Source organism: Pseudomonas sp. Tof1 (assembly GCF_055390395.1).
The window spans coordinates 3308683-3424025 of the sequence record NZ_AP024344.1 but is presented as its reverse complement, the minus strand read 5'-3'; the positions used below and the strand labels follow the sequence as shown (position 1 = coordinate 3424025).

Sequence of the window (115343 nt, the reverse complement as noted above, 5' to 3'; positions counted from 1 at the left end):
CAGCCCATCAGGCACAGGTGGAACACCAGCACGACCGAGGCGTTGGTCACGCTCAGGCTGGCGATCACCGCGTTGATGTCCTCGACCTTGAGTGCCAGCAGGTAGAAGGTCAGCGACTCGTCGACCTGGGCGTAGACCAGCACCAGGAAGAAGTTGGCGACGATGATGGTCAGGAACAGTCGATTGCCGAGCATCGCCCGCAGCACCTCACGCAGGGGCGGCGAGGTCGGCTCGGTACCGGCCAGGTGCGGCGCCTGCAGCCGATAGCGCGCGGCGCCGAAGATACTCAGGGCCAGCAGTGCGTAGGTGAAGGCGGCGATCGGAAACACCGCGTCGCTCTCGCGGTTGGCGAACCACATGCCGAGCAACGGCCCGCTGGCAGCGGCGCAATTGACCACGTAGTAGCGGATGTGGAAGAGAAAGGTGCGTTCGTTGTCGGTGGCGACGGTGTCGCTGAGCAGCACCCGCAACAGCGGTTCGAGGATGCTGTGGGCGACCGCCATGCCGATGATCGCGACGAAGTAGCTGGTCTGCCCGGGTGCCAGCCCCATCAGCAGGAAGCAGCCGGCGCCCAGGGCGCAGCCGAAGCCCATCAGGTTGCGGGCATTGAAGGTGTCACCGAGAAAGCCGCTGAGCGGTGAGAGGGCGATGCTGATCAGCGCACCCAGGGCCAGTTGCGCGCCGATATCGGTGATCGGCGTGCCGAAGCGTCGGTTCATCGCCACCACGATGAACGGCCAGACCATGAACGAGGCGACCCGCGACAGGCCGATGCCCAGCAGCAGCCAGCGGGTGGCCGCAGGCAGGGCCCACAAGGTCTTCCATAGGGCGGGTTTCTGGCGCAGATCCATCTGGCTCGTCTCGACAGGGAAACAGGGCCCCGCCTGGAGGCGGGGCCTGCTCATTGAAGAGGGCAATGCGCCGATATGCAAGCCCCGCGAAGCCGGTCGACGACTTTATTTGCGGGGCGGGCGAAAGCGGCCGTCAAGGCCGCTCACTTCAGTGTGGCGCGCGGGGAATGGTCTTGAGCAGATCGGCCGGGCTGATATGGCCGACCACCGCACTGCCCGGTTGCGGCAGGTCGAGGATGTGACCCTTGATCTTGCCGATGATGTGCATCTCGCAAGGCTTGCAGTCGAACTTCAGGGTCAGCACCTCGTCACCCTGGATCAGTTGCATCGGCGCGACCTTGGTCCGCACGCCGGTCACGCCCTTGGCCTGTTTCGGGCACAGATTGAAGGAGAACCGCAGGCAGTGCTTGGTGATCATCACCGGCACTTCACCGGTTTCCTCGTGGGCCTCGAACGCCGCGTCGATCAGCTTGACCCCATGACGGTGATAGAAGTCACGGGCCTTCTGGTTGTAGACGTTGGCCAGGAACGACAGGTGCGACTCCGGGTACACCGGCGGCGGGCTGGTCTCGGCCTTGCGGCCACCGCGCGGATGGGCGGCGACGCGGGCTGCGGTCAGCGCCTCGATCACTTCGCGGCGCAGGCTCTTGAGCTGCGAGTTGGGGATGAAGTAGGCCTGTGGTGCATCGAGCTCGATGGCGGTGGCGTGGTACTGGGTGGTGCCCAACTGGCCGAGCAGGTCGCGCAGTTGCTCCAGGGCCTGCTCCGGCTTGTTGGCCAGGCCGAACGGGCCGTCCAGGGCCACGCTGGCGCTGACGCCTTCCTCGCTGGTGGCGGTCAGTTCCAGACGCTCCTCGCGCAGGCGCGCGCTCCAGCTGACACCGACACGGCGCTCGGCGGAGGTCTTGAGCAATGCCTGTTGCCAGTTGTGATCCAGGTTGCGGTTCAGCGGGTGGTTCGGACGCAGGCGGTGCATGCCCTCCGGCATCTCGTTGGGTTCGACGCGGTAGCGGTAGCGTTTTTCACCGTCCTCCTCGAACTCGCCGCGCGGTTCGGCGACGTTGGCACGGAAGCCGACCACTTCGCGCTTGATCAGCACGTTGAGGCCATCGCCGTTGGACAAGGGCTCGGTGGTCACCACCTGCAGGTCGCGCTTGCCGGCTTTTTCCACCACGCCCACCGGCAGGCCGGTGAAGGTCGGAGTGTCGAAGGCGCCGATATCGATCTTGCGCTCGCTGACGAAGTAGTCGGTGCTGCCGCGGTGGAAAGTCTTCTCCGGGTCCGGCACGAAGAAGTGCGCGGTGCGGCCGCTGGAAGCGCGGGCCAGGTCCGGGCGGCCTTCGAGAATGTCGTCCAGGCGCTGGCGGTAGTAGGCGGTGATGTTCTTCACATAGCCCATGTCCTTGTAGCGGCCCTCGATCTTGAACGAGCGCACGCCGGCTTCCACCAGGGCGCGCAGGTTGGCGCTCTGGTTGTTGTCCTTCATCGACAGCAGGTGTTTCTCGTAGGCGACCACGCGGCCCTGGTCATCCTTGAGGGTATAGGGCAGGCGGCAGGCCTGGGAGCAGTCACCACGGTTGGCGCTGCGGCCGGTCTGCGCATGAGAGATGTTGCACTGGCCGGAAAAGGCCACGCACAGCGCACCGTGAATGAAGAACTCGATCGCCGCGTCGGTTTCGTCGGCGATGGCGCGGATTTCCTGGAGGTTCAGTTCGCGGGCCAGCACCAACTGGGAGAAGCCGGCCTGGTCGAGGAACCTGGCCCGTTCCAGGGTGCGGATGTCGGTCTGGGTGCTGGCGTGCAGTTCGATCGGCGGGATATCCAGTTCCATTACGCCCAGGTCCTGGACGATCAGCGCGTCGACCCCGGCATCGTAGAGTTCATGGATCAGCTTGCGCGCCGGCTCCAGCTCGTTGTCGTGCAGGATGGTGTTGATGGTCGTGAAGACCCGCGCGTGGTAGCGGCGGGCGAACTCCACCAACTGGGCGATATCGCTCACTTCGTTGCAGGCATTGTGGCGGGCGCCGAAGCTCGGGCCGCCGATATACACGGCATCGGCCCCGTGCAGGATGGCTTCGCGGGCGATGGCCACGTCGCGGGCGGGGCTGAGCAATTCCAGGTGATGCTTGGGTAGGGACATGTTTTTCTAGTCAGGCTGCACGGTCAAGGCGTGCATTGTACCGGCGAAACGCCGCGCCGGCACCCGTTGCGGCTGACCGGTCAGGCCTTGGCCGCCATCGCCGTGACTTCCACCTTCATGCCTTCGACCCCCAGGGCTGCCACGCCAATGGCTGCACGTACCGGCCAGGGTTTGACGAAGAACCGCCTGTAGACCTCGTTGAACGCCGGACGGTCGGCGATATCGGTCAGGTAGATGGTCAGGTGCAGGACGCGGTCCAGCGAGCTGCCGGCCTTCTCCAGCGCCACCTTGAGCGCCTGCAGGGTGCATTCGCTCTGCCGGGTGATATCGCCCAGTTCCAGGCTGCCGTCGGCACGGGTGGGGATCTGGGTGGACACCAGCAGGCCGCCGAAGCCGGCCACGTCGGAGGAAATCGAGTCCGCGTCGGGATCCGGCAGGAAGGTCAGGTCATGATTGGCCATGGGGTTCTCTTGTTGAAAGTTGCGCAGGGAAGGGCGCGTACCTGGCACGCCCGTTGATGAATCAGCCCGGCAGTATAGGCGTGACGCGCCGGTACCGGTACCGCATTGCCCCGACGAGTGGATTCGCTGTCGGAAAATAGAGACTTGCATGATAAAAGCCGCCATGAATATTATGATCATAATTTTTCGTTGCCAGCGATAGAGGTCAGTCCGCCATGGGCACTCAAGTCCACATTGCCCCCGAAAGTACATCCGCTGTGGCCCCGGCGCGGCGCAAGCCACTGGTGCGCCTGGCGGTGCTCGCGGCAGCGGTGGCCGCGGCCGTCGTTTACGGCAGCCACTGGTGGCAGACCGGACGGTTCGTCGAGGACACCGAGGATGCCTATGTCGGCGCCGAAGTCACGGTGATCAGCGCCAAGGTCCCGGGCTATATCAGCGAAGTGGCGGTGAGCGACAACCAGTTTGTCAGGGCCGGGGACCTGCTGGCCCGCATCGATGTCCGTGACTACCGCATCGCCCTGGCCAAGGCCGAAGGTGCCGTGGCCGCCCAGCGGGCGAGCCTGGCCAACCTCGATGCCACCGAACAGTTGCAGCAGGCGCTGATCAGCCAGGCCCGTTCGCAGATCGATGCCAGCGATGCCGAGGCCCGCCGCGCCCACGACGACCACGCCCGCTACCAGACGCTGGTGCGCAGCCTGGCGGTCTCCGTCGAAAGTGCCCAGCGTGCCGATGCCACCTGGAAAACCGCCCAGGCCGAACGGGCCCGGGCCGAGGCGGGACTGCTGGCGGCGCAACGCCAATTGGCGGTGATCGAAACCCAGCGGCAACAGGCCCGGGCCATGCTGGAACAGGCCCAGGCCGAGCGCGACCAGGCACAGTTGAACCTCGGCTACACCGAACTGCGCGCACCGCTGGACGGCTATGTCGGCAACCGCCGGGCCAAGGTCGGCGCCTATGCGGCAGCCGGCAGTCAGCTGATTTCGGTGGTACCGGCCCATGGCCTGTGGGTGGACGCCAACTTCAAGGAAGATCAGCTCGCGCGGATGCAGGTCGGCCAAGCGGTCAATATCAAGGCCGATATCCTGCCGGGTCGTGAGTTCCATGGGCACATCGAAAGCCTGGCACCCGCCACGGGCGCCCAGTTCAGCGTGCTGCCGCCGGAAAACGCCACCGGCAACTTCACCAAGATCGTCCAGCGTGTTCCGGTGCGGATCCGCCTGGACGGCAGCGACGCCGACTTCGGTGCCTTGCGCCCGGGGCTCTCGGTTCAGACCGAAGTGAACACCCGCGAACAACCGGCTATCGAACCGGCGGTTGCCCAGGCCAGCCGGCCATGAGTGACGGGCTGCCCACACTGAGCACCCGGCAGAAGGTCGCCGCCTTTGCCTGCATGTGCCTGGGCATGTTCATCGCCCTGATCGACATCCAGATCGTGTCCGCCTCGCTGCGCGATATCGGCGGCGGCCTGTCGGCGGGCGCCGATGACACCGCCTGGGTGCAGACCGCCTACCTGATCGCCGAGATCATCGTCATCCCGCTGTCCGGCTGGCTGTCGCGGGTGATGAGCACCCGCTGGCTGTTCGCCGCCTCCGCCGCCGGCTTCACCCTGACCAGCCTGCTGTGCGCGGTGGCCTGGAACATCCAGAGCATGATCGCCTTTCGCGCGTTGCAGGGTTTCCTCGGCGGTTCGATGATTCCGCTGGTGTTCACCACCGCCTTCATCTATTTCAACGGCAAGCAGCGCATCATCGCCGCCTCGACCATCGGTGCCATCGCCTCGCTCGCGCCGACCCTCGGCCCGGCGGTCGGTGGCTGGATCACCGACATTTCCTCCTGGCACTGGCTGTTCTACATCAACCTGCTGCCGGGCCTGTTCGTGACCCTCAGCGTGCCGCTGCTGGTCCGGGTCGACCAGCCGAACCTGGCGTTGCTCAAGGGCGCCGACTACCTGGGCATCGTGCTGATGGCGGTGTTCCTCGGTTGCCTGGAATATACCCTCGAGGAAGGTCCGCGCTGGAACTGGTTCAGTGACAGCACCATCACCCTGACGGCCTGGGTGGCGTTGGCCAGCGGGGTGCTGTTCATCTGGCGCTGCCTGGAAATCGACGAGCCGATCGTCGACCTGCGTGCCCTGGGCGAGCGCAACTTTGCCCTCGGCTGCCTGTTTTCCTTCATCACCGGCATCGGCATCTTCGCCACCATCTACCTGACACCGCTGTTCCTCGGCCGGGTGCGCGGCTACGGGGCACTGGATATCGGTATCGCGGTGTTTTCCACGGGGATCTTCCAGTTGCTGGCGATTCCGGTGTATGCGTTCCTTGCCAGCCGTATCGACCTGCGCTGGATCCTCATGCTCGGCCTGGCGTTGTTCGGCCTGTCGATGTGGAATTTTGCGCCGATCACCCATGACTGGGGTAGCAAGGAACTGCTGCTGCCCCAGGCGATACGCGGGTTTGCCCAGCAACTGACCGTCGCGCCGACGGTGACGCTGACCCTCGGCTCCCTGGCACCGGCCCGGCTCAAGCTTGCCTCGGGGCTGTTCAACCTGATGCGCAACCTCGGCGGCGCGATCGGTATCGCTGCCTGCGCCACGGTGCTCAACGACCGCAGCAACCTGCATTTCCTGCGTCTGGCGGAGCACCTGAGCAGCCGTAACGAAGAGATGAATCTCTGGCTCGAACACTTGAGCAGCAGTGCCCAGGCGCTTGGCCAGAACAGTCTGGATGCCAGTCAGATCGCGTTGCGCCAGCTCTGGGCCCTGACTTGGCGAGAGGCCCAGACGCTGACTTATGCCGATGCGTTTCTGGTGATCATGGTCTGCTTTATTCTGGCGACGGTGTTGGTGCCGTTGATGCACAAGGTTCAGCCACCGCAGCAGCCTTCTGCGGATGGGCATTGATCAGGTGCGGGAGCTGCTGTCTGTTCGGCTTTTTCCGGGGGAGGTGGGAGGTGGGGTACATATCCGTTTGCGCGTTTAGCTGATGTTACGGTTTCGCCCCTTACGGGCGAGTTACTTTTTTTCAGACGCCAAAAAAAGTAACCAAAAAACGCTTGCCCCTCCATTGGCCCTCGCTGCGCGAGGGTTCCTTCGCTCCGGTTCTGTTTCGAGAGCACGCCGTGACGGGCCATCCATGGCCCAACACGGCTCGCCCGGCATCCCTGCCGGGCAACTCTCGAAACAGAACCTCCACTCAGCCTGCTGGGAACGGGGCGGGTGGATCAAGAGCAAGATCAAAAGCAAAAGCAAAAGCAAAAGCTTCGCGGCGGTGCGGCGTTCAGCAAAAAAACTGAAGGGCCCGTGCGTATGCCATCGCCAGCAAGCCGGCTCTCACATTTTTGCGTGTAGACTTCCAGATTTTCCGTGATCGGTAACGGTAAGGCGTGCGTATGGATCTGCGTCAGTTGGAAGCTTTTGCTGCGGTGATGTCGGCGGGGAGTGTCACCGCCGCGGGGAAGATGCTCGGCCGTTCGCAGCCCTCGGTCACCCGGGTGATCCAGGAACTGGAGCAGGAGCTGGGTTTCGCCCTGTTCGAACGCAGCGGGCCGAAGGTCACGCCGACGCACAAGGCCTTCATGATGTATGGCGAAGTCGAGAGCGCGCTGTTGGGGATACGCAATATCCGCCAGCGCGCGCAGCATATCGCCCAGGAGGAGAATCACCAGATCAAGCTGGTGGCGATTTCGGCCCTGGCCGCCGGCCTGCTGCCGGCGGCGTTGGCTCGCCTGCCCGAGACTCTGCGGCCGCAGCAGGTCCAACTGCAGAGCATGTCGCCGGAAAACGTGGTGCAGGCGGTACTGTCCAAGACCATGGACCTCGGCGCGGTCAGCCTGCCGCTCGAACATCGCGGGCTGGATATCCACTGGATCGGCGAAGCCTCCTGTGTCGCGGTACTGCCGCAGCATTCGCCCCTGGCGGCCCATGAAGTGCTGCCCATGGATCTGCTGGCCCGCCAGACACTGGTCACCATGGCCAACCCCTACCGCTTTCGGCGGCGCATCGACAAGGCTTTCCGCGACGCGGGCTGCGGCACGCCCCGCATGCTCGATACCAACACCTCGCTGATCGCCATGCAGATGGCCCGCGCCGGCCTGGGCGTCGCCCTGGTCGATCCGTTTACGGCCAGGGGCGTGCCGGTGGAAGGCGTGTTGGTGCGTCCGCTCGGTTGCCATATCCCATTCTTCTTCGGCCTGATCTCGGCCTTCGCCAGCCCGCTGTCGGACGTGGCCCGGGCACTGATCGATGAAATCGCCCATTCGGCAAGATTGCTCTTGCCGCAAATGCTCATGCACGAAGCGGCAGCCCATGACGCGCTGCTGCAAAGTATCTATGCCGAGTAAGCCACGGGCACGTGGCGGCTTCTCGACAGGCACGACCGCCTGAAAATCATATTGGTTATATAAATATGCCTTTTTGTGCTTTGCGAGAATAAAAACCGCCTCTTAGTATTCGGATTACGAATTGAAGGCCGCCAAGAATTCATATTTGAATGTTAGCGGCCTTTGCAGAAATGCGATTCAAGGGACGGGGGCCGATCTCCCGACCTCATGCCGAGTACCCCATACATGTCCGATGCAACTGCCGCCACCGGCCTGGCGAAACTGGAAGCACGCCTGCGCCAGGATCTCGACTGGCTCGATCTGCCCGCCAAACCCTGGGTCAAGCCACGCCTGCACGACGGTCAAGCCGTGCTGGACGTGGCGATCATCGGCGGCGGCATGGCCGGCCTGACGCTGGCTGCCGAGTTGCGCCACCAGGGGGTGGCGGCAGTGATCTTCGATCAGGCGCCCGCGGGCTTCGAGGGGCCATGGGCGACCACCGCGCGCATGGAAACCCTGCGCTCGCCAAAACAGCTGACCGGGCCGGCCCTGGGCTTGCCGGCGCTGACCTTCCGCGCCTGGTTCGAGGCGCAATTCGGCCTGGAGGCCTGGGAGCGCCTGGACAAGATTCCGCGCCTGCAGTGGGCCGATTACCTGCGCTGGTATCGCAAGGCCCTGGCGCTGGAGGTGCGCAACGAACACCGGGTGAGCCGGGTGGCGCCACGCGCCGACGGCCTGGTGGAACTGCAGGTGCAGGCTGGCGCCCAGACGCAGCAGCTGCTCGCCCGCCATGTGGTGCTCGCCACCGGCCGCGATGGGCTGGGCGGGCCGTGGGTTCCGGACCTGGCGCGGGCACTGCCCTATGAGCTGTGGGCGCACTCGGCGGACGGACTGCGCAACGAGTGGTTCGAAGGCAAGCGGGTTGCGGTCATCGGTGGCGGCGCTTCGGCCATGGACAGTGCGGCGACCGCACTGGAGGCCGGCGCCAGCCGGGTCGACCTGCTGATCCGTCGCGCCGAGCTGCCGCGCATCAACAAGGGCAAGGGCGCCGGCAACCCGGGGATGACCCATGGTTACTGGCGGCTGCCGGCGGCCTGGAAATGGCGCCTGCGCAACTATCTCAACACCCAGCAGGTGCCACCGCCACGGGGCAGTACCTTGCGGGTCTCGCAGTCGGGCCGCGCGCGTTTTCTGCTGAACAGCCCGCTGCTGGCCGTGCAGGCAAACCCGGCCGGCGGCGTCTGGCTGGACACGCCGACCGCGCGTCTGGAAGCCGACTTCGTGGTGTTCGCCACCGGCTTTCGCACCGACTTCCGTCTGCGCCCGGAGTTCTCGCCGTTTTGCGCGCAGGTACGGACCTGGCGCGATCGTTTCGAGGCCCCGGCCGACGAGGCGGACGCGGAGCTGGCGGAACTGCCGGACCTGGGCAGCAACTTCGAGTTCCAGGAAAAAATCCCCGGAAGCTGTCCCGGCCTGAATCACATCCACTGTTTCAGCTATCCCGCCGCCCTCAGCTTCGGTGCGGTATCGGGCGACATTCCGGCGATCAGCGAGGGCGCCAAGCGATTGGCCCAGGCGCTGATCGGCGAGTTGTTCAACGCCGATATCGAGCAGCACTACGCGGCCATGCGCGACTACGCCGAACCGGAACTGCTGGGTGACGAGTGGGTTGCCAGCCAGCCGGACGCCCACGAGATGCGGCAATGATCGGCTGGACCCTGCGCCGGCTGGGCCAGTCGCTGCTGGTCATCTGGCTGATGACACTGGTGGTGTTCATCGGCCTCAATGCGATCGGCAACCCGATGGACATCCTGGTCGGCGAAGACCTCAACCAGGCCGAGCGCCTGCAGGCCATCGCCCACCTGGGGCTGGACAAGCCGCTGTGGGAGCAGTACCTGATCTTCCTCAAGGGCGCCGTGCACGGCAACCTCGGGCAGAGTTTCGTCTATCACGAAGACGCCATGCGCCTGATCCTGCAACGCCTGCCGGCCACCTTCGAACTGGCGTTCAGCGCGCTGTGCCTGGCGGTGCTGATCGGCGTACCGCTGGGCCTGTTCGCCGGGACATACCCCGAGCACCCGCTGTCGCGACTGATGATGGCCGGCAGCATCATCGGTTTCTCGCTGCCGGCATTCTGGGTCGCGCTGATGATGATCCTGCTGTTCTCGATCACCCTCGGCTGGCTGCCGGCCAGCGGCCGTGGCGCCACCCGTGAGCTGTTCGGCGTGCAATGGTCGTGGCTGACCCTCGACGGCTTGCAGCACCTGTTGCTGCCGGCGCTGAACCTGGCGCTGTTCAAGATTTCCCTGGTGCTGCGCCTGACCCGCGCCGGCGTGCGAGAGGTGCTGCCCCAGGAGTTCGTCAGGTTCGCCCGGGCCAAGGGCCTGTCACCGCTGCGGGTGATGGTCATGCACGTGCTGCGCAACACCATGATCCCGGTGGTGACGGTGCTGGCGATGGAACTGGGTTCGACCATCGCCTATGCGGTGGTGACCGAAAGCATCTTCTCCTGGCCGGGCGCCGGCAAGCTGATCCTGGACAGTATCAACACCCTGGATCGTCCGGTGGTGGTGGCCTATCTGATGGTGGTCGTGGTGATTTTCGTCGTGCTCAACCTGGTGGTCGACGGTTTGTATTACCTGCTCGACCCACGTGTTCGTATCGAGGCTGGCCGATGACCGCCGTGCTCGCCCATCGTTTGTCAGCGCAATCGCCGTGGCGGCGGGTGCTGGTGGAGTTCCTCGGCTCCCCCTCGGCCGTGACCGGCCTGGTGCTGTTGCTCGCGGTGATGCTGCTGGCGCTGCTGGCCCCCTGGATCGTGGTGCAGAACCCCTATGACCTGATGCAGCTCAACGTGCTGGATGCGCGCCTGCCACCGGGCAGCGCCAATATGGACAGCGGCTACACCTACTGGCTGGGCACGGACGGGCAGGGCCGCGACCTGGTGTCGGCGATCCTCTACGGGCTGCGCATCAGTCTGTGGGTGGGCATCGGCTCGGCGCTGATCGCCGCGCTGATCGGCACGCTGCTCGGGTTGCTGTCGGCCTACGTCGGCGGCTGGGTCGACGCCTTGCTGATGCGCCTGGTCGACCTGCTGCTGTCGTTCCCGGTGATTCTCATGGCGCTGATGATCCTCGCCTGGCTGGGCAAGGGCGTGGGCAACGTGATGCTCACCTTGGTACTGCTCGAATGGGCCTACTACGCCCGCACGGCCCGTGGCCAGGCGCTGACCGAGAGTCGTCGCGAATATGTCGACGCCGCGCGGGGGCAGGGCATCGGTTCGTGGCGGATCGTCATCGGCCACATCCTGCCCAACTGCCTGCCGCCGCTGATCGTCATCGGCGCGCTGCAGATCGCCCGGGCGATCACCCTGGAGGCGACCCTGTCGTTCCTGGGCCTGGGGGTGCCGGTGACCGAACCCTCGCTGGGCCTGCTGATCGCCAACGGCTTCCAGTACATGCTCGGCAACGAATACTGGATCAGCCTGTTTCCGGGCCTTGCGCTGCTGATCACCATCGTCGCGATCAACCTGGTGGGCGACCGCCTGCGCGATGTCCTGAACCCGAGGCTGCAACGATGAACCTGCCTGAATCGGCGATTGTCGCCGCAACGGACAAGACCGGCGTGCCGACGCTCGAAGTGCGCAACCTCTGCACCTCGTTCCACACCCGTGCCGGCGTGTTGCCGGCGGTGCGTGACGTGTCGTTGCGGGTGCAGCCGGGGCGCATTCTCGGCCTGGTGGGCGAATCCGGCTCCGGCAAGTCGGTCACCGGTTTCTCCATCCTCGGCCTGGTCGATGCACCCGGGCGGATCAGCGGCGGCCAGGTGCTGTTCCAGGGGCGCGACCTGACCCGGCTCTCGCCATCGCAACGGCGCGAGTTGCAGGGCAACCGCATCGCGATGATCTTCCAGGACCCGATGATGACCCTCAACCCGGTGCTGCGCATCGATACACAGATGATCGAGGCGGTGCGTGCCCATCGACCGCTGGGCAAGCGCGAGGCCCGTGAGCACGCCGCGCGCACCCTGGCGCGAATGGGCATCGCCAGCCCCGAGGAGCGCCTGCGCGCCTATCCCCATCAACTGTCCGGCGGCATGCGTCAGCGCGTGGCGATTGCCATTGCCCTGTTGCATGCGCCGGACCTGATCATCGCCGACGAGCCGACCACCGCCCTCGATGTGACGATCCAGGCGCAGATCCTCAGCCAGGTGCAGCAACTGGTGCGCGAGCAGGGGACCTCGTTGATCTGGATCACCCACGACCTGTCGGTGGTGGCCGGCCTGGCCGACGACGTGGCGGTGATGTACGCCGGGCGTATCGTCGAGCAGGGCACGGTCGGCGATGTCCTCGACCAGCCGCAGCACCCCTATACCCAGGGCCTGATCGACAGCCTGCCCAGCCGCAACAGCCGAGGCCAGCGCCTGCGGCAGATCCCCGGCATGGCGCCGGATCTGCTGTCGATGCCCGTCGGCTGTGCCTTCGCCGCCCGTTGCGCGCGGGCTTCGCCGTTGTGCGCGGCAGAACCTCAGCCCCTGCAGATGCCACGTGGACGGATCGTCCGCTGTTTTCACCCGGGAGCCGCCGATGCGCAGTGAGCAGATACCTCTCATCGAGCTGAACCAGGTCAGCAAGACCTTTGGCAAGGCGCCTGGCGAGCGTACCCTTCAGCACCTGCTGCAACGCCTGTGCCTGACCCGCCCGCAACTGCGGACCCACGCCGTCGACCGGGTCGACCTGCGCATCGCCCGCGGCGAAGTGGTCGGGCTGGTGGGCGAGTCGGGCTGCGGCAAGTCGACCCTCGGGCGGATGGTCGCCGGGTTGCTGCCGGTGTCCTCGGGCAGCGTCCGGGTCGACGGCCTCGACCTCGACAGCCTGACGGCCGGGCAGCGCCAGGCCGTGCGCCTGAAGGTGCAGATGATCTTCCAGGACCCGTCGGCCAGCCTCAATCCGCGCCTGCGGGTCGATCGTATCGTCGGCGAGGGCGCGCTGTTGCACGGTCTCACCGACCGGCGCGGTTTCGACGACTACGTCTGTGCCCAGCTCGAACGTGCCGGGCTCGACCCGCAGTTGCGCCAGCGCTATCCGCACCAGTTCAGCGGCGGCCAGCGCCAGCGCATCGGCATTGCCCGGGCCCTGGCGGTGCAGCCGCAACTGCTGGTGTGCGACGAGTCGGTGGCGGCCCTGGATGTGTCGATCCAGGCGCAGATCCTCAATCTGTTCATGGACCTGCGCGACCAGCTCGGCCTGACCTACCTGTTCATCAGCCACGACCTTGGCGTGGTCGAGCACCTGTGCGACCGCGTGGTGGTGATGTACCTCGGCCGGGTGGTGGAGAGCGCGTCGGTGGACGAGCTGTTCGCCCGCGCCAACCACCCGTACACCCAGGCCCTGCTGGCGCAGATTCCGCGCTTCGATGTCCGCAATTCCCGTTATGACGCGATCCAAGGGGAAATCCCCAGTCCGCTGAGCCCGCCCGGCGGGTGTCATTTCCATCCTCGCTGCCCGCGCGCCACGGCGCGTTGCCGCGAGGAAGTTCCAGCCCTCAGGGAGGTTTCGCCGAACCACCTGAGTGCGTGTCACCTCAACGAGCATCCCTGAACGGGCGCGCTGATGCCCGGCATGCTTTTCGCCATTGCGTACAAGGAATCACCCATGCAACCACGTGTTCGCTCACTGATCGCCTCGGCGCTGCTCCTGGCCGCCGGCGGCGTCTCGGCCCAGGACCTGCGCATCGGCTACGCCGACCCGGTTTCCTCCCTCGACCCGCAACTGAACAACTATGCCGGCGACCGCTCGGTGGCGCTGCACGCCTTCGAGTCACTGGTCAATCGCCACGATGACAAGACCCTGCCGGGCCTGGCCAGGAGCTGGAAGGTGCTCGACCCGACCACCTGGCAGTTCGAGCTGCGCGACGACGTCAAGTGGCAGGACGGTACGCCGCTGACCGCCGACGACTTCGTCTTCTCCTTCGAGCGGGCGCGCAACGTGCCGGGCAGTGTCGCTTCCTACGCCGGGGCCACGCGCACCGTGGAGTCGGTGCAGGCCAAGGATGCCCATACGCTGCTGATCAAGACCCGCACACCGAACGCCAACCTGCTGCCCGATGTCGACTCGATCTACATCGTCAGCCGCCATGCCGGTGCCACCGCCAGCAGCGCCGACTACAACTCGGGCAAGGCCCTGATCGGCACCGGGCCGTATCGCTTCGTGTCCTACGTGCCGGGCGATCGCACGATCTTCGCGCGCAACGACAGCTACTGGGGCCCCAGGCCGACCTGGGACAAGGTCGACTTCCGCTTCATCGCCAACGCCGCCAACCGCACGGCGGCGCTGCTGGCCGGCGATGTCGACGTGATCGACAAGGTCTCGCCGACCGATGTCGAGCGCCTGCGCAAGACCCCGGGGATCAACGTCTTCGCCTACCAGGGCCTGCGCGCGCTGATCATCCAGCCGAGCTTCCGCGAGGGGCCGAACGAGTTCGTTCGCGACAACAGCGGCAAGCCACTGGCGCAGAACCCGTTGCGAGACGTGCGGGTGCGCAAGGCGCTGTCGCTGGCGATCAATCGCCAGGCCATCGACCAGCGCATCATGCAGGGTACGGTCACCGAGGCCAACCAGTGGATGCCGGCCAACACCTTCGGCTACAACCCGCAGGTGAAGAACATTCCCTACGACCCGAAACAGGCCAAGGCGTTGCTGGCCGAGGCCGGCTTCCCGGACGGCTTCCAGCTGACCGTGCACGTTCCCGGCGACCGCTACCCGCAGGCACCGGAAACCTTGCAGGCGGTGGCCCAGTTCTGGACCCGCATCGGTCTCAAGGTGCAGTTGGAAGTGCTGCCCTGGGCGGTCTACGCCGGCAAGGCGAACAAGAACGAGCTGGCGGTCAGCGTGATCGCCTGGGGCAATGGCACCGGCGAGGCGGCCTATGCGCTGACCAACATCCTCACCACCGTCGACAGCAGCAAGGGGCAGGGCGCCTCCAACTGGGGGCGCTACAGCAACCCGCTGGTGGACAAGGCGCTGATCGATTCCACCGCCGAATTCGATGAGGCCAGGCGGCGCAAGATCCTCCAGGATGCGGTGAAAGTGGTCAGCGACGATGTCGGCATCATTCCGCTGTTCCACTACCAGAATATCTGGGCTGCGCGCAAAGGCCTTAAGGTCGAGCCGCTGGTCAGCGACCGTACCGCGGCGCTGATGGTCACCGAGCAACCTTGAACCCAATGCCTTCCTGCCTGGGCGGGAAGGCTGTCATCGATCCGCAGGAAACCTCATGTCTTCCATCACCGCCAACGCTGTCGTGCCCGATCTGCTCGACAGCCTGCTGAACCTCCAGCCCGGCACGGCCTTGCACGACGTACGCCATGCCCGGGAGAAAGTCGTCTCGGCGACCCAGGGCAGCCAGGAGCTGTTTTTCGCTGCCGAACTGGGCAACAACCTGTCGCTGTGCGAGCGCCTGTGGGTGGCCTACTACGCGGCGCGACTGACTCCGCAGGCGGCGCTCGCCGCGCACTACCTGGCGCAACTGCATGAACAGGGTATCGACAACACCACCCTGGCCAGCATCGACGCGGGAAACCTCGAAGCGCTGGGCGATAGCCGCCTGGCAGCGATACTGGGTTTTACCCGTACGCTGATCGAGTCCCCGGTACATGGCGACAAGGCTGCACTGCGAACGCTGCAACAGCAGGGGCTGAGTACCGAAGAGATCGTCGTCCTGGCGCAGTTGATCGCCTTTGTGTCCTACCAGGTCCGCCTGGCCGCCGGCCTCACGGCCTTGTCCCGCGCAGGAGCCGCCTGATGAGCGAACCGATCCGCAGCAATGGTTTCACCAACGAAGTGCTGGGCTGGAAAGCCTGGCTGCCGACCATCGACCTGCAAAGCGCCACGCCGGAGCAGATCGCGGTGCTCGAAGAGAGTCACCCGCAGGCCAAGACCTCGGACTATTACCTGACCCTGGGCCATCACCCGGACATCCTGCGCCAGCGCTCCCAGGCGTTCAACGCGATCATGTACGCCCCGGGCGGCCTGTCCCGCGCCGAGCGCGAACTGGCCAGCACCGTGGTCTCGCGGATCAACCGCTGTGTCTATTGCGCCTCGGTCCACGCGCAACGCTTCGAGCAGTTGGCCAAGCGCAACGACGTGATCCGCGAGATCTTCGCCGACCCGGCCATGGCCGGCACGACGCCCCGCGAGCGGGCCATCGTGCAGTTCTCCATCGACCTGACGCTGGCTCCGGCGAACCTGGGCGCCGGTCACATCCTGGCACTGCGCGAGCATGGGCTGGACGATGGCCAGGTGCTGGACCTGATCCATGCCATTTCGATCTTCGCCTGGGCCAACCGGCTGATGCTCAACCTGGGCGAGCCGGTGTTCCCCCGGCAGGCGTGACGCCCGGAGGGGAGGCAGGGCGGGGCGAAGCCTGCGGGCGCAGGCCTCAATCGACGAGAATGATCTTCGACACCAGCTCGACGCTGTTCCTGGCCTGGAGTTTCTTCATCAGCCTGGCGCGGTGGACTTCCACGGTACGATGGGAAATCTGCAGCTGCTTCGCCACTTCCTTGCAGGTCAGGCCCTTGACGATGTGCATCGACACCTCACGTTCGCGGGGCGTGAGGTCCACGGCGATGCGCTGCATCCGGCCCAGGCGCTCCAGGTGCCAGACGATCAGCTTGAACGGGTCGCTCGGGGTCAGGGTATAGCCCTGCGACCTGGCCCAGAACACCTCGCCGTCCTTGCGCTGCAGCAGGCGCTCATCGGAGTAGGAACCGCTCTTGCTGCGCCGCAGCCCGTTGCGACTGCGAGTGCCGAAGGCCCGGTAGTCATCCGGGGAAGGATGGATCAGCAGGGTCAGTTGTCCCAGCAGCTCTTCGCGCGAGTAACCGAACAGTTCCAGGAAGGCGGCGTTGCAGTCGAGTATCACACGGTCGCCGGTGATCAACTGGGGGCGGGTGACGCCATGAATGCCAGGCGCTGCAGATCCTGTTGTTGCACGATAGCGCTCATTGACATCCTGATTCGGTGGGGGCGTTGTTATTGATGAGCCCAAGGCTGGCTTACGTACCCCATGTACGTAGTTGTACCAACTGGCGAGCGATCCCGTTGGTATTCCATTGTAATCGATGCTTCAGCCAATCCAAGAAGGAAATCGCCATGATCCATGACCGTGTCCCCATTGTCGCGGCCAGCTGTTTGCCTTTCGCGTGTCCCGGCGATTGTGCCGCCAACAGGGAAAAGGCCCGCACCTCGCTCCTTCAGGCACGCAGGAGCTGAGCAATGAATATCGCCAACTGGCTGGATGACGCCGGCCGGCGTTGTCCGCAGCGGCCCGCCTTGTTCGAGGGAACGCGGGAGGTGGCCGACTATGGCACTTTTGCCGCACTGGTCCGCCACCGTGCCGCCTATCTGACCGGCGAGCACGGCATCGTTCCCGGCGACCGCATCGCGTTGTTCATGCCCAACTGCTGTGAATACCTCGAACTGCTCCATGCCATCTGGTGGGTCGGTGCCGTGGCGGTGCCGATCAACTGCAAGCTGCACCCCAGCGAAGCCAGCTGCATCATCGGCGACGCCCAGGCCCGGCTGATCTTTACCGATAACGGCGGACTGTTCCCGCGCGAGGCCTTGCCCCGCGGATGTCGTGAGCTGGAACGGGAGGACATGGGCGCGCTCGCTCCGATGGATGCGGTACTGCCGGACACGCCCTGCCCACGGCATGCCGACGACCTGGCGTGGCTGTTCTATACCTCGGGCACGACCGGGCGTCCCAAGGGGGTGATGCTCAGTCATGGCAATCTGGTTGCCATGTCGCTGTGCTATCAGTTGGATGTCGACCCGGTCAGCGCCGAGGATGCCGTGCTCTATGCCGGGCCGATGTCCCATGGTTCCGGCCTGTTGAGCTGCATCCACGTGCGCTGCGGCGCCCGTCACGTAGTCCCGGATTCCCGCGGTTTCAACGCCGATGAGTTGTTCGAGCTGGCCGCACGACTGGAGCGTGTCTGTGTCTTCGTGGCACCGGCCACGCTGCGGCAGATGGTCGAGCAGGCCCGCCGCCAGGGCTATGGCGGCGAGGGCATCAAGACCATTGTCTATGGCGCCGCGCCCATGTACCTGGCGGATCTGGAAGAAGCGCTCGACACGTTCGGTCCGCGGCTGGTGCAGATCTACGGTCAAGGCGAAAGCCCGTTGATCAGCAGCCTGTCCCGTGAGGTGGTCGCGGCTCGAAGCCACCCCGACTGGACCAGGCTGGCCGCGTCCGTGGGGCGGGCCCTGGCGTGCCTGGAACTGCGTGTGCTGGACGCCGGACATGAGCCGCTGCCGTGCGGGCAGTTGGGGGAAATCGCCGTGCGTGGGCCCACGGTCATGCGCGGCTACTGGGGGACCGACCTGGCAACACGGCGTACCCTGGTGGATGGCTGGTTGCTGACCGGCGACGTGGGCTTTATCGACGATGCCGGCTACCTGACGCTCACTGACCGGGCCAGGGACGTGATCATCAGCGGTGAAGTCAACGTGTATCCAAGGGAGGTCGAGGAAGTGCTGGCGCAGCATCCGCAGGTCTTCGATGTCTGCGTGGTGGGGCAACCCGATGCCGAGCTGGGCGAGTCGGTGGTGGCGTTCGTCGTGCCACGTAGTGCCGGGACGCTCGATGAATCCTCGCTCGACGCCTGGTTCATCCAGCGCATGGCGACATTCAAGAAACCGAACAGGTACATCCTCTGCAGCACCTTGCCCAGGAACAACGTCGGCAAGATCCTCAAGACCGAATTGCGCCAGTGGCTCAAGCGCCATGCCGGCGAGGCCTGCATTCCCTGAGGGTGGTAGCGGCGGTGCGAGCGATGGCGATGCGGGCCCAGGCGCGATGATCGCCGCGAGCGCCCGCATCAGCCCATCGTCTGCTCCTCAGAGGTTCTTGCCGCCGCGCTCCATCCAGCCTCCGCCCAGGGCCTTGTACAGATTGACCTCGGCGCTCAGTTGCGCCAGCCGGTCGGTGATCAGGGTCTGTCGGGAACTGAACAGCGAGCGCTGGGCATCGAGAAAGGTCAGGCTGTTGTCGACGCCGACGCGATAGCGACGCTCGGCCAGGCGGTAATACGCCTGGTTGGCCTGTACCAGAGCGTCCTGCGCCTGCAGTTGGTCCTTGTAGGTCTGGCGGGCGGCCAGGCCATCGGAGACCTCCTGGAAGGCGGTCTGGATCGATTTCTCGTACTGCGAAACGCGGATGTCCTTCTGGATCTTCGCGTAGTCCAGGCTCGCCCGCAGGCTGCCGGCGTTGAAAATCGGCAGGTTGATCTGCGGCTGGAACAGCCAGCTTCCCGAGCCGCCCTTGAACAGCCCCGACAATTCATTGCTGGAGGTGCCCGCGTTGGCGGTGAGGGTGATGCTCGGGAAGAACGCCGCGCGGGCGGCCCCGATGCTGGCATTGGCCGACTGCAGCTGGTATTCGGCCTGGAGAATGTCCGGACGTCGCTGCAGCAGGTCCGAAGGCAGCCCCGCCGGCAGTTCGGCGATCCAGTCGGCGGCCAGCGGCTGGCTGGACGGGCTGTCCGCCACCGGTGCTCCCACCAGCAGGGTCAGGTTGTTGAGGTCCTGGGCGACCTGGCGCTGGAAGGTCGCCAGGCTGGCCCTGGCGCTCTCCACCGAAGTGCGCGACTGGCTAAGGGCCAGGGCCGAGGCCGTACCGACCTGGTTGCTGTGTTCGGTCAGGCGCAGGCTCTGCTCGTAGGAGGCGAGGGTGTCCCGGGTCAGGGCCAGCAGTTCCTGGTCGGCGCGCCAGGTCAGGTAGGCATTGGCGACACTGGCGATCAGGCTCAGCTGGGTACTGCGGCGGGCCTGCTCGGTGGACAGGTAGGTCAGCAGGGCCTGGTCGCTCAGGCTGCGGACACGCCCGAACAGGTCCAGCTCGTAGGCGCTGATGCCCAGCGTCACCGAGTTGCTGTGACTGATGGCCGCCTTGCCGGTCTGAGTGATGCTGGCCGGCACGCGCTGGTGCGTGCCGCTGCCAGTGGCGCTGATCGCCGGGAACAGGTCGGCGCGCTGGATCCGGTATTGCGCCTGGAAGGCCTCGACGTTGAGGGCCGCCACGCGCAAGTCGCGATTGTTGCGCAAGGCGCTTTCGATCAGTTGTTGCAGTGTCGGGTCGCGAAACAGCTCTCGCCAGCCGACGTCCGCCGCCAGCGTCGCCGGGGCCGTGGCCTGATCGGGTGTGCCGGGGTATTGGGCGGCGACCGGCGCCGCCGGGCGCTGGTAGTCCGGAATCAGCGAGCAACCGCCCAGGGCCAGCGCGGCCAGCAACCAGGGACTGAGGGATCTGTTCATTCTGCTCCTATCATCCACTTGGCCAATCCATGTCGCCCGCTGACACCCAGTTTGGCGGCGGAGCGCTTGAGGTAGGTTTCAATGGAACTGTTCTTGACGCAGAGTTTCTCCGCGATCTCGGGTACGGTACCGCCGGCCAGCAATCCCAGGCAGACCTCCTTTTCCCGTGCCGACAACGTGATCTCGCAGGCACTTAAGCGCTCACCGAACTCCTGTTGCAGTTGTGTCTGTTCCAGGCTCGAGGCATGGGCTGTCTTGCCCTGCGGGTTTCTGGCGCTGGCCTGTCGACAGGCACGGGCGTGTCTTTGCGCCAGCGGCAGCAACGTCTCGGAGAGGCATTTGAGGAAGGACAGCTCCTGCAGGGAGTAATCGCGTTCCACCCGCGGGCGGTGCAGCGAGATCACGCAGCAACGGTTGGCCTTGCGTGAAATGAGACTGCATTGATGGGACGTGCCGAGGCAATTGTTGTCTTTCTCGTCTTTCATCCGGGCGTTCAGATGAATCAGCAGTGCGTCCTGCACCTCCAGCACCCGTTTGACCAGAGGGTGGTCGTTGCGGTGCATGGCGTTGGTCGGACAGACCGCCTGCATTTGCGGGCTCAATTCGAGGCCCGCATGCCCCAGCAGTTGGACATCGACAACCGACGACTGGCTGTCGTCGACGGTCCATTCGCTGAGTTCGATCCGGCTGACAGCCACCGAGGCGTTGACCAACTGATGCATGTTGCTCAGAAACGTCTCGTCCCCGATGCTGGAAATCAGTCTCCCCAGTTCTTGATAGATATGGGCGTTCTTTGCTTCTTTGACATTCGTTCGTGGGCTCATATGCTGATCCTGCATATCAGTAATAGCTTGCAATTCTGTCGGCAGGGCAGAGGCGATCCGTCCATTACCCTTCGACGCTCAAACCATTTCTTGCCTGATACCTGGCAGCCCAGGCATGACGTGTGAATCCATCCACAAAAACGATTCAGTACTGAATCATTAGACCCAGCTACGTAGGATAAGTCTGTAGTAGAAAACAGGGACATCCTACACGGCTGAGCCGGCGCCAGTTTAGCTGGCGCCGACTTTCCCAGAGTGAAGCGCTTCTCCATCAGGATGATTGAACGGCACTCTCCCTCAACGCCCGGGAGATCGCCTGGCCCAGGGCCCCGACATGGGGTGGCTGGACCAGCGTGTTGTGCGTTCCGGGAAGTGCCGTGACGACTGGCGCGGCTTCCAGCAACGCCCCCAACCCAACAGCGGATCGTTGCGTTCCTGCCCGCTGGCGGTGAACAGCGAGACCTTGAGCGAGCTGGCCGGGCTCACATAGGCGCCAATGGCCAGGCGTATCGCATAGGCCACCGCGAGATGGCTCCGCAGCAGGTCGGCATCGACGTCCTGGGGCAGCTCTTGCGGAAGCAGGCGATGAGTCATGCACAACGCCAGCATCGCCTCGATGGCATTCTCCTGCGCCAGTGCGGCCAGTTGCTGCCGCACCTGGGGTTCGACCTGCGTAGGCAGCCAGGCCATCAGGAACTGCGCTTCGCTCAAGGACTGCGCCGGGGCCGGCTCGGGACGTGCCGAAGCGTCGATGATGCCGACGAACTCCAGGGACTCACCCGCGGCCTGCAACTGCCTGGCCATTTCATAGGCGATCAGGCCACCGGCCGACCAGCCGGCGATCCGGTAAGGGCCTTGCGGCTGGACCTGGCGAATGGCTGCCAGGTAGCGCGCGGCCATGGCCGGCACCTCGAACAGCGGCGTTTCCCCGGCGACCAGGCCACTGGCGGCGAGGCCGTAGACCGGTACCTGCGGGTCCAGTGCCGGAGCCAGATCGCGGGCATACTGCACTTCACCGCCCAGGGGGTGGACCAGGAACAACGGTCGTTGCGAGCCCGTGCGGCGCACAGCCACCAGGTTGCCGTGCTGACCGGGACGCGCCTGGCCGTCCAGGGTCCGGGCGAAGCCGGCGATGGTCGGCTCGACGAACAGGTCACGCACCGCGATCGGCTTGCCGAGCACCTTGCGCAGGCGCGAGGCCATCTGCACGGCCATCAGCGAAATACCGCCGAGGCTGAAGAAATCGTCATGCCGGCTGACCTGCTCCAGTTTGAACAGCTCCTTCCAGAGTTGGGCGATGGCGATTTCGGTATCGCCCAGCGGCGCCTCGTAAGGCCGCGGCTCGGGCCGCGGCTCCTCGACCGGTGCCGCGATCGCCACGGCATCGGCCGAACGCGGCAATGCCGGCGTGTTCTCCAGCAACTGGCCGATGGACTGCTGTGCATCGCCCAGCAGATTTTCCAGGACCTTGGCAAACAGCTCGGCAATGGCCTGCACGGTGCTGACGTCGAACAGGTCGCTGGCGTATTGCAGGCTGCCGCGGATACGTTCGCCGGTGTCCACCAGCGACAACGACAGGTCGAACTGCGTGGTGCGGTGGGCGCTGTCCAGGGACGCCACCTGCAGCCCGGGCAGTTGCAGCGGAGCCGGTGGGGTGTTGTCCAGGCTCAGCATCACCTGGAACAACGGACTGTGGCTCATGCTGCGGGTCGGTTGCAGGGCGCTGACCACCTGCTCGAAGGGCAGGTCCTGATGGCTGTAGGCCGCCAGGGTCAGGTCCTTGATCCTGCCGAGCAGGTCGCTCACCCGCAGCTCGCGGTCGGTACCGATACGCAGCGCCAGGGTGTTGGCGAAGAAACCGATCAACGACTCCAGTTCCGGCCGCTGGCGGTTGGCCACGGGGGTGCCGACCACCACATCGTGCTGGCCGCTGAGGTGGTGCATCAATACCGACCAGCCGGCCAGCAGCACCATGAACAGCGTGCTGCCCTGGGCCTGGCTGAAGGCGCGCAGGTCGGCGCTCAGGCTTGGCGAGAAGGCGCACTCGACGATGCCGCCGGCATAACTCTGGATCGCCGGACGTGGCCGATCCAGCGGCAGGCTCAGCAGAGTGGGCGCACCCTCCAGGTGTTTGCGCCAGAAGTCGACCTGGGCCTGCAGCGCCGGGCCGTCCAGGGCCTGACGCTGCCACGCGGCATAATCCACGTACTGCAGCGCCAGGGCCGGCAGCGGATCCTTCTGCCCCTGGCTGAAGGCGTTGTACAGCACGCTCACTTCATGGGCCAGGACACTGTTGGACCAGCCGTCGGAAACGATGTGGTGCAGGGTGATCAGCAACACATGCTCGTCGTCCGCCACTTGCAGCAGTTGGCCGCGCACCAGCGGCCCCTGGCTCAGGTCGAACAGTTGTGTGGCATTGTCCTGGCCGAGACGGGCCAGCGTGGCCTCGCGGGACTCGGCCGACAGCGCACGCAGGTCCTGTTCCGTCAGCGGGAAGCGGGTATCGGCCGGAGCGATTTTCTGCAGCGGCTCGCCATCCACCAGTTCGAAACGGGTGCGCAGGGTTTCGTGGCGCATGACCAGGCGATCCAGGGTCGCCTGCAAGGCCACCTTGTCCAGCCGGCCGCTCAGGCGCAGGGCCATCGGCAGGTGGTAGGCGGCACCGGCGGCGTGATCGAGGTGATCGAGGAACCACAGGCGTTGCTGGGCGAACGACAGCGGCAGCCGACCCGAGCGGTTGGCCCGGGGAATCGATTGTGCCTCGCTCGGTGCGCTGGCGTTGACCAGCGCGGCCAGGCCCCGCACGGTGGGGTCGTCGAACAGCTCGCGCAGGCTGATCCGGGCGCCGAGCTTGCGGCGCAGCCGCGAGAGCAACTGCACGGCCAGCAGCGAGTGTCCGCCCAGTTCGAGGAAACCGTCATGCCGGCCGACCTGGTCCAGGTGCAGCAGGCCTTTCCAGATCTCGGCGATGGCCTCCTCGGTCTCGCCTTGCGGCGCCTCGTAGGCCTTGCTGGCCAGGGCGTCCTGGCCAGGAGCGGGCAGGGCGCGACGGTCGAGCTTGCCGTTGGCGGTCAATGGCAGCTTGTCCAGATGCACAAAGGCGCTGGGCACCATGTATTCCGGCAGACCGCCCAGCAAGGCACTGCGCAACTGCTCGGCCGGCACCGGCTCGCCGCAGACATAGGCGACCAGCCGCTGGTTATCCGAGTCACCCTGGCTGTCATCGCGGGCGATGACCACCGCTTCGCGAACACCCGGAACCGCCAGCAGGGCATTCTCGATTTCCCCCAGTTCGATGCGGAAACCGCGGATCTTCACCTGGAAGTCGTTGCGACCCAGGTATTCCAGGGTGCCGTCGGCCAGCCAGCGACCCAGGTCGCCGGTCTTGTACAGGCGGGCCCCGGGCACCTTGCTGAAGCGGTCGGCGATAAAGCGTTCGGCACTCAGCGCGTCGCGGTTGAGGTAGCCACGGGCCACACCGACGCCGCCGATATGGATTTCCCCGGCCACGCCCAGCGGCGCGGGCTCGCCCCGGGCATCGAGGACATGCACCTGGACGTTGGCGAACGGCCGGCCGATGCTCGGTTTCTCTCCGAGGTCGCGGATCAGGTCGAGGGTCGCGTCCACCGTGCACTCGGTCGGGCCGTACATGTTGTAGAAGCGGATACTCTGGCAGTTGCGCAGCTTCTCCCAGGTACTGGCGTTGATTGCCTCGCCACCGAGCAGCACGCTGACCGGCTGGTAGCTGCGACGCTCCAGCAGGCCGGCGGCGAGCAGGGTGTCGAGCTGCGACGGGGTCGAGTCGAAGGCGTGCACCTGGTGCTGTTCGAGGAAGTCGAGCAGCTCGCTGCCGCTGGCGCGGATCAGTTGCGGGATAATCACCAGCTTGTGCCCGGAGAACAGCTGCGAGATGCCCTTGATCGACATGTCGAAGAAGAAGCCGGCATTGAGCGCCACGGTGGCGGGTGTCGGGCAGTGCTGGTGGGTGGTGCGGGTCAGCACGTGCCAGAAGTTGAACACCGAGCGGTGCTCGACCATCACGCCCTTGGATTGGCCGGTGGAGCCGGAGGTGTAGATCACATAGGCCAGGTGCTCAGGCGTCAGGTCCGCAACGACCGGGTTGGCGTCGAAGGCCTCATCCTGTACGGCCTGCAGCGATTCGGCGGTGTCCAGCAGCAACAGCGGCAGGTCGCCGGCCGGCAGCGATAGCGCGGCCTGGGTCAGCACTGCCCGTGGCTGGCTGTCCTGGAGCATGAAGGCCATGCGCTCGGCCGGGTGGGCCGGGTCGATGGGGACATAGGCGGCCCCGGCCTTGAGCACGCCGAGCAGGCCGACGATCATGTCGAGGCTGCGTTCGGCGCAGATGGCCACGCGTTCGTCCGGTTGTACGCCGAGTGCCAGCAGTTGCCGGGCCAGATGGTTGGCGCGGCGGTTGAGCTGGCGATAGCTCAACTGGCGGTCTTCGCAGACCAGGGCCACGGCGTCGGGGTTGGCACGGACCTGGGCCTCGAACAGGGCATGGATCGGCTGGGCCGGTCCGAAGTCGGTGGCGGTGTCGTTGAAGTCGTTGAGCAACCGTTGCCGTTCGGCTTCGGGCACGACCTTCAGGTCGGCGGCCGGGCGTGCGGGGTCCTGTTCAAGGGCATCGACCAGTTCGGCAACGGCCTGGCCCAGGTAGGCCGCGATGCAGTGCGGGTCGATGCCGCTGATCGATTGTGCGGTGAGGGAGAACACCTCGCCGACGTTGGCCACGGCAATCTCGATCGGATAGTTGGTACGGGTTTCCGAGGCGAGGAAGTGGATGCCGTCATGGTCCGCCATGTCCTCGACGTCCTCCCCGGAGGCGTTGACCAGATCGCCGTGGCGGCAGTTGAGGATCACCGTGAACAACGGCAGCGCGGCATCCACCGCACTGCATCGCTGGGCCAGGGCCAGCGGCGCCTGTTCGTGGGTCAGCAGTTCGCTGAGCTGCTGGTAGGCATCCTGGACGATATCGCGCACGCTGGTGTGTTGCAGGCGAATGCGCATCGGCAGGGTGTTGATGAACATCCCCAATGCCTGGTCGGCGCCGGTGGTGCCCTGGGAACGGCCCGACAGCACGGTGCCGAAGATCCCGTCGTCGCGTCCGCTGGTGGCCGCGACCACCAGGCCCCAGGCCGCATGGAACAGTACCGAGGTCGGTACGCCCTGGGCCCGTGCACTGCGGTGCACGCGCTGGCTGAGGTCTTCGCTCAGGTGCTGCACCGAACGCTGGATCCCGGCACCGTTGCCATGCACATCCAGCACGCCGTAGGGCGCAGTGGTGGCGTCGACATCCGCCAGCAGGCGGCGGAAGTAGGCTTCATGCTCGGCCTGGGAGATGCTGGCGGCCTGGGCGATAAAATTGCGGTACGGCTGGGACGGTGGCAGTTGGTCGGCCTGCCCGGCCAGGACCGCCTGGATCTCGCGCATGATCAGGCGCAAGGTCACGTTGTCGCTGACCAGGTGATGGTCGAGCAACGCCAGCAGCCACTGTTCGCGCGGGGCATCGTAGGTGACGTACGCGGCGATCAGCGGCGCCTGTTGCAGGTCCAGGCGCAAATGGTGGGTGTCGGTTCGTTCACGCAGCATCTGCAAGGCGTCCACGCCGGGCGCGCAGTCGAGTGTGACCACCGGCAGCCGGGCGCGACGATGGACCACCTGCACCGGTTGCGGCAGGCCTTGCCAGCGCAGGGCGGTACGCAGGATGTCATGGCGGTCGATCACCACCTGCACCGCGCCGAGGAAGTCATCGAGCAGGGTGCGGCTGGTGAAGGTCACCACGGTGCGCATCAGGTAGGCATCGCCTTCGGACTGCAACAGGTGGTGGAACAGGATGCCTTCCTGCAAGGACGACAGCGGGTAGATATCCTGCACGTTGGCCGCGCCACCGGGCACATCGGCGACGATCTGCTCGATCTCCTGCTGGCTCAGGGTCACCAGCGGCAGCATGTCCGGCGTCAGGGCCGTGCAATCGGCCGGGATCAGGTTGGCCGGCACCTGCCGTTCGGCATTGTCGCCACCGGCCAGCACGGTGGCCATGGCTTGCAGGGTCGGTGCCGAGAACACCGTGCGCACGTCCAGTTGCAGGCCGGCCTGGCGCAGGCGCTCGATCAGGCTGATGACCAGGAAGGAGTGACCGCCGAGTTCGAAGAAGTGATCCTGGCGCCCCACACGCTCGATACCGAGCAGTTCCTGCCAGGCCTGGGCCAGGGTGAGTTCGATCTCGCCCAACGGCGCCTCGTAGTCGCGGCTCACCGCGGCATCGCGGTCCGGTGCCGGCAGCGCCGCACGGTCCAGCTTGCCATTGGTGGTCAGCGGCCAGGCGGCGAGGGTCACGAAGGCACTCGGCAGCATATGTTCGGCCAGGACGCTGGCCAGATGGCTGCGCAGGGCCGAGGCATCGAGGCTGCTGCCGTCCTCGGCGATCAGGTAGGCCACCAGGCGTTTGTCGCCGGGTTGGTCCTCGCGCACGATCACCATGGCTTCGCGCACACCGGTGCAGGCCTGCAGTTGCGCTTCGATTTCACCCAGTTCGATACGGAAACCACGGATCTTGATCTGCGAGTCGTTGCGACCGACGTAGACCACGCCACCATCGGCACGGTAGCGGGCGACGTCACCGGTGCGGTAGAGCCGCGCACCGGGGAGGTCGGAGTAGGGGTCGGCGATGAACCGTTCGGCATTCAACGCGTCGCGGTTCAGGTAATGCCGGGCGACCCCGGCACCCCGATGTAGATCTCGCCATTGACGCCCACCGGTACCGGCTGCTGGTAGTCGTCGAGGATGCGCAGGCACAGGTCCGGCAGCGCCGGGCCGATCAGGCTGGGCGCGGCGGCGTCGATCTCGGCCTGGCTGACCGGGTAGTAGGTGGCGTGCACGGTGATCTCGGTGATCCCGTACATGTTCACCAGGCGGGTACGCGACAGCGGGGTGGTCGCCGTCCACGGCCGCAGGCTGCGGAAGTCCAGGGCCTCGCCACCGAAGATCACTTCCCGCAGCGCATGCTCCTGCGCGCTGCGGCCGCGGGCTTCGATGAACTGGCGGAAGGCGCTCGGCGTCTGGTTCAGCACCGTGACCTGCTGCTGGCAGACCAGCGCGTAGAAGTCGTCCGGCGAACGGGCGACGTCACTCGGCACGATCACCAGCTTGCCGCCGTAACTCAGGGCGCCCCAGATTTCCCAGACCGAGAAGTCGAAGGCGAAGGAGTGGAACAGCGTCCAGGTGTCGTTGTGATCGAAGTCGAACAGCTCGGCGGTGGCGTCGAACAGGCGGGCGACGTTGCCGTGTTCCACCAGCACCCCTTGGGCAGGCCGGTGGAACCCGAGGTGTAGATGACATACGCCAGGTGCCGTGGTGTCAGGCCCAGCTCATCGGCCTGTGGGTTGCGGTCGAGGCTGCTGTCACTGGCGGCGTCCGCGCGGTTGAGCTCATCGAGTGTCAACACCGGTACGGCATGCGGCGGCAGGGCGTCGAGGCAGTCGGCCTGGGCCAGCAGCGCCACTGGCGCGCTGTCGTCCAGCAGGTAGCCGAGGCGTTCGGCCGGGTAGGCCGGGTCCAGCGGCACATAGGCCGCGCCGGCCTTGAGCACCGCCAGCACCGCGCAGAGCAGGTCGACACCGCGCAACGACAGGATTGCCACCCGGTCATCGGGGCGCACACCCTGGGCGAGCAGGGCACGGGCGATGCCGTTGGCGCGGCGGTTGAGCGCCTGGTAGCTCAGTGTCTGTTCGCCGAAGACCAGGGCGGTGCGTTGTGGGTGCGCTTGCGCCTGGGCTTCGAAACGCTGGTGAATCAACTGCTCGACCGGGAACACCGCCTTGGGCGGCCGCAGGGCCGGCGAGGCCTGGCGTTGCGCCGGGGTCAGCAAGGGCAGGCCGAGCACCGGCTGCTCGACATCCGCCACCAGCGCCTCGAGCAGAGTCTGGAAGTGCTGGGCGAAGCGTTCGACAGTGCCGCGGTCGAACAGGTCGCTGGCATATTCGATCACCCCGCTCAGGTTGCCGCCTTCGCTGCCCAGGGTCAGCATCAGGTCGAATTGTGCGGTTTCATGGGCCTGGGCCACGGGGATCACGTTCAGCCCGGGCAGGCTTTGCTCGGCACCGACCGGCGTGTTGTCCAGCGACAGGGCGACCTGGCACAGCGGGTTGTGGCTCAGCGAGCGCGGTGGCTGCAACGCCTCGATCACCTGCTCGAACGGAATGTCCTGATGCTCCTGGGCCGCCAGGAGGGTCTGACGGACCTGTGCCAGCAACTGCCCGACGCTCGGGTTCTGCCCCAGGTCCACGCGCAGGGCCAGGGTATTGACGAAGAAACCGATCAGGTTTTCGGTTTCGGTGCGGCCACGGTTGGCCGTCGGCACACCGATCACCACGTCGCGTTCATTGCCCAGGCGGGCCATCAGCACCGACCAGGCACTGAGCAGCGCCATGAACAGGGTGACGTTGTTGGCCTGGCAGAAGCGTTCCAGGCGCTGGTACAGCGCCGGAGCGATCTGTACCGGCACGTCGCCGCCGCGGTAGCTCTGCACCGCCGGACGTGGCCGATCGGTGGGCAGCGACAGCAGCGCCGGCGCTCCGCCGAGGTGGCCGCGCCAGAACTCGGCCTGTTCGGCCAGGTACTCGCCGGTGAAGGTGCGACGCTGCCAGGCGGCATAGTCGGCATACTGGATCGACAGCTCCGGCAGCGGGTCCGGTTGGCCCTGGCTGAAGGCCCGGTAAAGCTCGGTGAATTCCTTGACCAGTACGCCCACCGACCAGCCATCGGAGATGATGTGGTGCTGGGTGATGAGCAGGATGTGCTCGTCATCGGCCAGGCGCAACAGGCGTCCGCGAATCAGCGGGCCGCGTTGCAGGTCGAAGGGCTCCGTCGCTTCATTGTTGCCGATGCGCGAGGCACTGAGGCTGGCCTGCTCGTAGGACAGCGCGCGCAGGTCCTGTTCGGCCAGGCTGAAACCGCAATCGGCCGGGGCGATGATCTGCACCGGCTGCTCGCCCTGGCGCTGGAAGGTGGTGCGCAGGCTTTCGTGGCGCGCCACCAGGCGGTCGAGCGCGGCTTTCAGCGCGCTGCGGTCGAGATCGCCACGCAACAGCAGCGACATCGGCATATGGTAGGCACTGCTGGCACCGGGATCGAGCTGGTCGAGGAACCACAGGCGCTGCTGGGCGAACGACAGCGCCAGTGGCACGTCGCGCTCGACGACGGTGATGCTGTCGCTGGCGGCCGTTTGCAGGCCACTGACCACGCGCGCCAGCTCCGCCACCGTCGGATGGCTGAACAGCTGGCGCAGCATCATCTCGCCGCCCAGTTGCTGGCGTACGCGGGACACCAGTTGCGCGGCCAGCAGGGAGTGGCCGCCGAGTTCGAAGAAACTGTCGTGGCGACCGACGCGCTCCAGCCCCAGCAGTTCCTGGAAGATCTGCGCCAGGGCCTGTTCGGTGGGACCTTCGGGCGCGGTGTAGCCGCGCTCGGACATGGCGTCCAGATCCGGCGCCGGCAGCGCGTCCTGGTCCAGCTTGCCGTTGCCGGTGAGCGGGTAGGCGGCCACACTGACGAAGGCCGTGGGAATCATGTAGTCGGGCAGGGTGGCGCCCAGTTGCTTGCGCAGCGCTGCCACGTCCAGGCGGTTCGAGGATTGCGGGATCAGGTAGGCGATCAGGCGCTTGCCCTGGGCCGCATCATCGCGGGCCAGCACCCGCGCCTCACGCACGCCGTCGCAGGCCAGCAGTTTGGCCTCGATTTCCCCCAGTTCGATACGGAAGCCGCGAATCTTCACCTGGGCGTCCATCCGGCCCAGGTGAATGATTTCGCCGTTGTCCAGCAGCTTGCCGAGGTCACCGGAGCGGTACAGGCGTTCGCCGGGGCGCATTGGGTCGGCGATGAACCGTTCGGCGGTCAGCGCCTCGCGGTTCAGGTAGCCGCGGCCGACCCCCAGCCCGCCCACGCAGATTTCCCCGGCCACGCCGATCGGCAGCAGCCGTTGCTGGGCGTCGAGGATGTAGGCCACGGTGGTCGGGATCGGCCGCCCGACATTGGAAATGCCGGCGGCGATGTCCGCCGCGCCGATCGCCTTGTAGGTCACGTGCACGCAGGTTTCGGTGATGCCGTACATGTTCACCAGCGCCACCTGGGGGAAGGCACGATGGAAGGCATCGAGCTTGCCCAGTTCCAGGCTTTCACCGCCGAAAATCACATAGCGCAGGCGTTCCAGGCGTACATCGTGGCCGGCCAGTGCGGCCGCGCTCAGTTGCAGGAAGGCCGACGGCGTCTGGTTGAGCACACTCACCTGTTCACGTTCGAGGAACGCCAGCAGTTCCCCGGATCGCGACGCAGGGCCTCGGGCACCAGGGTCAGGCGGCCGCCGAAAAGCAGGGCACCGTACATTTCCCAGACCGAGAAGTCGAAGGCGTTGGAATGGAACAGCGACCAGACATCCTCGGCACTGAAATCGAAGGCCGAGCGATTGTTGTGCAGCAGGCGTACCACGTTGCGGTGTTCGAGCAACGCGCCCTTGGGTTCGCCGGTGGAGCCCGAGGTATAGATCACATAGCACAGATGGTCCGGGGCGTTGAGGTTGGGCAGGTTGGCCAGATCCCGGGGACTGCCCCCGGTGTCCGCGTGGGCGTCACTGGAGAAGACTTCGATCCCGAGCGCCAGCAGCGCCGGGCTGGTTTCCCGGCCGGCGACGGCCTTGCGTGCGCCGCTGTCGCGCAATACGTAGGCGATACGCTCGGCCGGCGAAGCGGGATCGATCGGTACGTAGGCGGCGCCGGCCTTGAGCACCGCCAGCGTGGCAACGATCATGGCCAGCGAGCGTTCGAGGACGATGGCCACCAGTTCCTGCGGCTGGACGCCGGCATCGCGCAGGCTGTGCGCCAGGCGGTTGGCCTGTTCGTTGAGCTGGCGATAGCTCAGGCGTTCCTCGCCCAGGTTGACGGCGATACGGTCCGGCGTCTGGCGGGCCTGCTCCTCGAAGATCTGGTGCAGGGTCAGGGTGTCGGGCCAGGCGGCCTCGGTGTCATTGAAATAGAGAATCTGCCGCTGGCGCTCGACCGCGTCCAGCAGGGCGACATCATCGACCCGCAACTGCGGGGTGTCGACGAGCGCCTGCAACAGGCGCACGTAGTGCCGCATCAGTTGGTGGATGAACTCGGGGTCGAAGAAGTCGGCGTTGTAGGCCAGGTGCCCGCGCCATTGCTGTTCGCCGGCATCGATCAACAGGTGCAGGTCGTTCTTGCCATAACCCAGGTTGGTTTCCAGGGTATTGACCTCGAGCCCGGCCACCAGGGTGCGCTGGTTACTGGCCTGCTGGAAGTTGAACAGCACGTCGAACAGTGCGGTGCGGCTCATGTCCTTGGCCGGATTGAGCGCCAGCACCAGTTGGTCGAACTGCATGTGCCGATGCCGCCGGGCGTCGGAAAGGGTGCCGGCGGTCTGCTCCAGCAGCGCCAGCAGGGTGGTGTCGCTGTCGCAGTGGCTGCGGATCACCACCAGGTTGTCCAGCGGCCCCACCACGTCCTGCAGGGCCGGTTCGCGGCATGCCGCGCTGGTGCCGACGACCAGTTCGTCGTGCCCGGCATAACGCCGCAGCAGGGCGGTGAAGGCACTCAGGGCCAGGCTGTCGGTACCGACGCCGACCTCGCGGGCCAGATCGCCGAGGCGCTTGACCAGCGCCGCCTCGATGACGAACTCATGGGTGGCTTCGGTGAAGACATGGACCGCCGCCCGTGGGCGGTTGAGTGGCAGTTCCAGGGCCTGCAGCTTGCCACGCAGCTGGTAGGACCAGTAGGCACGCAGGTTTTCCAGCACGGCGGCGGGCAACTGGCGTTGCCAGGCGGCGAAGTCGGCGTAGCTCAGGGCCAGCGGCGGCAGCAGGGCCTCGCGCCCGGCGCAGGCGGCTTCATAGAGCGCCAGCAGGTCGCGCTTGAGCAACTGCAGGGAGGTGCGGTCGGCCAGCAGGTGATGCACGGCCAGGGCCAACACGGCGTCGTTCCCGTCGGCGCGCACCAGGCTGGCACGCACCAGGCTGCCGCCGTTCATTTGCAGTGGGCGGCGGGTCTGCGCCAGCGCCAGGGCACTCAGCTCGCCCGGGGCCGCCTGGAACTGTTCCAGCGTCAGGCTGGCCGCTGCGTCGAAGCTCTGCCAGGCGGTGGCACCGTCGGAATGCACCCGGCAACGCAGGATGGCGTGACGGGCCAGCAGCCCGTCGAGGGCCGCTTGCAGGGCCGCGACATTCAACTCGCCGGACAGCTCCAGCAACAGGGCGACGTTGTGGTAGACCGGGTTGGCTTCATACAGGTAACCGGTTTCGAAGGTATCGACGAACCAGACGCGCTCCTGGTGATAGGACAGCGGCGTGCGCTGCGCGACCGGCGCCTGCCGGGTGACTTCGGGCAGGCTCGGGGCCGGGTCCAGTTCCAGGGCGCCGATGCGGGTCTGCGGGGCTTCGGTGAAGCAACGCAGCAGGCGCTCGAAGCGCGCCGCCAGGCGTTCGATGGTGCCGGCGTCGAACAGCGCGGTGGAGTACGACAGGCTGCAGGACAGGCTCGGACCGCCTTCATCGATGTGCAGCGACAGGTCGTGCTGGGTGTTGTCCTTGTGCGACGGCAGGAACTGCAGGTTCAGCCCCGGCAACTGCAACTGCCCGCCGGCACCGCCGGCATTGGTGTAGAGCATGGTCTGGAACACCGGGCTGTAGCTGGCGCTGCGCGGTGGCTTGAGGGCTTCGACGATCTGCTCGAACGGCGTGTCCTGGCGGCTGGCGGACTCCAGCATCAGTTCCCTGACCTGTTGCAGCACCTGATCGAGGGTCGGGTTGGCGTCCAGGCGCACGCGCAGGGCCAGGGTGTTGACGAAGAAGCCGATCAGCGCCTGCACCTCCGGGCGGTCGCGGTTGGCGGTCACGGTGCCGATCACCACGTCCTGCTGGCCACTGATTCGGCCCAGCAGGACCGCCCAGGCGGCCATCAGGGTCATGAACGGAGTTGCGGCGCGGGACTGGGCGAACTTGCCGATGGCCTCGGACAGCGCCACCGGCAGGTCGAAGCCCAGGGTCTCGCCCTTGTAGCTCTGCACGGCCGGGCGCGGCCGGTCGGTGGGCAGGGTCAGCAGGGCCGGGGCACCGGCCAGTTGGCTGCGCCAGTACTCGACATGCCGGTTCAGGCGTTCGCCCTCCAGCTGCTGGCGTTGCCAGGCCGCATAGTCGACATATTGCAGGGTCAGGGCGGGCAGCGGGTCGGGCTGACCGGTACTGAAGGCCTGGTACAGCGCGGCGAATTCCTTGACCAGCACGCCGATGGACCAGCCATCGGAGATAATGTGGTGCTGGGTGATCAGCAGGCGATGTTCATCCTCGGCTAGGCGCAGCAGGCTGCCGCGGATCAGCGGGCCGTGGAGCAGGTCGAAGGGCGCCGCCGCTTCCTGCTCGCTCAGTTGCACGGCCTGTTGTTCGGCCTGGTCCCGGGGCAGGTGGCGCAGGTCGTGCTCCACCAGGTTGAAGCCGCAGTCTGCCGCGGCAATGACCTGCACCGGCTGCTCGCCCTCGCGGCGGAAGGTGGTGCGCAGGCTTTCATGGCGGGCAACCAGGCGATCGAGGGCGGCCTTGAGGGCGTTGCGGTCCAGCGGGCCCTGCAGCACCAGTGCGGCCGGCATGTGATAGGCGGCACTGGCCGTCGGGTCCAGCTGGTCGAGGAACCAGAGGCGTTGCTGGGCGAACGACAAGGCCAGCGGGCCGTTGCGGTCCACCGCAGGCATGGCGTCAGGGACGGTATCGATGACCCGTGTCGCACCGCGTTGCTTGAGCAGACGAAGCAGTGCGGCACGTTTCAACTGGTCGAGACTATCGTTATGTGAATTCAATTTATCAAGCATCCTTGGAGACGATAGCGAGCAGTTCGCTTTCAGACAGCGAAGCCATTTCTTGTTGCAGGTCCAGCAGTTCGTCGGACTCGTACTGAGCCAGTTGCAAGGTGGTGACCAGGTCGGCCAACGCCTGCAGCGACGGGTGTTCGAACAGGCCGCGCAGGGGCACTTCGACGCCGAAGGTCTCGCGGGCCCGCAAGGTCAGTTGCACCGCCAGCAGCGAGTGACCGCCGAGTTCGAAGAAGTCGTCGTGGCGACCGATCCGCTCCAGGCCCAGCAGCTCGGCCCAGATCGCGGCCAGCAGCTCCTCGGTCTCACCGTTGGGCGCTTCGTATTCGCGGTGGGCGAAATCCTCGGCTCCCGGGGCGGGCAGGGCCTGGCGGTCGAGCTTGCCGTTGGGGCTCAACGGCAGCTGTTCGAGCACCACGAAGGCCGACGGCACCATGTAGTCCGGCAACTGCGAGCTGAGGTACGGCCTCAGTGTCTGACTGGCGTTGCCGGCGGACAGGTGCGGTTCGACGCTGAGGTAGGCCACCAGGCGCCGGGCTCCCGGCACGTCCTCGCGGGCGATCACCGCGGCCTCGCGCACACCCGGCAGGGTCAGCATCAGCGCTTCGATCTCCCCCGGTTCGATACGGAAGCCGCGGATCTTCACCTGCTGGTCGTTGCGCCCGAGGAACTCGAGCACCCCGTCGGCCCGCAGGCGCACCAGATCGCCGGTGCGATACATCCGGGCGTCGTCGCCGGCCGCGAACGGGTCGGCGAGGAAGTGCTCGGCGTTCAACTGCGGCCGGTTCAGATAGCCGCGAGCCACCCCGTCGCCGCCAATGTAGAGTTCGCCCGAGACGCCCAGCGGAACCGGCTGGCCCTGTGGGTCGAGCAGGTACAGGCGGGTGTTGGGGATCGGCCGGCCGACAGGCACCGTGCCCTGGTCGTCCGGCGTGCAGCGATGCACCGTGGCCCAGACCGTGGCCTCGGTCGGCCCGTATTCGTTGTACAGGGTGATGGCCGGCTCGAATTCGGCACACTCGCGCACCAGCAACGGTGGGCAGGTTTCGCCGGCGACGATCATCTCCCGCAGGGTGCGGCGGCCCCTGGTGGCCGCCAGGCTGCCCAGCACCAGGCGACCCAGGGACGGGACGCAGAGCAGGGTGGTGACCGCCTGCGCATCGATGAACCGGGCAATGGCCTCGGGGTCGCGGGCCGTGTCGGCATCCGGGATGCACAAGGTGCCGCCGCTGAGCAGGGTGCCGAAGATCCCCGCCACGGAGCTGTCGAAGGCGATCGACGACAGCAGCAGGAAGCGCCGTTCGCTGTCCGAGGCGTACACCGCACAGCGGGCCAGGGTCGAGGCCACCAGGCTGCGGTGCTCGATCGTCACGCCCTTGGGCTTGCCGGTGGAGCCCGAGGTGTAGATCACGTAGGCCAGGTGCGCCGAGGTCAGCTCGGAGGCGGCGAACGTCAGGTTCGCCGCCTCCGCGGGCGGCACCGGTGCCGTGGTGTCCGCCTGTTCGATGGCCAGGCAGCGGGTTTCGCCAACCGGCTCGCCGAGCGCCGCACGTCCGGGCGGATCGGCCAGCAGCAGGCGTGGCAGGGCGTCCCCGACGATGGCGGCCAGGCGTTCGGCCGGGTAGGTCGGGTCCAGTGGTACATAGGCGGCACCGGCCTTGAGGATGCCGAGCAGGCCGATGATCATCGCCGTACCGCGCTCGACGCAGATCGCCACCAGGTCACCCGGCCGCGTACCAGCCTCGACCAGGCGCCGGGCCAGGCGGTTGGCGCGGGCGTTGAGCGTGGCGTAGTCGAGCTGCCCATGGGCATCGACCAGGGCGATGGCGGTCGGCGTCCTGCCCACCTGCTCTTCGAACAGCTGCTGGATGCAGACGTCCTTCGGATAGTCCAGATGATTCTGGTTGAAGGTGTCCAGCAGCAGGGTACGTTCGGCGGGCGGCAGCACATCCAGTTCCGTGAGCGCGATCTTCGGCGTGTACATCAGCGCCTGGGTCAGTTGCTCCAATGCCCGTTGCATCAGTGCGCACAGGCGCTGTGGGTCCACCGGCCGCACGCCTTGCACCTGCAGGCCCAGGGCATCGCCGTAATCGTTGACCGACAGGGTCAGCGGGTAGTTGGTCCGTTCGGCACTGCCAAGCAGGCGCATGCCCGGCCACTGCAACTGGCTGTCGTCGCTCTGGTGCCGGTAGTTGAGCAGGCTGGTGAACAGCGGCAAGGCTGTCGCCACACCGCTGCAACGCTGGGCCAGGGCCAGGGAGGCCTGCTCGTGGATCAGCAGTTCGCCAAGGTCGCGGTGGGTGGCCAGCAGCAGTTCATGAGCACCCTGGCTGGCCAGTTGCACGCGAACCGGCAGGGTGTTGATGAACACCCCCAGGGCCCGTTCGGCACCGACCGAACCTTGCAGGCGGCCGGCGACCACGGTGCCGAACACCACGTCATCGCGTCCGGTGCAGCGCGCCAGGACCTGGGCCCAGGCCACATGGAACAGCACCGCCGGGGTCATCCCGCGCTCACGGGCCTGGGCGCGGATCCGCCGGGTCAGGTCGTCGCCCAGTTGCAGTTCGGCCTCTTCGATGTGGTTGCCATCGCCCTGTACTTCCAGCAGGTCGAACGGTGCGGTCGGTGCATCGACATCCGCCAGGCGACGGCTGAAGTAGGCTTCATGGACCTCGGCCGGGGTGGCCTGGGTCTGGGCGATGAAGTCACGATACGGCTGCGGGGCCGGCAACTGGTCGCCCTGGCCATGGAGGATCGCATGGATTTCCTCCAGGACGATTTCCAGGGTCACGTGGTCGCTGGCCATGTGGTGGTTGAGCAGGGCCAGCAGCCAGCGCTCGGAGTGCGGGTCGCGGGCGATGCAGGCGCGCATCAGCGGCCCCTGGCGCAGGTCCAGGCGCAGCTGCCGCGGGTCGTTGAGGGTACGCAACTGCTCCAGCGGGTCGCGGTCGCTGTCGAGGGTGACGCTGTGCACCGGCAGGTGCGCTTGGCGTTGCACCACCTGCACTGGCTGCGGCAGGCCGTCCCAATGCACCGCCGTGCGCAGGATGTCATGGCGGTCGATGACCGTTTGCAGGGCCGCGATGAATGCATCGAGGCGCTGGCGGTCGTCGAATTCGATCATCGAGCGCACCAGGTAGGCATCGCCCTCGTGGCCCAGCAGGTGGTGGAAGAGAATCCCTTCCTGCAGCGGCGCCAGCGGGTAGATGTCCTGGATATTGGCGGCCCCGCCGGGGACGGCGCTGACGATCCGCTCCAGTTGCGTGGCATTCAGGTTCACCAGCGGCAGCATGTCCGGGGTCAGCTCGGTACAGCCGGCCGGGATACGGTTGGCCGGGGCCTGGAAGCGGATTGCCGGCTCATGGCTGATGGCAAGGGCCATCTCCCGCAGATTGGGAGAAGTGAATACGCTGCGTACGCTGGCATTCATGCCCTGTTGGCGCAAACGCTCGATCAGGCTGACCGCCAGCAGCGAATGACCGCCCAGCTCGAAGAAACCGTCGTGCCGTCCGACCCGCTCCACGCCGAGCAATTGCTGCCAGATCTGCGCGATGGCGTGTTCGACCGGCCCCTGGGGCGCCTCGTAGGTACGGCTGGCGAACGCCTCCTGGCCCGGTTCCGGCAGGGCGCGGCGGTCGAGCTTGCCGTTGGGGGTCAATGGCAACCGGTCCAGCACCACGAAGGCGCTGGGCACCATATGGCCGGGCAGGCGCTGCAGCAGATCGGCACGCAGTTGCTCGGCGGACGCCGGTTCGCCGCACAGGTAGGCGACCAGGCGCTTGTTATCGGGGGCGCTTTGGTGCGCGCGGGCAATCACCGCCGCCTCGCGAACACCCGGCAGCGCGGCGATCGCGGCCTCGATTTCGCCCAGCTCGACGCGCAGGCCACGAATTTTCACCTGGTCATCGTTGCGACCCAGGTATTCCAGCGTGCCATCGGGCAGCCAGCGACCGATATCACCGGTCTTGTACAGCCGGGCCTCGGCCCGATCGGCGAACGGATCGGCGATAAAGCGTTCGGCGCTCAGTTCCGGCCGGTTCAGGTAGCCACGGGCGACGCCGACGCCACCGATATGGATTTCGCCGCGTACGCCCACTGGCAACAACTGGCCGTGGCTGTCCAGCACATGCAGTTGCATATTGCGGATCGGCTTGCCGATGGGCATCGAACGGTCCCGGTAGGTCGCCAGGTCGGTGTCCGCCCGGTGCCAGGCCACCACGTCGCTGCACTCGGTCGGGCCGTAGCTGTTGATCACGGCCGGTCGCGGCTGAGGGAGTTTTTCCAGCATGGCGATCTGAATCGGCTCGCCCCCCAGTACCACCCGCTTCAGACAGGCCAGGGCCTGGTGGATGTCGGCGTCCACCAGCGCATGGAATGCGCTCGGCGACATGTTCAGGTGCGTCACACCGGCTTCGGCGATCTGCGTGACGATGGCCTCGGGGTTGAACGGCTCTTCGGCCAGGTGCAACACCGCACCGACCATCAGTGGCGCGAGAATGTTCTTCTGGGTCAGGTCGAAGTTATAGGAGGAGGCCAGCAGCACCGCGTCCCCGGCGTGGAACTCGAGGTCGTCGAGGTACCAGTCCAGCAGGTTGCGCAGGCCGCGATGCTCGACCATCACGCCTTTGGGCAGGCCGGTGGAGCCCGAGGTGTAGATCACATAGGCCAGGTGGTTGAAGCCCAGCGCCGGCACCTCGGGGTTGTGCTGTGCAGCCTGTTGCAGCGATGGGTCGTCCAGTTCCAGCGTGGCCAGGCCTTCGGGGACCGGCAACTGCAGCCCGTGCTGAATCACCAGGGCTTGTGGCGCGCTGTCGGCCAGCATATGGGCCAGGCGTTGCGCCGGGTATTGCGGATCCAGCGGTACGTAGGCGGCGCCGGCCTTGAGGATGCCCAGCAGGCCGATCACCATCTCCGGGCTGCGGCGGGCGCAGAGGCCAACGGTATGGTCGGGACGTACCCCCAGGGCGATCAGGCGATGGGCGATGCGGTTGGCCCGGGCATTCAGTTCGGCATAACCCAGGGACTGTCCGGCGCAGACCACTGCCACGGCGTTCGGGGTGCGCGCGGCCTGTTCTTCGAAGACCCGGTGGGGCAGGCGTTGCGGCGATTCGTCCAGTGCCGAGAGCGGTGGATTGAACGATGACAGCAACTGCAGGCGCTGTTGTGCGTCGAGCAGCGGCAGGGTTGCCAGCGGTTGCGTGACATCGCCGAGCAGGGCGTCGAGCAGGTGCAGCAGGTGGCGGCTCCAGCGTTCGATGGTGCTGGCATCGAACAGATCGGTGGCGTACTCGAACTGACCACGGATGGTTGCGCCGTCGTCATTGAGCGACAGGCTCAGGTCGAACTGGGTAGTGCCGCTGGCCTGGGGCAGTGGCGTCAGTTCCAGGCCGGGCAGCGACAGCGCCTGGTCCTGCGGGGTGTTACCCAGCACCAGCATGGCCTGGAACAGCGGGCTGTGGCCGAGGCTGCGCTCCGGCTGCAGGGCTTCGACCACCTGTTCGAACGGCAGGTCCTGATGGTCGTAGGCCTCCAGGGTGATGGCCTTGACCCGCGCCAGCAATTGCTCGACGCGTTCGTGGGCCTGGACATCGACCCGCAGGGCCAGGGTGTTGACGAAGAAGCCGATCAGCGCCTCGGTTTCCTGGCGCGGCCGGTTGGCCACCGGAGTACCGACCACCACTTCGGCCTGGTTGCTCAGGCGCGAGAGCAGGATCGACCAGGCGGCCAGCAGGGTCATGAACGGCGTCAGGCCCTGTTGCTGGCTGAACTGGCGCAGCCGGTTGCTGAGGGTGGCCGGCAGTTCCAGGGGCAGGGTGGCGCCCCGGTAGCTCTGTACCTGGGGCCGCGGACGATCGGCCGGCAGTTCCAGCAGGCCTGGCGCACCGCTCAGGTGCTCGCGCCAGAAACGGGTCTGGGCCTGCAGGCGTTCGCCTTGCAGGTACTGTTGCTGCCAGGCGGCGTAGTCGGCGTATTGCAGGGTCAGCGCCGGCAGCGGATCGTCCAGGCCCTGGCTGAAGGCGCTGTAGAGGCGATTGAACTCGCCGATCAGCACGGCCACGGACCAGCCATCGGAGACGATATGGTGCTGGGTGACCAGCAGCACATGTTCGTCCTCGGCCAGTTGCAGCAGGCGTCCGCGAATCAGCGGGCCCTGGCCCAGGTCGAACGGTGCGCCGGCTTCCTCACGGCCCAGTCGCTCGACGGCCTGTTGCCGGGCCTGCTCGTCCAGGTCCCGCAGGTCATGCTCGAGCAGACTGAAGCCGATGTCCTCTGGGGCGAAGCGCTGGCGGACGTGATCGCCCTGGCGTTCGAAGGTGGTGCGCAGGCTTTCGTGCCGCGCGACGATACGGTCCAGGGCCCGTTGCAGGGCCTGGCGGTCGAGCTGGCCGCGCAGGCGCAGGGCCGCGGGCATGTGATAGGCGATGCTGGCGGCGTGGTCGAGCTGGTCGAGGAACCACAGGCGTTGCTGGGCCAGGGACAGTGGCAGGTCCTGGTCGCGGGCCACGGCTTCGATGGTCTGCACGGAGGAACGGCCGGCCTGGTCCACGCACTGGGCGAGGGCTTGCAGGGAGCCGATGCCGAACAGGGTGCGCAGGTCGATCTCGGCCCCCAGTTCCTGGTGCAGGCGGGCCTGCAGTTGCACGGTGAGCAGCGAATGGCCGCCCAGTTCGAGGAAGCCGTCGTGACGACCGACCTGGTCGAGACCGAGCAGGGTTTTCCAGATTTCGGCGATGGCCACTTCGGTCTCGCCGACAGGGGCCTCGTAGGCCTTGCTGGCCAGGGATTCGACGCCCGGGGCGGGCAGGGCACGGCGGTCGAGCTTGCCGTTGGCGGTCAGCGGCAGCTTGTCCAGGTGCACGAAGGCGCTGGGGACCATGTACTCGGGCAGGTGCTTGAGCAGTTCGTTGCGCAGTTGTTCGGCAGGCGCCGGTTCGCCGCAGACATAGGCCACCAGGCGCTGTTCCTCACGGGCGATGACCACCGCTTCGGTGACACCCGAGATCGCCAGCAACGCGTTCTCGATTTCCCCCAGTTCGATGCGGAAACCGCGGATCTTCACCTGGAAGTCGTTGCGGCCCAGGTATTCCAGGGTGCCGTCGGCCAGCCAGCGACCCAGGTCGCCGGTCTTGTACAGGCGGGCCCCGGGCACCTTGCTGAAGCGGTCGGCGATAAAGCGTTCGGCACTCAGCGCGTCGCGGTTGAGGTAGCCACGGGCCACACCGACGCCGCCGATATGGATTTCCCCGGCCACGCCCAGCGGCGCGGGCTCGCCCCGGGCATCGAGGACATGCACCTGGACGTTGGCGAACGGCCGGCCGATGCTCGGTTTCTCTCCGAGGTCGCGGATCAGGTCGAGGGTCGCGTCCACCGTGCACTCGGTCGGGCCGTACATGTTGTAGAAGCGGATACTCTGGCAGTTGCGCAGCTTCTCCCAGGTACTGGCGTTGATTGCCTCGCCACCCAGCAGCACGCTGACCGGCTGGTAGCTGCGACGCTCCAGCAGGCCGGCGGCGAGCAGGGTGTCGAGCTGCGACGGGGTCGAGTCGAAGGCGTGCACCTGGTGCTGTTCGAGGAAGTCCAGCAGCTCGTTGCCGCTGGCGCGGATCAGTTGCGGGATGATCACCAGCTTGTGTCCGGAGAACAGCTGCGAGATGCCCTTGATCGACATGTCGAAGAAGAAGCCGGCATTGAGCGCCACGGTGGCGGGTGTCGGGCAGTGCTGGTGGGTGGTGCGGGTCAGCACGTGCCAGAAGTTGAACACCGAGCGGTGCTCGACCATCACGCCCTTGGATTGGCCGGTGGAGCCGGAGGTGTAGATGACATAGGCCAGGTGCTGCGGGGTCAGGCCGGCAACCACCGGGTTGGCGTCGAAGGCCTCATCCTGTACGGCCTGCAGCGATTCGGCGGTGTCCAGCAGCAACACCGGCAGGTCGCCGGCCGGCAGCGATAGCGCGGCCTGGGTCAACAATGCCCGTGGCTGGCTGTCCTGGAGCATGAAGGCCATGCGCTCGGCCGGGTGGGCCGGGTCGATGGGGACATAGGCGGCCCCGGCCTTGAGCACGCCGAGCAGGCCGACGATCATGTCGAGGCTGCGTTCGGCGCAGATGGCCACGCGTTCGTCCGGTTGCACACCGAGTGCCAGCAGTTGCCGGGCCAGATGGTTGGCGCGGCGGTTGAGCTGGCGATAGCTCAACTGGCGGTCTTCGCAGAGCAGGGCCACGGCATCCGGGTTGGCACGGACCTGGGCCTCGAACAGGGCATGGATCGGCTGGGCCGGTCCGAAGTCGGTGGCGGTGTCGTTGAAGTCGTTGAGCAACTGTTGCCGTTCGGCTTCGGGCACGACCTTCAGGTCGGCGGCCGGGCGCGCGGGGTCCTGCTCAAGGGCAGCGACCAGTTCGCTCACGGCGTGGACGAGGTAGTCGGCGATACGCCGTGGGTCGATACTGTCGATGGCCTGGGTGGTCAGGGAGAAACCGCCCCCTTCATCGGCCACGGCCACTTCGATCGGGTAGTTGGTACGCGCTTCGTTGCTCAGGAAACGCACGCCATCCCAGGCCAGCACGTGCTCCTGGTTGGCCAGGGAGCCGCCGTCGGTGGAATGGCGATAGTTGAACAGCGTGGTGAACAACGGCAGGCCCGCCGCGACGCCGCTGCAACGCTGGGCCAGGGCCAGGGAGGCCTGCTCGTGGGCCAGCATTTCGCTGAGGTCGCGATAGGTCTCGTCCACCAGTGAGCCGACCCCGGAGCGGGCCAGTTGCACGCGCACCGGCAGGGTATTGATGAACACCCCAAGGGCGCGGTCCGCCCCCGCCGAGCCTTGCAGACGGCCGGCGACCACGGTGCCGAACACCACGTCATCACGGTCGGTGCAGCGCCCGAGCACCTGGGCCCAGGCGATATGGAACAGCACGGCCGGAGTGACCCCGGCGGCCTGGGCACGGGCCCGGATCCGCAGACTCAGGGCCGGGTCCAGATGCTGGCTGGTCTCGCTGACCCGGGCACCGTCGCCCTGGACATCGAGGATGCCGAACGGTGCGGTGGGCTCGTCGACATCGGCCAGGCGACGTCTGAAGTAGCCCTCGTGCACTTCGGCCGGGGTGGCGAGGACCTGTGCGACAAACTCCCGGTAAGGCTGCGGAGCCGGCAGTTCGGCGCCCTGGCCCTGCATCAGGGCACGGATTTCCTCGAGCACGATGCCCAGGGACACGTGGTCGCTGATCATGTGGTGGTCGAGCAGGGCCAGCAGCCAGCGCTCGGCGTGTGGATCACGGGCGATGCAGGCGCGCATCAGCGGCGCCTGTTGCAGATCCAGGCGCAGCCGTCGTGGGTCGCTCAGTTGCTCCAGCTGGCTGCGCGGGTCCTGGTCCGGGCTCAGGGTGAGTGTTTCCAGCGGCAGTCGCACCTGGCGATGGACCACCTGCACGGCCTGCGGCAGGCCGACCCAGTGCACCGAGCTGCGCAGGATGTCGTGGCGGTCGATGACCGTCTGCAGGGCTTCGACAAAGGCATCGAGGCGCTGGCGGTCGTCGAACTCGATCAGCGAACGCACCAGGTAGGCGTCGCCTTCGTGGCCCAGCAGGTGATGGAAGAGGATACCTTGCTGCAGTGGCGCCAGCGGGTAGATGTCCTGGATATTGGCGGCCCCGCCGGGGACGGCGCTGACGATCCGCTCCAGTTGCGTGGCATTCAGGTTCACCAGCGGCAGCATGTCCGGGGTCAGTTCGGTACAGCCGGCCGGAATGCGGTTGGCCGGTGCCTGGAACAGGGCCTGGCTGTCGCGCCCGATGGCCTGGGCCATCTCCCACACGCTGGGCGCGGTGAACACGGTGCGGACACTGGCATGCAGGCCGCGCTGGCGCAGCCGGTCGATCAGGCTGACGGCCAGCAGCGAGTGGCCGCCGAGTTCGAAGAAGCGGTCATGACGACCGACCTGCTCGATACCCAGCAGGTCCTGCCAGACCCCGGCGACGATCTGCTCGACCTCGCCGCGCGGGGCTTCATAGGCGCGGCTGGCAAAGGCTTCCTGGCCCGGAGCGGGCAGGGCGCGGCGGTCCAGTTTGCCGTTGGGGGTCAGTGGCATGGCCTCCAGGTGTACGTAGGCGCTCGGCACCATATAGTCCGGCAAGGCCTCCAGCAGGGCCGCGCGCAGTTGCTCGACGGGCACGGCGTCGCCACACAGGTAGGCCACCAGGCGCTTGCTTTCGGATTGGCCGGGTTGGCTTTCCCGGGCCACGACCACGGCTTCGCTGACGCCTTCGCAGGCGGCCAGCACGGCCTCGATTTCCCCCAGTTCGACCCGGAAGCCGCGGATCTTCACCTGGTCGTCGTTGCGGCCCAGGTATTCGAGGGTGCCGTCGGCGCGCCAGCGGGCCAGGTCGCCGGTCTTGTACAGCCGGGCGTCCGAGGCGGTGCTGAACGGATCGGTGATGAAGCGTTCGGCGCTCAGTTCGGCCCGGTTGAGGTAGCCGCGGGCCACGCCGACGCCACCGATATGCAACTCACCGGCCACGCCCAGGGGCGCGAGGTTACCGGCGGCATCCAGCACATGCAGCTGGGTATTGCGCACCGGCGTGCCGATGGAGCGGAAGTCTTCGTTGTCGCGTTCCATCAGGCGGATCGAGGCGTTGACCGTGGCTTCGGTCGGACCGTAGGCGTTGAACAGCGCCGGACGATGGGTTTCCCGCTCGAACCACTGGGCCACCGCCTGTTTGCCCACGGCTTCGCCGCCGATCATGAACTGGCGCAGGGAGGTCGGCAGGGGGACATGGGCATCGCGGGCGACCTGTTGCCAGAACACGGTGGGCAGGTTGGCGACGGTGATCGCGTACTGCTCGCACAGCGCGGCGAAGGCGGCGGTGCCGGCGATCCAGGCATCCGAGCGCAGCACCAGGGTGGCGCCGGAGAGCAGGGCACCGAAGATCTCCTCGACGGACATGTCGAAGGTCATGGTGGCGAATTGCAGGACGCGGTCCTTTGGATTGAGGCCGTAGCGTTCCTGCAGGGCGCCGATCTGGTTGCACACGGAACGGTGCTCGAGCATCACGCCTTTCGGCTTGCCGGTGGAGCCGGAGGTGTACATCACGTAGCACAGGTGCCGCGAGGTCAGATGGGCGACTTGGGGATTGGCGTCGTTACCGGGGCTGTCGGTCAGCGACAGGTTGGGAATCGACAGTGGCGGCAGTTGCCGGGCCAGATCGCCCTGGCTCAGCAGCACCCGTGGCGCGCTGTCGTCGAGCATGTGTTGCAGGCGGTCCTGCGGATAGTTCGGGTCGAGCGGCACATAGGCGCCACCGGCCTTGAGGATGGCGAGGATGCCGACGATCATTTCCGGGCTGCGCTCCACCAGCAGGGCCACCCGCTCATCCGGCTGCAGGCCCGCGGCGATCAGGCGATGGGCGATGCGGTTGGCCCGGGTGTTGAGTTCGGCATAGCTCAGGGCGATGCCTTCGGCCTGCACCGCGATGGCCTCGGGGCGTGCCTGCACCTGCTGTTCGAAGAGGTCCTGCAAGCGCAGGCCTTCGGCGAACGGGACGTAGGTCCGGTTGAAACCGGTGAGCAGTTCGCGACGCTGCTGGTGATCGAGCAGCGGCAGGGTTGCCAGCGGCTGCGTGATATCGCCGAGCAGGGCGTCGAGCAGGCGCAGCAGGTGGCGGCTCCAGCGTTCGATGGTGCTGGCGTCGAACAGATCGGTGGCGTACTCGAACTGGCCACGGATGGTTGCGCCGTCGTCATTGAGCGACAGGCTCAGGTCGAACTGGGTGGTGCCGCTGGCCTGGGGCAGTGGCGTCAGTTCCAGGCCGGGCAGCGACAGCGCCTGGTCCTGCGGAGTGTTACCCAGCACCAGCATGGCCTGGAACAGCGGGCTGTGGCCGAGGCTGCGCTCCGGCTGCAGGGCTTCGACCACCTGTTCGAACGGCAGGTCCTGATGGTCGTAGGCCTCCAGGGTGATGGCCTTGACCCGCGCCAGCAACTGCTCGACGCGTTCGTGGGCCTGGACATCGACCCGCAGGGCCAGGGTGTTGACGAAGAAGCCGATCAGCGCCTCGGTTTCCTGGCGCGGCCGGTTGGCCACCGGAGTACCGACCACCACTTCGGCCTGGTTGCTCAGGCGCGAGAGCAGGATCGACCAGGCGGCCAGCAGGGTCATGAACGGCGTCAGGCCCTGTTGCTGGCTGAACTGGCGCAGCCGGTTGCTGAGGGTGGCCGGCAGTTCCAGGGGCAGGGTGGCGCCCCGGTAGCTCTGTACCTGGGGCCGCGGACGATCGGCCGGCAGTTCCAGCAGGCCTGGCGCACCGCTCAGGTGCTCGCGCCAGAAACGGGTCTGGGCCTGCAGGCGTTCGCCTTGCAGGTACTGTTGCTGCCAGGCGGCGTAGTCGGCGTATTGCAGGGTCAGCGCCGGCAGCGGATCGTCCAGGCCATGGCTGAAGGCGCTGTAGAGGCGGTTGAACTCGCCGATCAGCACGGCCACGGACCAGCCATCGGAGACGATATGGTGCTGGGTGACCAGCAGCACATGTTCGTCCTCGGCCAGTTGCAGCAGGCGTCCGCGAATCAGCGGGCCCTGGCTCAGGTCGAACGGTGCGCCGGCTTCCTCACGGCCCAGTCGCTCGACGGCCTGTTGCCGGGCCTGCTCGTCCAGGTCCCGCAGGTCATGCTCGAGCAGACTGAAGCCGATGTCCTCTGGGGCGAAGCGCTGGCGGACGTGATCGCCCTGGCGTTCGAAGGTGGTGCGCAGGCTTTCGTGCCGCGCGACGATACGGTCCAGGGCCCGGTGCAGGGCCTGGCGGTCGAGCTGGCCGCGCAGGCGCAGGGCCGCGGGCATGTGATAGGCGATGCTGGCGGCGTGGTCGAGCTGGTCGAGGAACCACAGGCGTTGCTGGGCCAGGGACAGCGGCAGGTCCTGGTCGCGGGCCACGGCTTCGATGCTCTGCACCGAGGAACGGCCGGCCTGGTCCACGCACTGGGCGAGGGCTTGCAGGGAGCCGATGCCGAACAGGGTGCGCAGGTCGATCTCGGCCCCCAGTTCCTGGTGCAGGCGGGCCTGCAGTTGCACGGTGAGCAGCGAATGGCCGCCCAGTTCGAGGAAGCCGTCGTGACGACCGACCTGGTCGAGACCGAGCAGGGTTTTCCAGATTTCGGCGATGGCCACTTCGGTCTCGCCGACAGGGGCCTCGTAGGCCTTGCTGGCCAGGGATTCGACGCCCGGGGCGGGCAGGGCACGGCGGTCGAGCTTGCCGTTGGCGGTCAGTGGCAGCTTGTCCAGGTGCACGAAGGCGCTGGGCACCATGTATTCGGGCAGGTGCTTGAGCAGTTCGTTGCGCAGTTGTTCGGCGGGTGCCGGTTCGCCGCAGACATAGGCCACCAGGCGCTTGCTTTCCGCCTGGCCGGGCTCGTCTTCACGGGCGATCACCACCACCTCGCGAACCCCGGCGCACAGGGCCAGGGCAGCCTCGACTTCGCCGATCTCGATGCGCAGGCCGCGGATCTTCACCTGGAAGTCGTTGCGCCCCAGGTACTCCAGGGCACCGTTGGCCAGCCAGCGGCCCAGGTCGCCGGTCTTGTACAGGCGCGCCTGGGGATCGCTGGAGAACGGGTCGGCGACGAAGCGCTCGGCCGTCAGTTGAGGCTGGTTCAGATAGCCCCGGGCAACGCCGATACCGCCGATGTGCAACTCACCGGCCACGCCCAGCGGTTGTACCTGGCCCAGGGCATCGAGCACGTGCATCTGGATATTGGCAATGGGGCGACCGATCGGCACGCTTTCGCCCGGATCGCCGGGACGGCACTGCCAGGCGGTGACGTCGATGGCCGCTTCGGTCGGGCCATAGAGGTTGTGCAGCTCGACACCGGCCAGTTGTTGTTCGAAGCGTCGTTGCAGGCCACGGGGCAGGGCTTCGCCGCTGCACAGCACCCGGCGCAGGTCGGGGAAGTCGCGACTGGCACGATGTTCCAGGAACAGATCGAGCATCGATGGCACGAAGTGCAGCAGGGTGATACCGGCCTCGCGGATCACCCGGGCCAGGTAGTCCGGTTCCTGATGGCCACCCGGACGGGCCATGACCAGTTCGGCACCGGCGAGCAACGGCAGGAAGAACTCCCAGACCGACACGTCGAAACCGAACGGGGTCTTCTGCAGCACCCGGTCGGTAGCGTCGACGGCGTATTCATCACGGGCCCAGAGCAGGCGGTTGACCACGCCCAGGTGTTCGTTCATCACCCCCTTCGGTGTCCCGGTGGAACCCGAGGTGTAGAGCACGTAGGCCAGGTGCCCGGGCAGCAGGCCGAGGACCCGGGGATCCGGGTTGAAGGTCGGCTGTGCCGCCAGTTGTGCGCTGTCGTCGGGGTCGTCGAGCAGCAGCACCGGCACGTTCAGGGCCGGCAGCCCGTCCCGTAGCGCCTGGACGGTGAGGACCGCACGTGGCGCGCTGTCGTCGAGCATGTAGGCCTGGCGGGCACTCGGCAGGTCCGGGTCGACCGGCACATAGGCACCGCCGGCCTTGAGAATGCCCAGCAGGGCGATGACCATCTCCGGGCCGCGGCGCAGGCTGACGGCAACCCGGGCATCGGGTTCCACCCCCAGTTCTATCAGCCGGTGGGCGAGCTGGTTGGCCTGGCGGTTGAGTTGTTCGTAGCTGAGCAGCGGCCCGCTGTCGCCGCGTACGGCACAGGCGTTCGGCCGCTGGGCGACCTGCTGTTCGACCAACTGGTGGATCAGCACGTCGCGCGGATAGACGCGGGCGGTATCGTTGAATCCGACCTGCAGCTGCCGGCGTTCCTCCTCGCCCATCAGCGGGAAGTGCGCCACGGGGGTGTCATGCTGTTCCAGCACCGCTTCGAGCATGGCGAACATGCGCTGTTGCAGGCGCTGGGCCTCTTCGAGGCTGTAGTAGGCGGTGTTGAAGTTGAAGTCCAGGTGCACGTCTTCGAACGGATGGTAGTCGCGCACGAAAATCGCCATCGGCGTCTGCTCGTAGCCGTTGTCCATGGTGATCACCCGCGACGAGGTGCCACCAAACTGATCGTCGCCGTCGAGGCTTTCGAACGACAGCGAAACGTCGAACAGCTGCCGACGCCCGGTCTGGGCCAGGCGCAGGGTGCGGTTGAGCTCGGCGATGGGGAAACGCTGGTGGCGGTAGCAGCGACGCAGTTGCGCACCGGCGGCGTTCATCAGGTCCAGCAGCGAACCTTGCGGGTCGACCGCCAGGCGAATCGGGCTGACCGAGGAGAACATGCCGGCGGTGGCTTTCTGGCGGGCGGTGGTGCGGTTGTGCACCGGCATGCCGATGACGATTTCATCGACTCCCACGGTGCGGCAGAAATAGGTGCCGACCACGCTGATCAGCACATGGGCCACCGACAGGCTGCGTTCGCTGGCGAACTGCGTCAGGGCGTTGTACAGCGACCGCGGCAGCATCGCCTGGACCTGGGCGCTGGGCGCCAGTTCGTTGGCCTTGCCGGCCTTGAAGTCGGCGCGGCGCTGCAACAGCGGCGGTGGCAGTTGCGCGTAGACTTCCTGCCAGAACTGACGGTCGCGCTCGTAGCGCGAGGACTGCAGGTAGGCACGGTCTTCCTCGAGAAACGACAGGTAGGAGTGGCCCTCGGCGACTTCCTCGTTGCCGGCCAGCAGGCTGTTGTAGGCGGCGCCCACCGCATGCCCGATCAGCGCCACGCCGATGCCGTCGGTGACCAGGTGATGGTAGCGGTTGAGCCAGTAATGGCGCTTTGGTCCGCAACGCACCATGCGCGCCTCCCAGAGCTGGCCGGTCAAGGACTCGAACGGTTTGCGAAAGGCTTCGCGCAGATACTCCATGGCCAGGCCGGCGTCGTCGTCGGCCTCGGAAAACTCCACCACTTCGAGCTTGACCTTGACCTCGGGCAAGACCCGCTGGCGACCGGTGCCGCCTTCATGGCTGAAACTCAGGCGCAGCGTGTCGTTGCGGTTGGCGACCATTTCGATCGCTTTCTCGAACAGCGGGATGTCGATCTCGCCGCGGATCTCCAGGGACATGCCGATGTTGTAGTAGGGCAGATCAGGGTGGGCGATCTGATCGAGCCAGATACCCTGCTGGACCGAAGCCAGTTCGTGGGACACGCTGGTTTGCGCGGACAGCTTTTCGGTCGACGAATCCATTTCGGAGCACCTGTTTGCAGAAATCAGTGGGCTCGTCTCCGAGCGAGGGACAGCACGGCGCGAAGGCTCGATTGTCGGTCGGCGGGACGAGGGAAAGCGTGCGAAAAAAGCTAGAGCATCCACCCGTTGATGTCTGTCATGGGAAGCAGGGACAACCGCGCGGTGCGGGCATCGGTGCGTTTGGGCGCGTGCGTGTGACTCTGTTATATCAACGGCCCTGAGTGTTCTTGCGAGGGTCGCACCATGTCATCGATTGCCGAAGTGAACCGCCCTGAGTCGAAGTTCTGGAGTCTGTCGCGTTTTCCCAACCATCCTCAGGCAGGCCCTGTCGAAGTGATCGATGCGTTGACGATTACCCGGGAGGCATTCATCCGTCGCTACGTCAACCGCAACCGTCCGTGCCTGGTGAAGAATGCCGTGCGCCACTGGCCGGCGTTCCAGAAATGGCAGCAGTTGGACTACTTCAAGGCGAACTCGCGCAACAAGCCGGTGGTGGTGCGTTCGAAGATCGTCTCGGAAGTCATCGGCTGGTCGAAACCCGAGGTCAAGGCGACGCTGACCGCGTATGCCGACACGGTTTACCGGGAGATGCCGTTTCACGAGTTTCTCGACGGCCTGGGCGAGGGGCATGATCCCCTGGTGGCGGACAGCTGCCGTTTTTCCGAGGGCTCGGCCATCGAGCAGATGAAGGATGACGTCGGCGGCCTGCCGTTCATGCCGCAATTGTCCAAATCCCGGCATTACCCGCCCCATCGCAGTTTCCTCTACCGCAATTCCTATACCGACTGGCATTTCCATGTGGTCGACGAGACTTTCATGGCCCAGGTGGTCGGTGCCAAGGAAGTGCTCCTGCTGCCACCGGACGAGGCCAGTTGGCGGGCGCTGCGGCCGGTGATCGAAGAGGCGGGCTACCTGTATGACATCGATACCCGGCGCTTCCCCGGAACGCGCGACCTGAAGGCGCTGCGCACGGTGGTGGAACCGGGCGATGCGCTGTACATCCCGGTGTACTGGTGGCACGCCGTGCAATCGATGGACGACGCGTTCGGTGCCACCGTTGCGGCAACCTTCCCGACGCCCCTGCATGTCAGTGGCGATATCCGCTCGCCGATCGCCAGGCGGGTGCTGCGTACCTATCTGTTTTCCCGGCTGGCGCCGCTGGTGCTGGGCGCGGTGGCCTACTCCCTGGCCTGGCAGCTGGCGCAGAAGGTGAGTGATCTCTTCAGCCCTCGCGATGTGCGCCCATGAGCCTCTCGCGCCGTCGGCCATCCTTCGACCTGGGACGAAGTTTCTATTTTCTGTGGTGCGGCGAGTCCCTGGCGATCGTCGGCACCGCCCTGATGGAGTTCGCCCTCGGGGTCTGGGTCTACTCCCATACCGGCTCGGCAGTGGCCTTCGCCAACGTGGTGTTGGCGGCGACGCTGCCCGCGGTGGTGTTCCTGCCGTTGGCCGGTGGGCTGGCCGACCGGGTCAGCCATCGACTGATCATCATCTGTTGCGACGTCAGCCTGGCGCTGCTGCTCTTCGCCGTCATGGGGCTGCTCTGGTTCGATCGCCTGGAGCCGCTGCACCTGTATATCTTCAACTGCCTGGCCTCGATCGTCTCGGCCTTCCGCAAGCCGGCCTACCAGGCAGCCGTCAACTCGATCGTCGCCCCCGACAAGTTCACCCGTGCCTCGGGCCTCATGGGGATCAGCAAGAACGCCTCGGCGCTGGTTGCGCCGTTGCTGGCGGGTGCGATCATGGCCCACGCGGGGTTGGTGACCATCCTGGCGGTGGACCTGATCACCTTCTGCTCCGGCACCTTGCTGGTGATCAAGGCCTTTTCCCATCTGCGGCAGTCCTGCGAACGACCTGACAGCCCTGCCAAGGGCACGGTGCTGCACGGAGCGATGGGGAACGTCGCGGCCGCCCTGAGGTTTTTTGCCGGCACTCGGCTGATGGCCGGCCTGTTGGTCTACACCATGCTGCGCAATGCCATGCTGTCGCTGGCCACCCTGATGATGACGCCGTTGCTGCTGTCCACCCTGGGCAGCCAGACCCTGGGCATGGCCTACACCTGGGCGGCCCTGGGCGGGCTCGCCGGTGCCGGGCTGCTGATATCCATGGGCAACCCGCGACGGTTGATGGCCCTGGTGGCCGCGGCTGATCTGTTGCTGGCGCTGTGTGTGATTGCCCTGGGTGTGGTCTCCCACGCCTTTGCCTACTGCTCGCTGGCCTTTGTCGCCATTACCGCGGCGAGCGTGGCCGACGCCAGTGTCAACTCGCTCTGGATGCGCAGGATCCCCGCAGGCAACCGGGCGAGTGTCTTTGCCCTGATCAGCATGCTGACCATTGCCACCACCAGCCTGACGATCTTCGTCGGTGGCCTGCTGGTCGACCACTGGTTTCAACCGGCGCTGGTGCCTGGCGGGGCCTATGCCGAATCGATCGGACGCTGGCTGGGGGTCGGCCCGGGGCGCGGGGTGGCAATGCTGTTCGTGGCGGCCGGGGCCTGCTTTGCGCTGTTGGCCCTGAGTGTCCTGTGCCATGGGCCGATGCGCCGCCTGGAGGGCGCGCAGCCCGAGGCGGCACCGCGGCACACGGCTGATCCGGTACAGGCCGACGCCCTGTGAAAAAGCCCTGAAGGCCGCGTGGCGGGCCTGTTGTACCAGATTCCCGTGACAGACAGGCCAGGGGCGCTGGGTCAACCTTTGCAGGCTCTCGCGCAGTCGTCAGGACTGCGCCCGCATCGCCATCCGAGCCGACAACAATCGATAGAGGAGGACCTATGCGTCCGTCATTTTATGATCCCAGTCACTTCCCCAAGCTTCAGCACCTGGCCAACAACTGGGAGGTGATTCGCAAGGAGTTTCTCGCCCTGAATGCGCCGACCCTGACCATCAACCGGGTCGGCAAGCAGATCACCGATATCGTCAACGAAGTCGATGAACACATGGCTGCCGGTGGTCAGTACGGCTGGATCTGGGGCTGGGGCGACAACATGGAAGTGATGCCCGAGTGGACCCAGTATGGCCTGATGGCCTACGACACACCGATTCCCTATGCCCGTGAGGCGATGCCGGAAACCATCGAGCTGCTGACCCAGATCCCCGGGGTCAAGCTCTGTGCCCTGCTGCGCATGGAACCCAACGTGTTCCTGGGCACCCATGCCCATACCGGCACCTGGGAGGAGGGGCTGCTGCACATGCAACTGACCATCGATGCTCCCGTCACCGGCAACTACGCCTACCTCAACGTCAACGGCAACTTCAACCAGAGCACCAATGGCAACCTGGTGATCTTCGATGGCTCGCTCGATCACTTCGCGGTCAATGCCTCGCGGGATTTCCGTACCGTTCTGTACCTCGAGTTCTATCGCGAAAAGAACATGATCGCCGCCTGATAGCGGACGCAGCGGTCCGCGCAAACGGGCCGCTTTGGCCGTCGCCGGCGGCAGGAACGAAGAAGGGGGCGCAAGCCCCCTTTTGTTGTCTGTCCGCAACCGTCAGGCGAAAGTCGGCTGCAGGACTTCTTCCAGGAAGTTGAAGGCGGTCTGCTTGGCCAGCTGGGTGGACTCGAAGAACGCCAGGTGGCTGCCATCGCGTTCCACATGCAGGGTGGCCTCCTCGATCGAGGCGGCGATGTGGCGCGATCCGCCGATATGCGTGGTGGCATCGGCGTCGCCGGCGACCACCAGGGTCGGTACCGCGACCCGCGCCAGCTGCGAGGCCAGCTCGGTCTTGTTCAAGGCGTCGTTCAGGCGCGCATAGCGATAGAACAGCTCCGGGTTGACGTAGGGATAGAGCGCGACATGGGCGATCGGCTCGGGCGTGGTGGCCAGCGTCGCCTGGTCGAGGAACATCGTCTGCAGGTCGCTGGCCTCGTGGCGGTCCTGGGCCGCGGCTTCCATCAGCCACTCGAAGTTCTGCTGATGGGCGGTGCGCAGGTTGTCGTCGCCCAGGTTGTAGTCGCCATGCCACAGGCTCAGGGAACTGACCCGGTCGCCGTGGGCCGCGGCGGCACTGAGGGCGATCACCGCGCCGCCGCAGATGCCCATCAGGTGGGCGGTGGACAGTTCGTAGTGATTCATCACGCTGATCAGGTCGGCGACCTGGGCCTGGGTGTCCACGGCGATGCCATCGAAGGACTCGCAGGCACCGAACAGCCCGCGGGTCTCCCAGGTGACCACGAAGAAGCGTTCGCTCAGTGCGTCGAACCAGTCGCGGCAAAGGTCGAAGGGCATGCCGCAGGGCAGGGCGAGGACGATTGCCGGACGCTCCCGGTGGGTGCCGGCATAGACCGACAGGGCGACGTTGTCGCGGGTGGTCAGGTGCAGCGCCTCGATGTGCGGCGCGGCACCGCTGAAATCGAAATGCTTGAGCGCCCGCTTGAAGGCCATGCTCTCTTCGTCATCGTCGAAGTGATCGTAGCGGTAGTCGAGCGCCTCGCAGATCTTGCGGCTGATAAAGTATTCGAAGGACGACAGCTGGGCCTCGCCCCCGTGCAGGTACTGCAGGGCATGCACGCCGATCCGCGCAAAGGCGGCGTTGACCGCGCGTTCCGTGGCCCTGACGCTGGGCGAGGCCTGCTCGGGGAGCGGGCCATCGCCGTGGGCGAGAAAGCTCAGGCAAACGGGATCGGGCAGGTGGATGGCAAGGTGCCTAAGCATCCTCACGGTCTCGCACAGGCGCAACGTTGCGTCGGTGGAAATAGTCATGGATTTCAACTCCTGTAGGCACATTGCGCAGGCCAACTGTCGTCAGGCTGGTAGGGATCAGGCCACTTCGAATTTCTTGCCGCGGGTGGTATGGGTCACGAGGCGGTTGTAGTCCGGCGTCTTGTTACCGACCACCTGTACCGCGCCGTATTTCTCCAGGCTGATGCGACCGCCGTATTCCTCGATGTGATCGGAGTCCGGGTAGATCTTCACGAACGACGGCACATAGCGCGACGCGAAGCCCATGCGCATTTCCTGGGACTCACCGTTGTGCGGGTAGGAGGCGTGCATCAGGGTCGACCAGAAAATGATGAACTGGCCGGCTTTCATCACCATCGGCACGGCGGCGGATTCGTCGGGCTTGAAGTTCTCGTCGATCTGCAACTGGCGATAGTCGTAGCCGAAGAAACCGCGACGTACGCCGTCCTTGACCACCGAGCTGTTGTTGGCCTCGGGGTCGTAGCTCATGCGCTTGGTTTCGTCATAGTTCATGCTGTTCTGGGTGCCGGGGATGAACTGCAGGCAACCGTTGGCGATGGTGGCGTCGGTGAACGCGGTCCAGACGGTGATGGTACCGCCGAAGTCCTCGTGTTCCGGCCAGAGGATCTGTGGCTTGCCGGAGGCGTTGGCGAAGGTGTCGGCCTGGTGCCAGTCGGTGCCTTCATCGCCTGGGTACTTGGGGAAGAACTCGGTGCGCCAGCACAGTACGTCCGGGCCGAGGATGCTTTCGACGCGGTCGCAGATCTGCGCGCGGCAGATGTGATCGGCCAGGAAGTCGTCATCCAGGTGACGGTCGTAGTTGGCGATGTTGGTGCCGGCGGAGATGGCATCCAGGTCCTGGTAGGCCGCCGCGCTACGGTCGAGCATGCGCAGGCGGGTACGCTTCCAGGCCTCTTTCATTTCTTCCGGCGAATAGGCATCGAATGGGCCGATGAAACCGTTCTTTTCGAACGAGGCGCGTTCTTCCGGGGTCAGGGCGAATTTTTTGCTCACGGGTCTTTCCTTTTGGTCAATGGGCTTGAACAAGGTTGCGGGAGATGTAGTCGGCCAGGACCTTGGCGGTCGCGCCGTTCGCCAGGACACCGGGGTCGAGGCTGATCTGGAAGTGAGTCTTGAGTTTGTTCAGCGAGCGGATCAGGGCCAGGGAGGTGCCGCCGAAATCGAAGAAGTCGTCGTTCAGACCGATGTTCTTCAGGCCCAGGTCCTCGTTCCAGACCTTGAGCACGAACTGTTCGGGAGCCAGTTGCGTGCGGGAGATATAGTCGGCCAGCACCTTGGCGGTTGCGCCGTTCGCCAGGACACCGGGGTCGAGGCTGATCTGGAAGTGGGTCTTGAGTTTGTTCAGCGAACGGATCAGGGCCAGGGAGGTGCCGCCGAAATCGAAGAAGTCGTCGTTCAGACCGATGTTCCTCAGGCCCAGGTCCTCGTTCCACACCTTGAGCACGAACTGCTCGACCTGGTTGAGCTCCGGGTTGCCGGCCGCGCCGACCGGGGTGACGCCGCCGGTGGGCGAGGGCAGTTGCTGCTTGTCGATCTTGCCATGGGCGGTCACCGGCAACTGCGCCAGGGCCAGGTAGGTCGAAGGACGCATGTAGTCCGGCAGGCTGGCGGCCACCAGGGCGGTGACTTCACCACGGACCTGCTCGGTCCAGGCGCCGAGGCCATGGCTTGGGACCACATAGGCCACCAGGCGCAGGTCGCCATCACCATAGTCGTGTGCGCCGACATGGGCGGCCGCCACGTGCGGGCTGGTCTGCAGGCAGGCCTCGATCTCGCCCGGCTCGATGCGGAAACCGCTGATCTTCAGTTGCTCGTCGCAACGACCGGCGTAACGGTACTCGCCGTCTTCACTCAGGATCAGCAGATCGCCGGTGCGGTAGGCGCGGGTCGAGGTGCCGGGCAACTGGATGAACCGTTCGGCATTGAGGCTGGCACGGTTCAGGTAGCCCTGGGCCACGCCGGCGCCTTCGATATACAGTTCGCCGGCCGTGCCCCGGGGCACCGCTGCCTGGTTGGCGTCGAGCAGGTGCAGCCGCCAGCCATCCAGCGGCTGGCCGACGGAGACGATCGCGCCGGTTTCCAGGTCCTGGCCCAGCACACGCTTGAAGGTGGTGTGAACGGTCGCTTCGGTGATGCCGTACATGTTGATCAGTGCCGGCTTCTGGTCGCCATGGCGCGCGACCCAGGAACGCAGCACGGTGGTCGGCAGCGCCTCGCCACCGAAGACCACATAGCGCAGGGCCAGGGGCGCCTTGCTGCCACGATCGGCCTCGTCGAGGCCGCGGAAGGCCGATGGGGTCTGGCTGAGCACGGTCACGCGCTGGTCCGACAGCCATTGGCGCAGGGCGCTCGGAGAGCGGGAGACGTCATACGGCACCACGCTGACCTGGCCGCCGTGGGCCAGGGCGCCCCAGATCTCCCAGACCGAAAAGTCGAAACCGATGGAGTGGAACATCGACCAGACGTCCTGGGCGTTGAAGCCGTAGACGCGTTGTGTGCTTTCCAGCAGGCGGCTGACGTTGCCGTGGGCAACCTGTACGCCCTTGGGCTCACCGGTGGAACCGGAGGTGTAGATGATGTAGGCGGTGGCCTGGTCCGGGTCGCGACGGCCGACATCGGCACTCGGCTCCAGTGCCGGCGCGGACAGCAGTTGGTCGAGTGGCAGCACGCGCAGGGCCGGGCTCTGCGGCAGGTTCGCGGCGTCGCCGATCACCAGGTTCAGGCCGCTGTCGCGCACGATGTGCTCGACACGCTTGCCCGGATACTGCGGATCGATCGGGACATAGGTACCGCCGGCCTTGAGGATGCCCAGCAGACTGATGACCAGATCGACGCTGCGTGGCAGGTACATGCCGACACGCATGCCATCCTTCACGCCCTCATGGCGCAGGCGCGCCGCGAGCTTCGACGACAGCGCGTCGAGTTGCGCATAGCTCAATGTCCGAGTGGCGTCGGACACCGCCGTTCGCTCGGGAAACTCACGCGCCCGTGCACCGAATATCTCATGCAGGAAAGCACCGGACGTGAGAGGGGCTGGCGCGGTGTTGACCGATTCGCCAGTGTTCTTGATCGGCATGACTTACGCTCCTGTGTAATAACCAGGTGCAGCGAATCGGCGCCTTGACGAGTTGCGCTGCACTTGAGACGTCCCTGCGGCCTGGGGACCCATTGCGAAAGAGCCGGCACGATCCGCAGTGGCCGCATTTCAGCATTGAGCGGTCGCCGGCGTCTGTCGCGGGAAATGGGGACAAAGCCGTCACGGGCGGCATACGCGGCGCCTGTCCCGGTTTGCAGTGACAGACAGCTCCCCGCCATCGATGTTCTTATCCTTGCGCGGCGCTGGGACCGGTTCGGTCTCGCGCCATACAACGTGGATGTGAGGGGCTGTGGTCCAGGAGTGTTCAATGAGTCTTCAAGCTAACGCTGCGCCGGTTTTCACCGCTGACGAACTGCCGAATTCGCCGGCCTGGCCCGATGGAGTGGGCGACCCGTTGGTGCGCCTGTCCTTCCTGGCCCCCGGCATCAGCCTGCCGGTGGTGGTCGAGCCCGTCGCGGCCGGCCTGGATCCGGCGCTGTGGGCATCCACGCAACGCGAGGCGGTCGAGGCGTTGCTGTGCCAATACGGCGCGCTGCTGTTCCGCGGCTTCGACCTGGGTTCGGTCGCGGCCTTCGAAACCTTCGCCGAGGCGCTGTCGCCGGGCCTGCATGGCAGTTACGGCGACCTGCCGAAGAAGGAGGGTGGGCGCAATGTCTATCGCTCCACGCCCTATCCCGAACGCGAGATGATCCTTTACCACAACGAAAGCTCGCACCTGGAGAGCTGGCCGCGCAAGCAATGGTTCTTCTGCGAACAACCCTCGCGGGTCGGCGGGGCGACGCCGTTGGCCGATATCCGGCAGGTGCTCGGGCGCCTGCCGGCCGAGGTGGTCGAGCGCTTCGAACGCAAGGGCCTGATGTACAGCCGCACCTTTACCGCCGGTGTCGAGCCGGGCTGGGAATCGTTCTTCGGCACCTCCTCGCGTGACGTCGTCGAACAGCGCTGCCGCGAGCAGGGCACCGATTTCGAGTGGCTCGACGCCGATACCCTGCAGATCCGCACCCAGTGTCCGGCGGTGATCACCCATCCGTTCACCGGTGAGCGTTGCTTCTTCAACCAGGTGCAACTGCACCATCCATTCTGCCTGGGTGAGGAGATGCGCGAGGACCTGCTGGACATGTTCGGTGCCGACCGCCTGCCACGGCTGGTCAGCTATGGCGACGGCTCACCGATCGAAGACTCGGTCATGGCCCTGATCGGCGAGGCCTACGAGGATTGCGCAGTGCGTTTCGACTGGCGCAAGGGCGATGTGGTGATGCTGGACAACATGCTCGCCGCCCATGCCCGCGACCCCTACGAGGAACCTCGGCTGATCGTCGTCGCCATGGGTGAAATGACCGCCCGGGACGATGTCTGGAAGCCCGTCTGAACGACCCCACGCCGGGTCTCCCAGGACTTTAAACGGCCGGCCGGCGAGCGGGCCCCAGCATTCAAGGACAGTCACCAATGAACAACGGGCAAGAGAAAAAGGCCAAACCCGGCTCGGTCATGCGCCTGCTGTGGCGCAACCATCCCTGGCTGACCCTGATGACCCTGTTGACCGGGGTGATCAGCGGCGTGGCCTCCATCGCGGTGGTCAATGTGATCAACCAGGCGATCCACGAGGAGCGCTTCCAGTGGCAGACGGTGTACTGGTTCGTCGGTCTGAGCGTGGTGGCGCTGCTGTTCCGTAATGGCGCCGCGCTGTTTCCCGCCTATGCCAGCATGCGCATCATGACCCGCCTGCGTATTGCCCTGTGCCGCAGGATCCTGGTGACGCCCCTGGAAGAGGTCGATCGCCGCGGGGCGCCGAATGTCCTGACCATGCTCACCAACGATATCCCGCAATTGAACAGTACCCTGGTGATCATGCCGACGGTGCTGGTGGAAACGGCGGTGTTTCTGTTCGGTATCGGCTACCTGGCCTATCTGTCCTGGATCGTGTTCGCACTGACCATGGGCCTGATCGTGCTGGGGGTCACGCTTTACATGAGCTTTTTCATGGGGGGCATGAGCGTCACCCGCAAGGTGCGCGACGAGTTCACCGCGTTCAACGAATACACCCATGCCCTGGTGTTCGGTCTCAAGGAGCTCAAGCTGAACGGCATTCGCCGCCGCTGGTTCAGCCGTTCGGCGATCGAGGAGTCCTCGACCAAGGTGGCCCGCTACAACTATTTCGAACGGCTCTGGTACACCGCGGCCGACAATGTCGGTCAACTGACCTTGTCGCTGCTGATCGGTTGCCTGCTGTTCGTGGCCCCCATGGCCGGCACAATCGACAGCAAGACCCTGAGCGCCAGTGTGCTGGCCGTGCTGTACATCATGGGCCCGCTGTCGCTGCTGGTCAGCGCCATGCCGCTGCTGGCCCAGGGACGTGTCGCCAGTGCCCGCCTGGCGGAGTTCGGTTTCTCCATCAACGACCCGCATCCCGAACCCGAAGCCCTCGCCAGCGAAACCGCCAACGTGCTGTTCCTGGATCACAAGAGGGACTGGAACAGCATCCAGTTGCAAAATGTGCGCATGAACTACGTGGATCCGATCAGCGGCTCCGGTTTTGCCCTGGGGCCCATCGACCTGACGGTACGTGCCGGTGAGTTGATCTATATCGTCGGTGGCAACGGCTGCGGCAAGAGTACCCTGGCCAAGGTGCTCAGCGGACTCTACATCCCCCAGGAGGGGCAGGTACTGCTCGACGGCAAGCCGATCACCGACACCTCGCGCAACCACTACCGTGACCTGTTTTCCGCAGTGTTCTCCGACTTCCAGCTGTTCAACCGCCTGATCGGCCCGGACGAGCAGGAGGATGCCAGCACGGAACTCGCGCAGAAATACCTGGCGACCCTGGGCCTGGCCGACAAGATCAGCATCGAGGGGATGGGCTACTCGACGACCAAGGCGCTGTCCTATGGGCAGCAGAAACGCCTGGCCCTGGTTTGCGCCTACATGGAAGATCGGCCGATCTACCTGCTGGACGAATGGGCCGCCGACCAGGACCCGCCGTTCAAGCGTTTCTTCTACGAAGAGCTGCTGCCGGATCTCAAGCGCCGCGGCAAGACAGTCCTGATCATCACCCACGATGACCAGTACTTCCAACTGGCCGATCGCATCATCAAGTTGGTGGACGGGCAGATCGTCTCCGACGTGAATTGTGCGGTACAGGGCAAGCGCGCCTGAATACCAGCGCTTCTTGACGCTTCCCGGGAGGCGGCTCCGCCAGGCTGGGCGAGGTCGCCCCCGGACCCGACTCAACTTTTAGCTATCGCCACCTTTTCGTCGTGGTGAGGCCGACCCTTTGCGAGAAGAAATGTATGGCGTTTGCTCTGACCGCTGCCCAACGCAATATCTGGCTGGACCAGATGACCCGAGGCGACTCGCCGCTGTACAACATCGGCGGCTATCTGGATATCGAGGGGCACCTCGATCCCGAGGTGTTCCAGCGGTCGGTCGACCTGCTGATGCAAAAGCACGACGCCTTGCGCATGGTCCTGCTCGACCAGCGCGACGAGGAGGGCGTGCCGCTGCAGTCCTTTGCCGAAACACTGCCGATGTGCGTGGCACCGATCGACCTGCGGGGCGAGGCGGATCCCCGGCAGGCTGCCCAGCGCTGGATGCAACGCCAGATCGAGACGGCCTTCGAGATGCGCGGCGGCCCGTTGTTCCGTCTCCATTTGCTCAGGGTCGAAGAGCAGCGCTATTACTTTGTCATCCACGCCCACCATATCGTGCTCGATGGCTGGGGTATCGATGCGCTCTTCGCTTCTCTCGGTCAGCTCTACAACGCACTGCTCGATGAGCGTACGCCCGATCTGACGGCGCCGTTCTATGTCGACTTCATCGAGGACGACCACGCTTACCGCCAGTCGCCGCGTTTCGCCCACGACCAGGCCTACTGGCTGGAAAAGTACAGCGAGCTGCCCGAACCCTTGCTGCCCCCACGCCACCTCCAGGCCCAGGGCGAAGGCCCGATCCGCAGCGGCCATTTCACCTGCGGTTTTGCCCGGCACTTCGACATCAGCCTCGACGAACTGGCCCAGAGCGTTCAGGCCTCGCGTTTCCACGTTCTGCTGGCGGTACTGTATGTCTACTTCACCCGGATCCATGCGCGCGATGAGCTGGTGGTCGGCGTGCCGATCCTCAACCGTTCCAATGCCAAGTTCAAGAAAACCCTGGGGCTGTTTACCCAACTCAGCGCGGTGCGCCTGAGGTTTGGCGATGAGCTGTCGTTTGCCGAGCTGGTGCAGGGCATCTGTCGGGCGGTCAAGCAGGATTACCGCTACCAGCGTTTTCCGCTCAGCGATCTCAACCGCTTGCTGGAACTGCGCCGTACCGACCGTCTGCAGCTGTTCGACCTGACATTCTCCTACGAGCCGCACCATTACCTGATCCGCTTCGGCCAATCGAGCGCCCGGGTGTACAAGTCCTCGAACGATCATGAACAGACGCCGCTGGCCATCCACCTGCGCACCAACCTCCACGACAATGAATCCCGGCTGCACTACATCTACAACGAGGCGTATTTCCAGGCCGACGAGATCGAGCCGATGGCCGAGCGCCTGCAGCATGTGCTGGACCAGGGGCTGGCGAATGCGCAGTTGCCCGTGCGCGCGTTCTCCGTGCTCAATGCGAGCGATGCCTCGCAGTTGCAGGCCTGGAATGCCGGGCAGCAGCCGTTCGCCCAGACGCAGACGATCCACCAGCAGTTCGAGGCCCGCGCCGCCGAGCGGCCGGACGCCGTGGCGCTGGTGCATCAGGACGAAAGCCTGACCTACGGCGAGCTCAACGCCCGCGCCAACCAGGTGGCCCACCGCCTGCTGGCCCTCGGTGTGCGCCCGGACGACCGGGTGGCCATCTGCGTCGAACGCGGCCCGGCGATGATCATCGGCCTCTTGGGTATCCTCAAGTCCGGTGCCGGCTACGTGCCGCTGGACCCGGCCTATCCCCGTGAGCGCCTGGCCTACACCCTGGGCGACAGTGAACCGGTGGCCCTGCTGAGCCAGCAGTCGGTGCAGGAAGCCTTGCCGCCGGTACAGGTGCCGGTGATCAATCTCGATGATCTGGATCTACGGGACGAGTCCGTCCGCAATCCGCAGGTGCCGGGGCTGACGCCTGCGAGCCTGGCCTACGTGATCTACACCTCCGGCTCCACCGGTCTGCCCAAGGGCGTGATGGTCGAGCACCGCAACGTCGCGCGGCTGTTCACGGCCACCGAGGACTGGTTCGGTTTCAACGAACAGGACACCTGGGCGCTGTTCCACTCGTTCGCCTTCGACTTCTCGGTCTGGGAAATCTGGGGCGCGCTGCTGCACGGCGGGCGTCTGCTGATCGTGCCGCAACTGGTCAGCCGCTCGCCACAGGATTGCTACGCACTGCTGTGCAGCGCCGGGGTGACAGTGCTCAACCAGACGCCGAGCGCGTTCCGCCAACTGATTGCCGCCCAGGGCGAGAACGCCCGGCCCCATGCCCTGCGCCAGGTGATCTTCGGCGGTGAGGCGCTGGACACGGCGATGCTCAAGCCCTGGTATGCGCGGGCCGTGAATGCCGGTACACAACTGGTGAACATGTACGGCATCACCGAAACCACGGTGCACGTGACCTACTACCCGTTGCAGGCCGAGGATGCCCAGCGCGTGGGAGCCAGTCCGATCGGCAAACGGATTCCCGATCTGCGCCTGTACCTGCTCGATGGCCATGGGCATCCGGTACCGCCTGGCGTGGTGGGCGAGTTGTATGTCGGCGGCGCGGGCGTGTCCCGGGGTTATCTCAACCGTGAGGAATTGAACGCTTCACGCTTCCTCGACGATCCGTTCGACCCGGCCCCCGGGGCGCGGATGTACCGCTCCGGCGACCTGGGTCGCTGGTTGGCCGACGGCAGCCTGGAGTACCTGGGGCGTAACGACGAGCAGGTGAAGATCCGCGGTTTCCGTATCGAACTGGGCGAGATCGAGGCGCAACTGGCCGCCTGCGAGGGCGTGCGTGATGCGCTGGTGCTGGTGCGCGAGGACGAGCCGGGTGACAAGCGCCTGGTGGCTTATGTCATCGCTGCCGCCGGCGTCGAGCTGGACGCCGTGCAACTGCGCGAGCAACTGCGCCTGACGCTGGCCGAATACATGCTGCCGAGCGCCTTCGTCAGTCTGCAGGCCTTCCCGCTGACCGCCAATGGCAAGCTCGATCGCAAGGCCCTGCCGGCGCCTGCGGCCGAGGCCTATGCCCGGCGCGAATACGTGGCCCCCGAGGGCGCGGTGGAAGTGACCCTGGCCGGGTTGTGGGCCGAGTTGCTCGGCGTGGACAGGGTGGGGCGCCACGATCAGTTCTTCGAACTGGGCGGCCACTCGCTGCTGGCGGTGAAACTGCTCGAACGCATGCATGAGGTCGGCCTGAAGGCCGATGTGCGGGTGCTGTTCGGTCAGCCGACCCTGGCCGCCCTGGCGGCCGCCAGCGGCCACGCAAGCGAAGTGCAGGTCCCGGCCAACGGCATCCCCGCCGGTTGCCGGCACATCACCCCGGACATGCTGCCCCTGGCCCGATTGAGCCAGGCCCAGATCGACCGCGTGGTCGCCGGCGTGCCGGGTGGCGCGGCCAATGTCCAGGATATCTATGCCCTGGTGCCATTGCAGGAAGGCATTCTCTATCACCACTTGAGCAGCGACGAGGGCGATCCCTACCTGTTGCGGGCTCTGCTGCGGGTCGACCGTTTCGAACGGTTGCTGGATTTCAGCGAGTCCTTGCAGGCGGTGATCGACCGGCACGATATCCTGCGCACCAGCGTGGCCTGGGAGGAACTGGACGAGCCGGTCCAGGTGGTCTGGCGCCAGGCCCGGCTGCGCCTCGAGGCGTTCCTGCCGCATCCGGATCAAGGTGACGTGGCGACCCAGTTGCAACAGCACTTCGACCCGCGCCGGATGCGCCTGGATCTGCACCAGGCTCCGATGATGCGTCTGCACTACGCCGAGGATGCCGCCAACGGCGGTTGGGTCGCGGTCCTGCTGTTCCATCACCTGATCGACGATGCCACTTCCCTGGCCCTGCTGGGCCGGGAGATCGAAGCCTTCAGTCAGGGCCGGGGCGCCGAGCTGGCGCCTTCGGTGCCGTATCGCAACCATGTCGCCCAGGCTCGCCTGGGGGTGAGTCGTGAAGAGCATGAGGCGTTTTTCCGCGAGATGCTCGGCGATGTCGACGAGCCGACCCTGCCCTTCGGCCTGCAGGACCTGCAGGGCGACGGCAGCGGCATCGAGGAGGCCCACCTGCCGGTGGATCCGGTCCTGGCCGGGCGGCTGCGGGATCAGGCCCGGCGCCTGGGGGTGAGCAACGCCAGCCTGCACCACCTGGCCTGGGCGCAGGTGGTGGGGCGTCTGTCCGCTCGCCAGGATGTGGTCTTCGGCACCGTGCTGATGGGCCGCCTGCACGGTGGCGAGGGCGCCGATCGCGCCCTGGGCATGTTCATCAATACCCTGCCGTTGCGAATCGCGGCAGGGGAGCAGGGTATCCAGGCAGCCGTGCGCACGACCCACGGGCGACTGGCGGCCTTGCTCGGTCATGAACATGCACCGTTGTCGCTGGCCCAGGCTTGCAGTGGCGTCGCGGCGCCGACCCCGTTGTTCAGCGCGCTGATGAACTACCGGCATGCCGCCGTGGGTGCCCAGGCACCCGAGGACGTCGGTCAGGCCAGGATCTGGGGTGGTGTCGAAGTGCTCGGTGGCGAGGAACGGACCAACTATCCGCTGTCGCTGTCGGTGGACGATCTGGGGGATTCCTTCGGCCTGACCGTTCAGGCCGTGGCCGGAGTCGGCGCGCAACGGATCTGCGGCTACCTGCATACCGTGCTGGAGCAACTGGCCGAAGCGCTGGACAGCCGGCCCGATGCACCACTGCACAGCCTGGACTGGTTGCCGCCGCGGGAGCGCCGGCAACTGCTGGAGGACTTCAACGCCTTCGATCGCGCCTATCCGCCAGGACTGCTGGTCCATCAACTGTTCGAGGTCCACGCTGCCGCACAACCTGACGCCGTGGCCGTCACCTATGAAGGCCAGCGCCTGAGTTATGCCGAGCTGAACCAGTGGGCCAACCAGATTGCCCACCGGCTGATCGCCGAGGGCATCGGCGCCGACGACCGGGTGGCGATCTGTGTCGAGCGCAGCCTGGAAATGGTCGCCGGCCTGGTGGGCATTCTCAAGGCCGGTGCCGGCTACGTGCCGTTGGACCCGTCGTACCCGGCCGAGCGCCTGGCCTATATGCTGGAAGACAGCGCCCCCAGGGTGCTGCTGACCCAGCGGGGCCTGCGCGAGCGTTTCCCCCAGGCGACCATGCCGGTGTTGCGGCTGGAGGCCGAGGCCAGGGGCGAGAGCGGCATCGACGCCGCGCCCCGGCACAATCCGCAACTCCCGGCACTGACCCCGCAGCACCTGGCCTACCTGATCTACACCTCGGGTTCCACCGGCCAGCCCAAGGGTGTGGCCATGCCCCACGCGCCACTGGTCAACCTGATGCAGTGGCAGATTGCCCAGGCCGCCGAGCAGGGCCGGCCCGTGCAGCGTACCTTGCAGTTCGCCGCCCTGGGTTTCGACGTGGCGTTCCAGGAAGTCTTCAGCACCCTGTGTGCCGGTGGCGAGCTGTCGCTGATCCATGCCGATATCCGCCTGGATTTCCGCCGGCTGTTCCAGCATATCTGCCAGCAGCGCATCGAACGGCTGTATATGCCGTGCATTGCCCTGCAAGCCCTGGCCGAGGCCATGGCGGCCGAAACCGGGCAGCCGGCCTGCGCCTTGCAGGATGTGATCACCGCCGGTGAGCAGTTGCGGATCACCGGGCCGATGCGGCGCTTCTTCGAGCGTCTGGACGCGGCGCGTCTGCACAACCACTATGGCCCGACCGAATCCCACGTCACCACGGCCCTGACCCTGAGCGGCGATCCACAGGCCTGGCCGACCTTGCCGAGCATCGGCCAGCCAGTGGCCAACACCCGTATCTACCTGCTCGATGAACAACGCCGGCCGGTGCCGGTGGGGTAGCGGGGGAGATCTACATTGGTGGAGCCTGCGTCGCCCGAGGCTATCTGAACCGTGATGAACTGACCGCCGAACGCTTTATCGCCGATCCGTTCGCCACCACCGAAGGGGCGCGCCTGTACCGGACCGGTGACCTGGGTCGCTGGCAGCCCGACGGTCATATCGACTACCTGGGTCGCAACGACGACCAGATCAAGATTCGCGGTTTCCGTATCGAACTGGGCGAAATCGAGGCGCGCCTGGGCCAGTACCCTGGCCTGCGGGACACGGCGGTACTGGCCCGTGAGGACCGTCCCGGCGAAAAACGCCTGGTGGCGTATTTCAGCCTGCAGGACGGCCAGGCGCTTCCCGAGGCCGATGACCTGCGCCTGCATTTGCAGGCGTTGCTGCCCGACTACATGATTCCAGCGGCCTATGTGCACCTGGAAAAACTCCCGGTTTCGCCCAACGGCAAGTTGGACCGCCGCGCGCTGCCCGAACCTTCGGCCGATGCCTTCGTCAGCCGCGACTACCAGGCCCCGGTCGGTGCCATCGAAACCAGCCTGGCCGCGCTCTGGTGCGAAGTGCTGGGTGTCGAACGGGTCGGCCGCCAGGATCATTTCTTCGAGCTGGGCGGTCATTCGTTGCTGGCGGTGAAACTGATCGAGCGCATGCGCCAGGCCGGCCTGAGTGCCGACGTGCGCGTGCTGTTCGGCCAGCCGACCCTGGCGGCGCTGGCGGCCGCCGTGGGTGGCGGGATCGAGATAGTCGTGCCGGCCAATGGCATTCCTGCCCACTGCGAGCGCATCACCCCGGATATGCTGACCCTGACCCAGCTGGACCAGGACAGCATCGACCGTATCGTCGCCGGCGTGCCTGGCGGTGTCGGCAATGTGCAGGATATCTACCCGCTGGCGCCGTTGCAGGAAGGTATCCTCTATCACCATATCAGTGCCGAACAGGGCGATCCCTATCTGCTGCAGGCGACCTTTGCCCTGCAGGACCTGGCTCAGCTGCGCCGTTTTGCCGACGCCCTGCAAGCGGTGATCGATCGCCATGACATTCTGCGCACGGCGTTGCTCTGGCAAGGTCTGGAGCAGCCGCAGCAAGTGGTTCTGCGCCATGTCGAACTGCCGCAGGAGCAATTGCCGCTGGACCCGGCCGAGGGCGATATCCTCGGCCAGTTGCAGCGTCGCTTCGACCCCCGCGAATGTCGCCTGGACCTCACCCGGGCCCCGCTGATGCACCTGGCGTTCGCCGAGGATCCGGCCAACCGGAGGTGGGTGGCGATCCTGCTGTTCCACCATATCGCTCTCGATCACACCGCGCTGGACGTGATGAGCGCAGAGATGCTCGTCCATCTGCAGGGCGTGGCCGGGCAACTGCCGGCAGCCATGCCATACCGCAACTACGTGGGCCAGGCGCGCCTGGGGGTGAGCCGCGAGCAGCACGAAGCGTTCTTCCGCGAGATGCTCGGCGATGTCGAAGAGCCGACCCTGCCGTTCGGCCTGCTGCAGGTGCAGGGCGACGGGCGGGGTGTCAAGGAAGTCCGCCGCGATCTGCCGGCGGATCTTTGCCAACGCCTGCGCACCCAGGCCCGGCAACTGGGGGTGAGCGCGGCGAGCCTGCATCACCTGGCCTGGGCCCGGGTGCTGGGTGGCGTCAGTGGGCGTGACGACGTGGTGTTCGGCACGGTACTGCTGGGGCGGATGCAAAGCGGCGAGGGCGCGGATCGGGCGCTGGGGATGTTCATCAACACCCTGCCGTTGCGCGTCGACGTTGGCGCCTGCGGGGTGCGCGATGCGGTGCGCCAGACCCACCAGCGCCTGACCGCGCTGCTCGGGCACGAACATGCGCCATTGGTCCTGGCCCAGCGTTGCAGTGCGGTGGCGGCCTCGTCGCCGCTGTTCAGCGCGCTGCTGAACTACCGGCACAGCCCGGCACGCGAAGCCAGCGGTGGCGATCAGTGGGCCGGAACCCAGGTGCTCGGCGTGCTCGAACGGACCAATTACCCTTGCACCTTGTCGGTGGACGATCAGGGCGAAGGTTTCCTGTTGAGCGTCCAGGTCACGGCCGGAGTCGACGGTGAGCGGGTCTGCGGCTATATGCAGACGGCCTTGACCGAGCTGGTCGAGGCTTTGGAGTGCACGGCGGATGTGGCGGTGCGTGACCTGGCGCTGCTGTCGCACGCCGAACGCCGGCATCTGCTGGAAGATTTCAATCCCGCTGCCGTGCCTTACCCTGCCGACCTGACCCTTGCCGGGCAGTTCGAAGCCCGGGTCCTGGCCAGTCCCGATGCCCTGGCAGTGGTCCAGGCCGGGCAAAGCCTGACCTATGCCGAACTGAACCGCCAGGCCAACCAACTGGCCCATCACCTGCTCGGCCTCGGCGTGCAACCTGACGATCGCATCGCCATCTGCGCCCGACGCAACCTCGACACGCTGGTCGGCCTGGTGGCGATCCTCAAGTCCGGCGCCTGCTATGTACCGATCGATCCATCCCACCCGGCGGAGCGCCTGGCCTACCTGCTGCGCGACAGCGCACCACGGGTGCTGCTGACCCAGGCCGAGCTGCACGAACGGCTGCCGGCGGTCGAGGTGCCGGTGCTTCTGCTCGACCCCGAGGCACGCCGTGCGGCGGGTGTCGACGCGCAACCGCAGGACAATCCGGTGGTCGCTACGCTGGGCGCGGCCAACCTGGCCTATGTGATCTACACCTCGGGCTCGACGGGTGAACCGAAGGGCGTGATGGTCGAGCACCGCCAGTTGTCCAACCTGGTGAGCTGGCATTGCCGTGCCTTCGCGCTGACGGCGGGTGGCCAGACCGCCAGCGTTGCCGGTTTCGGCTTCGACGCGATGGCCTGGGAAATCTGGCCGGCGCTGTGCGCCGGGGCGACCTTGCACCTGCCCCGGCAACCGCCGGCAGCGAGGATATCGACGGCCTGCTGAACTGGTGGCTGGCGCAGCCACTGGAGGTGAGCTTCCTGCCGACGCCGATTGCCGAGTATGCCTTCAGCCAGTCGTTGCAGCACCCGACCCTGCGTACCCTGCTGATCGGCGGCGACCGCCTGCGGCAGTTCCCCGAGGGACAGCGGTTTGCCCTGGTCAACAACTACGGTCCGACGGAAACCACGGTGGTGGCGACCTCGGGGCTGATGGAAGGGGGGACCGCGGCGCTGCATATCGGCAAGCCGGTGGACAACACCCGGGTCTATCTGCTCGACGAACAGTTGCATCCGGTGCCGCTGGGCGTACCGGGTGAGCTGTATGTCGGCGGTGCCGGCGTGGCCCGTGGCTACCTGGGGCGTGCAGCGTTGACCGCGGAGCGTTTCCTCAAGGACCCGTTCAGCGGCGAACCCGAGGCGCGGATGTACAAGACCGGCGACCTGGCGCGCTGGCTGGCCGATGGCAACCTCGAGTACCTGGGGCGCAATGACGACCAGGTGAAGATCCGTGGCCTGCGCATCGAACTGGGCGAGATCGAAACCCGCCTGGCCGGGCATCCGGCGATCCAGGAGGCGGTGGTCCTGGCCCGCGAGGACCATCCCGGCGAGAAACGCCTGGTGGCCTACTACAGCTCGACCGATGCCGCGCTGGAGATCGAGGCGCTGCGGGCCTACCTGCTGGAGCGACTGCCGGAGTACATGGTGCCTTCGGCCTACGTGGGTCTGGAGGCTTTCCCGCTGACCGCCAATGGCAAGATCGATCGTCGGGCGCTGCCGGTGCCGGATCTGGCGGCACTGGTCAGTCGTGGCTATGAAGCGCCGCAAGGGGACATCGAAATCACCCTGGCGCGAATCTGGAGCGAGGTCCTCACTGTTGAGCGGGTGGGGCGGCATGACCACTTCTTCGAACTGGGTGGGCATTCGCTGCTGGCGGTCACGCTGATCGAGCGTATGCGCCAGGCCGGGTTGAGCGCCGACGTGCGGGTGCTGTTCCGTCAACCGACCCTCGCGGCCCTGGCGGCGGCGGTGGGCAGCGGCACGGAAATCGTGGTGCCGGGCAACCTGATCCCCGCAGGCTGCGAGCGGATCACCCCGGACCTGTTGCCGCTGGTCAGCCTGACCCAGGCGCAGATCGACCACGTGGTGGCAAGCGTGCCGAAGGGTGCGGTGAACGTGCAGGATATCTATCCGTTGGCGCCGTTGCAGGAAGGTATCCTGTATCACCATCACCTGGCCGTGGACCACGCCGACCCTTACCTGCAACACGCAATGTTCAACTTCGACAGCCGGGCGCGGGTCGAGGCCTTCGTCCAGGCCCTGCAAGCGGTGATTGCGCGTCACGATATCCTGCGTACCGGCGTGGTCTGGGAAGGTCTGGACGAACCGGTGCAGGTGGTCTGGCGTCAGGCTGCCCTGACGGTGAGCGAGGTGTCGCTGGATCCTCAGGTCGCTGATATCGCCGAGCAATTGCGTGCCCGACTGGACGACCCACAGGTCCGCCTGGATATTCGCCAGGCGCCGATGCTGCGCCTGGACTATGCGCAAGACCGGCCCAACGGGCGCTGGACCGGTCTGTTGCAGTTCCACCATCTGGTCAACGACGCCACTTCGGTCGGGGTGCTGGTGGCTGAAGTCGAAGCCCATATGCAGGGACGAGAGGAGCAGCTGCCGGCCTCGATTCCTTATCGCAACTATGTTGCCCAGTCCCGCCTGGGCGTGAGCCAGGCCGAACACGAGCAATTCTTCAGTGAAATGTTGGGCGATGTCGATGAGCCCACCTTGCCGTTCGGGCTGCAGGATGTGCAGGGCGACGGCCGCGGCCTCGAACAGGCCCAATGTCCTGTGGACAGTGACCTCAGCCGCCGTCTGCGGATTCAGGCCCGGCAGTCGGGCGTCAGTGCCGCCAGTCTCTTTCACCTGGCCTGGGCCCGTGTCCTGGGCAGTGTCGCGGGCAAGGATGACGTGGTGTTCGGCACGGTGCTGCTGGGACGCCTGAAAGGCGGCGAGGGTGCCGACCGGGCATTGGGGATGTTCATCAATACCTTGCCTTTGCGCGTCGCGCTGGGTGGGCAGAGCGTGCGCGAAGGGATCATGAACACCCACGCGCGCCTGAGTGCCCTGCTCGGGCATGAGCATGCGCCGCTGATCCTCGCGCAAGGCTGCAGCGGCGTGGCCGCGCCGCTGCCGCTGTTCAGCTCGCTGCTGAATTACCGTCACCTGACGAGTGAGATTGCCGAACCGTCGGTCTGGAGCGGGATCGAGACCATTGCCGGCGAGGAACTGACCAACTACCCGCTGACGCTGTCGGTGGACGACCTGGGAGAAGACTTTGCCCTGCGCGTCGGTACCCTGGCGGGCACCGGTGCGCAACGGATTTGCGACTACATGCACACAGCTCTGGTGAATCTGGCCGATGCCCTGGAGCGGGCGCCCCAGACCCCACTTTCCGCGCTGTCGGTGCTCTCGGCTGTCGAATGTCGGCACCTGCTGGAGGATTTCAATCCTGCGGCCGTGCCTTACCCTGCCGACCTGACCCTTGCCGGGCAGTTCGAAGCCCGGGTCCTGGCCAGTCCCGATGCGCTGGCGGTGGTTCAGGCCGGGCAAAGCCTGACCTATGCCGAACTGAATCGCCAGGCCAACCAACTGGCCCATCACCTGCTCGGCCTCGGCGTGCAACCTGACGATCGCATCGCCATCTGTGCCCGGCGCGGCCTCGACACGCTGGTCGGCCTGGTGGCGATCCTCAAGTCCGGCGCCTGCTATGTACCGATCGATCCATCCCACCCGGCGGAGCGCCTGGCCTACCTGCTGCGCGACAGCGCACCACGGGTGCTGCTGACCCAGGCCGAGCTGCACGAACGGCTGCCGGCGGTCGAGGTGCCGGTGCTGCTGCTCGACGCCGAGGCCCGCCGTGTGGCGGGTGTCGACGCGCAACCGCAGGACAATCCGGTGGTCGCCACGCTGGGCGCGGCCAACCTGGCCTATGTGATCTACACCTCGGGCTCGACGGGTGAACCGAAGGGCGTGATGGTCGAGCATCGCCAGTTGTCCAACCTGGTGAGCTGGCACTGCCGCGCCTTCGCGCTGACGGCGGGTGGCCAGACCGCCAGCGTTGCCGGTTTCGGCTTCGACGCGATGGCCTGGGAAATCTGGCCGGCGCTGTGCGCCGGGGCGACCTTGCACCTGCCCCCGGCAACCGCCGGCAGCGAGGATATCGACGGCCTGCTGAACTGGTGGCTGGCACAGCCACTGGAGGTGAGCTTCCTGCCGACGCCGATTGCCGAGTACGCCTTCAGCCAGTCGTTGCAGCACCCGACCCTGCGTACCTTGCTGATCGGCGGCGACCGCCTGCGGCAGTTCCCCGAGGGGCAGCGGTTTGCCCTAGTCAACAACTACGGTCCGACGGAAACCACGGTGGTGGCGACCTCGGGGCTGATGGAAGGGGGGACCGCGGCGCTGCATATCGGCAAGCCGGTGGACAACACCCGGGTCTATCTGCTCGACGAGCAGTTGCATCCGGTGCCGCTGGGCGTACCGGGTGAGCTGTATGTCGGTGGCGCCGGCGTGGCCCGTGGCTACCTGGGGCGTGCGGCGTTGACCGCGGAGCGTTTCCTCAAGGACCCGTTCAGCGGCGAACCCGAGGCGCGGATGTACAAGACCGGCGACCTGGCGCGCTGGCTGGCCGATGGCAACCTCGAGTACCTGGGGCGCAACGACGACCAGGTGAAGATCCGTGGCCTGCGCATCGAACTGGGCGAGATCGAAACCCGCCTGGCCGGGCATCCGGCGATCCAGGAGGCGGTGGTCCTGGCCCGCGAGGACCATCCCGGCGAGAAACGCCTGGTGGCCTACTACAGCTCGACCGATGTCACGCTGGAGATCGAGGCGCTGCGGGCCTACCTGCTGGAGCGACTGCCGGAGTACATGGTGCCTTCGGCCTACGTGGGTCTGGAGGCTTTCCCGCTGACCGCCAATGGCAAGATCGATCGTCGGGCGCTGCCGGTGCCGGATCTGGCGGCGCTGGTCAGCCGCGGCTATGAAGCGCCGCAAGGGGACATCGAAATACGCCTGGCCGGGATCTGGCAAGAACTGCTGGGTATCGAAAAGGTCGGCCGCCATGATCATTTCTTCGAACTGGGCGGTCACTCGCTGTTGGCGGTCAGCCTGGTCGGGCGCATGCGCCAGGTCGGTCTGAGGGCCGATGTACGCGTTCTGTTCGACCAACCCACCCTGGCGGCCCTTGCGATAGCGACGGGCCAGGGCAGCGAGCTGGAAATCCCGGCCAACCTGATTCCCGCGGATTGCCAGCGGATCACCCCGGACATGCTGCCGCTGATCAGCCTTGAACAGGCCACGATCGATCGTGTCGTGGCCATGGTGCCCGGCGGCGTGGCGAATGTGCAGGATATCTACCCGCTGGCCCCCCTGCAGGAAGGGGTTCTCTATCACCACCTGGCGGCTGAACAGGGCGACCCCTATGTCCTGCAGACGCTGTTCGAGATGGCCGACCGTGAGCGTTTGAACACCTTTATCGACGCCTTGCAAAGCGTGATCGCCCGTCATGACATCCTGCGCACCGCCGTGCTCTGGCAGGGGCTGGAAACACCGCTACAGGTTGTCTGGCGTCAGGCTCGGCTGTCTCTGGAAGAGGTCGAACTCGATGCAGCCGAAGGCGAGATCGTCGAGCAGTTGCAACAGCGCTTCGATCCCCGTCATTCGCGCCTGGACATGACCCAGGCACCGCTGATGCGGCTGGTCTTCGCCGAGGACCGGCCCCATCGACGCTGGGTGGCGATACTGTTGTTTCACCACATGATCCTCGACCATACCGCGATAGAAGTGGTCCTCCATGATATGCAGGCACACTTGCTGGGCCTGGCCGGCCAGCTCGGTGCCGCCGTGCCCTATCGCAACTATGTGGCCCAGGCCTGCCTGGGCACGAGCCGCGAGGCCCAGGAAGGATTCTTCCGCGAACTGCTCGGGGATATCGATGAACCGACCCTGCCGTTCGGGTTGCTCGATGTGCAGGGCGATGGTCGCGATATCGAGAAAGGCAGCCTGGCCCTGGACCACCGCGTGGACTCGCGCCTGCGGGCCCAGGCCCGCCAGCTGGGGGTGAGTGTCGCCAGCCTGGTGCACCTGGCCTGGGCCCAGGTGCTGGGCAAGGTTTCGGGCAAGCGCACCGTGGTGTTCGGCACCGTGCTGATGGGCCGGATGCAGGGCGGCGAGGGCGTCGACCGGGCACCGGGGATGTTCATCAACACCTTGCCGCTGCGTGTGGAGCTGGCGGGACAGGGGGCTCGGGACGGGGTCCGGGCGACCCACGCCCGACTCACGGCGCTGCTGGGTCATGAACATGCGCCGTTGGTGCTGGCCCAGCGTTGCAGCGGTGTGGCTGCGCCGCTGCCGCTGTTCAGCGCGCTGCTCAACTATCGCCACAGTGTCGCGGCCGAACCCTCGGCTGAGGCGCTCGAGGCCTGGCGAGGTATCGAGGTGCTGGGCGCAGAGGAGCGCACCAACTACCCGTTGACCTTGAATGTCGACGACCTGGGTGACGGGCTCGAGTTGACGGTGCTGGTGACTGACAAGGTCGGAGCCCAACGCGTCTGCGGCTATATGCAGTCGGCGCTGGAACGCCTGGTCGATGCGCTCGAGCAGTCACCGGCTGCGGCACTCGACAACCTGTCGATCCTGCCGGCCGACGAGCGCGAGCAGTTGCTGGTGGGCTTCAACGACACCGCGCTGGAGTATCCGCAGGCGCAGACCATTCATGGGTTGTTCGAGGCCCAGGTGGAGCGTACGCCGGACGCGTTGGCGGTGGTCCATGACGGCAGGAAACTCAGCTATCGCGAGCTTAACGAACAGGCCAACCGTTTGGCCCATGCCTTGCGCAAGCAGGGTGTGCAGCCGGATTCGCGAGTGGGCATCTGTGTCGAACGCGGCGCCGAGATGGTTGTCGGCCTGCTGGCGATTCTCAAGGCCGGGGGCGCCTATGTGCCGCTGGATCCGGCGTATCCGGCAGAACGGATCGCCTACATGCTGCAGGACAGTGCGCCGGCCGTGGTGCTGGCCCAGAACGCGACCCAGGACCTGTTGGCCGGCGTATTGGTGCCGGTGATCAACCTCGATCAGCGCACCTGGCAGGACGAGTCCATCCGGAATCCACAGGTGCCGGGCCTGACCTCGGCCCATCTGGCCTACCTGATCTACACCTCGGGTTCGACCGGCCTGCCCAAGGGCGTGATGATCGAACACCGCAACACGGTGAACTTCCTGACCTGGGCCCAGGAGGCCTTTGGCAACGGAGCCTTGGACAAGACCCTGTTCTCGACCTCGCTGAACTTCGACCTGGCGGTCTACGAGTGCTTTGCACCGCTGACCTCGGGCGGCAGTATCGAGGTGGTGAAAAACGTCCTGGAACTGCAGCACGGCGAGCACGATATCGGCCTGATCAACACCGTGCCTTCAGCGTTGAAAGCGCTGTTGGAAGTGGATGGTCTGCCTGCTTCAGTTCACACCGTCAACGTGGCCGGTGAAGCGCTGAAACGCAGCCTGGTGGAATCGCTGTTCGAGAAAACCGGCGTTCAACGCCTGTGCAACCTCTACGGCCCGTCGGAAACCACCACCTACTCCAGCTGGGTGGCGATGGATCGAGAGGATGGCTTCGCCCCGCATATCGGCAAGCCGGTGGGCAACACCCAGTTCTATCTGCTGGACGAGCAACAACAGCCTGTCCCGCTGGGCGTCCCGGGTGAAATCTACATCGGTGGTGCCGGCGTAGCCCGTGGCTACCTGAACCGCGATGACCTGACCGCCGAGCGTTTCCTCCGGGACCCGTTCAGCCAGGACGCTTCGGCAAGGATGTACCGCACCGGCGACCTCGGCCGCCACCTGCCAGACGGCAACATCGAATACCTGGGCCGCAACGACGACCAGGTGAAGATCCGCGGTTTCCGCATCGAACTGGGCGAAATCGATGCCCGCCTGGCGAAACACCCGGCCATTCACGAAGCGGTGGTCACCGCCCGCGAGGACGTGCCGGGCGACAAGCGCCTGGTGGCCTACTACACCCTCCAGTCCGCCGATAACGAGCCGGCTATCGACAGCCTGCGCGGCTGGCTGCTGGGGCAATTACCGCCCTATATGGTCCCGGTGGCCTATGTGCGTCTCGATGCCTTGCCGCTGACCCCCAACGGCAAGCTCGACCGCAAGGCTCTGCCGGCCCCGGACGGGATGCGCTGATCAACCGTGGCTACGAGGCCCCGCAAGGCGAAAACGAAACCCTGATCGCCGGGATCTGGCAAGAACTGCTGGGTGTCGCGCAGGTCGGCCGACATGACCATTTCTTCGAGCTGGGCGGCCATTCGCTGCTGGCCGTGAGCCTCATGGAACGGATGCGCCAGGAGGGGCTGGAGGCTGACGTCAGGGACCTGTTCGAACACCCCACCTTATCTGAATACGCGGCAACGATGGAAAGAATGGAGATTGTTCTGTGAGCGTGATCGAACTGTTGGCCGTATTGAAAGAGAAGGATGTGCAACTGGCTGTCAAGGGCGACCAACTGGTAGTCAGCGGCCGACGACAGTCCCTCAGCGAGCCCGCCGTGCTGGCGATGCTGCGCGACAACAAGGCGGCGCTGATCGAGCTGATCAACGCTGGCGAATACTCCAGTGGCAAGGCCGGCGAGGTGGAGATTCCCGCCCTGGCCATTCCGCCCGGTTGTACGCGCATCACCCCGGACATGTTGCCGCTGGTCAAGCTCGACCAGGCGGCCATCGAACAGATTGTCGCCACGGTCCCCGGCGGTGCGGGCAATGTGCAGGACATCTACCCGCTGGCGCCCTTGCAGGAAGGTATTCTCTATCACCATATTGCCGCCGGGCAGGGTGACCCCTATGTCCTGCAGGCGCAGTTCGCGATCGCCAGTCGCGCGCGTTTCGACGAGTTCGCCGCGGCCTTGCAGCAGGTCATCGACCGTCACGACATTCTGCGCACCAGCGTGGTCTGGGAAGGCCTGGACGAGCCGGTGCAGGTGGTCTGGCGTCAGGCCCGGCTGGCGATCACGGAAATCGACATCGATCCGGTCGCCGGCGCCGCCATCGAGCAATTGCAGCAACGTTTCGACCCACGGCATTACCGCCTCGATATCAGCCAGGCGCCCTTGTTGCGGCTGGCCTTCGCCCACGATGCGGTCAACCGGCGCTGGGTGGCGATGCTGCTGTTTCATCACATCGCAATCGACCACGCCGCCCTGGAAGTGGTGCAGCAGGAAATTCATGCGTACCTTTATGACCAGGCCCGGACGCTGGGCACGCCGGTACCGTATCGCAACTACGTGGCCCAGGCCCGGTTGGGCGTGAGCCGCGAGACCCATGAACGGTTCTTCCGCGAGATGCTCGGCGACGTCGACGAGCCAACGCTGCCATTCGGCCTGCAGGATGTCCGTGGCGACGGCCGTGGCGTCGAGGAAGCGACCCGGGCGCTGCCCGCCGAACTGAGTCGGCGCCTGCGCACCCAGGCCCGGCAGCAGGGAGTGAGCGTGGCGAGCCTGCATCACCTGGCCTGGGCCCAGGTACTCGGGCGCCTGTGCGGACGCAGCGATGTGGTGTTCGGTACCGTGCTGTTGGGGCGGATGCAGGGCGGCGAGGGGACTCGCCGGGCGCTGGGCATGTTCATCAACACCTTGCCGCTGCGGGTGGCCGTCGGCGAGCAGGATGTGCGTGCCGGGGTCAAGGCGACCCATGCGCGGTTGAGCGCGTTGCTGGGGCATGAACATGCCCCATTGTCCCTGGCTCAGCGTTGCAGCGGGGTGGCTGCGCCGACGCCGTTGTTCAGCACCTTGCTCAACTACCGGCACAGCTCGGCGGATACGGTGAGCGGCGAGACGGTGCAGTTGTGGGAGGGGATCGAGGTACTGGGTGGCGAAGAGCGCACCAACTATCCGCTGATCCTGTGCCTGGATGATCTGGGCGAAGGTTTCAGCCTGACCGTGCAGGCGGTCAGCGGAATCGATGCGCAGCGGGTGTGCGGTTATATGCAGACCGCGCTGGAGCAGTTGGTCCAGGCTTTGGAACGAGCTGCGACCGTCGCGCTCAACCGCCTGCCGATCCTGCCGGCCAACGAGCGCGAGCAGTTGCTGGTGGCGTTCAACGATACCGCGCTGGAGTATCCGCAGGCGCAGACCATTCATGGGTTGTTCGAGGCCCAGGTGGAACTGACGCCGGATGCCCTGGCGGTGGTCCATGACGGTAGGAAACTCAGCTATCGCGAACTGAACGAGCAGGCCAACCGCCTGGCCCATGCCCTGCGCAAGCAAGGTGTGCAGCCGGACTCCCGCGTGGGGATCTGTGTCGAGCGCGGCGCCGAGATGGTCGTCGGCCTGCTGGCGATTCTCAAGGCCGGGGGCGCCTATGTGCCGCTGGATCCGGGGTACCCGGCCGAGCGGATCGCCTACATGCTGCAGGACAGTGCGCCGGCCGTGGTGCTGGCCCAGAACGCGACTCAGAACTTGTTGACCGGCGTATCGGTGCCGGTGATCAATCTGGATCAGGGCACCTGGCAGGACGAGTCCGTCCGGAATCCACAGGTGCCGGGCCTGACCTCGGCACACCTGGCCTACCTGATCTACACCTCGGGTTCGACCGGCTTGCCGAAAGGCGTGATGATCGAACACCGCAACACGGTGAACTTCCTGACCTGGGCCCACGGGGCCTTCGACAACGGAGCCTTGGACAAGACCCTGTTCTCGACCTCGCTGAACTTCGACCTGGCGGTCTACGAGTGCTTTGCACCGCTGACCTCGGGCGGGAGCATCGAGGTGGTGAAAAACGTCCTGGAACTGCAGCACGGCGAGCACGATATCGGCCTGATCAACACTGTTCCCTCGGCGCTCAAGGCGCTGCTGGAAATCGACGGCCTGCCGCAATCGGTGCACACGGTGAACGTGGCCGGTGAAGCGCTCAAGCGCAGCCTGGTGGAATCGCTGTTCGAGAAAACCGGCGTTCAACGCCTGTGCAACCTCTATGGCCCTTCGGAAACCACCACCTACTCCAGTTGGGTGGCGATGGATCGGGATGAGGGCTTCGCCCCGCATATCGGCAAGCCGGTGGGCAACACCCAGTTCTACCTGCTGGACGAGCAACAACAGCCCGTCCCGCTGGGCGTACCGGGTGAAATCTACATCGGCGGTGCCGGCGTGGCCCGCGGCTACCTGAACCGTGACGACCTGACCGCCGAGCGTTTCCTCCGGGACCCGTTCAGTCAGGACGCTTCGGCAAGGATGTACCGCACCGGCGACCTCGGCCGCCACCTGGCGGATGGCAACATCGAATACCTGGGCCGTAACGACGACCAGGTGAAGATCCGCGGTTTCCGTATCGAACTGGGCGAGATCGATGCCCGCCTGGCCAAACACCCGGCGATCCACGAAGCGGTGGTCACCGCCCGCGAGGACGTGCCGGGCGACAAGCGCCTGGTGGCCTACTACGCCCTGGCCGAGGGTCATGCCTCGGTGGAGATCGACAGTCTGCGCCGCCACCTGCAGGAAAAACTGCCGGAGTACATGGTCCCGGCCGTCTACGTCGCCCTGGAAAAACTGCCGCTGACGCCGAATGGCAAACTGGACCGCAAGGCCCTGCCGGCACCGGACCTCGACGCCGTGGTCCGCCGTGGCTACGAGGCTCCGCAAGGCGAAACCGAAATCGCTCTGGCGCGGATCTGGAGCGACTTGCTCAAAGTCGAGCAGGTCGGGCGTCACGATCACTTTTTCGAGTTGGGCGGCCATTCGCTACTGGCCGTCAGTCTGATCGGCCATATGCGCCAGGCCGGCCTCAGTGTCGATGTGCAGGCGCTCTTCAGCCAGCCGACCCTGGCGGCCCTGGCCGCTGCCGTGGGCGGCGGGCGGGAAATCGTCGTTCCGGCCAACCTCATCCCGGCCGGCTGCGAGCACATCACCCCGGCGATGTTGCCGCTGCTCAGCCTCGACCAGGCGGCTATCGATCGTATTGTCGCCAGCGTGCCGGGTGGTGCGGCGAATGTGCAGGATATCTACCCGCTGGCACCCTTGCAGGAAGGTATCCTTTATCACCACCTGTCGGCCGGTGCAGGCGATCCCTACGTCCTCCACGCCCTGTTCACGGTGCCGGACCGCTCGCGGCTGGACGCCTTTGCCCAGGCGCTGCAACAGGTCATCGACCGGCATGACATCCTGCGCACCGCCGTGCTTTGGCAAGGTCTCGACGAGCCGGTCCAGGTGGTTTTGCGCCAGGCCCGGTTGCACTACGAGACCTTGGCGTTCGATCCGCGTTCTGGTGAGGTGGCGGACCAGCTCAAGGAACGTTTCGATACCCGCTACTCGCGGATGGATGTGACCCAGGCGCCGCTGATGCAACTGGTGTTCGCCGAGGACGAAGGACAGCAGCGCTGGGTGGCGATGTTGCGCTTCCACCACATGGCCCTGGACCACACGCCCTGGAGGTGGTGCGTCAGGAAATCCAGGCGTACCTGCTGGGAGAGGCCGCGCAGTTGGGCAGCCCGGTGCCGTATCGCAACTATGTGGCCCAGGCCCGCCTCGGTGTGAGCCAGGAGGAACACGAACGGTTCTTCCGCGAACGTCTCGGCGATATCGACGAACCGACCCTGCCGTTCGGCCTGCAGGATGTGCAGGGTGACGGCAGCGATATCGAACAGGCCGATCTCGCACTGGACGCCGGCCTGAGCCTGCGCCTGCGGACCCAGGCCCGTCAGCTCGGGGTCAGTGCCGCGAGTCTGGTGCACCTGGCTTTCGCCCAGGTGTTGGGGCAGGCCAGTGGCCGTGACCAGGTGGTCTTCGGTACCGTGCTGCTGGGCCGCATGCAGGGTGGCGATGGCGCCGACCGGGCCCTGGGCATGTTTATCAATACCTTGCCGCTACGGGTGACCCTTGGTGGTCAAAGCGTGCGTGAGGGGGTCAAGACCACCCACGCCGAACTGACCGCCTTGCTCGGGCACGAGCACGCCTCCCTGGCACTGGCCCAGCGTTGCAGTGCCGTGAGTGCGCCGCTGCCGTTGTTCAGCGCCTTGCTCAACTACCGCCACAGCAGCCTGGCCGTGACCGAGCAGGCGCAGAGCGCCTGGCAGGGCATGCAGGTGCTGGGCGGGGCCGAAGAGCGCACCAACTATCCGCTGACCCTCAACGTCGACGACCTGGGGGACGGGTTCCACTTCACGGCCTTGGTGGCGACTGCCATCGGTGCACAACGTCTTTGCGGCTATCTGCAAAGTGCCTTGGACGGCCTGGTGCAGGCCCTGGAGCAGGCACCAGAGAGCGCCGTACAGGCGATTTCAATCCTGCCGGCCAGCGAGCGTGAGCAACTGCTCGAGCACTGGAACCAGGCCGGCAAGACCTATGCCGCCTCCGCGTTGATTCACCAGCAGTTCGAGGCCCGCGCGGCCGAGCGGCCGGACGCCGTGGCGCTGGTGCATCAGGACGAAAGCCTGAGCTACGGCGAGCTCAACGCCCGTGCCAACCAGGTGGCCCATCGTCTGCTGGCCCTGGGCGTGCGCCCGGATGACCGGGTGGCCATCTGCGTCGAACGCGGCCCGGCGATGATCATCGGCCTCTTAGGTATCCTCAAGTCCGGTGCCGGTTATGTGCCGCTGGACCCGGCCTATCCCCGTGAGCGCCTGGCCTACACCCTGCGCGACAGTGAACCGGTGGCCTTGTTGAGCCAGCAGTCGGTGCAGGAGGCCTTGCCACCAGTGCAGGTGCCGGTGATCAATCTCGATGATCTGGATCTACGGGACGAGTCCGTCCGCAATCCGCAGGTGCCGAGGCTGACTTCCGCGAGCCTGGCCTACGTGATCTACACCTCCGGTTCCACCGGTCTGCCCAAGGGCGTGATGGTCGAGCACCGCAACGTTGCGCGGCTGTTCACGGCCACCGAGGACTGGTTCGGTTTCAACGAACAGGACACCTGGGCGCTGTTCCACTCGTTCGCCTTCGACTTCTCGGTCTGGGAAATCTGGGGCGCGCTGCTGCACGGCGGGCGTTTGCTGATCGTGCCGCAACTGGTCAGCCGCTCGCCACAGGATTGCTACGCACTGCTGTGCAGCGCCGGGGTGACAGTGCTCAACCAGACGCCAAGCGCGTTCCGCCAGCTGATTGCCGCCCAGGGCGACAACGCCCAGCCCCATGCCCTGCGCCAGGTGATCTTCGGCGGTGAGGCGCTGGACACGGCGATGCTCAAGCCCTGGTATGCGCGGGCCGTGAACGCCGGTACGCAACTGGTGAACATGTACGGCATCACCGAAACCACGGTGCACGTGACCTATTACCCATTGCAGGCCGAAGACGCCCAGCGCATCGGGGCGAGTCCGATCGGCAAGCGCATTCCCGACCTGCAACTCTATGTGCTCGATGCCCGTCGCGAACCGGTACCGGTGGGGGTGGTCGGCGAACTGTATGTCGGCGGGGCCGGGGTCGCCCGTGGCTACCTGAACCGGGCCGAACTCAGCGCCGAGCGTTTCCTTGCCAACCCGTTCAGCCAAGAGCCGAACGCGCGTCTGTACCGCACCGGCGACCTGGCTCGCTGGGTGGCCGACGGCAGCCTGGAATACCTGGGGCGTAACGACGAACAGGTGAAGATTCGCGGCTTCCGTATCGAACTGGGCGAGATCGAGGCGCAACTGGCCGCCTGCGAAGGTGTGCGTGATGCGCTGGTGCTGGTACGCGAGGATGAGCCGGGCGACAAGCGTCTGGTGGCCTATGTCATCGGTAACACGGACGCCGGGCAACTTCGCGAGCAACTGCGCCAGACACTGGCCGAATACATGCTGCCAAGCGCCTTCGTCAATCTGGAAGCCTTCCCGCTGACCGCCAACGGCAAGCTCGACCGCAAGGCGTTGCCGGCCCCGATCGCTCGGCGGTGGCCAGCCGTGGCTATGAAGCGCCCGAAGGCGATACCGAGATCGCCATTGCACGAATCTGGCAGGACCTGCTGCAACTGGAGCAGATCGGTCGCCACGATCACTTCTTCGAACTGGGCGGTCACTCGCTGCTGGCGGTGAAACTGATCGAGCGCATGCGCCAGATCGACCTCAGTGCCGACGTGCGCGTGCTGTTCGGCCAGCCGACCCTGTCCGCCCTGGCGGCGGCCGTGGGCGGCCAGCGCGAGATCGAGGTACCGGCGAATGTCATCCCCGAGGGTTGTCAACGTATCACGCCTGACATGCTGCCGCTGGTCGGCCTGAGCCAGGACGATATCGACCGCATCGTGGCCAGCGTGCCCGGTGGCGTTGCCAATGTGCAGGATATCTATGCCCTGGCGCCGTTGCAGGAGGGGATTTTGTACCATCACCTGGCCGCGACCCAAGGTGATCCGTACCTGCAATACTCGCTGTTCAGCTTCGACAGCCTCGAACGCCTGCACAGCTTCGCCCAGGCCCTGCAAGGGGTGGTGGCGCGGCATGATATCCTGCGTACCGCAGTGCTCTGGGAAAGCCTGGACACGCCGGTGCAGGTGGTCTGGCGCGAAGCGCCCCTGGGCGTTGAACGGCTGGAGCTGGACCCGGCGGACGGCGATATCGCCGAACAACTGCGCGAGCGTCTGGACCCGCGGCACACCCGCCTGGATATCCGCCAGGCGCCGATGCTGCGCATCGGTTACGCCCAGGATCCGCTGAACAACCGTTGGCTTGGCATGCTGCTGTTCCATCACCTGGTGGACGACGCCACTTCGCTGCGTATCCTTTGCAGCGAAATCGAGGCGCATATGCTTGAGCGGCAGGCAGAGCTGCCGCCGTCCGTGCCGTATCGCAACTATGTGGCCCAGGCCTGCCTGGGCGTCAGCCGCGAGGACCATGAAACGTTCTTCCGCGACATGCTGGGCGATATCGAGGAACCGACACTGCCCTTCGGCCTGCAGGACGTGCAGGGCGATGGTCGCGGCATCGAGGAAGTACGCCGGGACGTGGAGGCCGGCCTGAGCCGGCGCCTGCGCTTGCAGGCGCGGCAGCTCGGGGTGAGCGCGGCGAGTCTTTGCCACTTGGCCTGGGCCCGGGTATTGAGTGCCGTGTCGGGCAGGGACGATGTGGTGTTCGGCACCGTGCTGCTGGGTCGCCTGCAGGGCGGCGAAGGCGCCGACCGGGCCCTGGGCATGTTCATCAACACCTTGCCGCTGCGCGTGACCCTGGGCGAACAGGGCGTGCGTAGTGCGTTGAAAGCCACCCATGTCCGACTCAGCGCCTTGCTCGCCCATGAACATGCGCCGCTGACCCTGGCGCAGCGTTGCAGCGGCGTGGCCGCGTCGACGCCGTTGTTCAGTTCGCTGCTCAATTACCGGCAGATCGATATCAACGTGACCGACCAGGCGTTGGCCGCCTGGGAAGGTATCCAGACGCTGGATAGCGAAGAACGCACCAACTACCCCCTGACCCTGTCGGTGAATGACTTGGGCGAGGCGTTCAACCTGGCGGTCATGGCCGAGGCGCAGATCGGCGCCGAGCGGGTCTGTGGCTATATGCACTGTGCTCTGCAAAGCCTGGTCGAGGCGCTGGAAAACACGCCGGCCCTGCCATTGACCCAGGTGTCGATCCTGCCCGATGCCGAGCGCGAGCAACTGCTGGTCGGCTTCAATGCCAGTCGCCGTGATTACCCACGGACGCAGACCGTGCAGGATCTGTTCGAAGCCCGGGTTCGAGCTCGTCCCGAGGCGTGCGCGGCGATCCATGACGGCGTGTCGTTGAGCTATGCCGAGCTCAATAGCCGGGCCAATCGCCTGGCCCGCCATCTGCGTGGCCTCGGCGTGCAGCCGGGGGACAGCGTGGCGATTCTGCTGGAGCGCTCCCACGACCTGCTGGTCAGCCAGTTGGCGGTACTCAAGTGCGCGGCGGTCTATGTGCCGCTGGATATCAACGCCCCGGCCGAGCGCCAGGGCTTCATGATCGAGGACAGCCAGGCGCGGGTTCTGCTGACGCGTCATCGGCTGTCGCTGGCTGCCGCCGTGCAGCGTGTGGAACTGGACGGTCTGGACCTGTCTCGCCTGGACGGTGACGACTTGGGGATTACGCAGTCCAGCGAAAGCCCGGCCTATATCATGTACACCTCGGGTTCCACCGGTGTGCCCAAGGGCGTGCTGGTACCGCACCGGGCTATCACCCGCCTGGTGATCAACAACGGCTATGCCGACTTCAACGACCGGGATCGTATCGCCTTTGCTTCCAATCCGGCCTTCGACGCCAGCACCATGGACGTCTGGGGTGCCTTGCTCAATGGCGGCCAGGTGCTGGTGGTGGATCATGAAACGCTGTTGGAGCCGGCACGCTTCGGTGAGTTGCTGGTCAGCGCCCAGGCCACGGTGCTGTTTGTCACCACGGCGGTGTTCAACCAGTATGTGCAACTGATCCCCGAGGCGATCAAGGGCCTGCGGATCCTCCTGTGCGGTGGTGAGCGCGGCGACCCGGCCTCGTTCCGTCGGTTACTGGCGCTGGCGCCACGGCTGCGCCTGGTGCATTGCTACGGACCGACCGAAACCACTACCTACGCCACCACCCATCACGTGACCGAAGTCGCCGAGGACGCCGACAGCGTGCCGATCGGTCGTCCCATCGGCAATACCCAGGTCTATGTTCTCGATGCCCGCCAGCAACTGGTGCCCCAGGGGTGCAGCGGTGAAATCTGCATCGGCGGCAAGGGTGTGGCATTGGGTTACCTCAACCGCGCCGAACTGAGCGCCGAAAAATTCATTGCCGACCCGTTCAGCGCCGAGCCGGATGCCTTGCTCTATCGCACCGGCGACCTCGGGCGCTGGTCGGCCGATGGCCTGCTGGAGTGCCTGGGCCGTAACGATAACCAAGTGAAGATACGCGGTTTCCGCATCGAGCCGGGGGAAATCGAGGCGCGCCTGAGCACCCATCCGCAGGTCCGCGAATGCATCGTGCTGGCCCGCGAGGACGTCCCCGGCGACAAACGCCTGGTGGCCTATGTCACCGCGACCGGCGAGCCGGCCACGGCGGAAGAACTGCGCAGTTACCTGCAAGGCCTGTTGCCGGAGTACATGGTACCCGGCGCCTATGTGCAACTGAGTGCATTGCCCCTGAACCTGAACGGCAAGGTCGATCGCAAGTTGCTGCCGATGCCGGAGTCGGACGCCCTGGCCTGCAGCGAATACCAGGCACCGCAAGGTGAAGTGGAAAATCGGCTGGCGTCGATCTGGGCGGACGTGCTCAAGCTCGAGCGGGTGGGTCGGCATGACCACTTCTTCGAACTGGGCGGTCACTCGCTGCTGGCGGTGACGCTGATCGAGCGCATGCGCCAAGCAGGTCTGAGTACCGATGTGCGGGTGCTGTTCAGCCAGCCTACCTTGGCCGCGCTGGCGGCGGCGGTGGGCAGTGGCCGCGAGATCCAGGTGCCGGCCAACCTGATTGCGCCGGGCTGTGAACGGATCACGCCGGACCTGCTGCCGCTGGCGAACCTGGATCAGGACGCCATCGATCGGATCGTCGCCACGGTGCCGGGCGGTGTCGCCAATGTTCAGGACATCTATGCCCTGGCGCCATTGCAGGAAGGCATCCTCTACCACCACCTCAGCGCGCAGCGGGGCGACCCCTACTTGCTACAAGCGCAGTTCGCCTTCGACAGTGAGGAGCGTCTGGACGATTTTGCCAGGGCCTGGGAGTTCGTGATCGGTCGTCACGATATCCTGCGCACCGCGTTGGTCTGGGAAGGTCTGGACGAACCGGTACAGGTGGTTTGGCGCGAGGCCCGGCTGATACGCGAAAACCTGGAGCCGGACCCGCGGGCCGGCGATGTGGCGACCCAACTGCTTCAGCGGTTCGACGCCCGCCATTATCACCTCGATATTCGTCAGGCGCCCATGCTGCGCTTGATCCAGGCCTGGGATGCGCCGAACCGGCGCTGGCTGGCGTTGCTGTTGTTCCACCACCTGGCGATGGACCACACCGCGATGGACGTGGTGAGCCATGAAATGCAGGCCTATCTGCTCGGTCAGCAGGCGCAACTGGGCGCGCCGGTGCCGTATCGCAACTACGTGGCCCAGGCCCGCCTGGGCGTTAGCCAGCAAGAGCACGAGCGATTCTTCCGTGAACGCCTCGGTGATATCGAGGAGCCGACCTTGCCGTTCGGCTTGCAGCAGGTCCAGGGTGATGGACAGGGCATCGAGGAGGCCCAACTGACGGTGGGTTTTGCCCTCGGTCAACGCTTGCGGGCCCAGGCCCGGCAGGCGGGGGTGAGTGTGGCGAGCCTGGTGCACCTGGCTTGGGCCCAGGTGCTGGGTCGGGTTTCGGCCCGCGACGATGTGGTGTTCGGTACGGTGCTGATGGGCCGGATGGAGGGCGGCGACGGTGCCGACCGCGCCTTGGGCATGTTTATCAACACCTTGCCGCTGCGAGTGGTCCTGGGCGGGCGCAATGTGCGCGAGGGCGTCAAGGCGACCCATGACGAACTGACCGCGTTGCTCGGGCATGAGCATGCCTCCCTGGCGCTGGCCCAACGTTGCAGTGGCGTCAGCGCGCCGCTGCCGTTGTTCAGCGCGTTGCTCAACTATCGCCACAGCAATTACGCCGTGACCGACGAGACGCGGGCAGCCTGGCATGGCATGCAATACCTGAGCGCGGAGGAGCGCACCAACTATCCGTTGAGCCTCAGTGTCGACGACCTGGGCGAAGATCTCCTGTTGACCGCCCAGACCGTTCCAGTGATCGAGGCCAAGCTGATCTGCGCCTATATGCACCAAGCCTTGCACAGTCTGGTCGAGGCACTGGAGCAGGCCAGCGAGGTGCCGTTGCCGCTGTTGTCGGTGTTGCCGGACGATGAGCGTCGGCTGTTGCTGGAGGGCTTCAATGCGACCGCGGTCGACTATCCTCGGGACGAGACCGTGCACGGGTTGTTCGAAGCCCGGGTGGCGGCCTGTGGCGATTCGCTCGCCGTCGTCGACGAGAACGGCAGCCTGACCTATGACGCACTCAATCGCCAGGCCAACCGTATCGCCCACCGCCTGATCGAATGGGGTGTTGGCCCCGATGATCGGGTGGCGATCTGTGTCGAGCGCGGCGTGGACATGCTGGTGGGGCTGCTGGGCATTCTCAAGGCCGGCGCCGCCTATGTGCCGCTGGACCCGCATTTCCCGCTCGATCGCCTGACCTATATGCTGGAAAACAGCGCTCCGGTGGCGACTCTCACTCAGCAAAGCCTGCAGCCGATCCTACCCACCAGCAGCGTACCGGTGTTGCTGCTCGATCCCGGGCTGGCCGAGCGCGAAGGCTTCCTGGCGCAGCCCGAGACCAATCCACTGCGTCATGACCTTCATCCTGAACATCTGGCCTACGTGATCTACACCTCGGGCTCCACCGGGCTGCCGAAAGGCGTGCAGATCAGCCACCGGGCCTTGGGCAACTTCCTCCACGGCATGGGCCGCGAACCGGGGCTTTCGCCTGATGATCGGCTGCTGGCGGTCACCACGATTTCCTTCGACATCGCCGCGCTCGAACTGTACCTGCCCCTGGTCAGCGGGGCCTGTGTGGTCCTGGCCTCCCGTGAGGCGACCGTGGACGCTTTGCAACTGCAGCGCCAGCTCGACGAGCAACGGATCACCGTGATGCAGGCCACCCCGGCCACCTGGCAAATGCTGGTCAGCAGTGGCTGGGCCGGCAAGCCGGACCTGCGGATCTTCTGCGGCGGCGAAGCCCTGCCGCGCAACCTGGCCCGTGAGCTGCAGGCGCGCAGCCGCGAACTGTGGAACCTCTACGGCCCCACGGAAACCACCATCTGGGCCTGTGTCGCGCGCGTCGATGCACCGGGCGTCCCGGCCATCCTGTCGGCGACAGTGCCGATCGGCAAACCGATGGCCAACACGCGGTTCTACCTGCTGGACGACAACCGCCAGCCGGTACCGCTGGGCGTGGCGGGTGAGCTGTATATCGCCGGCGTACAAGTGGCGCGCGGCTACCTGAACCGTCCGGACCTGACCGCCGAGCGTTTCCTCGACGATCCGTTCCACGATGGGCGCATGTACCGCACCGGCGACCTGGCGCGCTATCGGCCGGACGGCACGGTCGAGTACCTGGGCCGCAACGACGACCAGGTGAAAGTCCGCGGCTTCCGCATCGAACTGGGCGAGATCGAGGCCCGTCTGGCCACGTATCCCGGGATCAAGGACTGCGTGGTGGTGGCACGGGAGGATCAACCGGGCGACAAACGCCTGGTGGCCTACTTCACGCCGCAGCAGCCGGAAACCGTGCTGCCGATCCAGAGCCTGCGCGAGCATCTGCAAGCGGCATTGCCCGAGTACATGGTTCCGACGGCTTATATGCAACTCGATGCCTTGCCCTTGACGCCTAACCGCAAGGTGGATCGCAAGGCGCTGCCGGCACCGGATGGCGCCGTATCTAGCCGCGAGTACGAAGCGCCGCTGGGCAAGGTCGAGGAGCGCCTGGCCGCTATCTGGGCCGACCTGCTGCACCTGGACCGGGTCGGTCGTCACGACAACTTCTTCGAACTCGGCGGCCACTCGCTGCTGGCGGTCACGCTGATCGAGCGGATGCGCAAGGCCGGTCTGAGTGCCGATGTGCGGGCACTGCTCGGCCAGCCGACCTTGGCGGCGCTGGCGGCGGCAGTGGGCCAAGGCACGGACATCGCGGTGCCGGCCAACCGGATCCCCGAGCCTTGTGAACACATCACTCCAGACCTGTTACCGCTGGTCAGCCTGACCCAGGCGCAGATCGACCAGGTGGTGGCGACGGTGCCGGGCGGTGCGGCAAACGTGCAGGACATCTATCCGCTGGCACCGTTGCAGGAGGGCATTCTGTTCCATCACCTGTCTGCCGGTGAAGGGGACCCCTATGTGCTGCAATCGCAGTTCCGCTTCGACAGCCGCAGTCGCCTGGACGACTTTGTCCAGGCGTTGCAGAGTGTGATCGAACGGCATGATGTCCTGCGCACATCGATCGTCTGGGAGGGCCTGGAGACGCCGTTGCAGGTGGTCTGGCGTCGTGCCCGGCTGAAGGTCGAGACCCTCGGGCTCGATCCGCGCGACGGTGAACTCTCGGCGCAACTGCTGCAACGCTTCGATCCGGCGCATTGCCGCCTCGATCTCCATCAGGCACCGCTGCTGCAGCTGGCCGTCACCGAAGAGGCGTCCAGCGGGCGTTGGTTGGGTGTCCTGCGGTTCCATCATATCGCCATCGACCACACCACCCTTGCGGTGGTGCAACAGGAAATGCAGGCGTTCCTGCGTGGGCAGGCGACCTCGTTGGCGCCGGCCGTGCCGTATCGCAACTATGTGGCTCAGGCACGACTGGGCGTGAGCCAGCAGGCCCATGAAAGCTTCTTCCGCGAGATGCTCGGCGATGTCGACGAACCGACCCTGCCGTTCGAGCGGCAAGAGGTCAGGGGCGATGGACAGGCGATCGCCGAGGCTCACGCAGGACTGAGTGCCGATCTGTCTCGACGCCTGCGTGGTCGAGCCCGCCAGGCGGGAGTCAGCCCGGCGAGCCTTGCGCACCTGGCCTGGGGCATGGTGCTGGGCCGTCTGTGTCAACGCGAAAAAGTGGTGTTCGGTACCGTGCTGATGGGCCGGATGCAGGGCGGCGAGGGCAGCGACCGGGCTCTGGGCATGTTCATCAACACCTTGCCACTGCGCCTGGACCTGGGCGAGCAGGGTGCCCACAGTGCCCTCAAGGCGGCCCATGGCCGGTTGACCGCGCTGCTCGGTCATGAACATGCTTCCCTCGCATTGGCCCAGCGTTGCAGTGGCGTGCCGGCATCGATGCCGCTGTTCAGCGCCTTGCTCAACTACCGGCATGGTGGCGGTGAAGCCAGCCAGCAGGTTCTGGATGCCTGGCAGGGTATCGAAAGCCAGGGTGGGGCCGAGCGTACCAACTACCCGCTGACCCTGTCGGTGGATGATGACGGTGTGGGCTTCGGCCTGACGGTGCAGGCGATTGCCGGCATCGATGCACGGCGGGTCTGCGGATATATGCAGGCCGCGCTGGAGAGTCTGGTGGATGCCCTGGAACAGGCGCCCGAGGCACCACTGGGCGGCCTTTCTATCCTGCCGGCCGACGAGCGCGAGCAGTTGTTGGTGGGCTTCAACGACACCGCGCTGGAGTATCCGCAGGCGCAGACCATTCATGGGTTGTTCGAGGCCCAGGTGGCAAGCACGCCGGATGCCTTGGCGGTGGTGCATGGCGAGCGCCGCCTGAGCTATCGCGAGCTTAACGAAAAGGCCAACCGTCTGGCCCATGCCCTGCGCAAGCAGGGTGTGCAGCCGGACTCCCGCGTGGGGATCTGTGTCGAACGCGGCGCCGAGATGGTCGTCGGCCTGCTGGCGATTCTCAAGGCCGGGGGCGCCTACGTGCCGCTGGATCCGGCGTATCCGGCCGAGCGAATCGCCTACATGCTGCAGGACAGTGCGCCGGCCGTAGTGCTGGCCCAGAACGCGACTCAGAACTTGTTGACCGGCGTATCGGTGCCGGTGATCAACCTCGATCAGCGCACCTGGCAGAACGAATCCGTCCAGAATCCGCAAGTACCGGACCTGACCTCGGCCCACCTGGCCTACCTGATCTACACCTCGGGTTCGACCGGCTTGCCGAAAGGCGTGATGATCGAACACCGCAACACGGTGAACTTCCTGACCTGGGCCCACGGGGCCTTCGACAACGGAGCCTTGGACAAGACCCTGTTCTCGACCTCGCTGAACTTCGACCTGGCGGTCTACGAGTGCTTTGCACCGCTGACCTCGGGCGGCAGTATCGAGGTGGTGAAAAACGTCCTGGAACTGCAGCACGGCGAGCACGATATCGGCCTGATCAACACCGTGCCTTCAGCGTTGAAAGCGCTGTTGGAAGTGGATGGTCTGCCTGCTTCAGTTCACACCGTCAACGTGGCCGGTGAAGCGCTGAAACGCAGCCTGGTGGAATCGCTGTTCGAGAAAACCACAGTCCAGCGCCTGTGCAACCTCTACGGCCCTTCGGAAACCACCACCTACTCCAGCTGGGTGGCCATGGACCGCGAAGAGGGCTTCGCCCCGCATATCGGCAAACCGGTGGGCAACACCCAGTTTTACCTGCTGGACGAGCAACAACAGCCCGTCCCGCTGGGCGTCCCGGGTGAAATCTACATCGGTGGTGCCGGCGTGGCCCGTGGCTACCTAAACCGTGACGACCTGACCGCCGAGCGTTTCCTCCGGGACCCGTTCAGTCAGGACGCTTCGGCAAGGATGTATCGCACCGGCGACCTTGGCCGCTACCTGCCAGACGGCAATATCGAATACCTGGGCCGCAACGACGACCAGGTGAAGATCCGCGGTTTCCGTATCGAACTGGGCGAGATCGAGGCGCGTCTGGCCAGGCACGCCGACGTGCGTGAGGCGGTGGTGATGGCCCGGGAGGACGTGCCGGGAGAAACCCGCCTGGTGGCGTACTTCACTCCGGCCGGTACGGGGCTTGTGTCCGACAGCGGCAACCTGCGCACTTATCTGCGCGGATTGCTGCCGGACTACATGCTGCCCGCGGCCTATGTGCAGCTCGAGCGGTTGCCCCTGACCCCCAACGGCAAGCTGGACCGCAAGGCTCTGCCGACACCGGACAGCAGCGCCTACGCTTCGCGTGTCTACGAAGCCCCGGTGGGTGAGGTGGAGATCAAGCTGGCGGCGCTCTGGGAGGATCTGCTCCAGGTCGAGCGGGTGGGGCGGCATGACCACTTCTTCGAGCTGGGTGGGCATTCGCTGTTGGCGGTCAGCCTGATCGAGCGTATGCGCCAGGCGGACCTGGAAGCCGATGTCCGGGTGCTGTTCGGCCAGCCGACACTGGCCCAGGTAGCCGCGTCGGTGGGTACGACACAACAGGTGGAGGTACCGCAGGCGAAGGTTCCGACACTCAAGCGCAAACGCGTTATCTGAAGCCCTGGCTCCGTACCCGACCGATTGCCGATCGGTCGGGTACGGAGCCGTTTTTCTCCCCCCCATCCCCCTGGCAACACGTCGAACTCTCGCAGGGCCGAGCCTTGTCCCGGCTTCCCATGACAGACAGTCCCAGGTGGATGCTCTAATTTTCGAGGCCTGTGGGGAGCATGGCGAATAGGGGTTGTTTCGCATGTGTCAGTGGTCCGCGGGCATTTGCCGCCGCGGCGCCGGTCACGCCTGCATCCCGATTGCCATGCTGTCTTCGAACCTCGAAGCCCCTCCGTTTTTATCGCGCGAACGCTGTCTCCGACACCGAGCCCTTGGGTTGCCAACCCTCTCCGACATGATAAACAGTAGGTTATTCGATGCACTTCAGCGAATTGATGGCAGTTCTTTCCACGCACGCGATTGGCCTTCAACTGGAAGAAGACAATCTGGTGATTCTTGGTGACGACGAGGGCCTTGACAGCGCCGTCTTCGATAGCCTGGTCGTGCACAAGGCGGAACTGCTCAGGCTGGTGGCTCGAAACGGAGGGGAATGGCTGAGTCCGGCCTTGCGCATCACGCCGCAGATGTTGCCGTTGGCCAACCTTGGCCAGGCCGCCATCGACCGGATTGTCGAATCGGTGCCGGGCGGAGCCGGCAACGTGCAGGACATCTACCCGCTGGCGCCCCTGCAGGAGGGGATTCTCTACCATCACCTGGCCGCCGGGCAGGGCGATCCCTATGTATTGCGTTCGTTGTTCGCGGCCGAGAGCCGCGAACGTCTCGACGATTTCGCCCAGGCCCTGCAGGCGGTGATCGACCGGCACGATATCCTGCGCACGGCGATGGTCTGGGAAGGCCTCGATGAGCCAATGCAGGTGGTCCTGCGCGAGGCGACGCTGGCGGTGGAGGAAGTCGCCCTGGCACCCGGCGACAGTGATATCGAGACCCGCCTGTGTGAGCGTTTCGATCCCCGGCATTACCGCCTGGACCTGCGCCAGGCCCCGCTGATGCGCCTGGTGTGCGCCGAGGACCGGGCCAATGCACGCTGGGTCGCGCTCCTGCTGTTCCACCACATCGCCATCGACCATGCCGCGCTGGAGCTGGTGCAATACGAAATGCAGGCCTACCTGCTCGGCGAAGGTCACGCGCTGCCCGAGGCGGTGCCCTATCGCAACTATGTGGCACAGGTCCGGCTCGGTGCCGGCGCCGATGCCCATGAAGGCTTTTTCCGCGACATGCTGGCGGACGTCGATGAGCCGACCCTGCCATTTGGCGTAGCGGAAATACCTGGTGGCAACCCGCGGATCGAAGAGCTGCACCTTCCTGTCGACGCCGATCTGAGCCGGCGTCTGCGCGACCAGGCCCGCCAGTTGGGCGTCAGTGCCGCCAGCCTGCATCACCTGGCGTGGGCGCGGGTGGTGGGGGCCGTGTCGGGCAAGTCCGATGTGGTGTTCGGCACCGTACTGATGGGCCGGATGCAGGGCGGCAAGGGCGCCGACCGGGCGTTGGGCATGTTCATCAACACCCTGCCGTTGCGGGTGAAACTCGAGGGGCACGCAGTCCGCGAAGGGGTCAGGACCACCCACGCACGCCTGACCGCCTTGCTCGGTCATGAACACGCGTCCCTGGCCCAGGCCCAGCGTTGCAGTGGGGTGGCTGCCCCGACGCCCTTGTTCAGCTCGCTGCTCAACTACCGCCACAGCGCCACCGGCTCGCAGGTCTCGGCCGAGACCGCCCGGGCCTGGGCCGGCTTGCAGAGCCTGGGTGGCGACGAGCAGAGCACCTATCCGATCACCCTGTCGGTGGACGATCTTGGCGAGGGGTTCAGCCTGGCGGTCCAGACCCTGGTGGAGATCGGTGCGCAACGTATCGGTGACTATATGCTGGCGGCCCTCGCGGCGCTGGTGGAAGCCCTGGAGCAAGCGCCGCAGACACCGTTGCAGCAACTGGAGATCCTCTCGGCCGCCGAGCGCCAGCAGGTGCTGCATGGCTTCAATGCCACGGCGCGTGACTATCCACGGCACAGCAGCCTGGTACAGCTGTTCGAGGAGCAGGTGGCGGCGCAGCCCGATGCGCTGGCTGCCGTGCAGGGCGGGCAGGCACTGACCTACCGGCAACTCAACGGCCGGGCCAATGCCCTGGCGCAGCATCTGGCCGGTCTCGGGGTACAGCCGGGCGATCGCGTGGGCCTGCTGCTGGAGCGTTCCTTCGACCTGCTGGCCGGCCAGTTGGCAATCCTCAAGTGCGGCGCGGCCTATGTGCCGCTCGATATCAATGCTCCCGCCGAGCGCCAGGCGTTCATGTTGCATGACAGCGAGGCGCGGCAGGTATTGACCCGCGGCTCCAGCGAGGTGCCGGAGGGTGTCCGGCGGGTGGATCTGGACCTGCTGGCGCTGGCCACCGACGTGCCGAACCCGCAGTCGCTGTCGGGCGCCGAGTCGGTGGCGTACATCATGTACACCTCCGGCTCCACCGGAACCCCCAAGGGGGTACTGGTGCCGCACCGCGCGGTGAGCCGCCTGGTGCTCAACAACGGCTACGCCGATTTCAACAGGCAGGATCGGGTGGCCTTCGCCTCCAACCCGGCCTTCGACGCCAGTACCCTGGATGTCTGGGCACCGCTGCTCAACGGCGGTTGCGTGGTGGTGGTGGAACAGTCGGTGTTGCTGTCCCTGGAGGATTTCCGGGCCCTGCTGCTGGCCCAGTCGGTCAGCGTGCTGTGGATGACCGCCGGCCTGTTCCATCAGTATGCCGCCGGCCTGATGGGCGCCTTCGCACAATTGCGCTACCTGATCGTCGGTGGCGATGTGCTGGATCCTTCGGTGATCGCCCGGGTGCTGGCCGAAGGTGCCCCCGGGCATCTGCTCAACGGCTACGGCCCGACCGAAGCCACGACCTTTTCCACCACCCATGAAATCACCTCGGTCGGCAACGGCGCGATTCCCATCGGCCGGCCGATCGGCAACAGCCAGGTCTATATCCTCGATGCCTTGCGCCAACCGGTGGCGGTGGGCGTGGCCGGCGAGCTGTATATCGGCGGGCAGGGCGTGGCCAAGGGCTATCTGAACCGGCCGGAACTGAACGCCACGCAATTCATCGCCGACCCGTTCAGCGACCAGGCCGGGGCGCTGATGTATCGTACCGGCGACCTCGCGCGCTGGAACGCGGACGGTGTTGTCGAGTACCTCGGGCGTAACGACGATCAGGTGAAGATTCGCGGTTTCCGCATCGAACTGGGGGAGATCGAGGCACGCCTGGCCGCCTGCGCGGGCGTCAGGGAAGCACTGGTGCTGGCCCGCCAGGACGAGTTCGGGCACAAGCGCCTGGTGGCCTATCTGGTTGGCGAGCCAGGCAACGTCTTGTCGGTGCCTGCGCTGCGCAGCGAGCTGGCGGCGTCCCTGGCCGAATACATGGTGCCGAGTGCCTTCGTGATCCTGGAGTCGTTCCCGCTCACCGCCAACGGCAAGCTGGATCGCCGCGCCTTGCCGGCGCCGGACGCCGACGCCTATGCCAGTCGCGAGTTCGAGGCGCCCGAGGGCGACCTGGAAACCACCCTGGCACAGCTGTGGGCCGACCTGCTCAAGGTCGAGCGTGTCGGGCGCAACGATCACTTCTTCGAACTGGGCGGCCATTCGCTGCTGGCGGTGAGCCTGATCGAACGCATGCGCCAGTTGGGCCTGAGTGCCGACGTGCGCGTGCTGTTCAGCCAGCCGACCCTGTCGGCCTTGGCCGCCGCCGTGGGAGGCGGACGCGAGATCAGCGTGCCGGCCAACCTGATTGCGCAGGATTGCGCGCGGATCACCCCGGACCTGCTGCCACTGGTCAGCCTGACCCAGGCGCAGATCGACCGGGTGGTGGCGACGGTACCCGGTGGTGTCGCGAATGTGCAGGATATCTATCCGCTGGCGCCGTTGCAGGAGGGGATTCTCTATCACCACCTGGCCGCCGGGCAGGGTGACCCCTATGTCTTGCAGGCGCAGTTCGCCTTCGACGATCACCCGCGCCTGGACGCCTTTGTCCAGGCCTTGCAGACGGTCATCGACCGCCATGACATCCTGCGCACCGGGGTGGTCTGGGAAGGCCTGGATGCGCCTGTGCAAGTGGTCTGGCGCCAGGCGAGACTGCACCTGGATGCGCTCGAGCTCGACCCGGCGGCCGGTGATATCGGCACGCAACTGCATGGCCGTTTCGACCCCAGGCACTACCGCCTGGACATCGGCCAGGCTCCACTGATGCGTCTGGCCTATGCCGAAGATCCGCTCAATCGGCGCATCACCGCGATGCTGCTGTTCCATCACATGGCCCTGGACCATATGGCGATGGAGGTGGTGCAACATGAAATGCAGGCCTGGCTGCTGGGCGAGGCCCAAACCCTGCCGACACCGGTGCCGTATCGCAACTACGTGGCCCAGGCGCGCCTGGGTGTGAGTCAGGCCGATCACGAAGCGTTTTTCCGTGACATGCTCGGCGAGGTCGACGAACCGACCCTGCCGTTCGGGTTGCAGGACGTACAGGGCGATGGTCGGGATATCGACGAGGCCAGCCTGCTGCTGGACAGCCGGCTGGACCAGGGCCTGCGCGCTCAGGCCCGGCACCTGGGGGTGAGTGCCGCGAGCCTGATGCACCTGGCCTGGGCCCAGGTGCTGGGCAAGGTTTCGGGCCGGCAGGATGTGGTGTTCGGCACCGTGCTGATGGGCCGGATGCAGGGCGGCGAGGGCGCCGACCGGGCGCTGGGGATGTTCATCAACACCTTGCCGCTGCGGGTCGCGCTGGGTGGGCAGGGGGTACGCGCCGGAGTCAAGGCGACCCATGCGCGGTTGACCGCGTTGCTGGGGCATGAGCATGCGTCCCTGGCATTGGCCCAGCGCTGCAGTGGCGTGGCGGCGCCACTGCCGCTGTTCAGCGCCCTGCTCAATTACCGGCATAGCGCCGTGGGCAGTGTGTCCGAACAGGCCATGCAGGCCTGGCAGGGTATCCATATCCTCAGTGAGGAAGAACGCACCAACTATCCGCTGACGCTGAACGTCGACGACCAGGGCGAAGGCTTCAAGCTGACCGCGTTGGTGACATCCTCGGTTGGTGCGCAGCGGGTGTGTGGCTACATGCGCACGGCGCTGGAGCAGTTGCTGGAAGCACTGGAACATACGCCGCAAGCGTCGCTGCAAAGCCTGTCGATCCTGCCGGAAGGCGAACGTGAGCAACTGCTGGTGGCGTTCAACGACACCGCGCTGGAGTATCCGCAGGCGCAGACCATCCATGGGTTGTTCGAGGCCCAGGTGGAACTGACGCCGGATGCCCTGGCGGTGGTCCATGACGGTAGGAAACTCAGCTATCGCGAACTGAACGAGCAGGCCAACCGCCTGGCCCATGCCCTGCGCAAGCAAGGTGTGCAGCCGGACTCCCGCGTGGGGATCTGTGTCGAGCGCGGCGCCGAGATGGTCGTCGGCCTGCTGGCGATTCTCAAGGCCGGGGGCGCCTACGTGCCGCTGGATCCGGCGTATCCGGCCGAGCGGATCGCCTACATGCTGCAGGACAGTGCGCCGGCCGTGGTGCTGGCCCAGAACGCGACCCAGCAGTTGCTGGCCGGCGTGTCGGTACCCGTGATCAATCTGGATCAGGGCACCTGGCAGGACGAGTCCGTCCGGAATCCACAGGTGCCGGGCCTGACCTCGGCACACCTGGCCTACCTGATCTACACCTCGGGTTCGACAGGTTTGCCCAAGGGCGTGATGATCGAACACCGCAACACGGTGAACTTCCTGACCTGGGCCCACGGGGCCTTCGACAACGGGGCCTTGGACAAGACGCTATTCTCGACCTCGCTGAACTTCGACCTGGCGGTCTACGAGTGCTTTGCACCGCTGACCTCGGGCGGCAGTATCGAGGTGGTGAAAAACGTCCTGGAACTGCAGCACGGCGAGCACGATATCGGCCTGATCAACACCGTGCCTTCAGCGTTGAAAGCGCTGTTGGAAGTGGATGGTCTGCCTGCTTCAGTCCACACCGTCAACGTGGCAGGTGAAGCGCTGAAACGCAGCCTGGTGGAATCGCTGTTCGAGAAAACCGGCGTGCAACGCCTGTGCAACCTCTACGGCCCTTCGGAAACCACCACCTACTCCAGCTGGGTGGCGATGGATCGAGAGGATGGCTTCGCCCCGCATATCGGCAAGCCGGTGGGCAACACCCAGTTCTACCTGCTGGACGAGCAACAACAGCCCGTTCCGCTGGGCGTACCGGGTGAAATCTACATTGGCGGCGCCGGCGTGGCTCGTGGCTACCTGAACCGTGACGACCTGACCGCCGAGCGCTTCCTCCGGGACCCGTTCAGCCAGGACGCTTCGGCAAGGATGTACCGCACCGGCGACCTCGGTCGCTACCTGGCGGATGGCAACATCGAATACCTGGGCCGTAACGACGACCAGGTGAAGATCCGCGGTTTCCGTATCGAACTGGGCGAAATCGATGCCCGCCTGGCGAAACACCCGGCCATTCACGAAGCGGTGGTCACTGCCCGCGAGGATGTGCCGGGCGACAAGCGCCTGGTCGCCTACTACACCCTGGCCGAAGGTCATGCTTCGGTGGAGATCGACAGCCTGCGCCGCCACCTGCAGGAAAAACTGCCGGAGTACATGGTCCCGGCCGTCTACGTCGCCCTGGAAAAACTGCCGCTGACCCCGAACGGCAAACTGGACCGCAAGGCCCTGCCGGCACCGGACAGCAGTGCCTTGAGCCATCGTGGCTTCGAAGCTCCCCAAGGCGAAACCGAAATCACCCTGGCACGGATCTGGTCCGAGGTGCTCAAGGTCGAGCAGATCGGACGTCATGATCACTTTTTCGAACTGGGCGGGCATTCGCTGCTCGCCGTGAGCCTGATCGAACGCATGCGCCAGGCCGGTCTGAGCGCCGATGTGCGGGTGCTGTTCAATCAGCCGACCCTGGCCGCGCTGGCCGCTGCCGTGGGTGGCGGACGTGAGATCGTGGTCCCGGCCAATGCCATCCCGCCGGGCTGCACGCACCTCACCCCGGACATGCTGCCGCTGATCGACCTGGACCAGGCGGAGATCGAGCGAATCGTCGCCAGCGTGCCGGGTGGTGCGGCGAATGTGCAGGATATCTATCCGCTGGCACCGCTGCAGGAAGGCATTCTCTATCATCACCTGGCCGCCGAGCAGGGTGATCCCTATGTTCTCCATGCCCTGTTCAACGTGGCGGACCGTCAGCGGCTGGACGCCTTTGCCCAGGCGTTGCAACAGGTCATCGACCGGCATGACATCCTGCGCACCGCCGTCCTCTGGCAAGGCCTGGACGAACCGGTCCAGGTGGTCTGGCGCCAGGCCCGCCTGCATTGCGAAGCCTTGGTGCTGGATCCGCGTGCCGGTGAGGTGGCGGTTCAACTGAAGGCGCGTTTCGACACCCGCCACTCCCGGCTGGACGTGACCCAGGCTCCCCTGATGCAACTGGTGTTCGCCGAGGACGAGGGCCAACAGCGTTGGGTGGCCATGTTGCGCTTCCACCACATGGCCCTGGACCACACCGCCCTGGAGGTGGTGCGACATGAAATCCAGGCGCATCTGCTGGGGCAGGCCGATCAACTGGGCAACCCGGTGCCGTACCGCAACTATGTGGCCCAGGCGCGCCTGGGGACCAGCCAGCAGGAACACGAAACGTTCTTCCACGAGATGCTGGGCGATATCGACGAGCCGACCCTGCCATTCGGCCTGCAGGATGTGCAGGTCGACAGCCACCTTATCGATGAAGTGAGTGCCGTTCTGCCATCAGCCTTGAGCCAGCGGCTGCGGGCCCTGGCCCGGCAACTGGGGGTCAGCGCCGCCAGCCTGCACCACCTGGCCTGGGCCCAGGTGCTGGGCAAGGTCTCGGGCACCCGGGATGTGGTGTTCGGCACCGTGCTGATGGGGCGGATGCAGGGCGGCGAGGGTGCCGATCGGGCCCTGGGGATGTTTATCAATACCTTGCCGCTGCGGGTCACCGTGGGCGAGCAGGGGGTGCGGGACGGGGTCAAGGCGGTCCACGGGCGACTGAGCGCGCTGCTCGGTCACGAACATGCGTCCCTGGCCCTGGCCCAGCGTTGCAGCGGCGTGGCCGCGCCAACCCCGCTGTTCAGTGCCTTGCTCAACTACCGGCATAGCGCCGTCGACGCGGTTTCCGAACCGGCCTTGCAGGCTTGGCAAGGGATCGAGATTCTCAGCAGTGAAGAACGCACCAACTACCCGCTGACACTGTCGGTGGACGACCTGGGCGAAGACTTCTCCCTGAGTGTCCTGGCCCTGGAGGGCATCGGTGCGCAGCGGGTCTGCGACTACATGCACACGGCCCTGGTCAACCTGGCGGCGGCCCTGGAGCAGGCGCCCCAGACGCCGTTGGCTGAACTTACGATCCTGCCCGATGCCGAGCGCGAGCAACTGCTGGTGAGCTTCAACGCCAGCCATCGCGACTACCCACGGACACAGACCGTGCACGGGCTGTTCGAGGCCCAGGTCCGTGCCCGCCCCGAGGCGTGTGCGGCGATCCACGACGGCGTGGCGTTGACTTACGCCGAGCTCAACGCCCGAGCCAACCGCCTGGCCCGGCACCTGCGTGGCCTCGGCGTGCAGCCGGGCGACAGCGTGGCGATCCTGCTGGCACGCAGCCATGACCTGCTGGTCAGCCAATTGGCGGCGCTCAAGTGCGCGGCGGTCTATGTACCGCTGGACATCAATGCACCGCTCGAACGCCAGGGCTTCATGATCGAGGACAGCCAGGCACGGGTCCTGCTGACCCATAGCCAGGTGTCGCTGGCGACCTCGGCACAGCGGGTGGAACTGGACCGTCTGGACCTGTCCGCTCTGGATCCGGATGACCTGGGGATCACCCAGTCCAGCGAAAGCGCGGCGTACATCATGTACACCTCCGGCTCCACCGGCACCCCGAAAGGCGTGCTGGTGCCGCACCGGGCCATCAGCCGGCTGGTGATCAACAACGGCTACGCCGATTTCAACGAACGGGATCGAGTGGCCTTCGCCTCCAACCCGGCCTTCGACGCCAGTACCCTGGATGTCTGGGCGCCGCTGCTCAATGGCGGCTGCGTGGTGGTGATCGGCCAGGACGACCTGCTGTCCCCGGCGAACTTCCAGCGCCTGCTGCTGGAACAGTCGGTGACGGTGCTGTGGATGACCGCCGGGTTGTTCCATCAATACGCTGCCGGCCTGGGTGAAGCGTTTGCCCGTCTGCGCTACCTGATCGTCGGCGGCGACGTGCTGGACCCGGCGGTGATCGCCCGGGTACTGGAAAACAGTGCCCCCGAGCATCTGCTCAACGGTTACGGCCCGACCGAAGCCACGACCTTCTCCGCGACCTACGAAATCACCGCGGTCGGCAACGGGGGCATCCCGATTGGCCGCCCCGTGGGCAACACCTGCCTGTACGTGCTCGATGCCCAGGGCCAGCCGGTGCCGGTGGGTGTGGCAGGGGAGCTGTATATCGGCGGACAGGGCGTGGCCCTGGGTTACCTGAACCGGGAAGAACTGACCCGGGAAAAATTCCTGGTCGACCCATTCGACAGCGAGCCGAATGCCCGCCTGTACCGCACCGGCGACCTGGTGCGCTGGCGCGCCGACGGCAACCTGGAGTACCTGGGCCGCAATGACGCCCAGGTGAAGATTCGCGGTTTCCGGGTCGAACTGGGCGAGATCGAGGCGCGTCTGGTCGAGCATCCCGAGGTCAGGGAAAGCGTGGTGTTGTGTCGCGAGGATCTCCCGGGCGACAAACGTCTGGTGGCCTACTTCACGGCGCAGCAGCCTGAAACCGTGCTGCCGATCGAGAGTCTGCGCGACCATCTGCAAGAGTCCGTGCCGGAATACATGGTGCCGGCGGCCTACGTGCAACTTGATGCCTTGCCACTGACCGCCAACGGCAAGCTGGACCGCAAGGCGCTGCCGGTGCCGGATGCCCAGGCGCTGGTCAGCCGCGGCTACGAGGCGCCGCAAGGCGAAGTGGAAGTGCTGCTGGCGTCGATCTGGGCCGATGTGCTCAAGGTCGAGCAGGTCGGTCGCCACGACCACTTCTTCGAACTCGGCGGTCATTCATTACTGGCGGTGACGCTGATCGAGCGCATGCGCCAGGCCGGCCTGAGTGCCGATGTGCGGGTGCTGTTCAGCCAGCCGACCCTGGCCGCCCTGGCCGCAGCAGTGGGTACGGCCAGCGACCTGGTGGTGCCGGCCAACCGGATTGCTCCGGATTGCCAGCGGATCACCCCGGACATGTTGCCGCTGATCGAGCTGGATCAGGCGGCCATCGACCGTATCGCGGCCACCGTGCCGGGCGGTGCGCCGAACATCCAGGATATCTACCCGCTGGCACCGTTGCAGGAGGGGATTCTCTATCACCACCTCAGCGCCGAGGAGGGCGACCCCTATGTGCTGCAAGCGCAGTACGCCTTCGACAGCCGTGCCCGCCTGGACGACTTCGTCCAGGCACTGCAAGCGGTTATCGACCGACATGACATCCTGCGCACTTCCATTCACTGGGAAGGCTTCGACCAGCCCTTGCAGGTGGTCTGGCGCCGTGCCGAACTGAGCACCGAGGAGCGCGCGCTGGACCCTCGCGCCGGCGATATCGCCGAGCAGTTGCAGGCCGGCTTCGATCCGCGCCAGGTGCGCCTGGATATCCGCCGGGCGCCGATGCTGCATCTGGCCCAGGCCTGGGACGAGCCGAACCAGCGCTGGCTGGGACTGCTGCTGTTCCATCACCTGGTCATGGACCACACCGCGATGGACGTGGTGCAGCACGAGATGCAGGCCGCTCTGCTCGGCCAGCAGGCGCAACTGGGCGCCGCTGTGCCTTATCGCAACTATGTCGCCCTGGCCCGCCTGGGCGCGAGCCAGGAGGAGCACGAACGGTTCTTCCGCGCACGCCTCGGCGATATCGACGAACCAACCCTGCCGTTCGGCCTGCAGGATGTGCAGGGTGACGGCAGCGAGATCGAACAGGCCCACCTGGCCCTGGACATGGGCCTGAGCCTGCGTTTACGAGCCCAGGCCCGTCAGCTCGGGGTGAGTGCCGCGAGTCTGGTGCATCTGGCTTTCGCCCAGGTGTTGGGGCAGGCCAGTGGCCGTGACCAGGTGGTCTTCGGCACGGTGCTGCTGGGCCGGATGCAGGGCGGCGAGGGCGCCGATAGGGCCCTGGGCATGTTTATCAATACCTTGCCGCTGCGGGTGACCCTTGGCGGTCAAAGCGTGCGTGAGGGGGTCAAGACCACCCACGCCGAACTGACCGCCTTGCTCGGGCACGAGCACGCCTCCCTGGCGCTGGCCCAGCGTTGCAGCGGGGTGAGCGCGCCGCTGCCGTTGTTCAGCGCCTTGCTCAACTACCGCCACAGCAGCCTGGCCGTGACCGAGCAGGCGCAGAGCGCCTGGCAGGGCATGCAGGTGCTGGGCGGTGCCGAAGAGCGCACCAACTATCCGCTGACCCTCAACGTCGACGACCTGGGGGAAGGGTTCCACTTCACGGCCTTGGTGGCGACGGCCATCGGTGCACAACGTCTTTGCGGCTATCTGCACAGCGCCTTGGACGGCCTGGTTCAGGCCCTGGAGCAGGCACCAGAGAGCGCCGTACAGGCGATTTCGATCCTGCCGGCCAGCGAGCGCGAGCAACTGCTCGAGCACTGGAACCAGGCTGGCCGGACCTATCCCGCCGATGCACTGATCCACCAGCAGTTCGAGGCCCGCGCCGCCGAGCGGCCGGAGGCCGTGGCGCTGGTGCATCAGGACGAAAGCCTGAGCTATGGCGAACTCAATGCCCGCGCCAACCAGGTGGCCCACCGCCTGCTGGCCCTGGGCGTGCGCCCGGATGACCGGGTGGCCATCTGCGTCGAACGCGGCCCGGCGATGATCATCGGCCTCTTGGGGATCCTCAAGTCCGGTGCCGGTTATGTGCCGCTGGACCCGGCCTATCCCCGTGAGCGCCTGGCCTACACCCTGGGCGACAGTGAACCGGTGGCCTTGTTGAGCCAGCACGCGGTGCGCGAGGCGCTGCCGGCGGTGGATCTGCCGCTGATCAATCTCGACGATGGCGATCTGCAGGACGAGTCCGTCCAGAACCCGCAGGTGCCGGGGCTGACGTCCGCGAGCCTGGCCTACGTGATCTACACCTCCGGTTCCACCGGTCTGCCCAAGGGCGTGATGGTCGAGCACCGCAACGTTGCGCGGCTGTTCACGGCCACCGAGGACTGGTTCGGTTTCAACGAACAGGACACCTGGGCGCTGTTCCACTCGTTCGCCTTCGACTTCTCGGTCTGGGAAATCTGGGGCGCGCTGCTGCACGGCGGGCGTCTGCTCATCGTGCCGCAACTGGTCAGCCGCTCGCCACAGGATTGCTACGCACTGCTGTGCAGCGCCGGGGTGACAGTGCTCAACCAGACGCCAAGCGCGTTCCGCCAACTGATTGCCGCCCAGGGCGACAACGCCCAGCCCCATGCCCTGCGCCAGGTGATCTTCGGCGGTGAGGCGCTGGACACGGCGATGCTCAAGCCCTGGTATGCGCGGGCCGTGAACGCCGGTACGCAACTGGTGAACATGTACGGCATCACCGAAACCACGGTGCACGTGACCTATTACCCATTGCAGGCCGAAGATGCCCAGCGCATCGGGGCCAGTCCGATCGGCAAACGGATTCCCGACCTGCAACTCTATGTCCTCGATGCCCGTCGCGAACCGGTACCGGTGGGGGTGGTCGGCGAACTGTATGTCGGCGGGGCCGGGGTCGCCCGTGGCTACCTGAACCGGGCCGAACTCAGCGCCGAGCGTTTCCTTGCCAACCCGTTCAGCCAAGAGCCGAACGCGCGTCTGTACCGCACCGGCGACCTGGCTCGCTGGGTGGCCGACGGCAGCCTGGAATACCTGGGGCGTAACGACGAACAGGTGAAGATTCGCGGCTTCCGTATCGAACTGGGCGAGATCGAGGCGCAACTGGCCGCCTGCGAAGGTGTGCGTGATGCGCTGGTTCTGGTGCGCGAGGATGAGCCGGGCGACAAGCGCCTGGTGGCCTATGTCATCGCCGCCGGCGTCGAACTCGACGCCGCATGGTTGCGTGACCAACTGCGCCAGACGCTGGCCGAGCACATGCTGCCCAGTGCCTTCGTCAGCCTGGAAGCCTTCCCGCTGACCGCCAACGGCAAGCTCGACCGCAAGGCGTTGCCGGCCCCCGATCGCTCGACGGTGGCCAGCCGTGGCTACGAAGCGCCCGAAGGCGCCACCGAAATGGCGATTGCGCGTATCTGGCAGGACCTGCTGCAACTGGAACAGGTCGGTCGTCACGATCACTTCTTCGAACTGGGCGGTCACTCGCTGCTGGCGGTGAAACTGATCGAGCGCATGCGCCAGATCGACCTCAGTGCCGACGTGCGCGTGCTGTTCGGCCAGCCGACCCTGGCCGCCCTGGCGGCGGCCGTGGGCGGCCAGCGCGAGGTCGAGGTGCCGGCGAATGTCATCCCCGAGGGTTGTCAACGTATCACGCCTGACATGCTGCCGCTGGTCGGCCTGAGCCAGGACGATATCGACCGCATCGTGGCCAGCGTGCCCGGTGGCGTTGCCAATGTGCAGGATATCTATGCCCTGGCGCCGTTGCAGGAGGGGATTTTGTACCATCACCTGGCCGCGACCCAGGGCGACCCGTACCTGCAATACGCGCTGTTCGGCTTCGACAGCCTCGAACGCCTGCACAGCTTCGCCCAGGCCCTGCAAGGGGTGGTGGCGCGGCATGACATCCTGCGTACCGCAGTGCTCTGGGAAAGCCTGGATGCGCCGGTGCAGGTGGTCTGGCGTGACGCGCCCCTGGGCGTTGAACGGCTGGAGCTGGACCCGGCGGACGGCGATATCGCCGAACAACTGTGCGAGCGCCTGGACCCGCGCCACACCCGCCTGGACATTCGTCAGGCGCCCATGATGCGCATCGGCTACGCGCAGGATCCATCGAATAACCGCTGGGTCGGCATGCTGCTGTTCCATCACCTGGTGGACGACGCCACTTCGCTGCGTATCCTCTGCGGCGAAATCGAGGCGCACATGCTCGGCCGGCAGGGGGAACTGCCGCCGTCCGTGCCTTATCGCAACTATGTGGCCCAGGCCTGGCAGGGAATCAGCCGCGAGGAGCACGAAGCGTTCTTCCGCGACATGCTGGGCGATATCGAGGAACCGACACTGCCCTTCGGCCTGCAGGACGTGCAGGGCGATGGTCGCGGCATCGAGGAAGTCCAGCGGGGCGTGGATGCCGACCTGAGCCGGCGCCTGCGCTTGCAGGCACGGCAGCTCGGGGTGAGCGCCGCCAGCCTGTATCACCTGGCCTGGGCCCGGGTATTGGGCGTCGTGTCGGGCAGGGACGATGTGGTGTTCGGCACCGTGCTGCTGGGTCGCCTGCAGGGCGGCGAAGGCGCCGACCGGGCCCTGGGCATGTTCATCAACACCTTGCCGCTGCGCGTGACCCTGGGCGAACAGGGCGTGCGCGAGGGCCTGAAGGCCACCCATGCCCGACTCAGCGGCCTGCTCGCCCACGAGCATGCGTCGCTGGTACTGGCGCAGCGTTGCAGCGGCGTGCCCGCGTCGACGCCGCTGTTCAGTTCACTGCTCAATTACCGGCAGATCGATACCCGTGTCACCGACCAGGCGCTGGCCGCCTGGGAAGGCATCCAGGCCCTGGACGGCGAAGAACGCACCAACTACCCCCTGACCCTGTCGGTGAATGACCTGGGCGAGGGCTTCAACCTGACGGTCATGGCCGAGGCGCAGATCGGCGCCGAACGGATCTGTGACTATATGCACTGTGCCCTGGAAAACCTGGTGCAGGCGCTGGAACAGACACCGCAAGCCCCATTGGGCGGGGTGAATATCCTGCCGGCGGGCGAGCGCCAGCAATTGCTGGAAAGCTGGAACACTCCGCATGTCTCCTATGCCGATGACACCTTGATCCACCGCACCTTCGAAGCCTGGGCGGTGGCGCAACCGGAAGCCGTGGCGCTGCAATACGAAGACCGCACGCTGAGCTACGGCGAGCTCAATGCCCGCGCCAACCAGGTAGCCCATCAGTTGCTGGCCCTGGGCGTGCGTCCGGATGACCGGGTGGCGATCTGTGTCGAGCGTGGCCTGGAGATGATGGTTGGCCTGCTCGGCATCCTCAAGTCCGGCGCCGGCTACGTACCGATCGACCCGGCCTATCCGGCCGAGCGGATCGCCTACCAGTTGCGCGACAGCGGCCCGGTGGCGGTGCTGGCCGATGCCGCCGGCCTGGCACTGCTGGAGACTTTCGACGGTCCCCGGCTGGACCTGCGCAGCCCGGCCCTGCAGGCCCAGCCCAGCAGCAACCCGCGGGTCAGCGGGATCAGCCCGCACCACCTCGCCTATGTGATCTACACCTCCGGCTCCACCGGGCTGCCCAAGGGCGTGATGGTCGAGCACCGCAACGTCGCCCGGCTGTTCTCGGCCACCCGGGCCTGGTTCGAATTCAACGAGCAGGATGTCTGGGCGTTGTTCCATTCGTTCGCCTTCGACTTCTCGGTCTGGGAAATCTGGGGCGCGCTGCTGCATGGCGGTCGCTTGCTGATCGTGCCGCAACTGGTCAGCCGCTCGCCGCAGGATTGCTACGCACTGCTGTGCACTACCGGCGTCACGGTCCTCAACCAGACCCCGAGCGCGTTCCGCCAGTTGCTCAACGCCCAGGGCGAGAGCGAATTGCGCCACTCCCTGCGCCAGGTGATCTTCGGTGGCGAAGCCCTGGAAACCGGGATGCTCAAGCCCTGGTACGCACGGGTGGCCAACGCCGGCACCCAATTGGTGAACATGTATGGCATCACCGAAACCACCGTGCATGTGACCTACTGCCCGTTGGTGGCGGCCGATGCGCAACGTGCTGGCGTCAGCCCCATCGGCGTGCGGATTCCCGACTTGCAGCTATACGTGCTCGATAGCCGGCGCGAGCCGGTGCCGGTGGGCGTGGTCGGCGAGTTGTATGTCGGCGGTGCCGGGGTGGCGCGGGGTTATCTGAACCGTGACGAGCTGACGGCCGAACGTTTCCTGCCGAATCCGTTCAGCAAGGATCCCCAGGCGCGCCTGTACAAGACCGGCGACCTGGGACGCTGGCTGGCCGATGGCAGCCTCGATTATCTGGGCCGCAATGACGACCAGGTGAAGATTCGTGGCTTCCGCATCGAACTGGGCGAAATCGAAGCCGCCCTGGGCGCCTGCACGGGTGTCCGCGAGGCGGTGGTGCTGGCCCGTGAGGACGAACCGGGGGACAAGCGCCTGGTGGCCTATGTGGTTGCCGCGTCCGGCCACGAGGTGGTGGCCGCCGAGCTGCGTGCGCAACTGTCGCTTTCGCTGGCCGACTACATGGTGCCCAGTGCCTTCGTCAGCCTGGACAGCTTCCCGCTGACCACCAATGGCAAGCTCAACCGCAAGGCGCTGCCGGCGCCGGATGCGCAAGCCCTGGTGCGACGTGAATACGCGGCCCCCGAAGGTGCCGTGGAAAACGCCATCGCGCAGATCTGGCAGTCGCTGCTGCAACTGCCGCAAGTGGGGCGCCATGACCACTTCTTCGAGCTGGGTGGGCATTCATTGCTGGCGGTCAAGCTGATCGAGCGCATGCGCCAGGTCGGTCTGGTGGCCGATGTGCGCGTGCTGTTCAGCCAACCGACGCTGGCGGCCCTGGCAGCGGCGGTGGGCGGGCATCAGGAAGTCCGCGTGCCGGACAACCTGATCGTGCCGGGCTGCGAACGCATCACCCCGGACATGCTGCCCCTGGCCGATCTCGATCAGGCCGCCATCGACCGCATCGTCGCGAACGTGCCCGGTGGCGTAGCCAATGTGCAGGACATCTATGCCCTGGCACCGCTGCAGGAAGGGATCCTCTATCACCACCTGGCCGCCCATGAGGGCGACCCCTATGTCCTGCAGGTGCTGTTTGCCTTCGACGACCGCCAGCGCCTGGCCGCGTTTGCCGAGGCCCTGCAGAGCGTGATCGAACGCCACGACATCCTGCGCACCAGCGTGGCCTGGGAAGGCCTGGACCAGCCGGTGCAGGTGGTCTGGCGCGAGGCTCAACTGAGCCTGGAAGAGGTCACGGTCGATCCGGCGGCGGGTGAGGTACTGGCCCAGTTGCACCAGCGGTTCGATCCGCGCCACTACCGCCTGGACATCGGCCAGGCGCCGCTGATGCGGATCGCCTATGCCCAGGAGCCGCTCAGCCAGCGGATCAGCGCGATGTTGCTGTTCCATCACATGGCCCTGGACCACACGGCCCTGGAAGTGGTGGTGGAAGAGATGCAGGCCAGCCTGCAGGGCCTGACCGGGCAATTGCCGGCCCCGGTGCCGTATCGCAATCATGTGGCCCAGGCACGCCTGGGGGCCAGCCGGGAGGAACATGAAGCGTTCTTCCGCGACATGCTCGGCGATATCGACGAGCCGACGCTGCCCTATGGCCTGCAGGACGTGCAGGGTGACGGCCGTGCCGTCGTTGAAGTGCAACAGCTGCTCGACAGCGGCTTGAGCCTGCGCCTGCGTGGCATTGCCCGGCCACTGGGCGTCAGCGCCGCGAGCCTGATGCACTTGGCATGGGCCCAGGTGATTGGCCGCCTATCGGGTCGGGATGAGGTGGTGTTCGGCACCGTGCTGATGGGGCGGATGCAGGGCGGCGAGGGCAGCGACCGGGCCCTGGGGATGTTCATCAACACCTTGCCGTTGCGCCTGAGCGTCGGAGACCTCGGCGCCCTGGCCGGGGTCAAGGCCACCCATGAGCGCCTGTCGACCCTGCTCGGTCATGAGCATGCCTCATTGTCCCTGGCCCAGCGTTGCAGCGGCGTACCGGGTTCGCTACCGCTGTTCAGTGCCCTGCTGAACTACCGCCATAGCACCGGTGGCGTGGCTTCGTCCGAGGCGATTGCAGCCTGGCAGGGTATGCAGACCCTGAGCATGGAGGAGCGTACCAACTATCCGTTGTGCCTGAACGTCGATGACCTGGGCGAGGCTTTCATGCTCACCATCCAGGCCGTGGAACAGATCGACGCGCGTCGGATCGGCGGCTACATGCAGGCTGCCCTGGAGCAACTGGTCCAGGCTCTGGAGGAGGCGCCGACCACGGCGCTCAACCGCCTGTCGATCCTGCCGGCCGACGAGCGCGAGCAACTGCTGGTGGCGCTCAACGACACCGCGCTGGAGTATCCGCAGGCGCAGACCATTCATGGGTTGTTCGAGGCCCAGGTGGAGCGTACGCCGGACGCGTTGGCGGTGGTCCATGACGGCAGGAAACTCAGCTATCGCGAGCTTAACGAACAGGCCAACCGTTTGGCCCATGCCTTGCGCAAGCAGGGTGTGCAGCCGGATTCGCGAGTGGGCATCTGTGTCGAACGCGGCGCCGAGATGGTTGTCGGCCTGCTGGCGATTCTCAAGGCCGGGGGCGCCTATGTGCCGCTGGATCCGGGGTACCCGGCCGAGCGGATCGCCTACATGCTGCAGGACAGTGCGCCGGCCGTGGTGCTGGCCCAGAACGCGACCCAGGAGTTGCTGGCCGGCGTGTCGGTACCCGTGATCAATCTGGATCAGGGCACCTGGCAGGACGAGTCCGTCCGGAATCCACAGGTGCCGGGCCTGACTTCGGCCCATCTGGCCTACCTGATCTACACCTCGGGTTCGACCGGCTTGCCGAAAGGCGTGATGATCGAACACCGCAACACGGTGAACTTCCTGACCTGGGCCCACGGGGCCTTCGACAACGGAGCCTTGGACAAGACCCTGTTCTCGACCTCGCTGAACTTCGACCTGGCGGTCTACGAGTGCTTTGCACCGCTGACCTCGGGCGGCAGCATCGAGGTGGTGAAGAACGTCCTGGAACTGCAACACGGCGAGCACGATATCGGCCTGATCAACACTGTTCCCTCGGCGCTCAAGGCGCTGCTCGAAGTCGACGGCCTGCCGCAATCGGTGCACACGGTGAACGTGGCCGGTGAAGCGCTCAAGCGCAGCCTGGTGGAATCGCTGTTCGAGAAAACCGGCGTTCAACGCCTGTGCAACCTCTACGGCCCGTCGGAAACCACCACCTACTCCAGCTGGGTGGCGATGGATCGAGAGGATGGCTTCGCCCCGCATATCGGCAAGCCGGTGGGCAACACCCAGTTCTATCTGCTGGACGAGCAACAACAGCCTGTCCCGCTGGGCGTCCCGGGTGAAATCTACATTGGTGGTGCCGGCGTAGCCCGTGGCTACCTGAACCGCGATGACCTGACCGCCGAGCGTTTCCTCCGGGACCCGTTCAGCCAGGACGCTTCGGCAAGGATGTACCGCACCGGCGACCTCGGCCGCCACCTGCCAGACGGCAACATCGAATACCTGGGCCGCAACGACGACCAGGTGAAGATCCGCGGTTTCCGCATCGAACTGGGCGAAATCGATGCCCGCCTGGCGAAACACCCGGCCATTCACGAAGCGGTGGTCACCGCCCGCGAGGACGTGCCGGGCGACAAGCGCCTGGTGGCCTACTACACCCTGGCCGAGGGCCATGCCTCGGTGGAGATCGACAGTCTGCGCCGCCACCTGCAGGAAAAACTGCCGGAGTACATGGTCCCGGCCGTCTACGTCGCCCTGGAAAAACTGCCGCTGACGCCGAATGGTAAGCTCGACCGCAAGGCCCTGCCGGCGCCGGACCTCGATGCCGTGACCAGCCGTGGCTACGTGGCCCCCGAAGGGGAGATCGAAATCGCCCTGGCCCATATCTGGCAGGAGTTGCTCGGCCTGTCCCAGGTCGGCCGGCATGACCGGTTCTTCGAACTGGGTGGTCATTCGTTGCTGGCCATGCGCCTGATTTCGCAGATTCGCCAGCAACTGGGGGTCGAACTGGGTCTGGCCGAGCTGTTTGCCCAGGCCGAACTGGCGGACCTGGCCCAGGTGATCGCCCAGGCCGGGCGCAGCACCTTGCCGGAAATCGTGCCGGTGGCCCGCGACCAGGCCTGGCCGTTGTCCTTCGCCCAGCAGCGCCTGTGGTTCCTGGCGCAGATGGAGGGCGCCAGCGCCGCCTACCATATGCCCGGTGGCCTGAGCCTGCGCGGCGTGCTCGACCGTACGGCCCTGCAACGGGCCCTGGAGCGCATCGTCGCGCGTCACGAAGGCCTGCGCACCACTTTCATCCTGGGCGACGACGAACAGCCGCTGCAACGGATCGCCCCGGCAGACGCCGGCTTCAGCCTGCAACTGCACGATCTGCAGGGCCTGGCGGATGTCGACGCCAGACTGCAGGCGCTCGCCAGCGAGGAAGCCCTGCAAGCCTTCGACCTGGAACAGGGGCCGCTGATTCGCGGCCGCCTGATCCGCCTGGCCGAGGATCATCACGTACTGCTGGTGACCCTGCACCATATCGTCTCCGACGGCTGGTCGATGAATGTCCTGACCCGCGAGCTGGCCGCGCTCTACGCCGCGTTCAGCCAGGGCCAGGAAGATCCGCTGGCGCCGTTGCCGCTGCACTACCTGGATTACGCGGTGTGGCAGCGTCGCTGGCTCAGCGGCGAGCGGCTGGAACAGCAAACCCGGTACTGGCAACAGGCCCTGGCCGATGCCCCGGCGCTGTTGATGCTGCCTACCGACCGGGTCCGTCCGGCCCAGCAGGACTATGCCGGTGCCGCGCTGCCGGTGGTCCTCGACGAACAGCTGACCCGCGGCCTCAAGGCCCTCGGCCAGCGGCACGGCACCACCTTGTACATGACGGTGATGGCCGCCTGGGCCGCGCTGCTCGGCCGTCTGGCCGGGCAGGAGGAAGTGGTGATCGGTTCGCCGGTGGCCAACCGTACCCGCAGTGA

At 66.0% G+C, this 115343-nt stretch carries 31 protein-coding genes and 7 pseudogenes (2 of these 38 only partly in view); 24 read left to right on the top strand and 14 right to left on the bottom strand.

What is annotated here, in order from left to right; translation table 11 throughout:
* The 3 genes from ACZ5KU_RS15235 to ACZ5KU_RS15225 all read right to left on the bottom strand — a co-directional run.
* Nucleotides 1-851: the 5' portion of an MFS transporter gene (locus tag ACZ5KU_RS15235; RefSeq protein WP_464737382.1), read on the bottom strand. Its footprint begins 397 nt before the window's first position; only the first 851 of its 1248 coding nucleotides appear in the window; the start codon lies at nt 849-851; its stop codon lies beyond the left edge, outside the window.
* 148 nt (nt 852-999) lie between these two features.
* On the bottom strand, nt 1000-2991 hold the full coding sequence (locus ACZ5KU_RS15230; protein WP_054059238.1) for a peptidase U32 family protein: 1992 nt from the start codon (nt 2989-2991) through the stop codon (nt 1000-1002).
* 80 nt (nt 2992-3071) lie between these two features.
* A complete protein-coding gene (locus tag ACZ5KU_RS15225) occupies nt 3072-3452 on the bottom strand; it encodes a RidA family protein (RefSeq protein ID WP_054059237.1) in 381 nt (126 codons plus the stop codon).
* A 215-nt stretch (nt 3453-3667) separates the two neighbouring features.
* On the opposite strand from ACZ5KU_RS15225, the gene ACZ5KU_RS15220 reads away from it, so the two are divergent.
* The 11 genes from ACZ5KU_RS15220 to ACZ5KU_RS15170 all read left to right on the top strand — a co-directional run bounded on the left by ACZ5KU_RS15220 (nt 3668) and on the right by ACZ5KU_RS15170 (nt 16161).
* Complete coding sequence (locus ACZ5KU_RS15220; protein WP_416768997.1) at nt 3668-4789, top strand: HlyD family secretion protein; 1122 nt, start codon at nt 3668-3670, stop codon at nt 4787-4789.
* Nucleotides 4786-6351 (top strand): DHA2 family efflux MFS transporter permease subunit, encoded by a 1566-nt coding sequence (locus ACZ5KU_RS15215; RefSeq protein WP_416768996.1) that lies wholly within the window; start codon nt 4786-4788, stop codon nt 6349-6351. Before ACZ5KU_RS15220 ends, ACZ5KU_RS15215 begins: the two co-directional genes overlap by 4 nt.
* A 488-nt stretch (nt 6352-6839) precedes the next feature.
* The gene (locus tag ACZ5KU_RS15210) at nt 6840-7790 is read left to right on the top strand and encodes a LysR family transcriptional regulator (protein WP_416768995.1); all 951 of its coding nucleotides are present in this window, start codon (nt 6840-6842) and stop codon (nt 7788-7790) included.
* Nucleotides 7791-8015: 225 nt separating this feature from the next.
* Nucleotides 8016-9476 carry a SidA/IucD/PvdA family monooxygenase gene (locus tag ACZ5KU_RS15205; RefSeq protein WP_416768994.1) on the top strand — a complete coding sequence of 487 codons (1461 nt, stop codon included), beginning with the start codon at nt 8016-8018 and terminating at the stop codon, nt 9474-9476.
* Nucleotides 9473-10447 (top strand): ABC transporter permease, encoded by a 975-nt coding sequence (locus tag ACZ5KU_RS15200; RefSeq protein WP_054058372.1) that lies wholly within the window; start codon nt 9473-9475, stop codon nt 10445-10447. The genes ACZ5KU_RS15205 and ACZ5KU_RS15200 overlap by 4 nt, the downstream gene beginning before the upstream one ends.
* Nucleotides 10444-11349 (top strand): ABC transporter permease, encoded by a 906-nt coding sequence (locus ACZ5KU_RS15195; protein WP_054058371.1) that lies wholly within the window; start codon nt 10444-10446, stop codon nt 11347-11349. The genes ACZ5KU_RS15200 and ACZ5KU_RS15195 overlap by 4 nt, the downstream gene beginning before the upstream one ends.
* Nucleotides 11346-12365, top strand: a complete 1020-nt coding sequence (locus tag ACZ5KU_RS15190) for an ABC transporter ATP-binding protein (RefSeq protein WP_416768993.1) — start codon at nt 11346-11348, stop codon at nt 12363-12365. Before ACZ5KU_RS15195 ends, ACZ5KU_RS15190 begins: the two co-directional genes overlap by 4 nt.
* Nucleotides 12355-13368: an ABC transporter ATP-binding protein gene (locus ACZ5KU_RS15185; protein ID WP_416768992.1), complete on the top strand. Its 1014-nt coding sequence runs from the start codon at nt 12355-12357 to the stop codon at nt 13366-13368. The genes ACZ5KU_RS15190 and ACZ5KU_RS15185 overlap by 11 nt, the downstream gene beginning before the upstream one ends.
* 54 nt (nt 13369-13422) lie before the next feature.
* Entirely contained in the window at nt 13423-14988 is a 1566-nt protein-coding gene (locus tag ACZ5KU_RS15180) for an ABC transporter substrate-binding protein (protein WP_054059184.1), read from the top strand.
* A 55-nt stretch (nt 14989-15043) separates the two neighbouring features.
* Entirely contained in the window at nt 15044-15571 is a 528-nt protein-coding gene (locus tag ACZ5KU_RS15175; protein WP_054059183.1) for a CMD domain-containing protein, read from the top strand.
* Entirely contained in the window at nt 15571-16161 is a 591-nt protein-coding gene (locus ACZ5KU_RS15170; protein WP_054059182.1) for a peroxidase-related enzyme, read from the top strand. The genes ACZ5KU_RS15175 and ACZ5KU_RS15170 overlap by 1 nt, the downstream gene beginning before the upstream one ends.
* A 46-nt stretch (nt 16162-16207) precedes the next feature.
* Here the strand turns inward: ACZ5KU_RS15170 and ACZ5KU_RS15165 are convergent.
* A pseudogene (locus tag ACZ5KU_RS15165) lies at nt 16208-16776 on the bottom strand (LuxR C-terminal-related transcriptional regulator).
* 270 nt (nt 16777-17046) lie between these two features.
* On the opposite strand from ACZ5KU_RS15165, the gene ACZ5KU_RS15160 reads away from it, so the two are divergent.
* On the top strand, nt 17047-18585 hold the full coding sequence (locus ACZ5KU_RS15160; RefSeq protein WP_416768991.1) for a class I adenylate-forming enzyme family protein: 1539 nt from the start codon (nt 17047-17049) through the stop codon (nt 18583-18585).
* An 87-nt stretch (nt 18586-18672) separates the two neighbouring features.
* On the opposite strand, the gene adeC is transcribed toward ACZ5KU_RS15160, so the two are convergent.
* From adeC to ACZ5KU_RS15130, 6 genes and pseudogenes are all read right to left on the bottom strand, one after another.
* On the bottom strand, nt 18673-20088 hold the full coding sequence (adeC, locus tag ACZ5KU_RS15155; RefSeq protein WP_054059179.1) for an AdeC/AdeK/OprM family multidrug efflux complex outer membrane factor: 1416 nt from the start codon (nt 20086-20088) through the stop codon (nt 18673-18675).
* On the bottom strand, nt 20085-20912 hold the full coding sequence (locus ACZ5KU_RS15150) for a helix-turn-helix transcriptional regulator (RefSeq protein ID WP_054063317.1): 828 nt from the start codon (nt 20910-20912) through the stop codon (nt 20085-20087). The genes adeC and ACZ5KU_RS15150 overlap by 4 nt, the downstream gene beginning before the upstream one ends.
* A gap of 297 nt (nt 20913-21209) precedes the next feature.
* A pseudogene (locus tag ACZ5KU_RS15145) lies at nt 21210-22151 on the bottom strand (thioesterase domain-containing protein); the annotation flags it as partial.
* Nucleotides 22152-22331: 180 nt separating this feature from the next.
* Nucleotides 22332-28725 (bottom strand): annotated as a pseudogene (locus tag ACZ5KU_RS15140) (amino acid adenylation domain-containing protein); the annotation flags it as partial.
* A 111-nt stretch (nt 28726-28836) separates the two neighbouring features.
* Nucleotides 28837-34626: pseudogene (locus tag ACZ5KU_RS15135) on the bottom strand (condensation domain-containing protein); the annotation flags it as partial.
* A gap of 165 nt (nt 34627-34791) precedes the next feature.
* Nucleotides 34792-50931, bottom strand: a complete 16140-nt coding sequence (locus ACZ5KU_RS15130) for a non-ribosomal peptide synthetase (RefSeq protein ID WP_464737381.1) — start codon at nt 50929-50931, stop codon at nt 34792-34794.
* A gap of 243 nt (nt 50932-51174) precedes the next feature.
* On the opposite strand from ACZ5KU_RS15130, the gene ACZ5KU_RS15125 reads away from it, so the two are divergent.
* The 3 genes from ACZ5KU_RS15125 (at nt 51175) to ACZ5KU_RS15115 (ending at nt 54316) form a co-directional block, all read left to right on the top strand.
* A complete protein-coding gene (locus ACZ5KU_RS15125) occupies nt 51175-52179 on the top strand; it encodes a cupin-like domain-containing protein (RefSeq protein ID WP_416768989.1) in 1005 nt (334 codons plus the stop codon).
* Entirely contained in the window at nt 52176-53546 is a 1371-nt protein-coding gene (locus tag ACZ5KU_RS15120) for an MFS transporter (RefSeq protein ID WP_054056603.1), read from the top strand. The genes ACZ5KU_RS15125 and ACZ5KU_RS15120 overlap by 4 nt, the downstream gene beginning before the upstream one ends.
* 155 nt (nt 53547-53701) lie before the next feature.
* The gene (locus tag ACZ5KU_RS15115; RefSeq protein WP_054056604.1) at nt 53702-54316 is read left to right on the top strand and encodes an aspartyl/asparaginyl beta-hydroxylase domain-containing protein; all 615 of its coding nucleotides are present in this window, start codon (nt 53702-53704) and stop codon (nt 54314-54316) included.
* A gap of 102 nt (nt 54317-54418) precedes the next feature.
* On the opposite strand, the gene syrC is transcribed toward ACZ5KU_RS15115, so the two are convergent.
* Genes syrC through ACZ5KU_RS15100 form a run of 3 tightly spaced genes read right to left on the bottom strand, consistent with a single transcriptional unit; the run spans nt 54419 to nt 58706 of the window.
* Nucleotides 54419-55630 carry a syringomycin E biosynthesis aminoacyltransferase SyrC gene (gene syrC, locus ACZ5KU_RS15110; RefSeq protein ID WP_054056605.1) on the bottom strand — a complete coding sequence of 404 codons (1212 nt, stop codon included), beginning with the start codon at nt 55628-55630 and terminating at the stop codon, nt 54419-54421.
* Between the two features lie 57 nt (nt 55631-55687).
* Nucleotides 55688-56623, bottom strand: a complete 936-nt coding sequence (gene syrB2, locus ACZ5KU_RS15105; protein WP_017904096.1) for a syringomycin E biosynthesis L-threonyl-[L-threonyl-carrier protein] 4-chlorinase SyrB2 — start codon at nt 56621-56623, stop codon at nt 55688-55690.
* 16 nt (nt 56624-56639) lie between these two features.
* On the bottom strand, nt 56640-58706 hold the full coding sequence (locus tag ACZ5KU_RS15100; RefSeq protein ID WP_464737380.1) for an amino acid adenylation domain-containing protein: 2067 nt from the start codon (nt 58704-58706) through the stop codon (nt 56640-56642).
* 328 nt (nt 58707-59034) lie between these two features.
* Here ACZ5KU_RS15100 and ACZ5KU_RS15095 point away from each other — a divergent pair, with 328 nt between their 5' ends.
* The 3 genes from ACZ5KU_RS15095 (at nt 59035) to ACZ5KU_RS15085 (ending at nt 67711) form a co-directional block, all read left to right on the top strand.
* Complete coding sequence (locus ACZ5KU_RS15095; protein ID WP_416768987.1) at nt 59035-60096, top strand: TauD/TfdA family dioxygenase; 1062 nt, start codon at nt 59035-59037, stop codon at nt 60094-60096.
* Between the two features lie 77 nt (nt 60097-60173).
* The gene (locus ACZ5KU_RS15090) at nt 60174-61880 is read left to right on the top strand and encodes a cyclic peptide export ABC transporter (RefSeq protein ID WP_416768986.1); all 1707 of its coding nucleotides are present in this window, start codon (nt 60174-60176) and stop codon (nt 61878-61880) included.
* A gap of 134 nt (nt 61881-62014) precedes the next feature.
* A complete protein-coding gene (locus tag ACZ5KU_RS15085; protein WP_464737379.1) occupies nt 62015-67711 on the top strand; it encodes an amino acid adenylation domain-containing protein in 5697 nt (1898 codons plus the stop codon).
* Here the strand turns inward: ACZ5KU_RS15085 and ACZ5KU_RS15080 are convergent.
* Nucleotides 67669-68082, bottom strand: a complete 414-nt coding sequence (locus ACZ5KU_RS15080) for a hypothetical protein (protein ID WP_464737378.1) — start codon at nt 68080-68082, stop codon at nt 67669-67671. The genes ACZ5KU_RS15085 and ACZ5KU_RS15080 overlap by 43 nt on opposite strands.
* Here ACZ5KU_RS15080 and ACZ5KU_RS15075 point away from each other — a divergent pair.
* From ACZ5KU_RS15075 to ACZ5KU_RS15050, 6 genes and pseudogenes are all read left to right on the top strand, one after another.
* Nucleotides 67966-70635: an AMP-binding protein gene (locus tag ACZ5KU_RS15075; RefSeq protein ID WP_464737413.1), complete on the top strand. Its 2670-nt coding sequence runs from the start codon at nt 67966-67968 to the stop codon at nt 70633-70635. The genes ACZ5KU_RS15080 and ACZ5KU_RS15075 overlap by 117 nt on opposite strands.
* 89 nt (nt 70636-70724) lie before the next feature.
* Nucleotides 70725-78127: pseudogene (locus ACZ5KU_RS15070) on the top strand (amino acid adenylation domain-containing protein); the annotation flags it as partial.
* On the top strand, nt 78124-82209 hold the full coding sequence (locus ACZ5KU_RS15065) for a non-ribosomal peptide synthetase (RefSeq protein WP_464737377.1): 4086 nt from the start codon (nt 78124-78126) through the stop codon (nt 82207-82209). The pseudogene ACZ5KU_RS15070 and the gene ACZ5KU_RS15065, both read left to right, overlap by 4 nt.
* Nucleotides 82107-84437: pseudogene (locus ACZ5KU_RS15060) on the top strand (non-ribosomal peptide synthetase); the annotation flags it as partial. The gene ACZ5KU_RS15065 and the pseudogene ACZ5KU_RS15060, both read left to right, overlap by 103 nt.
* Nucleotides 84438-84535: 98 nt before the next feature.
* Nucleotides 84536-94528, top strand: coding sequence for a non-ribosomal peptide synthetase (locus tag ACZ5KU_RS15055; protein WP_464737376.1), 9993 nt, complete (start codon nt 84536-84538; stop codon nt 94526-94528).
* Between the two features lie 386 nt (nt 94529-94914).
* Nucleotides 94915-115343 (top strand): annotated as a pseudogene (locus ACZ5KU_RS15050) (non-ribosomal peptide synthase/polyketide synthase); its annotated part runs 5479 nt beyond the window's last position; the annotation flags it as partial.

Coding starts and splice junctions, on each gene's coding strand:
- ACZ5KU_RS15230 (WP_054059238.1), bottom strand. CDS start 2,991: ATGTCCCTACCCAAGCATCACCTGGAATTGCTCAGCCCCGCCCGCGAC.
- ACZ5KU_RS15225 (WP_054059237.1), bottom strand. CDS start 3,452: ATGGCCAATCATGACCTGACCTTCCTGCCGGATCCCGACGCGGACTCG.
- ACZ5KU_RS15220 (WP_416768997.1), top strand. CDS start 3,668: ATGGGCACTCAAGTCCACATTGCCCCCGAAAGTACATCCGCTGTGGCC.
- ACZ5KU_RS15215 (WP_416768996.1), top strand. CDS start 4,786: ATGAGTGACGGGCTGCCCACACTGAGCACCCGGCAGAAGGTCGCCGCC.
- ACZ5KU_RS15210 (WP_416768995.1), top strand. CDS start 6,840: ATGGATCTGCGTCAGTTGGAAGCTTTTGCTGCGGTGATGTCGGCGGGG.
- ACZ5KU_RS15205 (WP_416768994.1), top strand. CDS start 8,016: ATGTCCGATGCAACTGCCGCCACCGGCCTGGCGAAACTGGAAGCACGC.
- ACZ5KU_RS15200 (WP_054058372.1), top strand. CDS start 9,473: ATGATCGGCTGGACCCTGCGCCGGCTGGGCCAGTCGCTGCTGGTCATC.
- ACZ5KU_RS15195 (WP_054058371.1), top strand. CDS start 10,444: ATGACCGCCGTGCTCGCCCATCGTTTGTCAGCGCAATCGCCGTGGCGG.
- ACZ5KU_RS15190 (WP_416768993.1), top strand. CDS start 11,346: ATGAACCTGCCTGAATCGGCGATTGTCGCCGCAACGGACAAGACCGGC.
- ACZ5KU_RS15185 (WP_416768992.1), top strand. CDS start 12,355: ATGCGCAGTGAGCAGATACCTCTCATCGAGCTGAACCAGGTCAGCAAG.
- ACZ5KU_RS15180 (WP_054059184.1), top strand. CDS start 13,423: ATGCAACCACGTGTTCGCTCACTGATCGCCTCGGCGCTGCTCCTGGCC.
- ACZ5KU_RS15175 (WP_054059183.1), top strand. CDS start 15,044: ATGTCTTCCATCACCGCCAACGCTGTCGTGCCCGATCTGCTCGACAGC.
- ACZ5KU_RS15170 (WP_054059182.1), top strand. CDS start 15,571: ATGAGCGAACCGATCCGCAGCAATGGTTTCACCAACGAAGTGCTGGGC.
- ACZ5KU_RS15160 (WP_416768991.1), top strand. CDS start 17,047: ATGAATATCGCCAACTGGCTGGATGACGCCGGCCGGCGTTGTCCGCAG.
- adeC (WP_054059179.1), bottom strand. CDS start 20,088: ATGAACAGATCCCTCAGTCCCTGGTTGCTGGCCGCGCTGGCCCTGGGC.
- ACZ5KU_RS15150 (WP_054063317.1), bottom strand. CDS start 20,912: ATGAGCCCACGAACGAATGTCAAAGAAGCAAAGAACGCCCATATCTAT.
- ACZ5KU_RS15130 (WP_464737381.1), bottom strand. CDS start 50,931: ATGGATTCGTCGACCGAAAAGCTGTCCGCGCAAACCAGCGTGTCCCAC.
- ACZ5KU_RS15125 (WP_416768989.1), top strand. CDS start 51,175: ATGTCATCGATTGCCGAAGTGAACCGCCCTGAGTCGAAGTTCTGGAGT.
- ACZ5KU_RS15120 (WP_054056603.1), top strand. CDS start 52,176: ATGAGCCTCTCGCGCCGTCGGCCATCCTTCGACCTGGGACGAAGTTTC.
- ACZ5KU_RS15115 (WP_054056604.1), top strand. CDS start 53,702: ATGCGTCCGTCATTTTATGATCCCAGTCACTTCCCCAAGCTTCAGCAC.
- syrC (WP_054056605.1), bottom strand. CDS start 55,630: ATGACTATTTCCACCGACGCAACGTTGCGCCTGTGCGAGACCGTGAGG.
- ACZ5KU_RS15100 (WP_464737380.1), bottom strand. CDS start 58,706: ATGCCGATCAAGAACACTGGCGAATCGGTCAACACCGCGCCAGCCCCT.
- ACZ5KU_RS15095 (WP_416768987.1), top strand. CDS start 59,035: ATGAGTCTTCAAGCTAACGCTGCGCCGGTTTTCACCGCTGACGAACTG.
- ACZ5KU_RS15090 (WP_416768986.1), top strand. CDS start 60,174: ATGAACAACGGGCAAGAGAAAAAGGCCAAACCCGGCTCGGTCATGCGC.
- ACZ5KU_RS15085 (WP_464737379.1), top strand. CDS start 62,015: ATGGCGTTTGCTCTGACCGCTGCCCAACGCAATATCTGGCTGGACCAG.
- ACZ5KU_RS15080 (WP_464737378.1), bottom strand. CDS start 68,082: ATGCAGGCGCAGGTCATCGGCCTCGGGAAGCGCCTGGCCGTCCTGCAG.